Genomic DNA, 115,343 nt, shown 5'->3' with positions numbered 1-115,343 from the left:
CCAGCCAGAGCGTCAGCCGGTGAGGTTTGGCAACCCGATGGTGGGTGACTTCCTGCGCCAATTCCCGGCAACGCTGCTGACGATACCCGGCGATCTGCAACGCCATCGTATCGGACTTTTCTGCCTCCGGCAGTATTTCTGACAGAATCTCCTGGCTCAGAAACCGGCGGCTATAGAGGTCACCTTCCAGCACCTGTAATCCCAGCCAGGTCTGTAACTGTGGAGAAAAGTGCCCGGTGATATTCTCTGAAATCTGCCGGCGAATAGCGGCCAGTTCCGCCGGGAGTTCCAGTGAACAGGCTGTGCCGGGGCCGTGTGTCTGAAGGTGAGCAATGGCATGTTTCAGGGCCTGTATCCCTTCTCCGCGCGTTGAGACCATCGGGATCACCGGGCATCCCAGCGCACGGCTCAGCAGATCAATATCAGGGACGACATCACGCTGCTGTGCCACATCCATCATATTCAACACCACAATACAGGGGATACCCGTTTCCCTGAGCTGTAACGTCAGCCAGAGATTCCGTTGCAGTGCTGCGGCATCCACCACGTTAATCAGTAATGCGGCATCCTGTTGCAGGATGAACTCACTGGCAATCTGCTCATCCAGTGAGGTCTCCGGCGAGGTCATGGTCAGTGAATAAAGCCCTGGCAGATCCACCAGCCGGACCAGGGCATCCCCGGCCGAAAAAAACCCCTCTTTTCTTTCTACCGTGACCCCCGCCCAGTTGCCTACCCGCTGTGAGGCGCCGGTCAGCTGATTAAATAACGTGGTCTTACCGGTGTTCGGGTTACCCGCCAGCCCGATGGTTAATGGTTGCTGACTCATACTGACGCGCTCCTTTCACTGATCGGTAAGGGTTCCAGTTGCAGCAATGCCAGGTCTCTGCGGCGTATCATAATGGTCAGTGTCGGCGTACTGATTTCCAGCGGGTCACCCAGCGGAGCCGCCCTGACGACCTCAAAATCTGCCCCCGGCAGCAGACCCAGTGACAATAGTTTCTGACGAAAGGCCGCCGACGTTTGCGGACTGATGGCCCGGATCCGATAGCGGCAAAAGGGTTTGACTGGCATAAGCTGTCCTTACTCGGTTGAAACCCGTCACGGGCGGTAGAGTTTCAGTATAATGAGAATCGTTCTCATATAATTTGATGTAAGACAAGCGGGGAGAAAAAATACCGGATGAAGGAACACCGGCGAACCTGCGGGGATAATTACCGAAAACAGGGCAGATAAGCCGTCAGTGGGTATCAGCTTATCTGCCGGATGATTATAACGGTTTCAGTGACAACAGACCGGCTCCGCGGATAAAATCGTTCAGCTTTGCCGGTGTCGGTAACGCCGGTAAAGCCCCTTTGTGGGTGGTGGCGAGTGCCCCGCAGGCTCCTGCCTGTGACAGCAATGCGCTCAGCCGTCCGGTTTCCGGCAGCCCGTGTCGTGCCAGCCATGATAACAGCCCGGCCATAAAGGCATCGCCGGCGCCGGTCGTATCAATACTTTTGACGTTGTAGCCGGGGAAGCTGAACTTTTCCTGCCCGTAGAAGACAATCCCGCCCTCTTTACCCCGGGTGATCACCTTCAGCGGGGCCGGATAGCGTGACAGTAAGTCCAGTGCTTCATCCCAGTCAGAGGTTTCATCTTCCGTCAGCCAGAACAGCTCTTCATCCGAAAGTTTCAGAATATCCGCACTGCCGCACTGTTGTTCGATGATACGACGCATCTCGGCTTTGTCTGTCCACATCTGTTCCCGCAGGTTTACGTCAAAGCTGACCCATCCTTCGCGGGCTTTCACTTTTTTGCTGGCCTGAACCACCGCCTCACGGCAGCTTTCGGCAGCCAGTGCCAGTGAACAGTAATGCAGGATATCTTTACCAAATACCGGCAGATCCCGGGAGGTCAGAAACTGGTCGGCGGAAGGATTAACCAGGAAGGAGAAACTGCGTTCACCGCTGGTCGCCAGATCCACCACCACCGTACTGGTACGGTGTGTCTCATCGGTCAGCATAGATTCTGTGCCGACCCCCTGCTCTTCCAGCGTACGTTTCAGGAAACGGCCAAAAGGATCATTTCCGATGCGGCCGATAAACGCACTGTCACCCGCGAGCCTGGCCACACCCACGGCAACATTCAGGGGTGCACCTCCTGCGCAGGCCTGGTAATTCATATCACCGGCAGGGAGTAAATCGACGACTGCGTCACCCAGAGCCCAAATTTTCATCATATATCCTCGTTACTGACGGCCAGCCATGTGCATCGTCCACAGCCCGACTCTTCATTTTATCTTTAATCTGAAATCTTCACCGACAGAAGGCCGGGAGGGAAATTATAGCGTTAAATACTGAAGGCTCCGCCATAACCTAACGATTTGTCGACTATTTTATCTGATAAGTTCACTACAATGACAGTGCGAATGCGACAGTATTGCTCCTAAAGTCTGAACTTCTTACGGATATTCTTAACTTTAATTACTCGTTCAGTCCATCAGATCCCTTAGCCCCGATAACATATAACTTTTTATTATGATAAATTACCCCCACTTTTTTTTCTCACCAGGTGGATACATTCGCAGAATGATTAAATGTTGGTCAAAAGAAGAGACTTTGTGGAGTTTTGCGCTATATGGTACTGCTGTCGGCGCCGGGACATTATTTTTGCCTATTCAGTTAGGATCGGCCGGGGCGGTAGTGTTATTTCTGACCGCCTTACTCGCCTGGCCCTTAACCTACTGGCCGCACAAAGCGTTATGTCAGTTTATTCTGGCCTCGAAAGCTGATAACCAGCAGGAGGGTATTACCTCTGCCGTTCAGCAATTTTTCGGTAAAAAAATCGGTAACCTGATTTCGATCCTTTACTTCGTCGCGTTCTTTGTCGTGATTCTGATCTACGCTGTCGCCATCACCAATTCACTGGCTGAACAGCTGGCGAAGCATACGGTGGTCGGTGAAGGTACGCGGATTTTGCTCAGTCTGGGCGTGGTCGCGACCCTGAATCTGATTTTTCTGACCGGGCGGCATGTGACGATAAAGGTCATGGGGTTTCTGGTATTCCCGCTGATAGCCTATTTTCTGTTTCTCTCGGTGTACCTCAGCAGTCACTGGCAGCCTTCCCTGCTCTCGTCCGGGTTGACCTATACGCCTGATACGCTGCATGACATCTGGTTTTCGATTCCTGTGATGGTTTTCGCGTTTAGTCATACACCTATCATTTCTACTTTTTCCGTGGCTCAACGCGAGAAGTATCATGATCAGGCGATGGCTAAATGCAAAAAAATCATGAAAGTGGCTTATCTGATTATCTGTCTGAGTGTCATGTTTTTTGTCTTTAGCTGTTTTATGGCGATCCCGGCCGCCGATGTGGAAATCGCTAAGACGCAGGGACTGACCATTCTGTCTGCATTGTCGATGATGTCTTCGTCGGCGGGCTGGCTGAGCGCCTCGGGGATCATTGTCGCCGTTGTGGCAATGTCAAAATCCTTCCTCGGGACCTACTTCGGGGTCATTGAAGGTGCTACTCAGGTTGTGTCTTCATCCGCACAGTTGGCCGGCTTCAGGCCCGGCCCCGGACTGAGCCGCGCATTATCGGTGGCGATAGTGTCTCTGCTCACCTTTATTGTGTGCTGTATTAACCCGAATGCGCTCTCGATGATTTATGCCATCAGTGGCCCGTTAATCGCGTTGATCCTGTTTATTATGCCGACGCTTTCGACCTGGCTGGTCCCGGCGCTACGCCCTTACCGGTCTGTGGCCAATTTTCTGGTACTGATCGTGGGTCTGTTATGTGTTTCGGTAATGTTTTTTAAATAAGTTCTGCCGTGGCCCGTGAGTTAGCGGGCCACGACTTTTCAGCGTCTGCGCTCGTTCTCCGCATTTCACCGTCGGGTTGTGCTTCCCGCTTTCCGCCTTCTATCCTCTGCATTCCATCTTTTGCTTTTGCGTTCTGAGCCCTGTATGCCGGCTCCTTTTTATCAGCTTTTGTTCCGGTCTCTGCTTTTTGGAGCCTGTTCTCTCCATCCCGCATTCCGCTGTTTGGATTCCGCGTTTTACTGTCCGGCTACTCCTTTCCAGGCTCAGAGCCCTGTATGCCGGCTTCTTATTATCAGCTTCTGTTTTCCAGTCTCTGCTTTTGGAGCCTGTTATTTGTATTCCGCCTTCTGCTGTCTGTGTCACGCGTTTTACTGTTCGGCTGCTTCCTTCTGCGCTCTTTATTCCGGCTTCCTTTTATCAGCTTCTGTTTTCCAGTCTCTGCTTTTGGAGCCTGTTCTTTGCATTCCACTTTCTGCTGTCTGTGTCACGCGTTTTACTGTTCGGCTGCTTCCTTCTGCGCTCTTTATTCCGGCTTCTTTTTATCAGCTTCTGTTTTCCGGTCTCTGCTTTTGGATTCCGCCTTCTGCTGTCTGCCTTCTCCCTTTCGCATTTTGCCTTTTGCCTTTTGCCTTTTGCCTTTTGCATTTTGCATTTTGCATTTTGCATTTTGATTTTTTCAATCAGGCTTCTGTTCCCATTGCAGACCTGTGCACGGCTGCTTATCCGGAAAACGTTCTGCCCGTTTCCATAGGAATCTCCGGTCCGGCGCAATAGACCGTACAGCAGCGATCATTCGCTTAACTGCCCTTCCTGATTGTCGTTCAGCCACGACTAAGCGGGAAAAAGGAAAATGACGTCGCATGACGCAGTGCTGGCCTGACGTCCCGGGCGGAATATCCGTGATAAATGATAGGGTGATTGGGTGATTGGGTGATTGGGTGATTGGGATGTTACCACTGAGACCACTGATATAGATGGTATGGGTGATATGACGGATATGGGTGATATATGAAATAACCGGTGTAACTTATATGACCCATACCACTGATATAAATGACAGGACGGTTGTCGCTGATATGACCGCACCGCTGAGAGCCGACCTCTCAGCTTAGATGCCCGGTGCCTGTCAGAATTCGGGCGAACATCGCATATTCACAGCTTGCAGACTATTCTGATAATGTTCTCTTTCGTTATCATAAGAGGCACTTTCTCTCTGAATCGGGTACATAGTAATAAGGTTAACTTGATCATGGAGGTTTACATGCTGGCATCTGCCATCAGCCTGGTACGTTCTAAGGCAGGTTTTGTTCAACAGTTTATCCGTAACCCCAGAAAAGTCGGCAGCATTACCCCATCATCGATGGCCTTGTGTGAATCTATGGCTAACTGTGCAGACTGGACCACAGTTCAGAATGTCGCGGAACTGGGTGCCGGAGACGGTGTTCTTACTAAAGTTTTACTGAAGCATATGCCGGCTGACGCGGCGATAGATGTGTTTGAAATCAGTCAGCCACTGGTTTCCCGGTTACGGGCAATCAATGATCCCCGCCTGCAGGTCCACGCAAAATCAGCTGAACGACTGCAGGGCCGGTATGATGCGATTTTCTCCGGTTTACCGCTGCTTTCACTACCGGTACCGGTGCGGCATGCAATACTTTCCGCCGTTCACCAGGCTCTGACACCCGGCGGTGTTTTCGTGCAGTTCCAGTATACCTCTTTAACCCAGTCTGAGCTTTCGCGCTACTTTACCTGGCAGCGACAACGGGTATTAAAAAACGTGCCACCCGCCTGGGTCTATAGCTGTACTCACCACTGGTCGGAAAGCTGACCGATCCGGAATTCCGGGTGACAGACGATAACACCCGGTCTGTGCTTGCAGCGGATTACTCTGCCGGATCCGAATCCTGTTGCTCCGCCAGCTCTTCATACATCGCCTGAATCGCTCCGCGGGCAATCGACGCCAGAGTGCGGTAAAACGGTGTCCGTGCATGGGCTTCTGTTTTGCCCAGGAAGGCCCCACACCATGGCAGCAGATACTGATCGAATAACGTAAATTGTGCCAGATACTCATCCTGCTGAGACTGATCCTCCAGCCAGGAGGTTGCCAGTAACAACATACCAAAATGATCTGCCGGAGTATCGGTCAGTGGCATGCCGCGCTGCTGAAGAAACGACCGCACCTCCTCTTCACGGGGACCCTTTTCCCACTGAGAGCCGAACGGGGAAACCGCCGGCTGTTCACCGCCAAACAGCGCCTGGTAGTCTGCTTCCAGCTCTGGCAGGTCACAATTATTCTGCAATGTTTTCAGCAGGTCGTCCTGTTCGAGTGGCCACTGTGGCTGCAGCTTACCTTCACGGATCAGTGTGAACAGGGGCTGTAAAACAGGATCATTCGGGGCACGGTTAAATAATGAGCCGAGGATACGGCAGATTAGCGAAAATTCATTCATTGAGGTTATCTCTTGCAAAGTTCAGTGTTGATGCGGGCCGCCGATCACCAAACTCAGCGATTCACCCCACGCTTTCTCAGGCGCCGTATTTAATGTTGCCTGCTACGCCTTGTCAATGCCGGCAACCGATTTATCGCTGCGGTCAGCCATCTCTCCCGGAGATCCGGAGTATGTTCCGTCCGGCCAGGCGAGTTTATCTGAGGTCAGGCTGCAGAGTTTTCCATAGTATGCCGCACAATCATTGCTGGCCGGAACGACCGCTAATCCCTGCCTGCCGTCTGTCACATGCCCTGACCGGCAGCGGGTCCGGTAAGTAAAAAGTGGCCAGCGTAAACAGCGATACCGCGCGGGGGCGATGGTTTTCCTGCTACACCGGGGCTCCCGGCTGCGGTTTTCATCACAGGCCATTAGGGCGGGACTCTCCGGCTGTCTCTGAGGTCATTCCCTGATGTCCTGCCAGCGATAGCGCTGAGCGCGGCCGGAAAATGCCATAAAAAAAGGCCATCCGGAGATGGCCTTTTTCTGAAAGACGAATCAGCTTCTGACTTTTCTGTAAATCCACAGCACGACCAGAGATCCAATCACCGCGACAACGAAACTGCCGAAGTTAAATCCATCCACTTTCCCGAAACCGAAAAGGGTGCTGATCCAACCGCCGACAACCGCGCCGATAATCCCCAGGATAACGGTGACAAAGAACCCGCCGCCATCTTTACCTGGCATAATCCATTTGGCGAGAATACCTGCAATCAGGCCAAAGATAATCCATGAAATAATGCCCATAACTGCTCCTTACATGAAATGAGTCTGCGTCAAATTTTGCCCGCTGGCCCGGATTTCCGGTCACCGGGAGTGATAACCCTCACACCTGGCAGAGGTTATCCGTGATATAGCCTGGCACATTTTCAGGCATTGTCACGTTACGCATAAGATTTTGCTATAAATAGTAGCGGAACAGGAAATTGTCTGCCGCCGGAGATAAGTATAGTAACAGAAAGGGAATTATGCGATATCCGCAGCGAATACTATGACCGGATGGCGCTTTTTTCACCCGCCGGTCATTCGCAGGTATCAGCTATCCTGATAGGCGTTGGTGACTTTCCATAAATAACGCGGCGCCTGGCTCGCAGGATGTTTGCGCTCAATATAACGATAAAATTGCTGCGGCGTCATATCATTGATCATGGCAATCGCCCGCTCACGGTCAGAAGAGAACGTACGTAATAATGCACCCGCACCGTTTGAATAGGAAACAATCGTGGCGTAACGCATCGTCACCGGATTATGGATGCCTGACAACATGGTCTTCTGCAGGATCCTGATATAGGCCGTACCGATTTCAATATTTCTTGCCGGGTCTTTCAGGTCTCTGCGGCTTGGCTCGCCATGTTTGCCCTGGGCCCGATAAACTTCACGGCCGGCAGTGGAGGCTTTTATCTGCATCAGGCCGACCGCGTCGGAACGGCTGACCGCATTAGGATTTCCACCGGACTCGACACTAATAATGGCGCTGATTAAACGTTGATCAACACCATAATGACTGGCAGCGTCTTCGGTAAAAATAGACCAATTATCATTGGTCAGAACTTTTGAGGGTGGTGCTTCAATTAAAGGTGTATATTTCTGCTGTGCAATTTGTTGCCGGGGCGGCTCACTGGCACATCCTGCCAGGAATAAGGCAGAAAGCACAAGATACTTTATTTTCACGTGTTTTTATCCTGATAGTTTTGCGTCGCCTATGATACAGGGTTAGAACCCGGGTGAAATTACCGTTTGTCTGAAATCACCGGTGGCTTAAAGACGTGACTTCGACGGCTGTTTTCTTCATGATGTTATCTGTGTTGTTTACTTTCTCCTGAAGACGATAATGCTATGACTTCCCGATATACTATCCGACTGATTGCCCCTTCCGGTTATTGCATCAATCAGGCAGCGGCCTGGCGCGGCGTTAAATACCTGCAGGATCTCGGTCACCGGCCGGAGAACACGGAGGTCATCACGCGGCGTTTCCAGCGGTTTGCCGGTACCGATACTGAACGCCTGGCAGACCTGAATGACCTGGCCGACAGCCCCTCGCTACCCGATATCGCTTTGGCTGTCCGGGGTGGCTATGGTGCAGGCCGGTTACTCTGCGATATCCGTTATACCGCCCTGGCGGATCGCCTCGCTCAGCATCCCGTAGCGCTGTGTGGCCACAGCGACTTTACCGCCATACAACTGGCGCTGTTCGCTCAGACCGGATTCATCACCTACAGTGCGCCGATGCTTGCCGGTAATTTTGGTGCAGAACACCCTTCCGCATTTACCCTGCAACACTTCCGCGACATCCTGAGGCAAAAAAGTTATACCATCCGCTGGCGCGGAAATACACCAGAAAATCTGTCACTGAAAGGGACGCTTTGGGGAGGAAACCTGGCTATGTTGTGCTCGCTGACGGGGACGCCGTGGATGCCGGTGGTGGGGCAAGGGATTCTGGTGATTGAAGATGTGAATGAGCACCCTTTCCGGGTGGAACGGATGCTGCTGCAACTCTGGCATGCCGGTATTCTGCAACAGCAGCAAGCCGTGATCCTCGGAAGCTTCAGCGGCGCGACACTGTCTGAGTATGATCAGGGGTTCAGTTACGACACGGTATGGCAGACTTTGCGCGAGCTGAGCGGGATCCCGTTTATTTCCGGACTGCCTTTTGGCCACGAGCAGGAGACCGTCACACTGCCTATCGGCGCCAGCGCTCACCTGCAGGTCGCGGACGGCGACTGTTCGCTGACACTGACCGGGCATCCGCTTCCGCCCGCATCCCTGACTCACGAATAGCGGTGTTCTGCGCGGCGGCCGTCTCCGGCTTCGTCATTTTGCGCCGTGTGGGTATCACTCCACGGCGTCAGCGTCAGTAACGGATCAGGACGGGTATAAGTTCTTTCGCAGGGGACCAGTGCCGTCGTACCAGCATACACAAAAAAGGTATTCTGTGTCGCTTTATCTACCATCAACTGGTCTCCGTTACGAAACAGGGTGATCCATACCGGCTGGCCGTCATTGAGCCGGGTCCTCTCCTGGCCCGCGGCTATCTGGAAGTTATCGTTGTCCCACATCAGGGTTGAGATACCGTACTCCGCACGATCAATCGTCATGGTATCCCGCCCCGGACAGGAGATCTGAAACTCATCGCCATCATTGGGCGGAGTTAAAGCCAGCGCGGCCGTCAGCGGCGTCATTATTGCCAGTGTAGTGACCAGTATTTTATTCATCATTCGTCCCGGAATATCTTCTGTCAGAAATATCTGTATTACCCCGGTCACGATATCGCTGTTGCACGACAGAAAAAGTCGCAGTACGTTACAACATTATAAAATTCATGACGGGTTATGACTATCTCATGAGCATTCAGACCGGGCCGTTACCTGCCCGCGCGCAACTCTTCCGGCGACTGGCCGCTTCACGATTCCGCAGTCGCTTCCATCTCGGGGATAAAGAAAGGCAGTACTGTCTGGATAAGGGGGCCGGGGTCGTGATGAGCCATGCCGCAGATTTTGTCCGTGAACGCCTCTCTGCTGCTGAACCGGCCAATGATGGCCGGCAGACGCCGATGCGCGGGCATCCGGTATTTATTGCGCAGCACGCAACAGCAACCTGTTGCCGGGGGTGTCTGCAAAAGTGGCACAACATAGCGCAGCATCAGCCGCTGGATGAGCACCAGCAGCAATATATCTGCGATGTGCTGTTCAGCTGGTTACAGCAGGAAATTAACCGGCCCTGAATACGATAAGCACCCCCGGCGCCGTCCACCGATGACAGATTTACTGATAAGTCAGTCAGATAACGTCCGGGTGCCGGACTGAGAAGCGAAGAGCTGAGAGGATGTTTTGCTTTTCTGATCATCGTTTTTTTACTGCCGGTGCTTGCCGGTTGTACATCTTCACCGAAAGGGGCGGGTGTACCGTTATAGCCCCGCCCCTGCAGGGAGGGCCCCACAGGCCCGTGGCGCCGCGGATAGCCGAGCAGGATAGCCATGTTCCCCTGCCCCGGGACAGAATCAGTGCAGATAGCGGATGACAGAAATCTTCTGACCCCGCGTGCTACCTCCCCCCGGTGATCATCCTGCAGGGGGCATGCCCGCCGTCTTCCGGCTGATCGTGTCAGGCTGAGGGATGCCCCGCGGAATCTGAGGGTAGCCTGACAATGTCCCCCTGCCGGTCGGGTCATCATCATCAACCAGGATGATGTTTCTTCTGTTGCTGTGACATATTTTGTAGTAATTTTTTATCCGTCTTCAGATAACAAGGAGTTAAGCCATGCGGGCTTTACCAAAATGGGCAACCTCACTACTGAGTGTTGTTCCGGTCGTCTTTTGTTTTTCAGTTTCCGCCTCCCCTTGCCTGCAAAATCGCGCAGCCATTGATATCGGTTCCGGCAGTACGAAAATAGCGGTGGCCGAAGTCGATACCTGCCAGCATCAAATCCGTAAAATGCTTTATCAGCAGCAACTGCCGGTATCTTATAACGATGCACTGATGCATGCGACAGACAGTCGCTTACCGGATAGCATCATCGGTCAGGGGCTGGATGCCCTTAAGCAGGAAATAAAACAGGTCAATCGTTTCCATCCGGTCACTATTGAAGGCGTTGCGACTGCGGTGTTCCGTAATGCAGAAAACGGACAGCAGGTTGTTCAGTTATTTAATCAGCAAACCCCGGCGCATATTCGCATTATCAGCCAGCAGCAGGAAGCCCTGCTCGGTTTTGCCTCGGCAAAGGCAGCATTAAATCAATCCGGGGTAAAAAACGACGATATCCTTGTCTGGGATATCGGTGGCGGATCCATGCAGATGACCACCTGGGATAGGCAGAGCGGGCGTCTGACTCCCGTGATTTACCAGGGTAAACTGGCCTCGGTCACTCTGAAAAATTACATTGTCAGCCTGTTAAAACATCAGCCACTCCGCCCTGACAGTTCGCCTAATCCGATAGGTCATGATGCCGGTGACGCCCTGAAGTTTGTGGAATTCTATGCCAGCAATGATGTGGATGCCTCACTGAAGCGGCTGATCCCACACCGTAAAATTATCGGCATCGGCGGAGTGCATGATTATTCCCTGCGTCAGCAATTTGCGGATAAGCCTGACAGCTATACACTGACACAGCTATCCACCCTGGCGGGACAGCAGGTGACTAAGGGTGATAATGAATTGCATGGCGATTACCGGGCCACAGATGTCAGTAACCTCCTGCTGGTGGAAGGCTATATGCGCGCACTGAACATTCCTGAAGTCACCCTGGTGAAAGCCAGTCTTGTCCAGGGATTACTGGTTCGCTAAAGACCAATATCTGTAGCAATAAACCCCCGCTCATCAGAAAATTCTGGTTCCCTGATGGGGAAAAAAACCTCTGCTATACTTAAATTGATTTTACATAACAGTGAAACAAAGGAGAGTTTGCATGATTGGTAAAGTACAGGATAAAGCTGAAGAACTGGCAGGTGCAGCACAGGAAACTTATGGTGATGTGACTGATTCACCAGAGCATTCTGTTAAAGGTGCTGCACGTAAATATGCCTCCCAGGCAAGCTATGCGGTTCGCGATGCTGCTGATACGATCAAGACTCAGGTATCTGATAAGCCCTATGCCGGTGTTGCTATTGCAGCGGCAGTGGGCGTTGTCTTCGGTTACCTGCTGGGACGTAAATAATTTTCTGAATTAGTCCCGGATCCGGAAGTCTCTTCCGGCTCAGGTACGACTCTCTTACCCCGCGACTTCGGTTGCGGGGTTTTTTATTTTTGCAGCAGTAACGTCATACCGCCCTTTACCGTCGTACATTGCGGCGACACCGTACGTTTCCCTGCATCTTCTGAAACACCCTGTGCCACCCCTGCCGCACATTTAAATTAACCTGTTGATATTAAAATATTTTCACCCATGACAGCGAATTATCAAAAAATTTTTTTGATGAATTCATTGAGCGGGCTTGCAATTGAGAATGATTACCACTATCTTTAGCTTTATCGAATACCTGACTGATTTAATCAGGTATTTGATACGACATTGCTCACATTGCTTCCAGTTATCTTTGCCCGCTGACCGCGGGCTTTTTTTTGCCCGGAAAAGAGGTCAGCGCCTGATTTAACGTACGGAAAGAATATCTGTGAAAGGAAAAGCCCGTTTGACAGAGTCTGTCAGAGCGTCTGACAGTACTCAGGGTGATAAGGCATTAGCCGAGGTGAATACAACCATTGACCAGGTTTGCGACTCCGTCAGGATTCATTTCGACTTTCTCCTGCATGCCGTTGGCCAGTTTAACCATAAACGATTTGTTATCGCTGTTCAGATGACCGCTTTCAATTTCTGTCATTTCCGTGACAGCCACATAACAATAACGCCCGTGTAAAAACATTTTTGCCAGCATAAAGACTCCTTTTTGATTACCGGTAAAATTATCCTTTACCAATGTTACAACCATTTTGCAGTGTATGTTTTCCATAAGTGGCAACAGAAAAATTTCGCTGCCATAACATGCCTCACCGGAGGGCTAACGCCCATGATCCGGATCATAGAAAAGGCTTTTTTCAGTCAAAATCCGTCGGTTGCGCCGGGTTCTCCGGCATAGTCCCTCTGCCCTGCCGGGACACCGGAAATAAAAACTTCGCAGTAACTCCGCCACTCTCCCGCTGTTACAGCGCCTGTCAGTAATTTAACTCTCAATGACAGTAATTTACTGTCGGGCATTTAGGATGCTGTGGACACTTTCACGGAGAGCAATGCATGAAGAAAAGATCCTTTGCCCTACTGTTTTTATTTATTTCCGTTGCGCCTTTTGCCAGGCCGCTGCATTCGCAGATGCCCCCTGTGCATGCAGGTTACCGGCAACCGACGGTAGCTGATACTGCAGAAATCCCCGACGAACATATTCGCGAACCTATGACCCGCGATAAATTCTGAGTATTTCCGGTCTCCGGCAGTCTGGAACACTATAATGCGGCGGGCTGTCCTGCATCACAGGGAGGGCCGCTCGGCTGTCCGCGGACAACACAGTCTCTTTACTCCGGAGATTTGCGGGCCGGGGGCGGGGTAAGCCTGCACTGATGCCCTGCTTCCTCAGCAGCATCTCTCTGCAGAAAGAGTATCGTCAGCGAGTTCCCTGCGCGACTGTTAACTGAGTATAGTAGCGGATAGCAGATTCAGCGAGGTTTGACGCCGTATCTATAAATAGTGGCCGGCCCGGCTCCGGCGGGATCAGCGGGCTGATATCTGTACAGGCAATGAGAACAGCATCCGCCTGACAAAGGGTGGGATGGCTCAGCACCGCCTGCCAGCAGCTCCTCACCTGCGGGACCGCAAACCCGCTTTCTTTAATCAGCCGGATAAGGATTGTGACCAGGCTTCTTAATTCCGCTGAATCAGAGACTTCCCTGCCGGTGGCCAGGATCTTCTCCTGCCAGAACCCGGCATCCATGACCGGTTCCGTTGCCAGAACCGCAACTTTCTGCACTGTCGCCGGAAGCTGCCGGACTGCGCTTTCGGCAATATGCAGCACCGGCACGTTTCCGGCGGCCTGTATCATCTCCTTAAAATAGCAGTGCGCCAGATTACAGGGCACCACAATAACATCGGTCTGTGCCCGGACCAGAGACTGAACGCCCTGACTGAGGGCACGGGTCATGGCTGCATCGTCAACCGGATGACCTGGCCGGAAAGGTGTCGGCAATGAAATAATATGCATGAGCGGGAAATCTTCATCGTTGCAGGCCCCATACTGAGACTGGCAAGCGGAAATCAGCATGTCGATAAACGGGGCGGTGGAACGCGGCCCCATGCCGGCAAGCACACCGATAGAAACTGTCATCATTATCCTTTACGGTGAATAAAACAGAGCCTGAAGGCACAATACTGTCGTATCTCTCCTTCAGGCCCCTGAAAACTTTAAGACTACGTAACTCCCCGGGAAGAAGGTGCCAAAAGCTGTCAGTTTATGGCAGCCGAAGTCCCCTGCCGGGTAGTGTCTGACAGGCGGCACCTTTCGCAGGTGGCGCGGTGTCAGGGTATTTATCGTCGGGCGTAATGTACACCTGGGTTGTCGCCACAAAACCATCGCTGAAAGTGGCTTCAAGGTAAGTGGCCTGCCATCCTCTTTCGGGGGTTGTCAGCGGAATGTTCAGTGTATCACTTTTGCCGGATAAACTAACGGGGGTGGAGCGGTATTGTATATCGCAGGCATAGCGAAAATCCCTCGCAGCCGGGTTGCTGGCTGTCCATTGCAGCAGGGTGGCCGGCTTTTCGGTAAAAGTGACGGTCAGTTGTGGTTTTCCGTCCCTGCCAGGTTGCAGGCTTTCCGAAATTTCTGGCAACCGTTGTTTATTCAGGAAGCGATTCACAAACGTGATCAAAGACGACTCAGCCACCGACAGGATACCATTATGTGTGGAATTCGGAACCACCCGCAAAGATTTTTCCCCCGGTAACCGATCATAGTAAAAGTGACTGTTGTCAGGCACATAGAAGTCATCACCACTGGCATTAATAATATATTTTTCAATTGCCAGCCGGTTGCCCATGTCCGTATTCAGATAAGCCAACGGGTCTTCCAGCGTCATCAGCGAGGTAAAGGCCGCTGTATCGATCTGCTGGTCGATCCCCTGTTGATAATAAGGATAAAAAGCCAGCGGCCAGTTTTTGCCGTAGGACTGATACATATGCCGGAGTGATTTTTGAGTCTCCAGCAGATCCATCACAAAAGGCACGACCGCATCGACATCCGGATCTGACAACGCCGTCAGCCATGCGGCCCAGCCCCGTTTGGAGGCCCCGGTAACAATAAAACGCGAGATCTTCTGTGGCATCAGTTCCTGTTTCGCCAGCCTGAATGCCTGCGAGACCGACGCCGCCATAGGGATATGCAGGGATATATTCCGGTATTTCTCCGGGTCGCCGGCAAACAGCTTCCAGGAATAGGCCACACTGTCGTCTTCAGCCAGGGGTTTTGCCATCCCCTGATAGTTGAGTACCTGATTAGGCACATTACTGACCGATATCACCACCGTCCGGGTGGCCACCGCGATACGGGCCAGTTCCTGCTCAGTAAAGTTAGTGGGTTCCGCCGGGATCCCGGAACCCTTGTTATTACTGCCGTTATTGATGACCACCAATGCATGGGTCTCTCTGGCGGATTCAGGAATATAGATATCTATCCCGTTCTGCCAGCGTTCCGGTGAAACCACGCCCTGAGGAGACCACTGCTGTGAATTCAGCAGGTATCTGCGCAGCATCACGCCGGGCAGTTGTTTTTTTTCCTGAAGAGAATAATCAACCGGACGTGCCGCAAGAAGCCGCCGGTAATCGGAAATGACATGCGTCAGACTGGCGGTGTTATTTTTCTGCGCAGGAGAAGACAACGCCAGACTGGCGGGTGAAATAAACAACAGGGCCAGACAAAGTACTCTCACTTTCATCTTAAGATTCCTTTCAGAGATAATATGAAATCATTTTTTGCAGTCCGGAGCATGATAACCGCCCTCTCTCAGAGGAAACCTGATCCCTGTCCCGCAAACGAATAACCGTTTCCCGTAGGGTTTATCGTCCCTTCCGGGCTGACAGCGTGGTGTACCAGGGTTAGCTGTTCAAACGGTGGCATTAAAGGCGGTGCCCCGCTTGTTCATCGGTCTCATGGGGATCTTTTTATTGCGGCGCGGGAGAGCCCCTGGGGTGATGGTCAGGGGAAGCTTCTTACAGGCCGGCGGGTTTAGCCCAATATCCATACGGCGCATCGATATCACGGCGAGCGGCTTTACCGGTAAGGAGCGTGATACCGTCTCCTGTGCAGGACAGGGATTTTCATCCGCGGGGTCTCCGCGCAGGATAACGCTTTTGCCGTTTCACGTTACAGCTCCGGACAGATCCCGCGTCAGGTCCCGGCACGCCCGGGAGGGTTGAATCCCCGACAGAAGAGATGTCTCGTTGGCGGAATTTCAACAGTACTGGTCTCCACAGGCATAACCGCAGGCTATTTCCTGCTGAATAAGAGAAACAAATGCAGAAAGAGCCTCTGTCTGTGTGCTGAAAATAGTGGCCACGACACAGAAATTATCCCGGCCACCAGGAGATTTTCCGTCCCACGGGGCTTCTCCCCCCGGGAAGAGAATGATACCTTCGATTTTCCCGTGGAATGCATCACCGTTGCCCGGATATTCGCCGGCTCAGGTTTAAGCCGGCCAGCTAAGGAGAGTCAATGCAACTCACTGTCACGACGAAAGTTTCCGATGAAGAACGCGATGCACTGTTTGCAGGACTGAGAGGTTATAACCTGCAGTTCCTCGACCCGGGACGTATGGGCCAGTCGGGCATCTTCAGCCGTCGGGATAACGGTGAGATTACCGGAGGACTGATGGCTTCCCGTAAAGGCTTATGGTTTTGTATTGACTACCTGTGGGTGACGGAGGATTGCCGGGGTCAGGGGCTGGCCAGCCAACTGATCGCCAGGGCAGAAGCGGAAGCGGTACGTCACGGCTGCCGGTATGCTCAGGTGGATACCTTCAGTTTCCAGGCTCTGCCTTTTTATACCGGCAGGGGGTACACCCTCAAAATGACCCTTGAGGACTTTCCTGAAGAAGGTATGCAACGACATTACCTGACCAAAAGCCTGGGATGACCCTGACTTCCTGACCTATGGGGGTGTCTCCCCCTTTCCTGCAGGCGGTGTCGGTCGCCGCGTTCTGACCGGCATTGTCTGAAACTGCCGGAGCCGCTGACTGCGCTCACCGCGGGCGCTGTTTAAAAAGTGATCTGCATCACATAAGGAAGTGAAATCCCCGCCGGAAGCCCCGTTCTGACCCACACTCTAAGCACGACTTAAGCCGTTATCAGGAGTGATATTGATGAGTCATTTTTTCTACGACAAAAAAGAGAACCTTATAGACGATGCCCTTGAAGGAATTATCCGTACCTCACCGTACGGAAATCTGGCCAGGTTAAAAACAGATCCTGAATTACGGGTAGTGGTGCGTAAAGACTGGGAAAAATCTCAGGTCGCCTTACTTTCCGGTGGCGGGTCAGGTCACGAGCCGATGCATGCCGGGTTCGTCGGGAAAGGAATGCTGACCGGGGCTATCTGTGGCGATATTTTTGCCTCCCCGGGCGTCGACGCTATCCTCAGCGCCATCATCAATGTCACCGGCAAGGCGGGCTGCCTGCTGATCGTCAAAAACTATACCGGTGACCGCCTGAATTTCGGACTGGCGGCCGAAAAAGCCCGCACGCTCGGCTATGATGTCGAAATGGTGATGGTGGAAGATGATATCGCCCTGCCGGATAACCCTCAGCCGCGCGGTCTGTCAGGCACCATTCTGGCCCACAAGATTGCAGGTTATGCCGCAAGCCAGGGAGCGTCACTGAAAGAGGTCGCACGCATCACGCGGGCCGCACTAAAAAAAGTCGCCACTATCGGTGTCGCTCTCTCTTCCTGCCACCAGCCTGGTGCGGAAGAAAGTGAACGGGTGCCGGCCGGTAAGAGTGAGCTGGGGATGGGGATCCACGGCGAGCACGGCATTATTACTCTGGATACCCAGAACAGCCGGAAAATTGTCAGCCGGTTATGTGATGCCTTATCAGAGCACCTGAACAAAACCTCTGACATTCTGCTAATGATTAACAATCTGGGCGGATTCTCCGTGCTGGAACTGGCGCTGGTCAGTCAGGCGGTACTCGACTCCCCGCTGGGGAAACGTGTCCGTTTTGTGCAGGGCCCCGCCACCCTGGTCAGCGCGCTGGATATGAAAGGAATATCACTGACGGTGATCCCGCTCACAGCGAAACTGACCGAAGCTCTGCAGGCTCCGGTTGAGGTCAGCGGATGGGTACCGCTCTATACCCCGTCAAAAATGACCTGGCAGAAAGCCCGGGCTTTGCCCGACAATACCGACGTGACCCCGTCAGAGAATGCACGGGTCGCTGCCGTTCTGAAAGCGGCCTGTAAGGCACTGATTGATAATGAAGATGAACTGAATACCCTGGACAGCTATGTGGGTGACGGTGATACCGGCTCCACACTCGCTACCGGGGCGCGCTTTGTGCAAAAAGCCCTGAAGGCCGGAAAACTGCCGCTGGATGATACCCCGGCACTGCTGCGCTGGCTGGGCGAAAGTATTACCACGCCAATGGGGGGTTCCGGCGGGGTGTTGCTTTCTTTACTGTTCAGCGCCGCCGCAGAAGGCTATGAAAATGAAAATGATATCGGTAAAAGTTTACTGGCGGGACTTGAGCAAATGAAAAAATATGGCGGTGCCGGTGCCGGTGATCGCACGATGATCGATGCCCTGCAGCCTGCACTGGAAGCGCTGGCCGGTCATAAAAGCTGGGATAAAGTGGTCAAAGCCGCGAAGAAAGGGGCCGATTCTACGTCTGAGATGAAAAAAGCCGGTGCGGGTCGTTCTTCATACCTGAGTGCCGGAAGCCTGAAAGGTCATATCGACCCGGGAGCCAAAGCGGTCAGTGAGGTATTTGCCGCCATTCCCGGGAAATAATCCTCTCCCCCTCAGTTACCGGCGCGCCTCAGGGCCGGTAACCGGCATGGCCTGTCGGGACGTGTTCAGGGCCAGTGTCAGCCACGGGAGCCGCTATCCCGGCGGACCGGCCGGTGCGTCACCGCGATTGCCAGTAACAGTATTCTTACTGCTGCAAACCGCATTCACCGCAGCAGCAGACGATGATGCTCCCGAAAAGGGCAGCCATTCCGCCATGGCCTGTCGGGCGCCACAGACATTGCGGTCTCTGTCGCCCTGCTAATCACCCTTCCGGCTGCGGTACGACGTTTATCTGCCCGCCGCTCAATGCCAGTCCGTCTGCATCGATCTCCGCTATCATAAAAGGTACCCGATCGGGAGTATCAAGCAGACCGGGCACCGTGACAAAACGGGTCTGATGCCGGGTCTCCTGACTTCCGCGATGGTCATGACCATGGAAGCTGGCCACGACCCGATAGCGGGTCAGTAACCGGGCTATCTGCTCACCGTTCCATAAACGATGCTTTCCCGCCGGGGCCAGCGGATAATGTCCCAGCACGATGACCTGCTGCCCTTGCTGACGGGCGTCTTCCAGCTGCTGTTCTATCCATAAATACTGCGACTGCCCGATGGCTCCGTTCCATGATTTGGCCTGTGGCTCACCCGCAATCGTCAGGGCAGCATAATATTGAGCGGCCTGTTGCAGCGTTTCCGGACTGGCCCGCGTGGCATAAAAACTGACATCGTTACCATCGATCACCAGAAGACGAAAACGCGGCGTCTGCAGCGCATAATAATGCTTCGGCAACGCCGGGGTCGGGGTAAATTGCTCCAGCTGACGACGGATCACCGCCGCGTCATGGTTACCGGTGATAAACAGATGAGGATGCTTTAGCTGCCGGTAAACCGGCAGTATCCGCGGATAGTCCTGCCAGTGGCGGTCAACGATATCCCCCAACGTGACCACCAGGTCAAGCTCCAGGTCATTCAGATGACGAAACAGCGCAGGCAGTTTGTAAAGCGCCGAACGATAATAGAGATTGTTAACGTAATCCGGACGTTCGGCAGCAAACTGCGGGTCAGCCAGTAAGGCGATGCGCAGTCGTGATACCGACGAGGGGGATAATTCCGGCGGCTGATAGAGTGGCAAAATGTCTGCCAGCATCGGGTACGCCGTGGCAAAATTTTCACACATCCTGTCCTCTCCTGTCAGCGGATACCTGATCGCATAAATGACTGAACGAACTGACGCTGTAACACCAGAAACAGCATTATTAATGGGCTGGAGGTCATCAGGGTCGCGGCGCTGATCAGCGCCCACTGCACCCCCTGTTCAGGCGCGGAAAACAGCTGTAACCCGACGGTTAACGGCCGGACAGTGACAGAATCCGTGATCACCAGCGGCCAGAGAAAGTCGTTCCAGTGAAAACTGACAGATACCAGTACAAAGGCGGTATAGACCGGCAATGCCAGAGGCACATAAATACGCCAGAGGATCCGCATCCGGCTGGCGCCTTCAATAATGGCCGCCTCCTCCAGCACCCGGGGCACCCCTTTAAAGGTCTGACGTAACAGAAAGATTGCAAATGCGGAGGCGAAATAAGGCATCGCAATTCCGGCCAGCGTATCTCTGAGCCCCAGAGCACCGATGGTTTTGTAGTTATTCAGAATGAGGACATCCGGGCTAATCATCAGTTGCAGCAGGATCAGCGCAAAAATAACCCCCTGACCTTTCAGCCGGAACCTGACCAGTGCATAAGCCGCCAGCGTTGCCAGCACTACCTGTACCGTCACAATCAGCATGACCTGCAAGGCCGTATTGATAAAATAGTGAGCAAAAGGCGCGCTATGCCAGGCCGTGATAAAATTGCTCAGTGTCAGCGGGGAAAACAACGAAAAGCGGGCCTGCTGGCTGACAGGATGAAAAGCCACCCAGACCGCGATCAGCAGGGGCAGTATCCAGAAAAACACGCCACAGCCTACCAGCAGATTCAGTAGAATGGCTGCAGGCCGCTGTCGTTGACGAAACTCAGGTAAGGTTACTGATACCATGTCCGTTTATCCAGTAAGCGAAATTTGAGAAGTGCGACCGTTCCCAGTACCAGCAGCAAGACCATGGTCATGGCAGCGGCGGAAGGCAGATCCCAGAAACTGAAGGCCGTTTGATAAATATAAAACAGCAGCAAACTGGTGCTGTTATCCGGCCCGCCGTTAGTCATCGCAATGACCTGATCCACAATCCTGAAAGCATTCATCGTCGCATTGATCAGAATAAAGAGTGTTGTCGGCATCAGTAATGGCCACTGCACACGGCGAAAGAAAAAAAACTTATCAGCTCCTTCAACACGGGCGGCCTCGCTGAGCTTGGGATCTATCTGCTGCAGCCCCGCCAGATAAAAAATCATAAAAAATCCGGCTTCACGCCATACCGTCACCGCCATCAGACAATACAATGCCGTATCCGGCTCCCCGAGCCAGTTGTGCCCCGGCAGGCCAAACCCGTCCAGTACCTGGTTCAGCAACCCGACTTGCGGGGAATAAAAGAACAACCACAGATTAGCCACCGCGACCATCGGTAGTAATGACGGCATAAAAAAGACCATCCTGGCCAGTGCCTTTCCTTTCATCTGCCGGTTAACCGCCAGTGCCATCAGTAATGCCAGTACCAGCGCCGACGGAATGGTGATCAGCGCATACTTCAGGTTGTTGATAAGAGACTGCCGGAATACCTCGTCAGAAAAAATACTACGGTAGTTATCTATCCCGACAAACGCTGACGGGGTCGAACCGTGCGCCGGCTGATACAGACTGTCCCGGAGAGTCGCCAGTGCGGGATAATGTGTAAACGCCAGCAGAAAAACCAGCGCCGGGAGTAACAGCAGATACCCGTAAAACTGTGTTTTGACCCGCTGCCCGGCCGGAGAAGTAAAATAACCCTGCATCTTTCGCGTCCCCCGGTTATTGATAGCGTTTCAGCAAGCGGTCTGCCTGTTGCTGAGCGCCACCGAGTGCCTGTGGTGCTGTGCGGGTACCGGTGACCACCGCCTCCACCGCATGATTCAGTAATTGCTGAATTTGTACGCTGTTGTAGGTTGAAAGTTCGGGTTGTGAGTATTTCAGCTGGTCACGTGCCACCAGCGCCTGCGGGAATTGTTCCACATAAGCCTTCATCGCCGGAGTCTGCCAGGCCGCCGGCGACGTCGCCACATACCCGGTCGCAATACTCCAGCGGGCGGCCTGTTCAGGAGCGGAAACCCAGCGCATAAAACTCAGTGCAGCCTGTTGCTGTGCCGGTGTCGCCCCGTTGAACAGATAAAGATTACCGCCACCGGTCGGGCTGCCACGCTCTGTTTTCTCCGGCAGCATCGCTACCCCGAACGGAAATCTGGCCTGACTACGGACGGTGCCGAGGTTACCGGTCGTGGTCACCATCATTGCGGTTTTACCTTCCAGGAAATCCTGCGGCGTGGTGCCCCAGTTGATAGCCCCCGGCGGGGAGATACCATATTTATGTGACAGGTCATACATCCAGGTCAGTGCCTGCTGGTACTGCGGGGTATTGAATGTCACCGCGGTTCCCTGATTGTTATCCGGCCGGCCGCCATTGGTGGCGGCGATGGCCTGTAGCACCCAATAGCCGGTGGGTGTGGACGGTAATTCGATCCCCCACTGGCTGACCGCTTTCCCTTCACGGACCACCAGTTTACGTCCGTAGTCTTCCACCTGCTGCCAGTTCTGAGGCGGGGATTCAGGATCCAGCCCGGCGCGTTTAAAGGCGTCTTTATTCCAGTAGAGGACAACCGTCGAACGCTGGAAAGGAATGCTCCAGACTTTGCCATCAATATGCCGGATAAATGCCGGGTAAAATCCATTAATCCACTGTTTTCCGGACGCATCGGAAGCCAGGTCAGAGACCGGAATAATTGCCCCCGCATCCTTAAGTGAATACACTTCGATATCGCCGATCACCGCCAACTGTGGCGGATTCCCGCCCCGGAAAGCGGTCAGCGCTTTCGTGACCGTCGTTGCATAGTCACCGGTATATACCGGTTTGATCGTGATATCCGGATGTGTTTTTTCAAAATCGGCCACCAGCGCGTCGACCGTCGCCGTGATTTTTCCACCCACCGCAATCGGATAATACATTTGAAGTGTGACAGGTGCCGCTATACAGGCACTGCTTGCCGCCAGAAGTGCAGCGGTTACCGACAGTCGTAGTGAAATCATAATGTCCCCGGAGATTGAGAAAATAAGCCAGTCATATCAGGAAAGGGCGTGAAAACGTTGGCCAGTTAATCCGGCCGGGTCGGAAAGGATGCGCTGACCGCTGTGACGATGAAACCGGTACTCTGCCTGTTCATCCCATGCCAGGCCGACCGGTGTTCCCGGCTCAAAATGCCTGAGCCCTTCCATCTTTACCGTCACTACCTCAGAGCCTCCGGCCAGCCGGCACAGGATGCGGGTATCAGACCCCATAAATTCATGGCTGATCAGAGTTGCCTGTACCCGCCCATGGGCCGGAGAGGTCAGGGTTAAAGACTCCGCCCGCAATCCCAGTACCACATCCGCCGCCGTCTCAGCAGAAGGCAGATAACGTTGCTGCGGGGGGATAGCGGTCAGAGGAAACAGGTTCATCGGCGGGGAGCCGATAAAATTGGCCACAAACATGGAGGCCGGTTGCTGATAAAGTTCTGCCGGAGTGCCGCACTGCTCCATGCAGCCGTTGTTCATCAGTACAATCCGGTCAGCCATACTCATCGCCTCGCTTTGATCATGCGTCACATAGAGCATGGTCAGCCCCAGGGACTGCTGAAGCTGGCGGATTTCGCGACGCATCGTCTGACGCAGTCGCGCATCCAGGTTAGATAATGGTTCATCCATCAGACAAAGCTTGCGCCGGGCGATAATGGCACGCCCCAGTGCGACCCGCTGCTGCTGTCCGCCGGACAGTTCACCGGGCCGTCTGTCCAAAAGAGGTTCCAGTTCGAGTAATCCGGCCACTTCCTGCAATCGCGAGGCAAATTGCTTCCGGTCTTCTCCCCTGGCACGCGGACCGAACAACAGATTTTCGCGGATAGTTAAATGCGGAAACAGTGCATAGGACTGGAAAACCATGGCTAACTGACGACCTGACGGCGGAAGCTGGCTGATCTCCTGCTGTTGCAGATAGATCTGCCCATGATCGGCCGTTTCCAGCCCGGCCAGTGTTCGTAATAATGTCGTTTTTCCACACCCGGAAGGGCCGAGAATGGCAATAAACTCCCCTTCGTCCACCTGTAAACTGACATTATTGAGAATAATTTTTCCGCCACGCGACGTTTGCAGCTGGTGCAGCACCAGAAAGGTCATAGTCATCCCCGACAATGAAAATTTTCAGCGAGCCTACCCCGGGAGTATGTCAGTGGCGTGACGCTCTGGCGTCGGATTGATGACACTCAGTCACTCAGTCAGTCAGTCAGTCAGTCAGTCAGTCAGTCAGTCAGTCAGTCAGTCAGTCAGTCAGTCAGTCAGTCAGTCAGTCAGTCAGTCAGTCAGTCAGTCAGTCAGTCAGTCAGTCAGTCAGTCAGTCAGTCAGTCAGGGGATCTTCTCTGCTGAACACTGTCAACGGCAAACGCCTCCGGACGACCATTAATCTCTGTCGTGGATGTTTTGCACGGCATTTCTCGTCTGTCCATTCAGAATGTCAGGGTGTCAGGGATTCAGGGATTCAGGGATTCAGGGATTCAGGGATTCAGGGATTCAGGGATTCAGGGATTCAGGGATTCAGGGATTCAGGGATTCAGGGATTCAGGCAGCATAAATAAACACAATATGAGTAAAGAGTACAGAAAACCGCGAACCGTCCATGCTCGCCCGGTTCCCCGCAGGATAGTGGCATTATTTACCGGAAGTCTCTTCCTGTGCCAGTGATTTTAAACGGTCACCCGACAGCCTGAAGTAATTCACCGATTCAATGACCTGTCCGCCCACACCGTGATAAAACAACTGTACTGGCGCATCATGTTTATCCGAAAGCCAGTCCAGCTGCAGGCATCCGGCATCCAGCGCCGCCGCTGCCAGCGTTTTCATCAGCAGCGTGCCGGTTCCCTGACCTCTGAATTTTTCTGAAACAAACAGTTCTTTGATAAACATCTGCCCGCTGTATCGGGGAGCCGGGAACTGAATAGCGGCACAGGCAAATCCGGCGACCACACCGTCCTGCACTGCTTTATAAACCCGTGTTCCGGCCTGCGGATGGAAGACCTTCCGGCGCAGGTAATCCGACATTTCCTGCCTGGTGACCGGGACCGGGCCGTGGTAATAGATTTCCATTTCGATAAAAATATCCACCAGCGTCGTCCACTCACTGGCAGTGCATCGGGTGACTTTCATAACCTCTCCTGTCCTTATTCCCCTGCGGGGAAGTCCAACCTGCTGCCCTATGGACACACACTGACGACGGCACCGGCCGGCACGCCGTATTGTCCCGCTGCATCTGCAACCTGCCTCCGGGTGGCCGCATAACATACCGGTTAACAGAGCCTAACCGTTCGCCCGTCCGGCCCGCAATCCCTGAAATGATCTCCTGTCGACCGGATAGCCTGTTCTGCGGCTCAGCAGCAGACGCCCCGGGCCGGAATAAAACTGGCGGCGAAACCTATCTTCCCGGAAACTTTTTTACCGGCCCGGCCGGAATAGGGCAAACACCGCCGGGTAAACCGGACAGTATTTCGGCTAAGTGATCAATTATCAGGGAAAGACGACAGGTGAAAAAATACCGGCTGAGGGCAAAAAAAAACCGCTATCCGGGAGGATAGCGGCGGGGTTAGCATTAACCGTTAATGTCCGGATGCTGATCGACTAAATTGCGACGTTTACTCTGTAAACTCTCAATTTGTTCATCGATATCTTCGATACGCTGTTCGATATTGTCGTGGTGCTCCTGCAGTAACTCTTTAGCTTCTTCAATAGAAGATGCGGCAGGCGTTCCGCCGTAAAGCGGTTTATTCGCAGTTTCACGCATACTGATCCCGGTGACCACCCCGATAATACCGACAATCATCAGGTAATAAGCAGGCATATAAAGATTACCCGTAGCTTCTACCAGCCATGCGGTCAGGGTCGGGGTAATACCGGCCACCAGAATAGAGATGTTATAGGTACTGGCTAACGCACTGTAACGCACTTCGGTCGGGAACAATGCCGGCAAGGTAGATGCCATTACACCGATCAGACAGTTAAGAATAATCGCCTGGATCAGCAGACCGAAAAAGAGTGCCGCTATACTGTGATGTGTAATCAGCATAAACGACGGAACAGAGAGAAGAACCATCGCGATGCTACCGATAATGATAAACGGACGACGTCCGAATTTATCACTCAGTAAGCCCATCATAGGCTGCACAAACAGCATTGCCAGCATAATGACGACGATGATTAACACACCCCGGTCTTCAGAATAGTGCAGATCATGAGTCAGGTAGCTTGGCACATAGGTCAGCAGCATGTAATACGCGACGTTAGTGGTGATCACGATACCGATACAGGAGATCAGGTTACGCCAGTGTTTACGAGCCACTTCTTTGAAAGGTACAGAAGGTCCTTCGCTGAGCCCCTGTTTAGAGCCCTCTTCCAGCGATTCAACGTGTTTCTGGAATGCCGGCGTTTCTTCCAGCGCATTACGCAGATACAGGCCAACCAGTCCTAACGGCAGTGCCAGGAAGAACGGAATACGCCAGCCCCATTCGTTAAAGCTTTCCTGACCAAGCATCGTGGAAAGTAATACCACGATCCCTGCACCACAGACGAAGCCCACCAGAGAACCAAAATCAAGCCAGCTCCCCATAAAGCCACGCTTCCTGTCGGGGGAGTATTCCGCCACGAAGATGGAAGCCCCGGTATATTCTCCTCCCACAGAGAACCCCTGCACCATTTTGGCCAGCAACAGCAGGATAGGTGCCCAGACACCGATGGTGGCGTAGGACGGAATCAACCCGATACAGAATGTACTCAGGGTCATCAGAATAATGGTGATAGCCAGTATTTTCTGACGGCCGTATTTATCTCCCAGTACACCAAAGAACATCCCCCCCAGCGGGCGGATGATAAAGGGAACGGAAAAGGTTCCTAAGGCAGCGATAATCTGGATACCTGGCGAAGCATCAGGGAAAAATACTTTACCTAATACAGTCGCAACATATCCGTAAACCCCGAAGTCGAACCATTCCATTGCATTACCTAATGCGGCGGCAGTGATTGCCTTTTTCAGACGGGCGTCATCGATAATCGTGACGTCCTTAAGCCGCATCGGCTTTACTTTTTTACGTTTTATTTTAAGCATTTTTTTTCCTTAAAACACTAATACTCTGGTAATCACTCGCGTATAAAGCATAGGTCAATCTTGTGATCATTCAAACGTATGGCGAGTTATTCTTAACAATAGTATCAGATACGTAGCGGCTACGCTTCGGGTTAAGGGGGACTGACGGGCAGGAGAAGACAGAAGCCCCCTGCCACCTGGCTATAATTTCGCCATAAATTCACGGGAGTAGCGGCCAGCGTCCGGATGTGTCCCGCTATTTTCTCTCCGGCGGCAGGTCCGCCGGCCGGTGACGGTCGTTGAATTAAGCGTTAACTCTATTTATATTGGATTTCCGTTCACTATCACCTCCCGGGTTCAGGTTAAAGTATGTTTACAGGTCTTAGCGCATTTCCCCTGACGCCTCTGTTAAATGATGATATCGATGAGGCCGCATTTATTCGTTTGCTCACGCGTCTGACCCACGCAGACGTCAATTCGCTGGGCGTACTGGGTTCCACGGGCAGTTATGCTTACCTGACCCGCGAGCAACGGAAGCGCGTCACCGTTATCGCGAAAGCGCATGCAGGTAAGATTCCGGTGATGACCAGTATCGGAGCCATCAGCACTGCCGAAGTCCTGCGGCTGGCAGAAGATGCGCAGTCAGCCGGTGCTGATGCATTGTTGCTGCCTGCCATGTCTTATCAGCCATTAAACGATGACGAAGTTTACAGTCTGTATGAGGACGTCTCGGCAAATGTTTCCGTGCCGGTCTGTGTTTATGACAATCCCCGTTGTACGCACTTCAGTTTTTCAGAAAATCTGCTCAGCCGGATCGCAGCCTTACCACAAATCCGTGCCATAAAAATGCCAGGGGCACCAACTGAAACCGGTACTATTACCGACCGTGTCCGGAGATTACGATCCCGCGTGCCGCAGCATGTTGCTCTCGGGGTAAGTGCTGATGCCTTTGCGGTTGACGGCCTGAATGCAGGCTGTGATATCTGGTTCTCTGTGTGCGGAGGGCTTTTTCCACGCACCGCAAAAGCGATTACTGACGCGGCCGCACGGCATGATCAACAACAGGTCGCCGCGTTAAGCGAGCGCTTCACCCCGTTATGGGCACTTTTTACTCAGCATGGCGGAGGGATCCGGGTGATCGCCGCCGCTGCTACCCTGCTCGGGCTGGTATCGCCGGAGTGCTTACCCCGCCCGCTGAAAGCATTAGGCCGGGATGACGTCGCAGAGATTGCGGCCGTACTTCGTGCAACCGGTCTCGAATAAGTGCCGGGATCACCGTAATGCCGCCCGATGGCTGCAAGATACAGAGGTATTCTTCAGGATAGCCGAAAAGGATAACTGAGGGATAAAGCAGCCGGTCTGACTGCAGAGGAGAGCTCAGAAAACCTCGTCCCGCGTCGCTGGATCTCTTCAGGACGCGGGACAAAGTTTCATCAGGAAAACAACAGCGGCCAGCAACGGGTGTCTGTGGCCGACAGGATTTCAGACTTAGAATTCAACACTCGCGCTGAGTACCAGATTACGGGTTTCACCTTCGATGACCCGCAAGTTGCCTCCGCTTGAAGTGTAATATTCTTTATTAAACAGATTATTCAGATTCAGCTGTAAATGGGTTTTCTGCCCCATGAACTGGTTATCCCAGCCGATAAAGCTGTCTGCCACGGTATAAGCTGGCAGGGTAAAACTATTATCTGCATCACCGGCACGGGTACCCATGTACCGGACACCGCCACCGATACGGAAGCTGCCAGGCAGAGGGTTAAACCGGATATTATGGCTTAAATAGACTGACCCTGAATTGCGCGGGGCATTCTGCAGGCGGTTGCCATTGTTATCTGAGTTCGTCTTATCATTAACAATCTCAGCCTGGTCATAGCTGTAATTAGCACTGATATCCCAGTCCGGATAGATCTCACCATTGACTTCGAACTCTACCCCGCTGGAACGTGCTCTGTCCACCGCATAGGTGCTGCCATTCAGGGCCAGAGCAACATTACGCTCATCAATACGGTACAAGGCAATCGTCGATAACAATGCAGGCGTTATCTGCCACTTGCTGCCGACCTCGTAAGTGGTTCCCTGTTCCGGCGCCGCGACATTGCCATAATCATCCGGCGTCGTTGACGGTGTGAATGATTTGCTCAGGCTGCCGTAAAACGAAACATCCGGGGTCAGCTTATAGATAAGCCCGGTTTGTGGCAGAAACTTATTCCCTGTATCGCTATACGTCAGCGTGGACTGCGCTCCACGGGATTCACGCTGCTCGTAATGCTGATAACGGGCTCCGGCTACCGCCGTCCAATCGTTTGTCAGATCGATACTGTCTTTGAAATAAACCGAACGGCTGTGTAACCGGTTCAGTAAATTACTGTCAGCCGTTTTTTCGGTGGAGCTGTCGGTGATAGTTTCCAGACCATAGACCGGGTGACTCAGCGTGAAATCGGTATTCTTTTTACCGTTATACGCGTGAGCGCGATAGGTCTGATTCATCTCATAATCAGTGCCGAATACCATGTTATGCGTCATCCCCAGGATTTCAGGGGTGCCGATGGCGTCCCAGGAGACATATTTTGTTTTGTGGTTAAACCCACGGAAAGCATCCGGACGCCGGGTGACAACACCGGTCGTCGTATTCACCGCCGTGGTGGTCATCGTATTGCTGTTATATTTTCGCTGGTTAAGGCCGACAGTAACCCGGGTTGACCAGATATCATTGAACTGATAATCCCAGTGGGAACTGAATGTCTGGTTACGTCCCCATGCATGATTCGAATAATCGTCCAGTCGCGTCTTGTAACCGATATCGATGGGCTTACCATTAATAAACGCCGTTCCCCGGTCATAAGGGATATCGTACTGATAATCTTCATAGCTGATATTAAAACTGGCTTTATCGCCATACCACTGCAGCGAGGGGGCTAGCAGGTTATGTTTTTCATTACCGAATCCACGCCAGTAATTCTGGTCCTGTTTTTCAGCAATCAGACGGAAAGCAAAACCATTGCCTAAAGGCCCGGTAATATCGATATTCCCTGCGCCACCGCCAGTACTGTTATAATGACCGCCAACGATGGTATGCCACTCATATTGTGGTTTTTTACTGACCACATTGATCATTCCCCCCGGATTCAGGATCCCGTACAACAGAGAGGATGAACCTTTTAACACTTCGACATGATCCGTTGTGGCATCAAGGTTCAGCCCCTGACTGCTGCGGATTCCATCACGGAAGACTGAACCGTCGGAGTTAGAACCAAAGCCGCGGCGAACAATACCATCCTCGGTCTGGCCAAGAGTATTCGCTTGTGACGCACCACTGACGAAACGCATAGCATCAGATAAATTCGTCGATTGATAGTCCTGCAGTTGCTTATTAGTCACTTCGCTGATGGACTGTGCTTCATCCAGTTTAGAAGTCGGTGTCTTACTGGCGACCGAAGTGGTCGGACTGGAATAGCCGTCGTCAGTCTGTGCCTTTTTATCCGAAGCCGTTACAGTTAACACATTCGTATTATCAGCGGCGTAACTACCCGCCGACGAAACTAATAAACCACTACATACTGCAAGCCATATTTTGGACAGAGGAGGCCTGCGGTATTGAGACTTAACGTTCTGATTCATTGTTGCTTTTTTCCGGAGTATTGTCTGAGTATTCTTTAGTGAAAGTAATCCGGGTTGCCGGAGTTTTCGGCGCGATGACCTGAAATCGCAGCGATACTGGCAGTGTTCCCGGGGCTCCCTTAATGTAATTGAGAATCATTTCAACACGAAGCTCTGTAGTAGTAAACACAAAATACACTCCGATCACTACATTCACCTCATAACCCCACCCCCCATGAAAAAACATAACAAATCTTTATTATCAATAAGTTATAAAAATAAAGACCACTAAAAAAACAACACTTCGGGTCGGAGTTATACTTTTAATAACGCTAATGCGGACATATGACTACAAGGGTGTCGGGTGTAAACCGGAGAGGTCTCTACCTCTGTCCCGGAATATGTTGCCTGTCACGGAACGGAATATGACGCCATCAGCAGTGACGACATTACCGACAGGACATAGAAACAGCATCACAAGGTGTTGATATTTCCACCCCGGCTACCCTCTCAATGAAAAAGTCCCCCCGCTTTCCGCCCCCTCTGGCGTTTTCACCCGTTGTCAGTTCTCTTTCTGTGAGATACGGTAACCCTTCGGTGGAGCCGGGGTGAGTGACCCAGCGGTCATCATTTCGGGGGATGATCAGATCAGGAGTGAGAGCCATGGCCGTAGATAGTCAGGGTTATATAACCCAACCAACGCGCAATAAAATACAACCCGCATTTTCTGGTGTCGTTGCTGACCTGGTCAGAAGACTCCCCTGCTGTTTTCCTGAACAGATACATAGCCTGTACCTGTATGGCAGCGTTGCCGAAGGCCGGGCGACGGTGGGACGATCGGACCTCGATGTGTCACTTATTTTTAACGGGGAGCCTGATGAGCAGACGGCACAACACCTCGCGCGCATTAAAAGTGAACTTGAAATCGATCACCCTGTTGTCAGCAAAATTGATTTTGATTGCGGTCTGTTACAACAGGCTCTGCACCCCGACAACAGGCTGAGCTGGGGATACTGGCTCAGGCATCACTGTGTCTGTGTCTACGGAGAGGATCTGAGTCAGCGATTCCGGGCATTTACACCCTCTAAAGCCATTGCCCTGGCGTTGAACAGTGACTTCCCGACGGTGGTGACGGAGTTAATGGCTCAGAGACAGGCTTCCGGCGATGAAAACAGGAAACTACTCCTGCAACGTGCCGTGGCAAGAAAGCTCATCCGGGCAACCAGTATTCTGCGCGATGAGCAGGATACGGACTGGCCGGAAACGCTTACTGAACACAGTGATAAATTCATTCTCCGTTATCCGGCGCTGGCGGGAGAAATGAATTACTTAATGAAAATGGCTCATCCGCCGTACGACGAGGAGACTACTTTCGAAAAAAGAGTCATGGCTTTTGCCGGCTGTTTGGATGTCGCGTTCCGCAAACCGCAAAACTGAGATTGCCGGAGGGTTAAGATAGCAAAGTTCATATCACTGGTACCCGCATTGTTGAGGGCTTAGCAGCGCAGAATAAGAGGTTATTTTTCTAACTTCCTTAACCCGCACTCCTGTTTTTACTAAAACCTCCGGCGAAAACAAATACTGGTGGAATGCTGACTGCAGAAAGTAACACCTCAAGTTAAGCAGAACATAGCCTCATCCGCTGTAGCTTTGTTCTGAATCACATCGCGGAACGACCATTATTCACTATCAATGATACCGTCTTATCTAAGAAAGGATCCCGTAAATCCCTATTCCGGGTTCTCTTATCCTTTCGGGTAAACGGCCCCCGGGACGGGACGGCAGAGTCCGGAACAGGCACGCTAACGGGGCATAAGGGATCCTATTTTGCCCCCCCCCTGCCTGAATGGCTGATGCGGGAAAGTAAAGAATGCCGTTGAATACGGAACATGGGTGGAGGGGAACGTGACAGGAAAAAAGGCTCTTTTCAGAGCCCTGACCTATCTTTCGGTTGTAACGGTAATCACACCGGATTACCTGCGACGGATAATCGCATCAGCGAACGTTGAGGACTTCAGCAAATTAATGCTGTCCATCGGTCCGTTGAGGGCGCCGGGGCCGATTCCGGATCTTATCCTTCTGAGCCGCATTACTTCCGGGACTGATCCCAACCCCCAGAATAACAAGTGCCATGGAAACCCATTGTAACAACGTATAATGAGTTCCCTGAATCACCTCTGCAATGGCTAACCATACGAACGCTAAATTTGTCAAAATGGATACTTTTGCAGAAGCTTCAGGGGATGTTACAGCGATAGTAAGAACCTGTATTCTCAATGCTGCGATCCCACCGACAACTATCACAGGCCACCAATGTATCGGCAATGGTGGCCTGTAAATCGCAATGAGTATAATGATGACCAGTACTGAAAGTAAGTTATAGACCGAACTGGTTGGTTTAGGTTTTTCACCCCTATCCGCCAACAGACCTAATATAATAAAAGATGCCGCATAAGCAAGAGCCGAAGTTAACGCTAAAAACTGCCAAATAGCAAAATGTAACCCGCCTTTATGTTCGGAAATTATTGTCAGAGCGACACCCACAAAGGCAAGTATTGCACTGAGCCTTGCCCGGTTTTGTTTTACAGCATAGAACGTTGCGAAAATGGGGGCAGTATTCAATAACATTGACGCATCTGCAGCACTTGCTCCGGGAGTCGCCAGGGCGATGTAATATCCGGCAAATGCCCAAATTCCGGCAACTAACCTGATCCCATGAAGAGTAAGAGGCGCAACAGGTTTCTGCTTAGGGGGGGATAAAATTATCCCGACGATATATTGGCCCAATAATAACCAAAGAGGGCTAATATAATCATTGCTGGAATAGGAAACTACCCAGGCAGTTGCAGCAGATAACAAGCTTGCGAATACACCCAGTATAATACTTTGCATTACTTAATACCTAACTGCACGAAAAAAGGAACCGGTACCATTGTTTTAAAAATTTTCCTTCGATGGTGATCCTCACAGGGCTTCCCTTAGAGAAAATTAATTTTGTTATTATAATCATATTGATATCACTAAATGCAATAATATAAATCACTTAAATCCGGAAGCACTATGTTACAGACCCATTGAATATTAAGGATATCCGGTGGGGACTACCGTTTAAAAACAATCCGGCAGTTTTTCCGCCGGTATGTCTGAATACCACGATGCCAGCGGTAAGGACCGGATTGTGGTCAGCGATGAGAAAATCAGATATTCAGGCCGGTTAGTTGAAAGCGCTTTATAACCTTAGGAAAAATACCATTTTATGCTGCTGTAAAAATAACCCGGGAAGTGCCCCTCCTGCATGTTAACTCCCCTGCCATATTTACTGTCTATTGTTTTAATCGCCGAGGGGGCTTAACGCGTCCGGGAGGCTACTGCCAGCAACACACCAAAAATTACCAGTAAGCCGCCAAAAATTCGATCCACCCGGTGACGTACCGCCAGAAAGCGGTCACGAACCCTTCCCGCAGAAAAACAGAGCCCTACCAGACTGAACCAGACCATATGAGCCACCGAGATAAACAGTCCGTAGCCGATTTGCGCTATCAGTGGTGTCTCCGGCTTTATCACCTGCATAAACATACTAACGATAAAGACAGAGGTTTTAGGATTCAGTAGATTGGTCAGGAAACCGGTGCGTAAAGCCCCTGCATCTGACAAAGGTGCCAACCGGGTGTCAGTCACCGTGCCACCGGCTTTTGTGCGAAGCATTTTTATGCCCAGCCAGATAAGATAAACAGCGCCTGCCAGTTTGATGGCATTAAACAACCAGAGTGACTGCTGTATCAGCACGCCCACACCCAGCAGTGTATAAGAGACATGAACCAGAACGCCTAAGCCTATCCCGAACGCTGTGAGCAGCCCCGCACGACGCGAAAGCAGCAAACTGTTGCGTGAAACCATAGCAAAATCGGGGCCGGGGCTGATGACGGCGAATATTGTGATGGTGATTACAGCTAGCAGTTCAGTCATAATACTTCCTTTTGTAACTTAATGAATATACCGACTTTACTGTACATAACCTCCGGTGAATAACGATGTTATCTGACAAAGATTGTGAGCCTGGGTCACCATTACCGTCGGCTCGTCTGCCATCTCTGATTGCCTTACGCAGTTTTGAAGCAGCGGCGCGCCACGAAAACTTTAGCCGGGCAGCCACGGAGCTGCATATTACCCATGGCGCGGTCAGCCGGGCGGTCCGGCTGCTTGAGGAGGAACTGGGCGTTCCGCTGTTTGAGCGGCGCAGCCGGCGCGTCTTTCTGACCGAAGCCGGTCACAAACTTGCCATTGCGGTCGGCGAAGGGCTGGACGTTATGCAGCAGGCTGTTGATGCCTTGCGCGCCAGCGTACGGCAGCGCCAGCGGTGGGTGCTTTCCTGCGAACCCACACTGCTAATGCGCTGGCTGCTACCTCGCTGGCCTGCGTTCCAGGCACAGCATGCAGGGACTGAGATATGCCTTGCGGCCGGTGGCGGGCCTTTTTCATTTGCCGGCGGCCTGGACCTGGCGATCCGGCGCGATGACTTTGACTGGCCGGAAAGCTATTTTGCCGCACCCCTCTTCGCAGAAAAGGTAGGGCCGGTATGTCGCCCGGATAAAGTTTCCCGCTGGTTTACCGCTAATGCCCCGGGTCCCGAACTGGCTGCGGGCGCTGAGTATCTTCATACCCGTACACGCCCCGATGCATGGCAGGCATGGGCCCGCGCCGCAGGTCAGCCTGCAGTCGGTCCGGGAGGCCAGAGTTTCGATCATTTCTACTTCAGTCTGCAGGCAGCCGTTGCCGGACTTGGCGTAGCGATTGGTTCGTGGTATCAGGTTTGTGACGATCTTGAGAGTGGCGTTTTATCTGCGCCAATGGGCTTCGCCGGGGATGGCTCCCGCTACTACCTGCTCTCTCGTGAACCCTTCGAGCCGGGTAGCCTGCAGGCAGACCTGCTTACCTGGCTTCGGACACTGAATGAACCACTTCAGGTGTAAGCCACGATTTTATGCGTTCCTCGAATAATAACTGGGGATCAGACAATTGCCACCAAATTGCCCGAATACCGTAAAAGCACCAATTGTACAAAATTTGATCTTCTCGTAAGGTGTACCGGACCGATACCGATGAAGATGAGGAGACCGTATGGACACGGTTGAAGAACTTAAGGGTACGTATTTTTATAGAGGAATTCCCAACCTTTCTGCAGGAGAATTATTTCCCGGGTTCTCTCCTGATGCTGTAAATGAGCAGTCTGGTACATCTGACATTGTGGCCGTTGCATGCTAATTCCTGGCCAGCCTGTTCGACCCACAAGGGATAAATTTGGCGGTGCAACGAAAGGGACATCTGTAGCATCGGAAATGGCACGACGGCGTCTTAATCCGGAGCTACCCTTTCGTCTCCCGACATTCACTAATGCCAGCCTGCGAACCTTAAAACCTAAAATGGTTAACCCTCCTGGAGCATTCGTCGGGCGTACGGTTCCTGTATTGGGGTGGGTCATCGTCGCCTCTGATGTGGCTACAATCGCTTTCAGGGCTACAGTAAATTACAACCGCATTGCCAGGGGAAACGATAAAATATGGTGACCGATGAAAAAGTCCTTAATTACTTTCGCCGGCAACTACCGGTGGTTAAATCGTTACTAATGAAATCCATTCCACTTGATGCAGGCACTATTCTGCAGGAATATGCTGAAGTAGAAGATCTAGCGCTTGCGATAGATAAATTCTCCGAAGAATTTGATATTGATGTCTCATCATTAAATATTGAAAATTATCTCCCGTGGAATATTCCGTGGTTTTTCCGAAGCTGGTTTACCAAAAAACCGGTAACACAATCCAAAAAAACGCTCACCGTCAGAATGTTTGCAGAATCTGCCAGAGCAGGACGCTGGTTATATGATTAACCCTTACTTTCCGGGAGCGACGACTCCCGGACGTTGTTTTCAGACACCTTCTGCAGCAAATATTCGGAGGTTTAATACCTTAAAACAGCAGCTGGTTCTGTATTTTTAGCCTGTCGTCTTTTGAACACAAGGAGGCCGTATGGACACGGTTGAAGAACTCAATGGAACTTATTTTTATGCAGGAAGATCTAACCTCAAAGCAAGCGAACTATTTTTCATGATTTTTGGTGAAAAATTTGTAGAGCAGCCTGGATTAGGGGTAGCTGATTTTTCCGCTGTAGTCGCTTTACTGGCTGGAAGGAATGATCAGCTAACGAGAACCAAGCCTCGCGATGCAATCGACGGAACCTCTTACCTATCAAAAGCATCACGCAGAGCCTTTGGCAACGCTAAATTCCCATACGGGATCAGATTACCAACCTTCATCGGCGGTTACACTCCCTGGACAATGAAACCCCGAATGGTCGCCAAAGTAGGAACGTTTGTTGGCCGAACTATTCCTGTCATTAGCTGGGTAATCTTAGCCTCTGACGTGTCACAAATTTCATATAAAACCGTTCGTGATTACAATAAAATTGCCAGGGGTAATGATAAGGTATGGTAACGGACAAAGAGGTTCTTAAATTCTTTAGTAACGAGCTATCAATACCGCTTAACCGGAAGTGGCGTCCAATCCCTTTGGAATTAGACACACATCTACAGGACTATTGCGCTCCCGATGAACTTCCTTATGTGATCGAAGATTTTGGTCAGAAATTTGGTATTGATGTTTCTGAAATCAATATGAATCGTTACTGTCCAATAATAAAAATATCATTATTTAAGCGATTAATAAAAGGCCGGGAAATCATGAGGAAAATAGTCTCTGAGCGCCCGCCATTTACCGTCAGAATGTTCGCTGAATCTGCCAGAGCAGGACGCTGGTTGTATGATTAACCTTCCCTTTCAGGGAGCGATGATTTCCGGACGTTATTTTCAGATGCCTTCTGCAGAAAATAACCAGGGGTTTTTATTAGCCAACACGATCAAAGGGAGTTTCATACGTATCAATCGGAGCAATAGCTTTGTTTAGGAAACAATCCCATACGTATCTTCTTTTGTAAATAAGGCGAAGTAATCTCCAATACTGAAAAATCGATAAATAGTATGTCGGGGATGAAGGTATTACTAATACAGATTTTTTGCAGTCAGTGGAGTTGAAGCCAGAAAAATGGAAACTCTATAAACATATATCTTCTGCTTAGATGAGGATTAATCATGGATGATGGCATAAAAATAGTGATTTCACCGGTTCAGCTTGCTGCAGTACTGACTGATAGCTCTGTGACGGAAGGTGAGACGCTAAGTAATCGTCTATATGGAGGGCTGGGACTCGTAATGGGGACGTTGGAGCTTGCTGGCGCGAGCGCGCTGTGCATGGTGCCTGAACCTACCGGTCTGACCAAGGCTGCATGCGTAGTTATTGGAGCCCATTGTATGGACAGTATTAATACTGCTTTACGGGTTTATTCAGGTCAAAATATACAAAGTGCAACTTTCCGTTTAGCTGTGGCGATGGCTAAAAAATTCGGCGCTGATGATGACACTGCCTGGAACATTGGATTGACCGTAGATGTAGGTGTGCCGGTGGCTTTTTCTATTGGGCTTGGAGCTGTGAGAGTAGCTTCTGTGCGCGTGGGAAGAATCCAACTGATTCAACATGAATCAGCACCAGGGGTAAAACCTGGTGGCCATACGATATCAAGACATGTTGCCAAAACACAGGATGAATTAGCAAAGCGCCTTGAAAGTACTGCACATCTGATGCGAAAGCCTAATATGGTCAGTTCATTTAGTAATATCAACCTGGCAGAGAAATCCATCGCTAACGCGTTGAAGGTAAATAAAGAGTGGATAAAAATTTTGGCTTCACGCCAGGCACGGCATAATCTAATTATTACCTACGATGCCGGAAAAATTATTGGTTACTCACTTTTCATAGGTAGTGACAAGTTAATAAATACGACTAAAGTAAAGATTGTACTTAAATACAAAACTTATAATGGTAAGCCATATTATATTTTAACCGCATTTCCGGAGGTTTAGAATTATGCTTTCAACTACCCAGATTGATATTATGATTGAAGGTACACTTAATCAGGACTTCGACTATATTACCGGAGCTAAAACTATTGATGATGCCATCGATATTTATACAAAAGGATTAGCTACCCAAGACCATCAGGATTTAAAAAAAGAAGTGTTAGCATTTCTTTGTAACGATGACAATGCTATCAAATCAGAATTCAAAACGCGTTATTGTAATTATTTTTCGGCAGAGGAAGGCAAGGGATTGCTTTTACGCGTGCTTAAGGGTCTGGAAAAAGCGGAGAAGAATTGAGAGTTAGTCAACGAAGAATCATTAGTCTCGTACATCAGATGATCACCGTCTGTTCGCCACTGCGACCTTGCTGCCTGGATTCTAACGAGATTATTGTCTTCGGTTGCCCGCCCCCCCCAAATAAAGGGACTTTCTCGCTGATAAGGCTCTTAAGTAAAGTAAGCAGGGTTCTGTCCTTGCGACCGGATGACAAGCCTCAGTGTGAACCGTTCTGTTGATGACCCGGCTGATCTACCGATATTCGTGAGGCGGCACGTATAATTACCGCAGTTTTTCAAGAACAATACCGCTAATATCGAGGCCAGGACTATTACCGGGTGGAGGAAGCAGATGACAGATCGAGCAACCGACGATAAGGCTGGCAGGGATATCTGGATGGGCAGTACTGAACTCATTTCAACGTCGAATCTACATATAGTTCCGGATCACAAGCCTTATAACGGTAAACCCTGGTCCATTCTCACAGCCTTCCCTGGAGGGTAAAAACGGTGAAAACATCCTATCCGTTAATCAAAAATCTGATGGGTGCGTATCTCAATCAGGATTACGATTACATCTGTGAAACAGATTCTATTGAAGGGGCTATGGATTACTACATCTCCGATTGCCCGACCGAATTTCCGGGCCAACTGGCCGACGAATTTGAACTCTTTCTCACTGATTACCCGGATAACCCGGACAAAGCGTTTGAGGAAATTTTTCAGCCCGGAATTATTATTACGGATATCCGGATATTCTTTAGAGTTTTTATCCAAAAAATTATCAGGACCGATAAGGAATAGCAGCTTCAGAATTCAAAACCTGAGTTTATGCGTTACTTTAACTGCCAGGAAAAACTGCCAGAACATTGGGAATTCGTAATATTTCACCCTTTACGGGTCGCTCAATTCCTTTAGCCGGAGTGATTATCCTTAGCACTGATATCTTGCAAATCGCCTATCGTACATCACGTAACTACAACATTATTGCTCAGGGAAATGATAAGTTATGACAGATAAAATCATAGAGCCTAAAGTGTATGAGCTGGTGAGGCCTTATGCCGGCACTTATCTATTTAATCTAAAAAAGGTAGAGCTGACACCTGACACTGATTTGGATACCGATCTAAGTATTGACGAACTTGAAGCTGAAGATCTGATGAATGACTTTTTCAGGGAATTCAGTGTCGAACGGGGCCATTTCAAAATTGAAACTTACTACCCCTCTGCACATTTAACCTGGAATTGCTTCAGGAAACCTCTGCCAATACCTGTCCCGGACTTCACTATCCGCATGCTTATCGAATCAGCAAAGGCAGGACGCTGGTTATATGATTAACTCCTCTGTTCCGAAGCTATCCTTAAGTATATGCCGTCAACCAATGCCGGGATCTGGTAGAGAGTAAGTACCTTGTGCATTACCGGCATGCCACCTCACAGGTCCCCGGATACGGTCAGGTTGCAGCCAACAACCTCACCACCGCGTTTTCCAAAACCCGGGACAAATGTGGCCTGAACTGGCCACCGGATGCTGCCCCGACCTTCCATGAGCAACGCTCTCTTTCCGAACGTCTGTATAAAGCTCAGGGGATAGATACTAAAAATCTGCTGGGTCATAAATCACAACAACAGACGGATAAATATCACGACGACCGGGGAAAAGACTGGATCACTATAGCGATTTAGGACCGGGTTTTGATAACTCATTTTGATACCCCTTAGCACGCTAATAAAAAACGGGTTCTTTTCAGAACCCGTTTTTTATTAGCGTATCGGCGGTGTGGCCGGATTACATATGGCTGATAATCGCATCACCTAACTCTGAGGATTTCAGCAACTTAGCGCCGTCCATCAGACGTTCGAAATCGTAGGTGACGGTTTTGGCCGCGATGGCACCTTCCATACCTTTAATGATTAAATCAGCCGTTTCGATCTAGTCCATGTTGCGCAGTATCATTCTTAGAATATTTTATTTACCACATAAAAATAAATATTCAAAGTTAAAAAAATAGTATCGTGAGAGAAGGTAGATCCTGAAAAATTAATCAACTAAAATTCTTCAATTAAATTGGTTGGAAAGTAAATAATATAAATCATAAAAAATATTTACTATTCTGTTCATAAATTGAAACTTAGCAATATTTTTATCAAAGATTATCAATCACGTTGTAAATTTTTTTCGCATCTGGTCGCTACTCGAGCAGATAGGAACATTCCTATTAACGCCCCACTACATGTCACAGTCCATGTCCATTCCCATCCCCGGGCAAGCAACGAGATTTCGGCAATCAGCGGGGGTGTTATTAGCATGCCAATAGAGGTCAACTGCTGTACCCAACCAACACAACCCGCAATAGTCTCTTCAGAAGGAGATATTTGTACTACAAGTGCATATGTTATCGCAGGAATCACTCCACCTATAGCTGAGAATAGTAGTACAGCGATATATTTGACCCCAAAGATATCAGGAGTGAAATCAGAAAAGGCAAAAACAGGCATAACCATGATAAGAACATACCCTGTAATTAGAATTCTGCTTTTTTTAAATCCTCGATGCATCAAAACTGCAGCAACTACATTCCCTAAAATATTAACGAAAGCAGCGGCAGCTGTCAGCATTCCTGCCATAATTTTCCCAATACCAGCTCCTGAATAGATAACAGGAAGAAAACCAATTATCGTTATCCATTGCCCTGTATATATTCCGAATGCAATACCCAGGCACCATGCATTCGAATTTTTCAGAACAGTGATGAACGTCCTTAACCATATAGTCCTGGAAATAGTATTGGATATCGTACTTACATTTATTCTTGATAAAACAGGATTCACATATAAGTAAAGTAATAAAGCACTCAGAGCAGATAGAACTGCAGCGATAAACCACCAGGTCTTCCACCCAGCGAGTTCTAAAATATAGGGCCCAGTTACAAAAGAAGCAGAGGTTCCTATCGCCACAAAACATCCCCAAAGACCCAGACAGAATGAAAGTTTAGATGCAGGAACAATTTCGCGAATGAGCCCTGGAGTGGGCAGTACTATCATCAGATACCCCACACTTTCAATCGCTCTTAGTGCTAATAGTTGGCTGGGACTGATAATCAGGAAAACAGCGATACTTGCGCAAAAGAGTAAAAAATGCCCTATCAGTAGGCTCCGTAATGAGCCTACACGACTGCATATCAGACCTGCAAAAACACCTGATAACGCTCCAGCAACCTGCATCAGAGATAGAAGAAATGCCGATTGCACTATAGTTATTTCCGGCTGAAGGTGAATAGACTTCAATGCCGGAGAAACTTTTCCAAGATGAAATGCAGCAATAACCCCTGAAAATAGAAGAGTGTTGACTGGTGTGAAAATTTTGGAAAAAACTGGAAGTTTCATTCATTAAACCATAAAATTCAAAAATGAAATTATATTATTAACTCATGAAATTTTTTTGCTTTTCTCACTAAGAAAAACTATAAACTATGAAACCTGAATTTCACTTTTTGTATATTTATGAAAAAAATATTATCACTCGATTCACTTGACCGAAGAATACTCCAGTCTCTGCAGAAAGATGCAGCTATCAACGGAGCTACTCTGGCTAATGCTGTGGCGACTTCTCCTGCTTCCTGTTGGCGCAGGATCAGAGCGATGGAAGCTAGCGGAGTAATTACTAAAACCGTTGTCCTGGTTGACAGAGAGATGTTAGACCAGAATGTCGACGTTCTTTGCTTTCTTAGGCTAAAGAGCCATTCAGAAAACGATGCAAAAGCATTCGAAACGCTTGTACACGAACAGGAGTGTATTCTTGAAGGATATTCGGTATCGGGAGAATGGGATTACATGTTAATGGTAGCCGTAAAGGACATACGCCAGTACGAGAATTTTTTAAAAAAAGTTCTTTTGAACCATCCATCAGTGGCAACAGTGAATTCACAGTTCTCCCTTGCAAGGATAAAACATACAACCCGAATTCCCGTGTAATTAGAAATTCAAAAAAGGCTAATTAATTATGTTAAGAGTGAGAGTTGCTTCAGCCGATGACTGCACAACCATAGCGAACCTGGCCTCAAATTTGCTCACTGAGATAAACAGAGATAACAAGACGATTACAATAACTCAAGAAAGAGTCAAACTATTCATTGAGTCGTCTATCCCTACAGTAACTTTCCTGGCTGAAAATGATACATTACCTGTCGGGTTTATATCAGCTGTTACTTCATCGGCTATTTATTCAGAGAAAGATTTTGGGATAATAAATGAGCTATATGTAGAGCCTTTGAGTAGATCAGAAGGTATTGCTGCTCAACTGATAAAGGCATTAACTGATCATGCGGTTAATATAGGCTGGTCGTCGTTATCTGTTGGAACTCCGCATCAGCCACAATGGATCAGAACTCTAAATTTTTATAAAAAGCAAGGGTTTGTTGAAATCGGTCCAAGGCTCCGACTAAAGCTCACTAACTAACAATGCGATGCTTTAGGAGTGACCCTGGATGATGTTATCAGGTGCTGCAGAGATTACGCCCTCAGTCCTTTCCTGATTGCGATTTAGGACCGGGTTTTGATAACTCGTTTTGATAATATTTTGATAACCCTTAGCACGCTAAGTAAAAACGGGTTCTTTTCAGAACCCGTGCTTATGTATCAGCGGTGTGGCCGGATTACATATGGCTGATGATCGCATCACCAAACTCTGAGGATTTCAGCAACTTAGCGCCGTCCATCAGACGTTCGAAATCGTAGGTAACGGTTTTGGCCGCGATGGCTCCTTCCATACCTTTAATGATTAAATCGGCCGCTTCGGTCCATCCCATGTGACGCAGCATCATCTCCGCGGAAAGGATCACTGAGCCAGGGTTCACTTTATCCTGACCGGCATATTTTGGTGCGGTTCCGTGGGTGGCTTCAAACAGTGCACATTCGTCACCGATGTTCGCTCCCGGAGCAATACCAATACCGCCCACCTGTGCTGCCAGCGCATCTGAAATGTAGTCGCCGTTCAGGTTCATACAGGCAATCACATCGTATTCGGCCGGACGCAGCAGGATCTGTTGCAGGAAGGCATCGGCAATAACGTCTTTGACAATAATGTCTTTGCCGGTGTTCGGGTTCTTAAAGGTCATCCACGGGCCGCCATCCAGCAGCTCGCCACCGAATTCTTCTTTCACTAACTGGTAACCCCAGTCTTTGAAAGCACCTTCGGTGAATTTCATGATGTTGCCTTTGTGAACCAGTGTCAGTGAATCGCGGTTATTCGCAATGGTGTATTCCACCGCCGCGCGCACCAGTCGTTTGGTGCCTTCTTCAGAACACGGTTTGACCCCGATACCACACTGTTCAGGGAAACGGATCTTTTTCACTCCCATTTCTTCACGCAGGAAGTTGATCACTTTATTCGCTTCAGCACTGCCGGCTTTCCATTCGATACCGGCATAGATGTCTTCAGAGTTTTCACGGAAGATCACCATATCGGTATCTTCAGGGCGTTTTACCGGGCTTGGGGTCCCGCGGTAGTAGCGGACCGGACGCAGACAGATGTACAAATCGAGTTGCTGACGCAGTGCCACGTTCAGGGAGCGGATACCGCCACCCACAGGAGTGGTTAATGGACCTTTAATCGCAACGCGGTATTCTTTGATCAGATCCAGGGTTTCCTGCGGTAACCAGACATCCGGACCATACAGCTCAACGGATTTTTCACCGGTGTAGATTTCAAGCCAGGAGATCTTACGTTTGCCCTGGTAGGCTTTCTCTACCGCGGCATCAACGACTTTTAACATTACCGGAGAAACATCAACACCAATTCCGTCCCCTTCGATATAAGGGATCACCGGGTTTTCAGGAACAACCAGTTTACCCTGATCCAGGGTGATTTTCTGGCCTTCCGCCGGAATGACAACTTTGCTTTCCATCAACCTCTCCTTCGAGCGATTTTATGTTAATGATTTGTAATATGCCGGGCCATGGTACTGCAATTTTCCGGCAATAGCATGCAAAAAAACCGAACCTGTCGGACGCTTTCCTGTGTCACGCATGCTAAGAGTATTACCCCAAAAAGTGGCCGCTGATAAGTCTTTTATTCACTGCGCTCCGGATTAACCTTTTCAATTTGTGATGTCTGCCGCGGAAATCCGGCTCAGGGTAACTGCCCGAAAAACCGGCAGTTATTGCCTGTTTCCCTGTCTCTGCGGCTTTCTGTTGCTGTCTGCCCCTGCAGTTCAGGCTATACTGGCGCGATGATCCTTAAGAAGTAAAATTATGCAAATTAAATCCCGACCCGCACGACGTCCCCGGCGCCCTGCTGCCGTGGTCAAAGAGTCTGCCCCCCGCAGAGTGATACTGTTTAACAAGCCCTTTGATGTCCTGCCGCAATTTACCGATGAAGGTGGCCGCCAGACATTAAAAGCTTTTATTCCCGTCACGGGCGTTTATGCTGCCGGCCGTCTGGACCGGGACAGCGAAGGGCTGTTACTGCTGACCAACGATGGCAAGCTGCAGGCCCGCATGACACAACCGGGTAAGCGCACCGCGAAAATTTACTACGTTCAGGTGGAAGGTGAACCTGATGAGGCTGCTCTGCAGCGTCTGCGCGACGGTGTGGTATTAAAAGATGGCCTGACGTTACCGGCCGGGGTCGAAAAAGTGCCTGAACCGGAATGGCTCTGGCCCCGTCAGCCACCGATACGTGAACGTAAATCTATCCCGACCCAATGGCTGAAAATTGTTCTCCATGAGGGACGTAACCGGCAGGTGCGAAGAATGACCGCGTTTATCGGCTTTCCGACCTTGCGATTGATCCGCTATGCCATCGGCAGTTATACCCTCGATAATCTCGGCAACGGTGACTGGCGTGATGTGAGCCCTGCGGTGTAAGCTGGCCGTTCTGTCCGGCACAGATTGCCGGAGCCCGTCACCTTTCACCGGGGGTCATTATGTTCAGCCCGCATATTACTGTTGCCTGTCTGGTCCATGCCGAAGGTCGGTTGCTGGTCGTCGAGGAAGACATTAACGGCAAGCCAACGCTTAACCAGCCCGCCGGACACCTGGAAGCGGATGAAACTCTGCTCCAGGCAGCCCGCCGGGAACTGTATGAAGAGACCGGTCTGCAGGCGGAACCGCAATACTTTCTCGGCGTTCATCAATGGATTGCGCCGGATAACACCCCGTTTATCCGCTTCCTTTTTGGCCTCGACCTGCCCTTTTGTGCGGAAACCGCTCCGCTGGACAGCGATATTACCCGCTGCCACTGGCTGTCGCCCGGGGACCTCCTGGAGGCAGAGAACCTGCGTTCGGTGCTGGTCGCAGAGAGTGTCCGCCTCTGGCAACAGGGCGAACGCTATCCGCTTGGCCTGGTCTGTGCGTTCAATTGGCCGTCCGTCGGGGATGCGTAACCGCAGGCATCATGGTAGAATGTGCCGCCAGTTTTTCTTAAATGTGTCTTGTGTGAGTAGGTCATGTCTGACAATAGTCAAAAAAAAGTAATCGTCGGGATGTCCGGCGGCGTTGATTCCTCTGTTTCTGCCTGGTTACTGCTGCAGCAAGGCTACCAGGTTGAAGGCCTGTTCATGAAGAACTGGGAAGAAGATGACGGAGAAGAGTACTGTACCGCAGCCGACGATCTGGCTGACGCACAAGCGGTTTGCGATAAACTGGGTATCCGGCTGCATAAAATTAATTTTGCCGCTGAATACTGGGACAATGTGTTTGAACATTTCCTGGAAGAATATAAGGCCGGCCGGACCCCGAACCCCGATATCCTCTGCAACAAAGAGATCAAATTCAAAGCGTTTCTGGAATTTGCCGCCGAAGATCTGGGTGCCGATCTGATAGCGACCGGACACTATGTCCGTCGTCAGGATAAAGACGGTAAAAGCCAGTTACTGCGTGGCCTGGACAGCAATAAAGACCAGAGCTATTTCCTGTATACCTTAAGCCACCAGCAGGTTGCTCAAAGCCTGTTCCCGGTCGGCGAACTGGAAAAACCGGAAGTCCGCCGTATTGCGGAAGAACTGGACCTGATCACGGCACGTAAAAAAGATTCCACCGGTATCTGCTTTATCGGTGAGCGCAAATTCCGCGACTTCCTGGCCCGCTACCTCCCGGCACAGCCAGGCGTGATTGAGAGCACCGACGGACAGGTATTAGGCGAACACCAGGGGCTGATGTACCACACCCTGGGGCAGCGTAAAGGGCTGGGGATCGGTGGCCTGAAAGACAGTAATGATAATCCGTGGTATGTGGTGGATAAAGATGTTGCCGGTAACCGTCTTATCGTTGCCCAGGGCGCTGAACATCCGCGCCTGATGTCTGTGGGCCTGATTGCACAGCAACTGGACTGGGTCGACCGTCAGCCGGTGACCGAACCGCTGCGCTGCACCGTGAAAACCCGTTACCGCCAGACCGATATTCCTTGTACCGTCACCCCGCTGTCCGATGACAGAATCGAGGTGCGTTTCGATGCGCCTGTTGCCGCGGTTACCCCGGGTCAGTCCGCAGTCTTTTATCTGGGCGACGTCTGTCTGGGTGGAGGCGTTATCGAACAACGCCTGCCGCTACCGATAGCGCAATAGCCTCCGGAGGCGCAGTGGCGAAAAATATATATGATATTACCCTGGCACTGGCCGGGGTTTGTCAGGCAGCCCATCTGGCACAGCAGCTGGCGCATCAGGGCCATTGCCCGCAGGATGTTTATGAGGTTTCCCTCCGCAGTCTGCTGGATCTGAATCCGGCAGACACGCTGGCCGTGTATGGCAAAGACGAGTCTAACCTGCGTTTCGGGCTGGAATCCTTAATCGCCGTGCTTCATAATCCCTCCCGTCAGGGCGCTGGCGCCGAAATTACCCGTTATACCCTCAGTCTGCTGATGCTGGAGCGCAAGCTGCACAAAAACAGCAAAGCGATGACAGCGCTGAGCGAACGTATCGCCAATCTCGACCGGCAATTACAGTTTTATGAACTGGACTCAGAGACGATCACCGCGGCCATCGCCGGGATTTATGTGGATGTGATAAGCCCTGTGGGACCGCGGATCCAGGTCACCGGTTCGTCGGCTATTCTGCAGAACCCGCTGGTGCAGAGTAAAATCCGCGCCACCCTGCTTACCGGCATCCGTGCCGCCGTGCTCTGGCAGCAGGTGGGTGGCGGACGACTGCATCTGATGTTCAGCCGGTCACGCATCGTGGACGAAGCAAAACTAATTTTATCCCGTTTGTCGCCCGGCGTTTAACGGCGACAGCCTTACTGCTTTTACAATGATTCAGGAGTTGCACTGATGGAATTATCTGCACTGACCGCCGTTTCCCCGATAGACGGACGCTATGGGGAAAAAGTCAGCCCGCTGCGCGCAATTTTCAGTGAATTTGGGTTACTGAAATTCCGTGTTCAGGTTGAAGTTCGCTGGTTACAAAAACTGGCCTCAACCGCAGAAATCAGGGAAGTTCCTGCATTTGACGCCAACGCAAACGCTTTCCTTGACCAGATTGTCGACAATTTCAGCGAAGAAGATGCGGCGCGCATCAAAACCATTGAGCGCACCACTAACCACGATGTCAAAGCCGTCGAATATTTTCTGAAAGAAAAAGTCGAAGCGGTCCCTGCCCTGCATGCTGTTTCTGAATTTATTCACTTCGCCTGCACCTCTGAAGATATCAATAACCTGTCTCACGCCCTGATGCTGGAAACGGCACGCCGGGAAGTGATCCTGCCATACTGGAAGAAACTGACGCAGGCTATCGAAGGTCTGGCCGAAGAATACCGTGAACTGCCGCTGCTTTCCCGGACTCATGGTCAGCCAGCCTCCCCGTCGACGATGGGGAAAGAGATGGCGAACGTGGCTTACCGTATGGCCCGCCAGGTACGCCAGCTGGAGCAGGTGGAAATCCTGGGTAAAATCAACGGTGCCGTAGGTAACTACAATGCGCACCTGGCCGCTTACCCGGAAGTGGACTGGCATCGTCTGAGCGAAGAGTTTGTGACCTCTCTGGGGGTCCGCTGGAACCCTTACACCACACAGATCGAACCGCATGATTACATCGCTGAGCTGTTTGATTGTGTGGCACGATTCAACACCATTCTGATCGATTTCGACCGTGATATCTGGGGTTATGTCGCGCTGAATCACTTCAAACAGAAAACGATCGCCGGTGAGATCGGGTCTTCCACCATGCCGCACAAAGTGAACCCGATCGATTTCGAAAACTCAGAAGGTAACCTGGGCCTGTCCAATGCGGTATTACAGCATCTGGCGGCGAAGCTGCCGGTCTCCCGCTGGCAGCGTGACCTGACCGACTCAACCGTATTACGTAACCTGGGTGTCGGTATCGGCTATGCAGTCATCGCCTATCAGTCCACGCTGAAGGGTATTTCCAAACTGGAAGTGAATGCCGACCGCCTGCTGGAAGAGCTGGACCGCAACTGGGAAGTGCTGGCAGAACCGGTACAGACCGTGATGCGCCGTTACGGCATCGAAAAGCCGTACGAAAAACTGAAAGAGCTGACCCGTGGACGTCGCGTGGACGCTAAAGGCATGCAGGAATTTATTGATAACCTGCCGCTGCCGGAAGACGAAAAAACCCGTCTGAAAGCCATGACGCCAGCTAACTACATCGGTCATGCCGTGAAACTGGTTGATGACCTGAAATAAGTCTGCCACGCAGACCGGGTTTCCGGTCTGCGTTAATCCCCTGTTTACTTCATTTCACGTATACTCCCCCCCATAGTTTTTACTGCCTGCCTTTGAGGTTGTTATTATGCGTGTGCTGGTTATTGAAGATAATGCGTTACTACGTCATCACCTGGCTGTACAGCTTCGGGATATGGGCCACCAGGTGGATGTGGCGGAAGATGCCCGTGAAGCCGATTATTTTCTGACAGAACATGAACCCGATGTGGCATTAATCGACCTCGGCCTGCCCGGTGAAGACGGGATGAGCCTTATCCGGCGCTGGCGGACGCAGGCGGTGAAACAGCCCATCCTGGTACTGACCGCCCGGGAAGGCTGGCAGGCAAAAGTGGAAGCCCTGGAAGCCGGTGCGGATGATTACGTCACCAAACCCTTTCATATTGAGGAAGTCGCTGCCCGCCTGCAGGCACTGATGCGTCGTAACAGTGGTCATGCTTCACAACTGATAGAATACGGCCCGTTTCAGGTCGATCTCTCCCGCAAGGAACTCACCATCGCCGGTCAGGCCGTACGGCTGACGGTGTTCGAATATACCATCGTCGAAACGCTTATCCGTAACGCCGGAAAGGTGGTCAGTAAAGAATCGCTGATGCTGCAACTCTATCCGGATGCCGAGCTGCGGGAAAGCCATACCATCGATGTGCTGATGGGCCGCCTGCGTAAGAAAATCCAGCAGCTTCACGCAGGAGAAGTGATCACCACCGTCCGCAGTCAGGGCTACCGCTTTGAGTGCCGGTAAACACTGGTTGCCGTGGCCGTCGCGCCGGGGGCCGCTTTCACTGCGGGTCCGTTTTTTGCTGGCGGCGTCTGTCCTCGTGCTGTTCCTCTCTCTGTCTTACGGTGTGGTGGCGGTGTTCGGTTATGCCATCGGTTTTGATAACAATACCTACCGTGTGATGCGCGGTGAAAGTAACCTGTTTTTCACACTGGCACAGTGGCAGGATAATAAGCTGACCATCGCCAAACCCGAGCGTATCAAACTGAATTTTCCGACGCTGGTGTTTATCTATGATGAGCACGGGCGTCTGTTATGGCAGCTTCGCGATGTGCCGGAAATCCGTTCTGAAATCCGTCCCGGCTGGCTGATGAAGAGTGATTTCTACGAAATAGATACCAATAACCGCACCAGTCTGGAAGCCATCGGGGATAACCGCGAAGCCAGACAGAAAATGAGCCAGCTCGACAGCGACGATACCTTTACCCACTCCGTGGCGGTCAGCCGGTACGATGCCACACCCAGTTTGCCGGCCCTGACTATCGTAGTGGTAGACTCTATCCCCCAGGAACTGCAGCATTCCAATGTGGTGTGGATGTGGTTCAGTTATGTGCTGGCGGCCAATTTACTGTTAGTGATCCCCTTACTGTGGCTGGCGGCACGCTGGAGCCTGCGGCCTATCGGTCATCTGGCCGCCCAGATCCATGAACTGGAAACCAGTCAGCGGGAAAGCCTCGACCCGACGCCGCCGCAGGAACTGCGTAGTCTGGTTCGTAACCTTAATCTGCTGCTGAATAATGAACGTCAGCAGGGAATGCGCTACCACAATACGTTATCGGACCTGACCCACAGCCTGAAAACACCGCTGGCTGTCCTGCAGAGTACACTGCGTTCTTTGCGCGGCGGCGCGGCTATCAGTGTTGAGGAAGCCGAACCGGTGATGCTGGAGCAAATCAGCCGTATCTCACAGCAAATCGGTTATTACCTGCACCGCGCCAGCCTGCAGGCAGACCATAATCCGCTGCAGCGCGACCTGCACTCGGTACCGGCGCTCTCGGACAGTCTCTGTTCTGCCTTAAATAAGGTCTATAAACGTAAGGGGGTCGACCTGACGCTGGATATCTCCCCGGAGATCACTTTCTGCGGTGACCAGAATGACTTTATGGAGGTCATGGGGAATCTGCTGGATAACGCCTGTAAGTATTGCCTGGAGTTTATCGAGATCACGGCCCGGCAGACCGATACCGCACTGCATCTGTTTATTGATGATGATGGCCCCGGTATCCCGGACAGTAAACGTTACCTGATTTTCCAGCGCGGTCAGCGGGCGGATACACTGCGGCCGGGTCAGGGGATCGGTCTGGCGGTTGCCAGGGAGATCGTCGAACGCTATCAGGGCGATATTATTGCCCATAGCAGCCCGCTCGGCGGTACACGGATGGAAGTGATTTTCCGGCTCCAGCAGATGTAAATTGGCCGGACGCAACCGGCTGCGGGCTGATATACTGGCGCGATTACTTCAGAACAACAGAAGGCGTCTATGGACTACCCACTTTCAATTAACTGGCCGGAATTTCTGGCGACCTACTGGCAGAAAAAACCGGTCGTTATCCGCCAGGGCTTCGCCGGGTTTACCGACCCGATCACCCCCGACGAACTGGCCGGTCTGGCGATGGAAAACGAAACCGACAGCCGGCTGGTCAGTCAGCAAGGCGACAAATGGCAGGTCAGCCACGGCCCGTTTGAAAGTTTTGATCATCTGGGAGAAACTCATTGGTCGTTACTGGTTCAGGCGGTCGACCACTGGCATGCGCCGTCTGCCGCGTTGATGGCCCCTTTCCGTGCCTTATCTGACTGGCGGATGGATGACCTGATGGTCTCTTTCTCTGTGCCCGGGGGCGGCGTAGGCCCGCACCTGGACCAGTATGATGTGTTTATCATTCAGGGCAGCGGCCGGCGTCGCTGGCGGGTCGGGAATAATGTCCGGATGGAGCAGCATTGCCCTCACCCCGATTTATTACAGGTGAAACCCTTCGATGCCATTATCGATGAAGTGCTGGAGCCCGGTGATATCGTTTATATCCCGCCAGGATTTCCGCATGACGGCTATTCACTGGAGAATTCACTGAACTACTCCGTCGGATTCCGCGCGCCCTCCGGTAAAGAACTGCTGAGCAGCTTTGCCGACTATATGCTGGCGAATGAACTGGGCACACACCGGTACAGTGATCCGGACCTGCCACTGCGCGAGCACCCTTCGCAGATCCTGAGCGGCGAAACCGATCGCATCCGTCAGATGATGACGGACCTGATCAATGAACCGGCGACGTTCAGTCAGTGGTTCGGTGAGTTTATTTCCCAGTCACGTCATGAACTGGATGTGGCCCCGCCGGAACCCCCCTATCAGCCGGACGAAGTGCTGGAGGCCCTTCAGCAGGGGGAACCGCTCACCCGTCTGGGTGGATTACGGGTATTACAGTGCAATGACACCGTCTTTATTAATGGTGAGAGCCTGACCAGTGCCTGGCCTGATGCCCTACATGCACTGGCCAATAAGCCCTCGCTGGAAGCGGCTGACTTTGCGGATGCCCTGGATGACCCCGCGTTCCTGAGCCAACTGGCCGGTCTGATCAATTGCGGCTACTGGTATTTTGGTGACGGGGAAGAATAATCCCGCCCGCAAGCCGCAACGGCCACTTTACCGGCTGTTGCGGCGATCAGTGGCCTTCGCAGGCCAGCTCCGCGATACCGGCAATTAACTCCACGCTCTGTTCCATCATATCCAGCGATGCAAACTCATATTTACTGTGAAAGTTAAATCCCCCGGTAAACAGATTCGGGCACGGTAATCCCCGCCAGCTAAGGAATGCACCGTCTGTTCCGCCACGGATGGGTCTGATTTTCGGGCGGATCCCATTTTTTTCCATCGCACGCAGCACCAGCTCGATGACCTGCGGATGGGCCTCAATCTGGCTGCGCATATTGCGGTAGCTCTCATGAAAGGTGACCGACACGGTCGCTTTTCCGCCGAAGGCCTGATTCATCTTTCCGGCGATCGTTTCCAGTGTCTGACGGCGTCCCTCGAAGGCCTTCCCGTCAAAATCGCGGATCAGATAATGCATTTCGGCTTTTAACGCATTCCCTTTCACAGAGTTCAGATGCCAGAAGCCCTGATGCCCTTCTGTTGCTTCCGGCTTCTCATTTTCCGGTAACTGACCATGGAACGCCCAGGCCAGCTCCAGCGCATTGATAAGTTTATCTTTAGCATACCCGGTGTGTGCACTCTGTCCGCAGATCCGGATAACGGCATCCCCGGCGTTAAAGTTTTCGTATTCAAATTCACCCGAACCGCCGCCATCGACGGTATAGGCCCAGTCGGCACCGAATGCCTGGATATCAAATAACGGTGCCCCCGCCCCGGTTTCTTCGTCAGGGGTGAATGCCACCCGGATTTTCCCGTGAGGCCGTGTTTTCAGCCTGGCCAGTGCCGTCATAATAGCCGCAATCCCGGCTTTATCGTCGGCACCCAGCAGGGTTTTGCCGTCGGTCGTGATCAGTGTATGACCATGCAGTTCATGTAATACTGGCATCGCTACCGGCGATAACACTTCATCGCCGATCCCCAACGCAATATCACCGCCGCGATAATTTTCCACCAGCTGGGGATGGACATGCTTGCCGGTAAAATCCGGTGCGGTATCCAGGTGCGCGATGAACCCGATCACCGGGGCTTTCGCCGTAGTATTGGCCGGCAGCGTTGCCATCAGGCAGCAATGGTCACTTAAGCTGATATCGACACACCCCAGCGACTCAAGCTGTGCTTTGAGTACCGAGGCCAGCAGCCACTGCCCCTCACTGCTGGGGACCTGCACGGCACGGCATTGTATTTTCGATTGTGTATCTATCTGAACATATTGTAAAAATCTCTCCAGTAATTGGTCCATAGTACCCTCCTCTTAAACCCGAAAGGTATTATTGCCCCCGCGACAGGGTTTTATTTTGTCCGAGGTCATAAAGCGTTCGGTTATTATTTTTAATTAGTTCTTTCCGGTCATTGTTAGCAGACTGCCGCCGGACCCGGGGTTTCCGCTGCGCCCCTGACGGGCAGATGCGCTGGCGACGGCCTGTTTCACTGGCAATCGGGGATAATTCAGGTATCATCCCGCGCTTAATTGTGGCAAGCCAGCCGGGCTGGTTTCGCTTATCTGCTCTCATTTCAACTGAGTGACTAAAATGACGCAAACATGCGCGCAACAGGCGCTGGTTACGCTTTCTGGCATCAGTAAAGCATTTGACGGAAAGTCAGTGATTTCTGACTTCGACCTCACCATCGGACATGGCGAGTTTGTGACCCTGCTGGGGCCTTCCGGCTGCGGTAAAACGACCATCCTGCGGCTGATTGCCGGACTGGAAAACGCAGATCAGGGGCAGGTCACTCTGGATGGCCAGGATATTACTCATCTGCCGGCCGAAAAGCGCCATATCAATACCGTATTTCAGAGCTATGCCCTGTTCCCGCATATGAACGTGTTTGATAACGTGGCGTTTGGTTTACGGATGCAGAAAACCCCTGCCGCCGAAATTACCCCGCGGGTTAACGAAGCCCTGGCGATGGTGCGCTTGCAGGAGTTTGCTGACCGTAAACCTTCGCAGCTCTCCGGTGGCCAGCAGCAACGTGTAGCGATCGCCCGTGCCGTGGTTAACCGCCCCAAAGTCCTGTTACTGGATGAATCCCTGTCGGCGCTCGATTACAAGTTACGTAAGCAGATGCAGAACGAGCTGAAAGCATTACAGCGTAAACTGGGGATTACCTTTATTTTCGTGACCCATGATCAGGAAGAAGCCCTGACCATGTCGGACCGGATAGTGGTCCTCAGGGACGGTAATATTGAGCAGGATGGCTCACCGCGGGCTATCTACGAGGAGCCGGCCAATCTGTTTGTCGCCCGCTTTATCGGGGAAATTAACCTGTTTGATGGCCGGGTGATCCGCACCGGGCCGGACGGCGCGACTCAGGTTGAGATCAGTGGTTACGAATATCAGGTACAGTGTCCGTTCCCGGTCAGCGCCGGAGATCGCGTCAATGTGCTGCTACGTCCGGAAGATTTGCGCATCGATGAAGTGCGTAATGCCGGCAGTGCTCAGGGGCTGACCGGATATATCCGTGAACGGAATTATAAAGGCAGCACCCTTGAGTCGGTGGTGGAACTGGATAATGGCCAGAACATTACCGTGAGTGAATTCTTTAACGAAGATGACCCTGACTTCGATTATCTGCTTAATCAGAAAGTGACCGTGAGCTGGGTCGATCACTGGGAGGTTGTATTGCCCTATGAAGCTGATGCGTAATCGCTTTCAGACTGTCGTTGTTACGGTGATCACCGGCTGGCTGGTGCTGTTTGTGCTGGCCCCGAACCTGATGATCCTGCTGGCCAGTTTTCTGACCCGCGATGACAACAATTTCATCCGCATGGTATTTACGCTGAGTAATTATCGCCGGCTGGCGGATCCGCTGTACATCGATGTCCTGGTGCATTCCCTGAATATGGCTTTTATTGCGACCGTCTGCTGTCTGCTGCTGGGTTACCCGTTTGCCTGGTGCCTGAGCAGTTTACCGGCACGCTGGCGTCCGGTGATGCTGTTTTTACTGATCCTGCCCTTCTGGACGAACTCGCTGATCCGTATCTATGCGCTGAAAATTTTTCTCAGCGTCCGGGGCTGGCTGAATAATTTCCTGCTCTGGGCCGGGGTGATCGACCATCCGCTACGGATTATGTATACCCCCGAGGCGGTGATCCTGGGGCTGGTCTATATTCTGCTGCCATTTATGGTGATGCCGCTTTACTCCAGTCTGGAGAAGCTGGATAAGCCTTGTCTGGAAGCGGCCCGGGATCTGGGTGCCGGCAGGCTGCAGACGTTTATGCGGATAATTCTGCCCCTGACCATGCCGGGCGTGATTGCCGGGTGTCTGCTGGTATTTATCCCGGCGATGGGGATGTTTTATGTGTCTGACCTGATGGGCGGAGCCAGAAACCTGCTGATCGGTAATGTCATTAAAACCCAGTTCTTATCGCTCAGAGACTGGCCTGCAGGGTCCGCCACCAGCATCATTATGACGGCACTAATGGGGCTGATGTTACTTCTCTACTGGCGCTCGGCGAAGGCGATGAACAAAAAGATTATCGGGATTAACCGATAATTCCGGCCTCAGTGGCATGGGGAGGTCCGGGGATACCGGCCTCCCCTTTTGTTTGTCTGCATCCTCGGGCCTCTGCCGGGAGCGCGCTGTCTGAGCGTCCTTTGACGCCTCTGCCCGTTTCAGCGTCAGAAGCAGGGCCGGTGGCGATGGGTAATAGAATGCTGGCGTGAGTTGTCCTGCGGCCTCTGCCGTGTACAACGCGGCCCGGCAGGCGGTGTTCATCAGTTAACTGCCGCTACTGATCGTGCTTTCGGATAAAATCGTGTAGAATGCGCGGCCTTATCAACTAACAGATGAATATACGCACTGTATCGAGGCAGGTGAGGCGAATACACGAGTGGTCAAAAATAACCTAACTTCGGGGCTTTTTCCCCGCCATCTCCCGGCTGAAACGGTCTTACGAGGGGGCTTCTTATGCTAATGCGCTGGCTTCGTAACGGCTTTATGTCGATCATTTACGCCTGGTTTTATATCCCGATAGCGATCCTGGTCATCAATTCATTTAATCAGTCGCGTTTTGGCATCAACTGGCAGGGCTGGACGACGAACTGGTACAACGTGCTGCTGAATAACTACAGTCTGTTACAGGCTGCCAGACACTCGTTACTGCTCGGCGTGACTTCTGCCACCTGTGCGACATTGCTGGGCAGTATGACAGCCGTCGCCCTGTACCACTATCGGTTCCGCGGTAAGCCGCTGGTGAACGGCATGCTGTTTGTGGTGATGATGTCACCGGACATCGTGATGGCCATCTCCCTGCTGGTGTTATTTATGCTGTTGGGGATTTCGCTCGGTTTCTGGACGCTGCTGATTGCCCATATTACCTTCTGTCTGCCATTTGTAGTGATCACCGTCTTTTCGCGGTTACAGGGTTTTGATATTCGTATGCTCGAAGCCGCCAAAGATCTGGGGGCGAATGAACTCACCACCCTGCGTCGGATTATTTTTCCGCTGGCACTTCCGGCCATAGCGGCGGGCTGGCTGCTGAGCTTTACCCTGTCGATGGACGATGTTGTGGTCTCCTCCTTTGTGACCGGACCCACCTTCGAGATCCTGCCGCTGAAGATCTATTCGATGGTGAAGGTCGGGGTTTCTCCGGAAGTGAATGCACTGGCGACCTTACTGCTCTGCCTGTCACTGATTCTGGTGGCCTGCAGTCAGTGGCTGACACGTGATAAACATTAAAAGTTACCGAGGATAAAAATGAAAAAACTATCACTTTTACTGGTTGCTCTGACCGCAGCATTCACCCTGTCAGCCGCACGGGCAGATGACAGCAAAACGCTCTATTTTTATAACTGGACCGAATATGTGCCGGACGGACTGCTGGAGCAGTTCACCAAAGAAACCGGCATTAAAGTGGTTTATTCGACTTATGAGTCGAACGAGAGCATGTACGCCAAACTGAAGACCTGGAAAGATGGCGCTTACGACCTGGTCGTCCCTTCGTCTTATTACGTGGCGAAAATGCGGAAAGAAGGCATGCTGGCGCAGATCGATAAATCACAGTTGTCTAACTTCAAAAATCTGGACCCCGCACTGCTGAATAAGCCTTTCGATCCGAATAATGAATACTCAGTACCTTACATCTGGGGTGCGACGGCAATCGGTGTCAATACCAGTGCCATTGATCCTAAAACCGTCACCAGCTGGGCAGATCTGTGGAACCCGAAATACCGCCAGAGTATCCTGCTGACCGATGATGCCCGTGAAGTGTTCCAGATTGCCCTGCGTAAACTGGGTTATTCCGGGAACACCCGTGACCCGAAACAGATTGAAGCGGCCTATCAGCAACTGCGTCTGTTAATGCCCAATGTGCTGGCGTTTAACTCTGATAATCCCGGTAACCCGTTTATGGAAGGCGAAGTCAATCTGGGGATGATCTGGAACGGTTCCGCTTATGTGGCCCGTCAGGCAGGCACTCCGCTGCAGGTGATCTGGCCTAAAGAAGGCGGAATTTTCTGGATGGACAACCTGGCGATCCCGGCCAATGCCAGAAATAAAGCCGGTGCGCTGAAACTGATTAACTTCCTGCTGCGTCCGGATATTGCGGCAAAAGTGGCGAAGACCATCGGTTATCCGACTCCGAACCTGGCGGCCCGTAAACTGTTGCCACCGGCCGTGGCGAATGATCCTTCACTGTACCCGCCAGCCAGCGTGTTACAGAACGGTGAATGGCAGGACGATGTCGGTGATGCCAGCCGTCTGTATGAAACCCTGTTCCAGAAACTGAAAGCAGGCGAGTAACCCGAAACCCCGCACCTGTTGCGGGGTTTTTATTGGTCAGACTGCGGGTCCGGCCGATGGTTCAGAATACTGAGCGGCATTGAACAGAAAAGCTTACTGATGCCGGGCCATACTCCTGAGCACGGGCTGCACCGGCCACACGCTGCAGAGCCGAAATAATTGACCGGTTTTACGCCGGCTATCGGCAAGGATCTCAGCCGTTACGTCATGCCAGGCCCGCCGACGCCGTTATCCCCGATCGGTATAAACAGGTTTTAGCCCCCTGAACATTCAGTCGTACAACAGGCTGCTTTTTTGCTGCAAGGCGGTGGCGGATAAACGATTACCCGTGGCGGCGCGGGGTTAACCGACGCAAAAAAACTGCACCTTACTTCGCCGGGTATCCGGCGTTTGGGGTGCAGTCAGCATCTTCGCGGGGGTATCGGCGGTACGGCGCGTTAACGTTTCAGAGAGCGGATCAGGTCGCAGATAAATTCCGGCACCAGTTCACTGGCGGGCCCGTAATGGCATTCGGCAAACTCTGAGGTCACCTGGCTGGGAACCAGATTCAGCTCTACCGTATGCGCTCCCTGCAAACGCGCTTCGTGAACAAAGCCTGCTGCCGGGTAGACATGGCCGGACGTTCCGATGGCGATAAATAGTGTGGCCTCTGAGAGTGCCTGATAGATGCGATCCATCTCCAGCGGCATCTCACCGAACCAGACAATATGCGGGCGCAGTACTGACGGAAACTGGCAGCAGGTACAGCGATCATTCTCCGTGATATCCCCCGGCCACGGGATCACCTGCCCCGTCTTTTCACAGCGCACTTTCAGCAGCTCACCATGCATATGAATAATACGCTGACTTCCTGCCCTTTCATGCAGGTTATCGATATTCTGGGTCACCAGTAACAGGTTATCTCCCAGCAGGGATTCGAGTTCAGCCAGCGCATAATGTGCAGCATTCGGTGAGATGTCTGCGGAGGCTAATTGCTGACGCCGCTGATTATAAAACTGCTGGACGAGTTGCGGGTCACGCTGAAATCCCTCAGGCGTGGCGACATCATCGACTTTATGCTCTTCCCACAGTCCGTCTTCGGCCCGGAAAGTACGGATTCCGGATTCCGCTGAAATCCCGGCACCGGTCAGTATCACCACTTTCGGCCGGCGGATCAGCGCCATGCGCTGTTCATTCTGGTCAGATTCGAAAATAGACTGACGTACCCGCAAATGTCTCTTACGTTTCTGTTTACGGAAACGGGTGATCCGGACGCGACGTCGCGGTGTTCGCATATCAATTCCTCTGCTGCATGTCTTCTGAAAGTTGCGGACTCTGCTGTCACAGGGATGCCATAAGGTAACCTGTGGCTGCCGGATTCCTGCAGAACACTGGCAGATCACAGGATAACCGGCTGCCAGCGCGGAGTAAGAATAACAGTTTTCTGCAGAGGCCTAAACCTTTCCCCGGCCGTTCCCTTTCCTGTCTCCCGCTGCAGAGCGCCTGTACACTGCCCGAATCCCGGTCCGCCGGGCATGCCTCTGCGGCACCAGACTCTTCACTGGTGCCGTGTTCGTTCAATGCGCAGAGAGTCATCCCTTCTTGCCGTGAACGGCTGTCCTGCTGCGGTAAGAGGAATATTTCCGTAAGGCGGGTCCCCGGGGCATCACTTTGCTCGGGAGCCGTGTTCGCTGAATACACAGCAAGTCACCCCGTCTTGTCGTGAACGACTGTCCTGCGGCGATAAGGGGAGTATTTCCGTAAGGCGGGTCCCCGGGGCATCACTTTTCTGCGGAGCCGTGTCCGCTGAATACACAGCAAGTCATGCCGTCTTTCCGTGAACGACTGTCCTGCTGCGATAAGGGGAGTATTTCCGTAGGGCGGTTTTCCCGGGGCATCAATTTTCTGCGGAGCCGTGTCCGCTTAATACACAGAGAGTCATCCCGTCTTGCCGTGAACGGCTGTCCTGTTGCGATAAGGGGAGTATTTCTGTAGGGCGGTTTTCCCGGGGCATCACTTTGCTCTGGTGCCGTGTTCGCTTAATACACAGAGAGTCATGCCGTCTTTCTGTGAACGACTGTCCTGTTGCGATAAGGGGAGTATTTCTGTAGGGCGGTTTTCAGGGGCATCACTTTGCTCCGGAGCCGTGTTCGCTTAATGCTCCGGTAATCCCCACCGGGGAGCCAAAAAATACTGCGCTGCCCCGGTAAGGAGGGTATTTCTGCCAGACGGCTTGCCCGCTTCACGGTTTACCTCAGTAAAGTCCAGCGGGGCCAGCGTTCTGCGGAAGGCGGGGCCGGTCTGACCCGCCGCCACGCAGCCCCCCGGCCTTTAGTCGGGGGTTCCGGGTGAATGGCTCTTAGCTTCTCCGGGACGATGCTCTCCGCCGATGATTTCACCGAAGGGGCCGGTATTGAACTGACGTGGCTTTGACGCGGCTTGCTCTGTCTTCAACAGTGGCATCACCAGTTCAGCAAACCGGTGCGCCTCTTCGAGATGCGGATACCCCGAGAAAATGAATTTTGTGATACCGAGCGCCTGATACTCGCGGATACGTCCGGCGACCTGTTGAGGATCCCCCACCAGCGCAGTTCCTGCCCCGCCCCGGGCCAGTCCGACACCGGCCCACAGATGCGGGGCGATATACAGGTTATCCCGCGAGCCGTTGTTCAGCGCACTCATTCTGGCCTGTCCGGTAGAATCCATACGGGCAAAAACTTTCCTGGCCGCAGCAATGGTGTCATCGTCCAGCCGGGAGATCAGGTCATCGGCCGCCGCCCGGGCCTCCTCTTCAGTTTCGCGGACAATGACATGCAGGCGTATCCCGAACTCCAGCTGACGGCCGCGCGCCGCCGCCCTGGCCCGGACGTCCTGTATTTTCTCTGCCACCTGCGCCGGTGGTTCTCCCCAGGTCAGATAGGTATCCACCGACTCTGCCGCGACTTCCAGTGCCGGGTCTGACGAGCCACCGAAATAGAGTGCCGGTCCGCCAGGCTGCTCCGGGGGATACAGTAACTCTGCCCCTTCAACCCGGAGATGTTCTCCGCTGAAATCCACCTTTTCCCCGCGTAACAGCCGTGAATAGACCGCCAGAAATTCGCGGGTCACCTGATAACGCTGGTGATGATTCAGGTAAATACCATCGCCTTTATTTTCCACCGGGTCACCGCCGGTGACGACATTTATGATCAACCGACCGCCAGACAGACGGTCGAGCGTCGCCGTCATCCTTGCGGCCAGTGACGGCGGTTGCAGGCCGGGGCGAACCGCCACCAGAAAGCGCAGCTGCCGGGTCAGGGGCGCAAGCGCCGCCGCGACCAGCCAGGCATCCTCACAGCTCTTTCCGGTCGGGATCAGCACACCATGATACCCGAGATTGTCGGCGGCCAGGGCGATCTGTTGCAGATAGGCCAGGTCGACGGGCCGGCCTCCCCGGGAGGTTCCCAGATAACGCCCGTCACCGTGGGTGGGTAAAAACCAGAAAATTTTCAGACTGTCATTGGCCGTTTCACTCATTATCCTGTTCCTATATAACTATATGATAAATATATATAAAGAATTATTCGATTAGGGTATAAGTGAATAGCAGGATCTGTGCCAGCCGGAAGAAAACAGAAAAGTCATATAAATTAAGGCATTACAGTTTACTGTTCCCCGACACTCTGTTGTCACTGCAACAGAAGTTTGCCGCTCTCTGTTGCGATTGCAACAACTGACGGCCCCGGCCTCTCGCATAAGTCACGGCTCAGCGTTAATGTATTTTCCGTTTCCTCCGTACAGGATTAGAGCGATGAATGCTGACATCACAGAACTGAAAGACCCGGCGTCGCTGGCACTGAAGCATCTTCTCGACCGGCTGGCACCTTCTGCCGCCACCGTGCTGATCACCGGTGAGACCGGGACCGGTAAGGAAAGCGTTTCGCGTTATCTTCATCAGCACAGTCCGCGCCGGAACGGCCCTTTCGTGGCCGTGAACTGCGGGGCGCTCAGTGAAAATCTGGCGGAATCACAGCTGTTCGGTCATGAGAAAGGGGCATTTACCGGAGCCGCCCGCAGGCACATCGGCTGGTTTGAAGCGGCAGAGGGAGGAACTCTGCTACTGGACGAAATCGGTGAGCTGAGCCTGCCGATGCAGGTCAGGTTACTGCGTGTTCTGCAGGAACGGGAAATCACCCGCCTCGGGTCACATCGCCCCGTGAAGGTGGATGTCCGGGTGATCGCCGCCACCCATGTCGATCTGCTTCAGGCGATAGAGCAGCGGCGTTTCCGTGAGGACCTTTACTACCGGCTGAACGTCGCCACCGTCTCCCTCTTGCCACTGCGTGAACGCCCTCAGGATATCCCGGTGCTGGCCCGCCATTTTATCGAAAAATATCGTCCTGCGACGGAAGAGGTCACTCTGAGCGACCCGGCGCTGCGTAGACTGTTACAGCATCCCTGGCCCGGTAATATCCGCGAGCTTGAAAATACCCTCCAGCGCCTGTTGCTGCTGGCTCCGGGGCCGGTTATTACGGCGGATCATCTTCCGCTGGCGGTCAGCCCGCCCGCCGGACAATGTGAAGATCACACGGCGTTGGGGCAACAGGTAGCCGCGTATTTACAGCGCGGTGAGCCGGATATCTATCAACGGGTCACCGATACACTGGTCCGTCAGGCCCTGCTGCAGTGTGAAAATAATCAGTCCCGGGCGGCGGCCCTGCTGGGGATAAGCCGCCATACGCTGCGTACCCACCTGGCCAGGCTCGGCGTCATCAAAGCGCGGCGTGTCCCTGCCGTCAGCCTTCCCCCGCCCGCAGGAGAGCAGGTGATCCGTATCGGCTATCAGCGCTTCGGTAATCTTGCGGTACTGAAAGCACGGCGGGCCGCGGAACAGGATGCGGCCTTCCGGCAGGGGATCCGATTATGCTGGCAGGAATTTCCCGCCGGGCCGCAGATGTTACTCGCCCTCAGTCAGGGAAAAATAGATCTGGGCAGTACCGGCGAAGTTCCGCCACTGTTTGCTCAGGCCGGCGATGATCAGGCGGTTTACCTTGGTTTTCAGCCGGCATCACCGCAAAGTGCTGCCCTGCTGGTCCCGTCCGCCAGCCCGGTGGTCAGTATTACCGGGCTGCGGGGGAAAAGGATCGCCCTGAACAAAGGCTCTAACGTGCACTACCTGCTGCTTCGTCTGCTGGAGGATGCCGGACTGTCGCCGGAGGATGTGGAAATGATCGACCAGCCTCCCGTTAACCTGCTCTCTGCCGGTGATCTGCAGGTCGCCGATGCCTGGATGATGTGGGACCCGATGCTGAGTGCGGCCGAAGCCAGTCGGCAATACCGGGTGATCGCTGACGGCACCGGGCGGGTAAATAACCATCATTTCTACCTCGCCTCGAGGGCCTTTATTGCCCGCTCAGGCGGCTTACTGCCCGATATCCTGCGGATACTGCGTGAGAACGGGGCCTGGACCGACCAGCATCCGCAACAGGCCGCGGCACTGTTAGCCAGGGAATACGGAATGGCTCTGCCGGATCTGTGGCAGGCCCTCTCCCGTTGCCGGCATACGATCACCGGAATGACGCCTCCGGTGATCCACCAGCAGCAGATGATCGCTGACCGGTTTTATGCCCTGGGGATGCTCAGCCGGCCTGTACGTATCCGCAGTGCCGTCTGGTCTGCCGGAAATCGTATTAGTTAATGATTTTATTCTATTAAATTACGCGGCTGACTTTTGCTATGGTGCCCTGACTGTCACTTATGCATGCTCAGGAAAAACTATGATGAAAAAACGTTTGTCAGGCCTGCTGTCACTGATATTGCTGCCACTGGTAATACAGACCGCCCGGGCAGAAACAGCACCGCAAACCGTCAATATCGGCTACCAGAAAGGTAATATCTTCGCCCTGCTCAAATTTCGCGGATCGCTGGATAAAGATTTCAAACAACAGGGCATCAACGTCAACTGGATTGGTTTTACCGCCGGGCCTCAGATGCTGGAGGGGCTGAACGTCGGCAGTATCGATTTAGCCGCCACCGGCGATGCCCCCCCGGTGGTCGCCCAGGCGGCCGGGACACCGCTGGTTTATCTGGCACACTCCCCGGCTAATCCGCTGTCAGAAGCCATTGTGGTGCCGCAAAATTCTGCCATTAAAACGGTCGCCGATTTGAAAGGGAAACGCGTCGCCCTGAATAAGGGATCGGACGTGAACTATCTGCTGATTGCCGCACTGAACAAAGCCGGCCTGAGTTACCGGGACATTACCCCGGTCTACCTTGCCCCGGGAGACGCGAGGGCGGCTTTCCAGACCGGCTCGGTGGATGCCTGGGCCATCTGGGACCCTTATCTGGCGGAAGTGGAAACTGATGCCCATGCGCGGCAGATCACCAATGCTAACGGGTTAGTCCCGCACTACACCTTCTTCCTGGCAAGCCGTAAGTTTGCGGATACCTATCCACAGACCGCCCGGAAACTGATCGCGGAGATTAAAGACACCAGCAGCTGGGCCAATACCCATCAGGAAGAAAGCGCGACTATCCTGTCAAAATCGACAGGACTCGGGAAAAATATCTGGGAGAAAACGCTGGCGAGGGAAACCTTTGGAGCGGACAGAATGACCGCAGGGGTATTTGCTGAACAGCAGGTTGTGGCAGATTCACTGAAGAGTGCCAACGTCTTACCGGTGGCGGTTCAGGTCAGCCAGGCCACCTGGTCGGCCGATAAAAAATAGGCCCCTGCCAGGCGCGACGGGCAGAAAGCCTGACTTATCAGCCCTGCCGGAGACACCGGCAGGGCTGAGTGTTACTGGCCGCTCAGTACCCGGGCCGGATCTATCCGGCTGGCACGACGGGCCGGATACCAGCTGGCCAGCAGGGTCAGTGCAATGGCGGTCACCAGTACCGACCAGACATCCACCCAGTGCAGTTCCGAGGGCAGGAAATCGATAAAGTAAATATCTCCGGACAGGAAGTGATGACCGGTCATTTTTTCCAGTCCTCGGATGATTGCGGTCAGATTCAGCGCCCCCAGTACCCCGACGATCACCCCGGCAATACTGCCGGCCAGCCCGGCCAGCAGGCCATACCAGATAAACACGGACCGGATCAGCCGGTTACCGGCCCCCAGGGTACGCAGCACCGCGATATCACTGCTCTTATCCTTCACCGCCATCACCAGCGTCGAGACGATGTTAAAACAGGCCACCCCGATCACGAGGATCATGGCCAGATACATAATGGCGCGGATCATCTGAATATCGTGGTACATATAGCCATAGTTACTGATCCAGTTACGGATATAGACATAACTGTGGGTAACCTCGCCGGCAGAACGTACCAGACTGACCGCCTTAAACGGATCACTCATCTTCAGCGCAATACCGGTCACACTGTCGCCCATCTCCAGATAACGCTGGGCATCGGCCAGTGGTACCAGCGCCAGACTGTGGTCCAGCATACCGCTCAGTTGCAGAATACCTTCCACCTGCAGACGAATTCTCTTCGGCTGCATCAGCCGGTTCTGGCCGTCATTGTTCGGGATCATGATGGTTATCCAGTCACCGGTTTTCACCGATAAGGACTTAGCGATCCCGCCCCCCAGAATGATCTGCTGCTGACCGGCACGGAAGTCGGCCCAGCGGTTATTCTGCACAAACATCGGTAACGAACTGAGCCGTGTTTCTGCCTGCGGGTCAACGCCCTTGACCGTCAGGGCCTGAAGCTTACTGGCGCTTTCCACAAGCCCGGTAAAATTAATATAGCCTGCCGCCGCGGCAATCCCCGGCACCTGCTCAATCGGGGCAATCAGTTGCTGCCAGTTTGTAAATGGCTGATGTACCGGTTCAATTTCACCGTGGGGCACCACGCTGAGAATACGTTCATTCAGCTGACGCTCAAACCCGTTCATCGCACTGAGCCCGATAATCAGTACCGCCACGCCCAGTGCAATGCCGACCGTGGAAATAACTGAAATCAGCGAGACCATGCCACCGCGCCGGCGACCGCGGCTGAAACGAAAGGCCAGTAGCAGAGATAACGGAAGACGCATTACAACGCTCCTGTCAGGGTGACATCCGCAGTTAATTTCCCGTCACGCATTTCCATCTGACGGCTGAGCCGTTTTGCCAGTGACAGGTCATGGGTCACCACCAGGAAGGCTGTCCCCTGCGTCTGGTTAAGCTCACCCAGTAACTGAAAGATGGCATCCGCATTCCGCGCATCCAGGTTCCCGGTCGGTTCATCCGCCATCACCAGGCTCGGCCGGTTAACCAGCGCACGGGCGATAGCCACACGCTGCCGTTCGCCGCCGGAAAGTTCCGACGGACGGTGGGCTGCACGCGCCGCCAGCCCGACCGCAGCCAGCATTTCTGTCGCGCGTTGTAAGGCTTCTGTGCCTGATTTTTTGCCGATCAGCAACGGCATCGCCACGTTTTCCACCGCCGAAAAATCAGGCAGCAGATGATGGAACTGGTAGATAAAACCCAGTTCCCGGTTACGTAATTCCGCCTTCGCCGCCGCTGACATGCGGTTCAGCGACTGGCCTTTAAACAGCACTTCGCCGGAGGTCGGCGAATCCAGCCCGCCCAGCAGATGCAGTAAGGTACTTTTACCGGAGCCGGAGCTGCCGACAATCGCTGTCATTTCACCGGGTTGCAGGGTGAAGGAAACTTCTTTCAGTACGTCGGTCTGTACGCTGCCTTCCTGATAGCGTTTGCACAGCCGATCACATTGCAGTAACAGTGAATTATTCATAGCGTAGAGCCTCAGCGGGTTGTACGGCGGCGGCGCGCCATGCAGGATAAAGTGTTGCCAGCAACGCAACGATCATCGCCGTCACGGCGATAGTGACGACCTGCACCGGATTAATATCAACCGGTAATTCTGCCCCATCCAGGAACAGACCAATGACCGGTAACAGATGGTTCAGCTGACTGGCCAGCAGGACCCCGCCCAGAGTGCCGAGCAGTGCACCGGCAATCCCGGCACTGGCACCCTGTACCATAAATACGGCGGTGATCTGACGGCGTGTCAGCCCCTGAGTCTGCAGGATGGCCACTTCTCCCTGCTTTTCCATAATCAGCAGGCCGAGGGAGGTAATGATATTAAAAGCCGCCACCGCCACAATTAAGCTCAGCAGCAGACCCATCATATTTTTTTCCATACGCACGGCCTGGAACAGATCGCCCTTACGCTCGCGCCAGTCCTTCCACTCTAAGCCGTGCGCCAGCGTCTGCTGACTCAGCTGATCCACATCCAGCGGATGGTCCAGCCACAGACGCCAGCCGGTAATATTACCGGCCGGATAATGCATGACCCGTGAGGCATCCTGCTGGTTGACCAGAATCTGATAGCTGTCGACTTCACTGTCGGCGGCATAGGTGCCCGCCACGGTAAAGATACGTTCGCTGGGGATACGACCGACAGGGGTGAACTGACTGACGGAAGGCACCATCAGGCGCAGACGGTCGCCGGGCTGAACCCCCAGCTGACTGGCCAGTTGTGCGCCAAGAATAATGCGGTAGGTCCCGGGCTGCAGATCATTCGCCGAGCCGGCCACCAGGTAAGGTATCAGCGGATCTTTTTCCTGAGGATTAATCCCCAGCATCACCCCGACCGCGACACTGTGGGCACTCTGCAGGACCACATCCGCCGTTGTCAGCGGTGCAATACGCGAGATCCCCTGCAGATGCAGGCTGTCCGCCGGCACCTTCTGCGGATTGATACTGCCGCTGTCACTGGTGACCAGTGCCTGAGGCATCAGTCCCAGAATATTGCCTTCAAGCTGGCGTTCGAATCCATTCATCACCGAGAGAACGGTGACTAATGCCAGAACCCCCAACGTAATACCGATGGCTGATAACCATGAAACAAACCGACCAAAACGGTCGGATGCACGTCCGCGCATATAACGCAGACCTATAAACAGAGCTACGGGTTGGTACATGAAATCCGTCCCGGACGGTTGCCTGAAATTCAGTATCAGGATGATAAAGGAGCCTGACCGTTAAGGAAACCCTGCCTCTCTGTTTGGCAGGTAAAGTTATCTGATAATGGCCCTTTCCGGGAAAAATAATCGCTCACTGCCTGTTTTTTCACCATTAACGATTAAAATGACAGCGTGTTCAATGCGCTCTGCTCCCGCGCGGGCAGGAAAATGTTGTCAGGAAGATGATCCCCGCGACGTTCTGTGGAATCATAGCGGTCTGGAAAATCCGGAGAGAATGATTAGCCCATATGTCAGATAAGACAAGTTATTCGCTGCCCGTCAATGCCGGCGACCACCGTCAGCTGGGGCTATTAACAGGCGCGGCACTGGCCGCAGAGTGTGCCGATATTGCAGAACGCCATAACGGGCCACTGTTACTGATCACCAATGATATGCAGTCTGCCCTGCATCTGCAGGGGGAAATCCGTCAGTTTACAACCCTGCCCGTGAGCCACTTGCCTGACTGGGAAACCCTCCCGTACGACAGTTTCTCTCCTCATCAGGATATTATTTCGGAACGTTTAGCGACGTTGTATCAGCTGCCCGCCATGGAAAATGGGGTACTGATCCTGCCGGTCAATACTCTGATGCAGCGTGTCTGCCCGCATACTTTCCTGCAGGGGTATGCCCTGATGATGTCCCGCGGGCAGAAGATCTCCCGGGATTTGTTGCGTGAGCAGCTCGACCAGGCCGGTTACCGGCATGTGGACCAGGTGATGGAACATGGTGAATTTGCCATCCGTGGTGCCCTGCTCGACCTGTTCCCGATGGGCAGTGAACAGCCCTACCGGATCGATTTTTTTGACAATGAAATCGACAGCCTGCGTCTGTTTGATACCGACAGTCAGCGCACACTGGAGGAAGTGGAAGCCATTAATCTGCTGCCTGCCCATGAGTTTCCGACGGATAAAGCCTCGATCGAACTTTTCCGTACCCAATGGCGTGAGCACTTTGATGTGTTACGCGATGCCGGCCATATTTACCAGCAGGTCAGTAAAGGCACCCTGCCGGTGGGGATTGAATACTGGCAGCCGCTGTTCTTCTCTTCTCCGCTACTGCCGTTATTCGACTATCTGCCTGCCGGTACCCTGCTGTTAAGCTGTGGCGATATCCTGGCCGGCAGTGAACGATTCTGGCAGGACACAACTCAGCGTTATGAAAACCGTCGGGTGGATCCGTTACGCCCGCTGCTGGAGCCACAGACGCTCTGGCTGCCGCCGGAGACGCTGATGACCGCCCTGAAGCAATGGCCACTGATCCGGCTGTCCAGCGGGGAGGTAAAAGATAAAGCCGCCAATACGAACCTGAACTACCGCCCGCTGCCGGACATCAGCCTGCAGGCGCAGGCCCGTGAGCCGCTCGGCGCGTTACGCAACTTTATCGAATCCTTTGACGGCGCCATTATTTTCTCGGTGGAGAGCCAGGGACGTCGCGAACGGCTCCAGGAGCAGTTGAGTAAAATAAAAATCCGTCCGACCGGGATTCAGTTGCTGAACGAAGCCCGCACGCCCGGCTATTACATGATGACAGGCCCGGCAGAACGCGGGTTTATCGATGATCTGCGGCAGCGTGCACTGATCTGTGAAACCGACTTACTGGGTGAACGGGTTATTCACCGTCGTCAGGACAACCGCAAAACCATTAACCCGGATGTGCTGATCCGTAACCTGGCCGAACTGCATCCGGGGCAACCGGTGGTTCACCTGGAACACGGTGTGGGGCGTTACGCGGGAATGACCACCCTGGAAGCTGGCGGGGTAAAAGGTGAGTATCTGATGCTGACCTATGCAGGCAATGCCAGCCTGTATGTGCCGGTATCCTCTTTACACCTGATCAGCCGTTATGCCGGCGGAGCCGATGAAAATGCCCCGCTGCACAAACTGGGCAGTGACAGCTGGAGCCGTGCCCGACAGAAAGCGGCGGAAAAAGTACGTGATGTGGCCGCTGAACTGCTGGATATTTATGCCCAGCGGGCCGCCAAAACCGGCTATGCGTTCAGACATCAGCGCGAAATGTATCAGAAATTCTGTGAGGGCTTCCCCTACGAAACCACCCCGGATCAGGGGCAAGCCATTAACGCTGTACTGAGCGATATGTGCCAGCCACTGGCGATGGACAGGCTGGTCTGCGGGGATGTCGGTTTCGGCAAAACCGAAGTCGCCATGCGTGCCGCCTTCCTGGCCGTCGAAAATAATAAACAGGTCGCGGTGCTGGTACCGACCACCCTGCTGGCCCAGCAGCACTTCGATAATTTCCGTGACCGTTTTGCGGACTGGCCGGTACGTATCGAAATGCTTTCCCGTTTCCGTACCACCAAAGAGCAGAATGCAGTGCTGCAGGAGGCCAGCGAAGGTAAAGTCGACATTCTGATCGGTACCCACAAACTGCTGATGAGTGATCTGAAATGGCATGATCTGGGATTACTGATTGTCGATGAAGAGCACCGGTTCGGGGTCCGGCATAAAGAGCGTATCAAGGCGATGCGGGCCGATGTGGATATTCTTACCCTGACGGCGACCCCGATCCCGCGGACACTGAACATGGCGATGAGTGGTATGCGTGATCTGTCGATCATTGCGACGCCGCCGGCCCGCCGTCTTGCGGTAAAAACCTTCGTCCGGGAATACGATGACCTGGTGGTGCGTGAAGCTATCCTGCGTGAAGTGCTGCGCGGAGGTCAGGTGTATTACCTGTATAACGATGTCGAAAACATCGGTAAAGCCGCAGAGCGACTGGCTGCCCTGGTACCGGAAGCCCGTGTCAGCGTCGGTCACGGCCAGATGCGTGAACGTGAGCTGGAGCGGGTGATGAATGATTTCCATCACCAGCGCTTCAATGTGCTGGTCTGCACCACCATTATCGAAACCGGTATCGATATCCCGAGCGCCAATACCATCATAATCGAACGTGCCGACCACTTCGGTCTGGCACAGCTGCACCAGCTACGCGGACGCGTCGGTCGTTCTCATCACCAGGCCTATGCCTGGTTGCTGACGCCGCATCCGAAAGCCATGACCACCGATGCGAAGAAGCGTCTGGAGGCGATCGCCTCGCTGGAAGACCTGGGGGCCGGTTTTGCGCTGGCGACCCATGACCTGGAAATCCGCGGGGCCGGTGAACTGCTGGGTGAGGACCAGAGCGGACAGATGGAGACGCTTGGCTTTACCCTGTATATGGAGCTGCTGGAAAATGCCGTCGACGCACTGAAGGAAGGACGTGAACCGTCGCTGGAAGACCTCACCAGTCAGCAGACAGAAGTGGAGTTAAGGCTGCCTGCCCTGCTGCCGGAAGAGTATATTCCGGATGTGAATACCCGGTTGTCGTTCTACAAACGTATCGCCAGTGCGGACAGTGAAGACGAAATACAGGAACTGAAAGTCGAACTGATTGACCGTTTCGGACTGCTGCCGGACCCTGCCCGCTATCTGCTGGATATTGCACGTCTGCGTCAGCAAGCGAAAGCACTGGGGATCCGGAAAATTGAAGCCGGAGAGAAAGGGGGGTACATCGAATTTGCTGAGAAAAACCATGTCGACCCTGGCTGGCTGATTGGTCTGTTACAGAAAGACCCGCAGCAGTGGAAGCTGGAAGGCCCGGTAAAACTGCGCTTTACCCGCGACCTGCAGGAGCGGAAGCTGCGTATCGAGTGGATCGCTGAACTGTTATTGCAGATGCAGCAGCACCGCCTGTAAACATAAAGCCCCCGCGGGGGCTTTATAACAACAGACGCTTAACTGCGGGTGCTATCGATGATCAGCTGTCCCCGGTTGTCCAGCGGGATACGGGTCCCCGGGTCTTTATCCATGCGGATTTTGCCCTGCTGGTCGCCTATCTTATAGGTCACATCATAGCCCAGTGTTTTTTCCTGCTTATCATAGACGGTCCTGCACTGCTGGCGTGTTGTGGTGTAGGTATCGCGGTTCTGTAAACCGGCCTGCGCCTGGTTGCCTGCGTAACCGCCAGCCACCGCCCCGGCGACCGTTGCCAGTGTCCGTCCGTGACCTCCGCCGAACTGATGCCCCAGCACCCCACCCGCCACGGCGCCAAGCACCGAGCCGGCCAGACGGTTTTCATCCTGCACCGCGCGGCGGTGAACAACATTGACCGCATGGCACTCCTGACGAGGATTTTTGATCACCTCACGGATAGGCGTTGCCGACATCACCTGGGCGAACTCCGGATTACGATGGAACATGTTCACACCGGCCACCGACGCGATACCTAATGCCGCGACTATTCCGATTCCTACACCTGCAACCATTGATTTATTCACAGGGATCCTCCTGACTGATCGAATGACCACGCATTAACATAGTGAAGTTTCAGTAGATTACTGACGGCGTGCGTGTCCCGCCTTGTTGCTGGCAGTCTCGCAGAATCACCCGGGGGGCACTATCAGACAAAAGGAACAAATGACTGTCGGCGTATCTCTCGCGACATTTTGGGACGCTTCTGATAAAAACCCCGGCCACAGACGGGCCGGGGGACGGGAGATAAAAATCAGTGCAGTTTCAGTTTCGGCCGGATGACCCGGTTGATGCTGCCGGACAGCATCATCAGCCCGGTTTTGAAGTAACCGTGCAAGGCTATCTGGTGCATACGGTAAAGAGAGATATACACCATGCGGGCAATCTTACCCTCAACCATCATCGAGCCACGCATCAGGTTACCCATCAGGCTGCCCACGGTGGTGAATCGGGACAGAGACACCAGGGAACCATAATCTTTATAGACGTAGTCCTGCTGAGACTTCCCTTTACGGCGGGCAATAATATTTGCCAGCACCCGCGAGGCCATCTGGTGCGCAGACTGCGCACGCGGAGGCACAAATCCGCCCCCCGGTAATGCACAGGAAGCACAGTCACCGATGGCATAGATATCTTCATCGCGGGTAGTCTGCAGCGTCGGCCTAACCACCAGCTGGTTGATGCGGTTGGTTTCCAGGCCGCCGATGTCTTTCATAAAATCGGGCGCTTTAATCCCGGCCGCCCAGACCATCAGGTCCGCGTGGATCTTCTCGCCGGATTTGGTTTCCAGTCCGTCAGCATCGGCCCGCGTCACCATGGTCTGCGTCAGGACATTCACTCCCAGCTTTTTAAGCTCCAGTTCTGCCGCGGCGGAGATACGTGGTGGTAATGCCGGCAGGATGCGTTCCCCGGCTTCCACCAGAGTCACATTGAGGGCTTCACCGCCCAGCTCTTTGTAACCATAGCTGTGCAGTTCTTTTACCGCGTTATAGAGTTCAGCGGAAAGCTCAACCCCGGTCGCCCCGCCACCGACGATAGCGATATTCACTTTTTTCTGTGGCTGTGTCCCGGCACTGTATTTCAGGAACAGGTTCAGCATCTGGTTGTGGAACCGCTGCGCCTGATGCGGGTTATCCAGGAAAATACAGTGATCTTTGACGCCAGGTGTGCCGAAATCGTTCGATGCACTGCCTAACGCCATCACCAGCGTGTCATACGGCAGATCACGCTCTTCCACCAGTACCTGACCGTCTTCATCACGGATTTCGGCCAGACGCAGTTTTTTTTCTTCGCGGTTGATTTCTGTCAGTGTACCCAGACGGAAGGTAAAGTGATGATGATGGGCCTGAGCCAGATAACTGAGGGCATCGATGCCTTCATCCATCGAACCTGCCGCAATTTCGTGTAACAGTGGTTTCCATAAGTGCGTCTGATTTCTGTCGACCAGCGTTATCTCAGCTTTCTTATGTCTTCCCAGTTTATTGCCCAGTTGAGTCGCCAGCTCCAGTCCACCGGCCCCTCCGCCAACAATGACGATTTTTTGCACAGATGTAGTCAACTAAACCCCCCAAAATATCTGCTGCTAGTTGAACCAGGGTGATAATACCCTTAGCTAACATAAAGTTAAATTTTAAAATAAACGTCTGAATTCAGCATAACACGAGCCGGTGAACGGTTCCTACCAAAATGATAAGCCCGGAAAATAACCGCAGGGTGAGAGTATACCGGCCGGCCGTCGGACCGGAAAAAACATCAGTAACGGACAAAAAAACATCGGGCTAAATATAAGGAAGGGTGATTTGTAACAGAGGGATCTCCGGCTTACTGAGACGGGTAAGCCGGAATAGCCTGGCGGCCGGGGTGATCAACGGCGGGCTTTTTCCTCCAGCCAGCGTTGCTGTAATGTCGCTAACTGCTGATGGTTCGCTTTCCAGCGCGATTGCTGTTGCAGGCTGGCGTAGCCGGGTGTGCCGCGGTGGATCAGGCGGGTCAGACGTTCGGCCGTAGTGTGTGGCAGGCGGTCGAGGACTTCAACGGCCCCGGCACGATGATTACAGACCAGGATAACATCACAGCCGGCGGTCAGTGATTGCTGCGCCCTTTCAGGGTAAGAGCCCATCACTGCTGCCCCTTCCATCGACAGATCATCAGAGAAGATAACACCGGCAAAGCCCAGCTCCTGACGCAGAACGGTTTTCAGCCAGTACGATGAGCCGGAAGCCGGTTGCGGATCCACGGCCGGATAGATGACATGGGCGGGCATGACAGCATCCAGCCCCTGACAGCGGATAAGCTGGCTGAAGATCGCCATATCGTGTTCACGTAAGGTTTTTTCATCCCGTAAATCGATCGGCGTTTCTTTGTGTGAATCGGCCTGTACGGCCCCATGCCCCGGGAAGTGCTTGCCGGTGGTTTTCATGCCGGCGTCGTGCATACCGGCAATAAACTGTTCGGCCACTGACAGGGCTATCTGCGGGTTGTCATGAAACGAACGGTCACCGATCGCCGCACTGATATGGCCGATATCCAGGACCGGCGCAAAGCTGATATCGATATCCATCGCCGTCATTTCCGAAGCCATCTGCCAGCCCGCTTCTTTTGCCAGCCGACCGGCCTGGTGCTCATTTTCACTCAGCGCCGAAAACGACTGCATGGCCGGCAGTTGTGTGAAACCTTCGCGGAAACGCTGGACGCGCCCGCCTTCCTGGTCCACGGCGACCACCAGCCGGGTATGGGACGCGGCACGGATCTGGCGAACCAGTTCAGCCAGCTGGTCCGGAGAGTGGTAGTTACGGCTGAACAGGATCACGCCGCCGGTCAGCGGATGCTGCAGCAACTCGCACTCTTCGCGGTCGAGTTCGTAGCCTTCCACATCCAGCATCAGTGGTCCGGGCAATGAAGTTGTCATAATACTTTTCCTAATCCGTGCGCAATAGTCTTGATTTAAAATGAGAGCGTCTGCCAGCTCTGACGGGCGAGCTGCCTGAGTTGCGGGTGTTCTGTCTGCTCTGCCCGTAACTGATACCAGCAGGCGGCCAGCAGGCTGAGCCACGGCCGCCAGTGACCGACCTGCCGGGCTAACCGTTGAGAAGAGATCCCTGACTGGCGGGCATAACAGGCTATCCAGTGTGATGCATGTTGCGGATCATTCATGGAAATGATGGCCAGATCAACCGCAATATCACCGTCGGCGGTATATTCCCAGTCGATAAAACGATACCCGTCACTCCCCTGCACCACATTCCCGGCGTGGAGGTCCATATGCACCGGCGCGAGGCGCAGCGGCGCAGGTTCTCCCCGTTGTCGCAGGCGTCGCCAGTGACGGAGCCAGTGAATATGGTGCTCACGGCACAGCAGCCAGTACTGTTCCAGAAGCGAAGTTACAGAGAGCCGGTAACCGGTGAGTGGCTGGTGATGTAAGCGGATAAGCTGTGCCGTGATCCCGTAAGAGTGTTCAGAGAAGGTCTGCGGCGATAGCTCTTCCCCGGTTTGCCAGGGTTGTACTAACCAGTGCCGGTCAGCCGCCAGCGGCGGCAGTACCAGATGTCCGGCGGCCAGTTTTTTCAGCACCCGGTATTCACGCCGGCGATCGACAAACGGCAAAGGCTGGCGCGGCTGCTGCCGGGCCACCAGCGTCGCGTCGGGAAGCGTGATTTTAACCGACTGACCGCTCAGCCCGGGAAGGGATAAAAAACACCCGGCAGAGAGACCGGCCGGGTGATGTTGACGAAGCAGCGCTGCCAGCGAGGGATCAATTGACGGCGTTGCCACTGCCGCTCCAGACAATCTCACCGGTCTGTACCAGCATGAGCTGCATCTGCAGTTTAGGCGATTTGGCATCCCCGCGTGCCGTGCTGTAAAGCACATATTGCGCATTAAGGTTACGCGCCAGGCCAATCGCTTTACTGCGCGAGTTGAGGCTGTCCTGCGGCGAGAGCCCCAGTGCCTGTTTAGCCTGGTTCAGCTGCGCTGTGGTGACCAGCGTAAACTTGCTGTTATTGCTCAGCGCCTGGTTAATGGCCAGATCAGCATTGTCGCTCTGAATCGAGCCATTGGTGCTGTTCTTCAGGCGATCCACCAGCAATACGCTGCCGGGGGTGATGCCCGGGGTATTCATCATACTGCTGACCAGCGGCTGAACGCTGTTCTGCCAGTTGATGCTCTGCAACTTCGGTGGCTGAGGCACTTCCTGCGGTTGTGGCTGTGTGATCTGCGGAGGTGTCGGCGGTGCCTGGATAGGCTGTTGCGTCTGTTGCGGCACCGGAGTCGCAGGCTGTGCCGGCTCTACCGGTGCAGGTTTCTGCGTCTGATTGATGACACACCCGGACAGAACAAAGGCAAATAATAACGGACTGCTGAATTTTATGCTGCGAATCACTTGAACATCCTCAGAGATAAAGAGACACACGGACCTGGCTGGCACTCAGGTTACCTGACCATGAAACAGCCTGACGATTCTGATGCGCGGGCACCACAATAGTTTCTGCCGGTTGTTCCGGTAAAATTTCCAGGCCTTTGTCATCGTACCAGAAGTAACGATAGTGCAGAGTGACCGGAACGTCACGATCATTATAGAGTATGACACTGGCTTTTTGCTGCCCGCTTTCACTGCTCAGGGTCGGCCCGTCAGTGGTGATACCGGCTGACAAGACATCGGCTTCCATTACCAGCGGCTGTGAAATACTGATCTGTGGCTGATGACCGCTGCAGGCGGTTAATAACAGCAACAGTGGCAGTGCAGATAAAACCGCTCGCATAGGGTCTCTCCGAATCATTACCGGGATAGCATCGGTCCCAGTACACGACCACCGACCAGGTGCATATGGATATGATAAACTTCCTGGCCACCATGGCGGTTACAATTGATAATCAAACGGTAGCCGTCTTCATCAATCCCTTCCTGTTTTGCAATTCCGGCGGCAACCGTCATCATCCGTCCCAGTGCCGGCTCATGCTCTGTCGTGAGGTCATTCACGGTCGGGATTAGCTGATTAGGGATAATGAGAATATGGGTCGGTGCCTGAGGTGAAATATCGCGAAATGCCGTCACCAGTTCATCCTGATACACCACATCTGCCGGTATTTCACGGCGAATAATCTTACTGAAAATAGTTTCTTCGGCCATCCATCGGTTTCCTGATTATCCGGTGTTCGCTGCTGGCGAAACACCCACAGTAAACAACATACTGTATAAGACTAAGTGTGAGTAGTTACCTGACTTTACATTATTTATTTGCAGGAAAGCCATAAAAATCCGGGCGACGCCCGTCCGGAAAGTACGGGCTGACGTGGCGATTCCGCGTCAGCAGGGGCATGAACCGTGCCACTGCTGGCCTCCGGAGAGATCTCAATAACCTCTTTAGCGTAGTCCGCTATCCAGGTTCAGGCTAACTTTTGCTCCCCGGACGCGTCACGGAACCCGCTGAACTCCCCGGGGGACGGTGCCCAGCCTCCCCGCATGTCGGCAGGCTGATCCGGGCGCAGAGGCCCCGACGCTCCCGGGTGCTGTCCCCGGTGTGACTGCCGTTATCCGTCGTGGCGGTTGCCGACCGGAGTATGGAACAGTCGGGAGAAGTTTTCGGTGGTCTGGCGGGCCAGCGTTTCTGTATCCACACCTTTCAGTTCCGCCACAAAGTCGGCCACATCACGGGTGAAGGCAGGCTGATTCTGCTTGCCACGATGCGGAACCGGGGCCAGATAAGGAGAGTCGGTTTCCACCAGAATTCTGTCCAGAGGGACATAGCGTGCGGCTTCACGTATCTGTTCGGCATTACGGAACGTGATAATTCCCGAGAAGGAGATATAGAACCCCATATCCAGTAATCTGGCGGCGGTCTCTTTATCTTCCGTAAAGCAGTGCAGCACCCCGCCGCACTCTTCCACTTTCTCTTCTTTCAGCAGTGCCAGAGTATCTTCCCGGGCATCGCGGGTATGCACAATTACCGGCTTATTCAGCTGACGTCCGATACGGATGTGGTGACGGAAAGCAATCTGCTGCTGACGCTGCTGCTCCGCCTCTTTCTCATAGAAGTAATCCAGCCCGGTCTCACCGAGGGCTATCACCTGCGGGTCAGCGGCCAGTGAGGCCAGACGTTGCGGATCGCACAGGGGATCCATATTCAGCGGGTGTACCCCGCAGGAAAATGCCACGTCGGGCCGGTCGCCGACGAAGGATTTCAGACGGCTGAATCCGTCCAGAGTGGTGGCCACCGCCAGCATAAAACGAACATCGCGCTCTGCGGCTTTACGGATAACGTCATCCAGAGAACTGTGATCTTTTTCATAATCCAGGCAATCAAGATGGCAATGTGAATCGACTAAAAACATATATTACTCTCTGAACATTCAACCAGGGCGCGACGGGAGGAACAATTGTTCCCAGTCCAGCAGCGCTTCTGTGATTAATAACTCGTGGTTAACCGCCGGGGTTTCCAGAATACGGTGACGACACTGCTTCCAGAGTGCCAGGCTCTGATGCAGGGCCGGCAAAGAAATCACGCTGGCCAGCCGGGCAATCAGGGCCTGCTGGTCAGTATTTGTCATCCATTGCAGACTGTTCTGCTGATATTTTATGCAGTCCAGTAGCAAGCTCATCAGCCAGTGCAGGCGCAGGGCAACATCGTCCTGGCTCAGCTGGGGTAACAGAGACAAGCTGTCGTCCGGGATAGCCCCGGACAGCGTCTGACAGAATTGCAGACGCCGGGGCTGCAACTCACCGTTCAGAAATTCCAGCGCGGCGGCAGGTGCCCCGGCTGCCAGTCTCAATGCCGTGGTGATGGCCGCGGGATCTGCCTGCACCTGTGAACTCAGCCAGTGCAGGCTCTGTTGTTCTGCAGGGATCGGCAGATGCAGTGTCATACAGCGGCTTCGCAGCGTGGCCGGTAGCGCAGACGGCTGATGCGTTCCCAGGAAAAACCAGCAATCTGCCGGTGGTTCCTCCAGCGTCTTTAACAGGGCATTCGCCGCAGCCCCGGTCAGCCGGGCCGCATCCGGAATATGGATCACCTTCGCCCCACCCTGCTGAGCAAAATGGTAAAGTTTGTCGGTCACCTGACGGATAGCATCCACCCCCAGCGATGACTTCCCTTTTTCCACCGTCAGCGAGTACCAGTCAGGATGGTTACGGGCCAGCATTAACTGACATCCATGACAGTGACCGCAGCTTTTGATGCCATCAGGCGCTGTACACATCAGCCAGCGTGAGATCCCCCAGACCAGCGCGTCATCACCCATACCAGGCAATGACTGTATCAGCAATGCATGATGCCCCCGCCCGGCCTGACAACGGGTGATCACCTGCTTATACGGGGCATTCAGCCACGGATACCATTGCATCAGTTTTGTTCCGACAGCCAGCGGGTCAGGGTCTGGCGTAATGCCTCACTGACCTGTTGCGGCGTACCGTTGGCATCGACCGTCAGGATCGACGGGTCCAGGGCGGCAAGTTGCTGATAACGCGCACGGGTGCGATGGAAGAAATCCAGCGATTCCTGTTCAATGCGATCCAGCGCACCACGGCTACGCGCCCGCTGCAGACCCGTTTCCGGGGCGACATCCAGATACAGCGTCAGATCCGGAGCAAAATCGCCGAGTACGGTCTGACGCAGGCTAGCCATCAGCGCCGGGTCAAACCCCCGGCCGCCTCCCTGGTAGGCCTGCGAAGAGAGATCATGCCGGTCACCGATCACCCAGGCGCCGCGTGCCAGCGCAGGTTTAATGATGGTATCGACCAGTTGTACCCGTGCAGCATACAGCATCAGCAATTCTGCCTTATCTGTAATATCTTCACCGGTAACCCCTTCTTTAATCAGTGTCCTTAAGGCTTCCGCCAGCGGGGTTCCGCCGGGTTCCCGGGTAAAAACAATATCTGTCACACCATGCTGGCGAAGAACCTCCACCAGAAGATCACGGGCCGTGGTTTTGCCCGCACCCTCCAGACCTTCAATGACAATAAATTTATTTTTCATTGGCTGTATTCTTATCCTGTCCTTTGGCTGCCGGCCCGGTCTCAGTGACCGGCGGTTGCGCCCCGGGCGGGGTCTGTGCATCCTGAGTCTGACCGGCCGCACTTCCGGAAGGAGTCCCGGTAGCTTTCGCTTCTGCAGCCCGTTTGTCTTCAAGCGTACGCCAGACCTGAACCGCCCGGTTATGACTGGCCAGATTGGTCGTAAACGTATGACCGCCGCGACCGTTCGCGACAAAGTACAGGTAGCTGGTCATCAGCGGATGCGCTGCTGCCTGCAATGAGGCGATACTCGGAATAGCGATAGGGCCCGGAGGTAACCCGGCAATCACATAGGTGTTATAGGCCGTCGGGGTTTCCAGATCTTTACGGCTCAGTACCCCGCTATAGCGATCTCCCAGCCCGTAGATCACGGTCGGGTCGGTCTGTAATTTCATTCCCTGCCGCAACCGGTTAACAAAGACCGAGGCGATGATGCCCCGCTCCTCACTGACGGCGGTCTCTTTTTCGATCAGAGAGGCCATCGTCAGTAACTGGTTCTGATCTTTATACGGCAGACCGGGAGCACGGGTGTCCCAGACGTTACTGACTTCTTTCACCATCCGCTGATGCGCCTTTTCCAGCAGCGACAGGTCACTCATATGTGCGGTATAGAGATAGGTATCCGGATAAAACCAGCCTTCGGTATCCTCAGGGGACAGTTTAAGAGCCGCGGCGACGGTACTGAGCTGATCATCCTTCAGTTCATGACGCAGGTAAGGCGCATCACGCAAGGTTTTCAGCCATTCCGTCAGATGCTGGCCTTCGATAAACCGTACCGGAAACTGGGCTTCTTTGCCACTGGCCAGCAACTGCAGCAGCTGGCGGACGGTCATGCCGGGTGTCAGCCGGTAAGTACCGGCCTTAAAGCGCGCCAGATCCGGCTCCGCTTTCAGTAACCAGCCGAACCAGAAGCTGTCCGGGATAATTTTTTGCGCTTCGAGCTGTTGCTCAAGTGCCACGCGTCCACTCCCGGCCGGGAGGGTATAAATCGTCTGTTGTGAAATCAGCAGAGGCGATTCGGCCAGTTGCCGTGTTTTCCAGACACCGCCGGCGATCAGTGCACCGGCCACCACCACGAATCCTAAGGTAAATTTTATTTTTTTCTGCATGCTTAACCTGGTGAATAACAGAGCTCAGACAATCTGTGTGTCAGCGTTCCCGGAGAATAGGTCAGGGTATCGACCCGGGTCACCGGAACCACCGGCATCAACGAGTTACAGATAAAGACTTCATCAGCCTGCTGCAGGGCCGGTAAACCGGCCCGGACTTCCTGACAATCATATCCCTGCTCCGCCAGCAGGCGAATAAGATAACGTCGCATTGTACCGTTCACACCGGCTTCGTCTACCCGTGGGGTAAACAATTGCTCACCGCTGCGCCAGAATATATTTGCGCTACAGCATTCAATAATCCGGTCACGGCAGTCCAGTACCAGCGCTTCCTCTGCGGCAGACTGATCGATAAACTGGCGGATCATTACCTGTTCCAGCCGGTTCAGATGTTTGATCCCGGCCAGTACAGGATTGATCCCCAGACGCATCGGGCAGGTCAGCAGGCTAATCCCCTGCTTCCGCCACTGATCATATTGTGCCGGATAGGCCGCCACCGACACAAGGCGTCGCGGCTGGCTGCACCCGGTGCTGCTGTATCCCCGCCCGCCGGAACCGCGGGTGATGACCACTTTCAGTACCCCGCGCTGTAGCGTGGCGGCCCGCGCCTTCATCTCCTGCGCCAGTGTCTGCCAGTCGGTAAACGGGATCGTCAACCGTTCACAGCCCTCTTCCAGACGCTGCAGATGTGCCTGCAGACGGCAAATCTGACCTTCGAGGATCAACGCCGTGGTAAAACAGCCGTCACCGAACTGTAATCCCCGGTCGCTGACCGGCAGGGATTCTGTCTCATAACCATCGATCAATATCATCAGCTCTCCGGATAATGAATGAGGGACCTTGCGCTGGCCTCAGCTCAGGAGGCATCCTAAAAAAAAGGCCCGCATTGCGGGCCTCAGGCAGTCACTGAACCATCAGATCTTACGGAAAATCAGAGAACCATTGGTTCCGCCAAATCCGAAGGAGTTACACAGACTGTATTCCAGTCCGCTCACCTGACGGGCGGTGTGTGGTACAAAGTCCAGATCACAGCCTTCATCCGGATTATCCAGATTCAGTGTTGGCGGAATCGCCTGGTCGCGCAGCGCCAGAATCGAGAAAATCGACTCAACAGCGCCCGCCGCACCCAGCAGGTGACCCGTCATTGATTTGGTCGAGCTGACCATCACTTTATCCGCTGCCGCACCAAACACAGATTTAACCGCCTGTGCTTCTGCTTTATCCCCGGCCGGCGTAGACGTACCGTGCGCGTTGATATAGCCGATTTGATCCACAGATAATCCGGAGTCACGTAAGGCGTTAACCATCGCCTGCGCAGCCCCTGCACCATCTTCCGGCGGTGAGGTCATATGGTAAGCATCGCTGCTCATACCAAAGCCCACCAGCTCAGCATAGATTTTTGCGCCACGTTTCTTCGCGTGTTCGTACTCTTCGAGGACCACGATACCGGCACCGTCTCCCAGTACGAAACCGTCACGATCTTTATCCCACGGACGGCTCGCCGCCAGAGGGTCATCGTTACGGGTTGACAACGCACGTGCTGCACCGAAGCCACCAACACCCAGCGGGGTACTGGCTTTTTCAGCGCCACCGGCCAGCATGACATCCGCATCATCATAAGCGATCATTCGGGCCGCGTGACCAATATTGTGCACACCTGAGGTACAGGCCGTCGCAATACTGATGCTCGGTCCTTTCAGACCATACATGATGGTCAGGTGTCCGGCGACCATGTTAACGATGGTGGACGGTACGAAGAAAGGACTGATTTTACGCGGACCGCCACGGCTCATTGCAAGATAGTTATCTTCAATTAACCCCAGGCCGCCAATGCCGGAACCGATCGCTGCACCAATGCGTGGTGCGTTTTCTTCGGTGACAACCAGACCGGAGTCCGCCATCGCCTGCGCACCCGCTGCAATTCCATACTGAATGAATATATCCATTTTGCGCTGTTCTTTACGCGAAATGATATCTTCACAATTAAAATCTTTCACCAGACCTGCAAAACGGGTTGCATAGGCACTGGCATCAAAGTGGTCAATCATGCTGATGCCGCTCTGACCGGCAAGGAGAGCACTCCAGGTAGACTCTACGGTATTGCCGACAGGAGACAACATGCCAAGACCGGTCACAACTACACGACGCTTAGACAAGTTCGTCCTCCAGGGAGGGGGAAAAAAACACTAAGTGGGACGGACAAAAAACTCAGGCGGTCGAATGACCGCCTGAAGATATTCATTAGCCCTGATGGCTATTGATGTAGTCGATCGCTGCCTGAACGGTAGTGATTTTCTCAGCTTCTTCGTCTGGAATCTCAGTATCAAACTCTTCTTCCAGAGCCATCACCAGCTCAACGGTGTCAAGAGAATCGGCACCCAGGTCTTCTACGAAAGAAGCAGAGTTGGTCACTTCATCTTCTTTAACACCCAGCTGCTCAGCAATGATTTTCTTAACGCGTTGTTCGATATCGCTCATACTATTTAATTTCCTATCAAAACTCGCTTTCGCGACGGTTTTCGTAGTGTATAAAATGTTGAAAAAGATGCAACTAAAACCAATCTGGTCAAACCACGATTTGCTATATTTTGCGTTTTTTTGCACAAAAAAAGCAACTAATTTTCGCAGTTATCAGACCATATACATTCCGCCATTGACGTGGAGGGTTTCACCAGTGATGTAACCCGCCTCATCAGAGGACAAAAATGCAACGGCATTCGCGATGTCTGCAGGACTGCCCAGACAGCCTGCAGGAACTTCTGCAAGAATACCGGCCCGTTGCTCTTCATTTAGTGCTCGCGTCATGTCCGTCTCAATAAAGCCCGGAGCCACAACGTTTACAGTAATACCACGTGACGCAACTTCGCGCGCCAGTGATTTGCTAAAGCCAATCAAACCCGCTTTTGCTGCCGCGTAGTTTGCCTGGCCCGCATTACCCATTGTTCCAACAACTGAACCAATGGTAATGATTCGTCCGCTGCGTTTCTTCATCATAGCACGCAACACGGCTTTAGACAGCCTGAACACTGAAGTCAGGTTGGTCTCCAGGATATCCTGCCATTCGTCATCTTTCATACGCATCAGCAGATTATCACGGGTTACCCCGGCATTATTCACCAAAATATCAATTTCGCCAAATTCTGCGCGGATGTTTTTTAGTACAGACTCGACAGAATCAACATCGGTAACGTTCAGGGTCATACCCTTACCGTTCGCTCCCAGGTAAGCACTGATAGCTTCAGCGCCTTTATCACTGGTAGCCGTACCGATAACTGTGGCACCTTGTGCGATCAGTTTTTCTGCGATTGCTTTACCAATCCCACGGCTTGCGCCGGTGACCAGCGCAATTTTACCATCGAAGTTCATGATTATCCTCTTATTCTTTTACCAGCGCCGCCGTCAGGGACGCCGGGTCATTCACAGCAACGGCTGTCAATGAGTCCGTAATACGTTTGGTCAGGCCGGTCAGAACTTTGCCCGGACCCGCTTCAACTAACTGGCTCACGCCACGTGAAGCGATGAATTCAACGCTTTCGGTCCAGCGGACCGGGCTGTAAAGCTGACGCACTAAGGCATCACGGATAGCTTCCGGTGACTCTTCGCACTTCACATCCACGTTGTTGACCACCGGGACTGACGGGGTGTTAAACGTCAGATCCTGCAGAGCCAGCGCCAGTTTATCGGCTGCAGGCTTCATCAGTGCGCAATGGGACGGCACACTAACCGGTAACGGCAGTGCACGCTTCGCGCCGGCGGCTTTACAGGCCGCGCCTGCACGTTCAACCGCATCTTTATCACCGGCAATCACCACCTGGCCCGGAGAGTTGAAGTTGACCGGTGAAACCACCTGCCCCTGCGCACTCTCTTCACAGGCCTGACGGATGGCCGCATCGTCCAGACCAATAATGGCCTGCATGGCGCCGGTCCCTGCCGGGACGGCATCCTGCATCAGTTTGCCGCGTAATTCTACCAGACGGATAGCATCCGCGAAATCCAGAACACCGGCACACACCAGTGCAGAATATTCGCCCAGGCTATGGCCGGCCATCAGCGCGGGGACGTCGCCCCCCTGCTCACGCCAGACACGGTAAATGGCCACGGAGGCCGCCAGCAATGCCGGCTGTGTCTGCCAGGTTTTATTCAGTTCTTCAGCCGGTCCCTGCTGAACCAATTGCCATAAGTCATAACCCAGAGCCGCAGAAGCCTCGGCGAACGTCGCTTCCACTGACGGATACTGTTCTGCCAGCTCAGCCAGCATGCCAACAGCCTGTGACCCCTGACCCGGGAATACAATTGCAAATTGTGTCATTTCGAGTTCCTGTCTATCAAAAACGAACTAACGCTGAACCCCAGGTGAACCCGCCACCAAAGGCTTCCAGCAGCACCAGTTGGCCTGGCTTAATACGGCCGTCACGCACGGCTTCATCGAGGGCCGTCGGCACAGAAGCGGCCGAGGTGTTCCCGTGACGGTCCAGCGTAACCACGACTTTATCCATCCCCATGCCCAGCTTTTTCGCCGTGGCATTGATGATGCGTAAATTCGCCTGATGTGGCACCAGCCAGTCAAGTTCCTGACGGTCAATATTATTCGCCGTCAGCGTTTCTTCAACGATATGAGCCAGTTCAGTAACGGCAACCTTGAAGACTTCATTACCTGCCATCGTCAGATAAGCCGGTTCTGCCGCCTCATCACGCGCCTGGTTAGGCAGCGTCAGCAACTGACCGTAATTACCGTCGGCATGTAAATGGGTAGAGATAATGCCCTGCTCTTCACTGGCACCCAGCACCACCGCTCCGGCACCGTCGCCGAACAGGATAACGGTACCGCGATCTGCAGGGTCCAGCGTGCGGGATAAGGTATCTGACCCGATCACCAGCGCATTTTTGATCGCGCCGCTTTTCACGTACTGGTCGGCCACGCTAAGTGCATAGGTAAAACCGGCACAGGCCGCCGCCAGATCGAAGGCTGCGCAATCCCGGATCCCTAATTGCTGCTGGATCATACAGGCTGAACTTGGGAAGGCATGTGACGACGAAGTGGTGGCGACAATGATAAGCCCGATGTCATTGGCATCGATCCCGGCCATCTGCAGCGCATTCTGCGCCGCGGTCACGCCCATTGTCGCGACCGTTTCATCGGCAGCGGCAATACGTCGTTCACGAATACCTGTCCGGGTGACAATCCACTCGTCTGAGGTCTCTACCATTTTCTCCAGATCGGCATTGGTGCGAACCTGTTGAGGCAGATAGCTGCCCGTACCAATAATTTTGCTAAACATCTAGGCTATGTCACTCCTGGCTAGTACTGTATCAAGCCGAACCGAAATTTTTTCAGGGATATTACGGATCACCGCCTGAATCGCGTGTTCGATGGCAACGGCGAAGGCTCGCTCACTTGCGGCACCATGACTCTTAATAACAATTCCGGGCAATCCTAACAGGGATGCACCGTTATACTGATCGGGGTCGATTTCGCCAAAACGCTTCATCAGACGTCCCTTCATACTACGGACAACCAGGTGACGCCACCATGATCGCTTCATTGTCTGTCCTGTCCCTGTCATCAGGGTCAGAAATGTTTTTATCACACCTTCCATAGTTTTCAGTGAGACATTTCCTGCGAAGCCATCACACACTAAAACATCTGTTTTGCCACTTAGCAAATCGCTGCCTTCCAGAAAACCGACGTAATTGAGTCCGTCGAGTAAGCGTATCCTTCTGGCGGCATCACGGATATGCCGTGGCCCTTTACTGGCCTCCTGCCCGATATTCAGCAGGGCAACGCGCGGGGTTTTTATCCCCATCACTTCTTCGGCCAGCACTGCGCCCATCATTGCAAACTGGACCAGCATGGTGCTGTCTGCGCTGGCATTCGCTCCGAGGTCCAGCAGCACGGTGCGCCCCTGATGAATATGGGGAACCACTGAGACCAGTGCCGGTCGCTTAATATTGTCAAGCGGCCGTAATAACAAGGTGGCCAGCCCCATCAGGGCACCGGTATTCCCGGCACTGATGCAGGCATCAGCCCGCCCTTCTTTTAAGAGTTCCAATGCGATGCGCATTGAAGATCCGTGGCTGTGACGCATGGCAACGGAAGGTATAGCATCACTGGCAATAACCGACTCAGCCGGGACAATATGCACCCGCTGTCGTAACGCAGAATCCGCTCTGGCTAGTAATGGCTGAATTTCGTCGGGATAACCGACTAAAAGAAGTTCAAGTTGCGAATGTGAGGCCAGTGCCTGCAATGCAGCAGGCACCGTCACGGGAGGACCGAAATCCCCGCCCATGGCATCAACTGCCAGGGTCAAACGTGTCAAAGTAACGCCTTGCGTCGCAGCAAGAAATTACTTAGTGATGACCTTGCGACCACGGTAGTAACCGTCGGCAGTCATGTGGTGACGCAGATGAGTTTCGCCGGAAACTTTATCTACTGACAGAGTGGTAGTGGTCAGCGCATCGTGAGAACGGCGCATACCACGCTTAGAACGGGTGGGTTTATTCTGTTGTACGGCCATGGACCTTACTCCTATTACTTACGCTTTAAACTGGCTAATACGGCAAACGGGTTTGGTTTCTCTGCCTCTGCAGGCAATTCACCAAAGACCATATCCGCGTCGGACACTTCACAGTGTTCAGAATCATGCACCGGAACGACAGGCAATGCGAGGATAATTTCATCCTCGATGACCGCGAGCAAATCGATTTCGCCATACTCATCGACTTCAACTGGCTCGTAACCTTCCGGTAGCGCCTCCGCCTGTTCGTCATTACGGACAGGACTGAAGGTATAACTTACGTTTACAGTGTGCGGAAACGTGTTATTGCAACGCTGACAACGCAGGGTGACCTCAACTCCGGCCGTGCCCTTCAGCACCGCAAGGCGCTGGTTATCGATTGCAAAACTCATGGTGCATTCTACATCACTGTCCACACTCACAACTGAGGCCGCAATACGTTCCGTGAGTTCAGGAGTATAGACGCCATGATAATCAAGGCGTTTCTGAGCAGAACGGAGCAGATCCAGTGTCAGGGGTAATTTTACCTTTTGCATAGGGCGCGCATATTAACTTTGTAATGTCAGAGAGTCAAAGAAAAAGGCCGTTTTCAGGCATCTTTCACCCAATATTCGCATCCGGTGCGGCGGATAGTTTAAAATGAGAACGTTCAATTCGCTACAGATAATGAAAAAAATATGAAACAAGCACTGTTACTTGCATCCTCCTCCCCTTTTCGTCGCGCCATTCTCGAAAAACTTGGCCTGCCCTTTCAGTGGGCGGCGCCGGAAATTGATGAAACCGCACAGGACGGCGAAACCGCAGAACAGCTGGTGATCCGGCTGGCAAAACATAAGGCGCTGGCCCTGGCTGAGTCCTGGCCTGATACTCTTATCATCGGTTCTGACCAGACGGGTGTGCTGAACGGTCAGTTCCTCGGCAAACCTCACACAGAAGAACGCGCCATACAGCAACTGAAAGCCGCCAGCGGGAACACCGTCACTTTTTATACCGGACTTGCGGTCTACTGTTCACGACGCCGTCAATTCTGGCAATGCTGTGAAACCTTTGATGTCACTTTCCGCTCTCTTACGACCGTGGAAATCGCGGGCTACGTCGCGAAGGAAAAGCCCTTACAATGCGCGGGGAGCTTCAAAGCGGAAGGGCTGGGGATCAGTTTGTTTGAAAAGTTACAGGGCAGAGACCCCAATACGTTGGTCGGGTTACCGCTGATTGCTCTCGGGGAATTTCTGCGTGACGCGGGCATCAATCCGCTGACAGATTAAGCCCGCCCCGGAGGCCGCCGGGGGGTGTTCCCCGGCAGGAAAGACGATTACGGTTTATCCTGACGCAGGATCGCCAGGCAACGACGCAGTTTTTCATCCATCGGCGCTTCCAGACGTAATGTTTCGCCCGTCGACGGATGGGTAAAGGTAATGGCGGCCGCGTGCAGGAAAAGCCGGTTGAGTCCGGTTTTCGCCAGCTGCCGGTCAAACTCACTGTCACCATAACGATCATCAAAGGCTATCGGGTGTCCGGCATGCAGAGTATGCACACGGATCTGATGCGTACGCCCGGTGATCGGGCTGGCTTTAACCAGACTGCCATGCTGGTAGCGCTCTTCCACTTTAAAACGCGTCTCAGAGGGTTTCCCTTCACTGCTGACCCGCACCACCCGCTCACCGCTCTGTAAAATATTTTTTAACAGTGGCGCTTTCACCGATTTGGTATGCGATGGCCACTGGCCACGGACCAGTGCCAGATAATCTTTTTGCATCCCCTTCTCACGGAGCTGCTCATGCAGAGAACGTAATGCCGAGCGTTTTTTGGCGATCAGCAGGACGCCGGAGGTATCGCGATCCAGACGGTGCACCAGCTCCAGAAAACGGGCATCAGGACGCAAAGCTCGTAACCCTTCGATCACGCCGAAGTTCAGGCCACTGCCTCCATGCACTGCGGTACCGGAAGGCTTGTTCAGTACCAGAATCGCTTCGTCTTCATAGATAACGGCCCGCTCCAGTTGTGCCACTTTGTCGAGCTTAGGGGAGACTTCAGGCGCTTCTTGCCCGGAGACCCGAACCGGCGGGATACGGATATCGTCACCTTCCTCCAGTTTATATTCAGGTTTGATCCGCTTTTTGTTTACCCGTACTTCACCTTTACGCAAAATACGGTAAATCATACTTTTCGGTACCCCTTTCAGAAAGGTGCGCAAAAAGTTATCGATACGTTGTCCGGCGTTTTCCGCCGTGATGGCGACAAATTGTACGCCCGGGTTCTCATTTTTCATGGGTGCAATTCTAAAGAGAGTTATTCCTGAGTGCTACTTTTTTGTCACCGGCCCGCGAGCACGCTGGTCAATTCATCGGCAATGCGTTTCCTTTTTGTCCTGTCGCCGGGGCTGCCTGTTCAGCAGATCAAATAAATAACAAATAAAGTGATCTTCGCAGTGAAAGTCACCTTGCTATATTAAGGCCAGCAATGGAATAATGCTCTGGTTTCTTTTTCCGGAAATCCGGAATAAAAGAAACATGAAGCAGAAATTTTTGCCGGATTAAACAGACACGCAGCAATGGCATAAGACGTAATGTTAACTCAGGCACTTAGCGGGCTGCGGGTTGTAGCCCGGACGTAGGGGGGGACCTGCCACTGTTTTTCATGCAGCTGACATCCTTCCGGTCGCGGTTTCGATGAGAAACCTCACCTCCGACATTATTTGCGCTCCTTTAGCGATCGACAGCCGTGAGGCTGACGTGATTGCAATAAGCCACGGAGCCATCGGTTTATTTTCGTCCGGGGCAATGATGCCCACAGCTGAGTCACTTATGAAAAAATGACGAGTACTTATAAATGAAAAGAATGTTAATAAACGCAACTCAGCAGGAAGAGTTGCGTGTCGCCCTGGTGGATGGACAGCGCCTGTATGACCTGGATATCGAAAGCCCGGGTCATGAGCAGAAAAAAGCGAATATCTACAAAGGTAAAATCACCCGAATTGAACCCAGCCTTGAAGCGGCATTTGTTGATTACGGTGCTGAACGTCACGGTTTCCTTCCTCTCAAAGAAATCTCCCGCGAATATTTTCCTGCCAATTACTCCATGCACGGTCGTCCGAATATTAAAGACGTGTTACGTGAAGGTCAGGAAGTCATTGTTCAGATTGATAAAGAAGAACGTGGTAACAAAGGCGCTGCGCTGACCACCTTTATCAGCCTGGCGGGAAGCTATCTGGTACTGATGCCGAACAACCCGCGGGCCGGTGGGATCTCCCGTCGTATCGAAGGTGACGATCGTACTGAGCTGAAAGAAGCGCTCTCCTCGCTGGAACTGCCGGAAGGCATGGGATTGATCGTACGTACCGCCGGTGTCGGCAAATCCGCAGAAGCTCTGCAATGGGATCTCAGCTTCCGTCTGAAACACTGGGATGCCATTAAAAAAGCGGCAGAAAACCGCCCTGCACCTTTCCTGATCCATCAGGAAAGTAATGTCATTGTCCGCGCCTTCCGTGATTACCTGCGCCAGGATATCGGTGAAATTCTTATCGATAACCCAAAAGTTCTGGAACTGGCACGTCAGCACATCGCTGCACTCGGCCGCCCTGACTTCAGCAGCAAAATCAAACTGTATACCGGTGAAATTCCGCTGTTCAGCCACTACCAAATCGAATCGCAGATCGAATCCGCTTTTCAGCGTGAAGTCCGGTTACCTTCCGGTGGCTCGATTGTTATCGACAGCACCGAGGCCCTGACGGCTATCGATATCAACTCCGCCCGTGCAACCCGCGGTGGTGATATTGAAGAAACGGCCTACAATACCAACCTGGAAGCGGCAGACGAAATCGCCCGCCAGTTGCGCTTACGTGACCTGGGTGGCCTGATTGTTATCGACTTTATCGATATGACCCCGGTACGCCACCAGCGTGCGGTGGAAAATCGCCTGCGTGAAGCGGTACGTCAGGATCGCGCCCGTATTCAGATCAGCCATATTTCACGCTTCGGCTTACTGGAAATGTCCCGCCAACGTCTCAGCCCGTCACTGGGTGAGTCCAGCCACCACGTTTGCCCGCGTTGCAGTGGTACCGGTACAGTGCGTGACAACGAGTCACTTTCTCTGTCTATTCTGCGCCTGATCGAAGAAGAAGCGCTGAAAGAAAATACCAAAGAAGTTCATGCCATTGTGCCGGTCCAGATTGCCTCTTACCTGCTGAACGAAAAACGTGAAGCGGTTAATGCCATTGAAACCCGCCAGGGGGGTGTACGTACCATCATCGTTCCTGATGAGCGCATGGAAACCCCGCACTATTCGGTGCTGCGTGTACGTAAAGGTGAAGAGACTAAGACGCTCAGCTATCACCTGCCGAAACTGCATGAAGTTGAAATCGCATCTATCTCTGATGAAGAGCCGGCAGAGCGCCGTCGTCCGGAGCAACCGGCTCTGGCCGCCTTTGCCATTCAGGAAGCACCTCCGGCGGTCACAGAATCCGTGGCTGCCCAAAGTCGTGCCGCCGTGACGACCGGTAAAGAGCAGGAAACCCCCGCCAAAGCGTCATGTTTCTTCAGTCGTCTGGTCAGCGGGCTGAAAAATCTGTTTGGCGGCGCCACTCAGGAAAAAGAAACCCCTGCGGCGACTGTGGCACCGGAAAAAGCAGCGACGCCGGAACGTTCCCGTGAAAATACCTCCGGTAATCGTAATGACCGTCGGACTAATCGCCGTAACAACAATAACCGTAACGAGCGTAATGACCGTAACGAGCGTAATGACCGCAACGAGCGTAATGACCGCAACGAGCGTAATGACCGCAATGAGCGTAATGACCGCAACGAGCGTAATGACCGCAATGAGCGTAATGACCGCCAGACACGCAACAATGACCGAAACAGCGAGAACGCGAATAACCGTGACGATAATCGCCGTAACAACCGCCGTAATGCGGCTGCGACTGAGAATCGTGACACAACCGCTGAACCTCGTCAGCCACTGAGCGAAGAAGCCCGTCAGCAGCGTGAGCAACAGCGTCGCGAACAACGCGCTGAACGCCAGCGTCGTCGTCAGGAAGAACGTCGTCAGCAACAGGCCGACAACGCGGCAGAAAAAGCCGTCGTCGCTGCTCCGGAAACAGAGACAGAGCAACCGGCCCGTGATGAAGAACAGGTTCAGGTGACGGCGCGTCGTCAGCAACGTAAGCTGACACAGAAAGTCCGCTATGTTTCTGCAGAGGATCAGGTGGCTGAAACGCCGGTCGTCGAAACCTCACCGGTCGCTCCGGAAGAGACTGCCAGCGAAACCAGCCATGAAGTGTCCGCAGACAGCCGCGACAATAACGCGAATATCCCGCGCCGTTCACGCCGTTCACCACGTCACCTGCGTGTCAGTGGTCAGCGTCGTCGTCGTTACCGTGATGAGCGTTACCCGCAGCAGTCACCAATGCCACTGGAGACGGCCGCAGCCTCCCCGGAAATGGCATCAGGTAAAGTCTGGATCCGTTACGATCTGCCGGCAGTTCAGGCAGAGACAGAAACACAGCATACGGCGACTGAGGTTGCTGAAGTTGCTCCGCAGACAGAAACCCGGGCTCCTGCAGTCACCGCGACGCCGGCAGAACCTCAGGCCTTACCTGAGCAAGCCGCGGATGTTGCAGAAACCAACGCCGTGGTGGCAGAGAAGCATGACGTTGACACCGTCACTCCGGTCAGCGAAGCCGAGGTTATCGATGTGACGGCTGTCGCCGAAGAAACACCGGCCGTCAGCCAGACCGACACTGAGGTGGCCTCCGCACCGGTCGCAGAACATGGGGTTGCTGAAACGATCGCCCCTGTTGAAGCCCCTCAGACTGAGCAGGCTGCAGTACCGCCGGCAGAAGCTGAAGAGCCATCACCGGTTCAGACGAACGTACCTGCACCGCAGGCCGCGATGACGGAAGCATCTGTTGAGACAGCAGAACCTGTTAAAGCAGCAGCGCCTGTTGAGACCGCAGAGCCTGTGAAGGCAGCTGCACCTGTTAAGACAGCCGCACCGTCTGATAGCTCAGCCACTGCGCGTTACCGTTACCACGCAACGGCACCGATGACCAAAGCTCCGGCGCCGGAATGGCAACCGGAACCTCTGCCGCACAGCGATTGGGTCCGTCCTCAATACGCGTTTACCGGTAAAGGTTCAGCGGGTGGTCATGCTGCTACCCATCATGCCACCGCACCGGTGACGAAAACCGGCGAGTGATCCCTGGCGATGCCGGCCCTGTTGCCGGCCAAAAAAAACCTGACCTTGCGGTCAGGTTTTTTTTTACTTGCGGATTCAGCGGTTAAGCTGAAACAGTGATAACTGTGTTATCTGACTGAAGGTTTTATAGCTGGCCTGTAATGCGGTCTGCTGCATCACATAGCGGGAAATCGATTCTGTGATATCGATATCCGTCAGCTGGCTAAGCTGATCACTCAGGATCACCTGCCGGTTCTGACGCTGATCCCCCAGGGTATCCAGTTCGGCAAGCTGGGTCCCTATTTCGGACCGGACACTCAGCACATTGTTCAGTGAATTATGCAGACCCCGGTTAACTTTGCCCATGGTGTCCTCAAACTGTTTCAGAGCCTCATCACCCTGTCCACCCTGAGGCGTCTTAAGCGCCGTTATCGCCTCATCCAGCAGAGTAAAGACATTGGTTTCACTGGCCGACCCATCCGGCTCCGGAATGGCATTGCCGGTATGCGACATAAATACACTATCCCCCGGATGTCCGATGGTCATTGTGCGCTGGGCATCCACCTGCTGTGTAATGGCCTGGTCGCCCCCCTGATAAGTCACACCGTCATCACCACTGACAAACGGCGGCTGCTGAGTTTTGTAACCGGCAAAAATATACCGGCCATTACTGTCCTGTGTATTTGCCAGATTCACCAATTGATCACGGATATTCTGCAACTGGGTGGCAATCACCGCACGGTCATCATCATTCAGTGTCCCGGTGGTTCCGTAAATAATCTGTGTTAACGCCGACTGAAGATTATCACTCACATTCCCCAGCGCATTTTCTTCATTGCTTAAAGACTGGCCGGCGAAAGATTGTGCCATGGCATACTGTGCATCTTTGGTCTGCGTTTGTAAGATATTCAGCGCCTGAGAGGCCGCGATAGGGTCATCGGAGGGCTTTGTTACGCGTTTCCCTGTGGAGACCTGCATACCACTGGCGAGCCAGGCCGATTGCGACTTGCTGATACTTTGCATCTGTAGCGAAAAGATTAGGTTTGTACTGAGTCTCATAAACACTCCAACATCGTCACAGGGCTATCAGTTAGTGATATTGATAATGGCATCGAATAACTCACCGGCCGTCTGCAGTACCTGGGTGTTAGCCATGTAATATTGCTGATACTGAGTCAGTAACGAATATTCCTCATCCAGGTTCACGCCGGATACCGACTGCTGACGCTGAGTTAACTGATCCACCACCTGCTGTCCGGTCTGACAGCGTCCTTCCAGGCTGCTGGTCTCATTACCCACAAAACTGACCAGTGAGCCATACGCCTCAGTCAGCGTGGATCCTCCCACGATGGGACTGTCCTGGAGTGCCAGCATCGCCTGTGCATTCCGGTTATCACTGGCCCCGCCGGGTTCTGCAGCGGCCGCTATCTGAGACCCGTCGGTGATCGCCACATCAAATCCACGGGCCGCGTCGGCCAGCGGCCTTACCAGGAATGAATCCTTTTCTGCGGGATCACCGTTCACCGTGATATCAAGACCATCGATATTGAGATGAGTTTTCCCGTCGGCAGAAGTGACTTCCGGCGTCAGGACCTGGTTATCCGATAAACGGGTCACAGTCCAGCGCCCCTGCTCCCATGAGACACGATAGTCGGAGGCTTTCAGTGCACTGCTGTCTGTGAAGGCGGCATCCAGCATCGTATCTGACGTATTATTACTGTTACGGTATGTCTCCGGCTGCCCCATCGTAAAGAAATCGGTCCCCGGGTCGCCGTTACTGTCATACCCCTGATGTTGTACGATGTTCATCTGACTGGCGAAGGCGATGGTGAGTTGCCCCAGGCGGTTCTGCACGCTATCGAGATCCTCCCGCCGGAAAGCCAGTACCCCCGACAGTGACCCGGAGGTAAACATTTTATCCGGTAAGCCGATGTCCCCGGCCAGCTTATCGGTATATCCCGGGATAAGACGGCCCGGATCCTCAGCGGAAGGCACCGCCTTCATTTCGGTACTCTGATTACCGTTGACCAGAGTCAGTCCGTTAGGTAAGGAAACCACCATGCTGTTGTCCTGCATACTGACATTCACCGCAGTGATATTATTCAGTTCGCTGACCAGCTGGTCCCTCTGATCCAGCAGGTTATTCGGGGCCTGACCGGTGGCTGAAAGTTTGGCGATTTGCTCATTCAGCGCCGCTATCTGAGAGGTATATTTATTTATGGCACTGACAGAGTCTTTTATCTGATTATTGACGGACGCTTGCTGATTATCCAGATATTGCTGGAAGGTTCTTATCTGTCCGGCCAGAGATTTGGCATTACTTAACAATGCCTGCCTGGCTGCCGGGTCTTCCGCATTATCAACCACATTCTGAATATTTTTAAAAAACTGCTGTAAGGCGTCCGACAGATCATTACCGTCCATCGTCAGCATGTTATCGATACCGGAGATCTGCGTAAACTGACTGTTCGCCGCACTGTTCTTCGCGCTGGCTTCCATTAACTGACGGCTGATCAGTTCATCGTATTGCCGCTGAACCCCGTCGACCCTGACACCGTTACCGTACCAGGCATTTCCGGACTGAGTACTGCCCGCCTGAGACATTAACAGGAGTTGCCGGTTATAGCCGGTCACTGTGTAGTTACTGATATTGAGGCTGGTGATCATCAGTGCAGATTGCGCTGCATTCAGCCCGCTCATGGCAGAGTTAATCAGACCGGACATAGTTGTCTCCGTAATTGTGCTGCCGGAGGCCAGGGATGGCCTTCCGGTCAGAGTGTTTCAGGATGCTTTAGGGTGTTATCGGTAATGTCGCGGCAATTCTTGAGAGGTGCTCAGAATAAATTGCTGAGATCTGTACTGATGGCTTGCACTGACATTGTTTGCAACTGACGGATCACCGTGATCAGTTTTTTTGCGTAGGCCGGGTCAGAGGCATATCCCGCCTTCTGTAATGCGTGTGCCGCTGATTCTGCCGTCACGGCACCGGTAACCGCGCGGTAACGGGGGTTTTCTGTAATAAGCCGGGCGTAATCTTCCAGCGCTTCGCGATAGGAGTGATAAACCCTGAAACTGTCACGCCGTTTTTCGGGTATCCCCTGATGATATTCGGTCGTCATGACCGCCGTGGTTTCTCCCTGCCAATGCGCGCCGGCTTTGATCCCGAACAGGTTAAAACTGGGCTGACCATCACGACGCAGGATTTGCCGCTGTCCCCAGCCGGATTCCAGCGCCGCCTGAGCCAGAATCAACTGGTGAGGGATACCACTGCGGGCACTGATTTGCTGTGCCGGTTGCCGGATACGGTTCAGAAACGACGTCATAGCGGCCGTCGGCTGCGGTAACGCCGGGATCACCTGGCGTAATGTGTCACGCAGTACCGCCGCCGGCGGCTGCACTGGCACGCGTAACGGCCCGAGGGGCATCGGACGGGTCCCTGCCTGTTCATCCGGTGCCACCGCGGGCTGCATTTGCTGTGCAATGAGTTTTGCCAGCCCCAACCCCAGACCCCGTTCGCCGTTTTGCCGGGCAATCTGCTCGTCATACAACGAGGTAAACAGCCGGCTCGGGGAACTGCCGGATAGCGTATCCCCCGGCAGGGTCTGTCGCATACTTTTCAGCATCATCTGCAGAAACACCCCTTCGAGCTGGCGGGCAACGGCCATCGCCTGCTGACGCGGATGACGCGCGGCTTCCCGTTTAAGCTTATCCAGTGAATGACTGTCAAAAGCCAGCGCCACGGTGTCCTGTGTGATTTTCATCAGATGATCTCCAGCTTTGCCCGCAGACACCCGGCTGATTCCATGGCCTGCAGAATTGACATCAGCTCAATCGGTGTCGCGCCCAGAGTATTCAGGGCACGAACCACATTATTCAGGCTGGCGCTGGCCTTCACATGTTGTAATGTTCCGCCCTGCTGCCGCATATCTATTTGCGTTTCCGGGCTGACCACCGTCTGACCACCGGCCAGCGGCGTATCCGGCTGGCTCACCCGGTCCTGGCGGTTAATGGTCACCGACAGATTCCCCTGGGCAACGGCACAGGTGCCAAGGATCACTTCCCGGTTCATCACCACCGACCCGGTACGCGAATTGATAATGACCCTGGCATCTTCCACCGGCACGGAGACTTTCAGGTTCTGTATTGCTGCCAGCAGGCTGACCTGAGAGGCATGGGACGCCGACACTTTGATTTTAACGGCACTGCCATCTTCCGCAGAAGCTGCCGGGTAACCTGCATACCGATTAATGGCATCCGATATGCGCTGCGCCACGGTAAAATCGACATCATTCAGTTCCAGCACCAGTTCATTACGGGTGCCGAAATCCGTCGGCAGTTCCCGTTCCACAATAGCCCCGCCGGTGATCCGCCCGCCGTTAAGCTGATTGACCTGGACACTGCTGCCGCCGGCACTGGCCCCCGCCCCGCCGACCAGAATGTTGCCCTGGGCCAGCGCATAGACCTGATTATCCACGCCTTTTAGCGGAGTCATCAGCAATGTCCCGCCACGCAAACTTTTTGCATTTCCCATTGAGGAAACAACGACATCTATATTTTTCCCCTGGCGGGCAAACGGAGGCAGCGTCGCTGTTACCATCACGGCAGCGACATTTTTCAGCTGGATATTGGTCCCCCCGGGCACGGTGATCCCTAATTGAGAGAGCATATTACTCATGGTCTGGGTGGTGAACGGGGTCTGGGTCGTCTGATCCCCGGTACCGTCCAGTCCGACCACCAGCCCGTAACCGATTAACTGGTTATCGCGGACGCCCTGAACCGTGGTCAGATCTCTGATACGTTCGGCATGAACGCTTAAAGAAAGAGAGCAAGCTAACAGTAAGCCGCTTAGCAGGCGCATCATTACAGGCATTTACTGGCCTCTTACATAGGTGAGATAGTCAGGAAAAAGCGTTGCAGCCAGCCCATCTGCTGGGCTTCATTGATATAGCCGTTACCCACATACTCAATCCGGGCATCGGCCACCGAGGTTGACACCACCGAGTTACTGGCGGTGATGGTACGCGGGTTGACTACCCCGGAGAAACGGATAAATTCAGTGCCCTGATTGATGGCGATCTGTTTTTCACCCACGACTTTCAGGTTACTGTTAGCCAGCACCTTTTCTACGGTGACCGTAATGGTCCCGGTAAAGGTATTATTCGCGGTCGCGCCTCCCTTACCATTGAAGTCATTCCCGCCGCTGCCATCAAAGTTCGTTTTATCGCCCCCCAGCAGACCGCTCAGGAGACGTGGAGTGGCAGATAGCCCAAAATTACTGCTGGCTTTACGGCTGGCATTGCTTGAAGAACTCTTACTGGCACTGACATTTTCCTGCAATACAATCGTCAGCGTATCGCCGATATTTCTCGGTCGTCTGTCCTCGAACAGGGGCTGATACCCGTAACTGAGCGGGGCGACGCCCTGAAAAATGGAGCCGTCTGCCGAGGGTGCCCCGGCCGCCGGAGGCTCTGCACTGGTTGCGCCTTTGACTAACGGTGTCCGGGGGATCAACGTACAACCTTCGGTCAGCAACAGAAGTGCCGGGAGGATGCCACGGTAAAGTGCCGATCTCACCACAGTGTTACCTCCGTTTCTCAGACAAAAAACGGCCGATCACTGCCGGCCGGTAAGCGGTGCCGGTCATAGCTGGGTCAGTCGCTGCAACATCTGATCGGACGTACTGATCGCCTTACTGTTAATTTCATAGGCCCGTTGCGTCTGGATCATCGTGACCAGTTCTTCCGCGACATTGACGTTGGAGGTCTCCACATACCCCTGATACAGCAGGCCGGCCCCGTTTTGCCCGGGGGTACTCTCGGTCGGCGCGCCGGAGGCCTGGGTTTCCTGATAGAGGTTTTCCCCCTGACTTGCCAGGCCCGCATCATTGATAAAGGTATTCAGGGTCAGCTGTCCCACCTGCGCGGCCTGGGTCTGCCCCGGTTGTGTGACACTGACCACACCGTCCCGGGACACGGTAATACTCAGGGCATTCGGCGGGATGGTGATCCCGGGCTGTACCTGAAAACCGGCGTTATTCACCAGTTGCCCGTTCTGATCGACCTGGAATGAACCGTCGCGGGTGTAGGCCGAACTGCCGTCCGGTAACAGCACCTGAAAATAGCCCTGACCATTAATCGCGATATCTTTCGAATTATCGGTTTTCGAGAGATTGCCCTGGCTATGCAGACGCTCGGTCGTGACCGGTCTGACACCGGTCCCTATCTGTAACCCGGAAGGCAGCGTGTCCTGCTCCGAAGACTGCGTTCCTGGCTGACGTAAGGTCTGATACAGCAAATCTTCAAAGACCGCCCGCGAGCGTTTAAAGCCATTGGTACTGACGTTTGCCAGGTTGTTGGATATGACATCCATATTGGTCTGCTGAGCATCCAGACCGGTCTTTGCTATCCATAAAGAACGTATCATTGCTTTTCTGTTCCCCTTAGCTGGTGAATGACAGCAGCTGATTCGCTTTCTGTTCATTCTGGTCGACACTGCTGATTTCTTTCATCTGCATTTCGAACCGGCGGGCATTGCTGATCATCTCCACCATGGCGGTTACCGGATTCACATTGCTGCCTTCCAGCGCGCCGGGCATCACTTTCAGAGTCACATCTGCAGGAAGTACCGCGCCCTGCTGCTGTGCGAGGCCGGGCGAAGGACGGAAAAATCCGTCATCCCCGCGTTGCAGCATTTTTCCGTCAGCCCTGACCAGTTTCAGCCTGGCGACCTGAGCCGTGGCATTCGGCTGATCCCCCGGGTTGAGCGCCGTAATCGACCCATCGGTCGCGATAGTCAGACGGGCATTCTGAGGCAAAGCGATGGGGCCATCCTCCCCGATGACCGGATGCCCGCTGATCGTCAGCATGCCCTGTGAATCGAGCTGCATATTCCCGTTACGGGTGTACGCTTCACTGCCATCGGCAAGCCGGACCGCCAGCCAGCCGGCAGGCTCCACAGCCACATCCAGCGGACGGTCAGTGTAATCCTGTTTGCCGGCAGACATATCGGCCCCCGGGGTGGACGCTGCCACCAGTGTCCGGGTCGGTAACGATAAGCCGTCGACCGGTACGGCCCGTAACGCCGACAGCTGGGCCTTAAAGCCGGGCGTGGAGACATTGGCGAGGTTGGCGGTGGTGATCGCCTGCGTCATCAGCGTCTGGCTGGCCCCCCCCATGGCGGTATAAATCGCATGATCCATGACGTTAAGCCCTTAATTACCGTAGATTGACCAGCGTATTGAGGATCTGATCCTGGGTTTTGATGGTCTGGGCATTGGATTGATAGTTACGCTGTGCAACGATCATATTGACCAGTTCTTTACTCAGGTCGACATTAGAGGCTTCGAGTGCGCCGGCGGTCATTGACCCCAGATTTCCGGTGTTCGCCAGGCCGATTAATGGCTGACCGGAGGCGCTGGTTTCGGCCCAGACATTGTCTCCCTGGGGTTGCAGCCCTTCCGGGTTAGCAAAGTTCGACAGGACAATTTGCCCCAGCAGTTGTGTTTTCTGATTGGAATACGCACCGGTGATGGTACCGTCATCATTGATCATATAACCGGTCAGTACGCCGGGGGCGAATCCGTCCTGGATCGGGTTACCGAAGGTAGAGGTGCCGGTATTTTGCTGCATACTGTTCAGCATACTCAGGCTGATCGATTGATCGGCAGCCGCCCCGTTGGCGCCCTGAATCACCAGCGTCTGCTGAGGGTCACTGGTCAGTACGCCGTTTTCATCAAATGTCATCTCAAAAGGATCACCGTCAATCCCGGTGGTGGAATCTCTCGGATTTACCGTCCACTTGTTATCCGCGTCTTTGACAAAATAGAGGTCCAGTTGATGGGCGTTCCCCTGGGAGTCAAATACCGTGATGGTGCTTTTCGCATTGAAACTGTCGACATTGGTCGGGTCAAACGGGGTGACTGACGGTATTTCATCTGTCGAGTTCAGATTCGCGGTCAGCGAGGCTTTGGTCGTGGCATTGGCCGGCATCTGAACGTCCGGAATAGTTAACGGCCCGGGGTTTGCGCCGGTCTGCACCACGGCGGGGATCCCGCTGGCCGGATACCCTGTCACATTCATCCCAGCGGTGTTCACCAGCTCGCGGTTAGCATTGAGCGAGAACTGACCGTTTCGTGAGTAATAGACATTCCCTGCCTGATCCGTCAGCCGGAAGAAGCCATTTCCGCTCAGTGCGACATCCAGCGCACGACCGGTTCCCGTTGTGGCACCGTCCCCAAAGTTCTGCAGTACCGCGGCGACTTTTGTCCCCAGCCCAATCTGTGAGGCGGCGAACATATCGGCAAAGGCTGCCGTGCTGGATTTAAAGCCTGAAGTCGCTGAGTTAGCGATATTATTCCCGATAACATCCAGATTTGCCGAAGCAGCGTTAAGCCCGCTGACGGCCTGAGAAAAAGACATAATGACTCCTGTGTCGGTTAAAGGATCTGACGGATCTGATCCAGTGTGGTCGTACCGTAATTACCTAAATCCAGCGTGGTCCCGTAGTCCCCCGGATTGACGCCATTCACCACGGCATAGCACAGGCTGGTGACATCGACCGGGGTATCCCCGTCGGTGGCCGTGAAACTCACGGTGTATTGTCCTGCCGGCACGGGGTCCCCATCGTCGGTGGTACCGTCCCACTGAAAACTGTGTACCCCGGCAGTCATACTGCCGGGGTACAGTGTGGCCACGGTGTTGCCGTCTTTGTCCTTAATGGTTGCCACAACATCCGAAGCACTGGCCGACGTCTCCAGCCCGAACGGGGTTGTCGTGGTGGTATCATCGCCCTCTTCCCCGGTTTTACCGGCCAGAATCACATCGCCCGGCACCATCACCCCATGACCGATCAGCAGGGTATTTTGCATGGACTGACTGGTATTAATTTGTCCGGAAATGGAAGCCAGCGTACCGTTTAACTTCTCGATACCACTCAGAGTATTGATTTGTGCCAGCTGAGACGTCAGCTGGCTGTTATCCATCGGATTCGTCGGGTCCTGATTCTTCAACTGGGCAATCAGCATGGTCATAAACTGATTCTGTAAATCCTCAGCGGACGTTCCGTCGCCGCCCCCCGGACTCCCTGCCCGCTGCATCGCGGGCGAAGGCAAAATGCTGCCGACAGTGGCTGTGCTACTCATGGAACTCTCCGCTTACTGACCCAGGGTCAGTGTTTTCATCATCAGGCTTTTAACGGTATTCATCACTTCCACGTTGGCCTGGTAACTTCGTGACGCAGACAAGGTGTTAACGGTCTCGGCCACCACATCCACATTCGGCATACGGATATACCCGTTGCTGTCTGCCATCGGATCCCCCGGGGCATAACGCAACTTCATCGGTGAGGGATCATCGATGACCTGCGCCACATGCACCCCGCCAATACCGTTCTGCTGCACATTGTCAGGCCGGAAAATCACCTGTTTCGCACGGTATGGCTGTCCGTCCGGCCCGACCCGGCTTTCCGAGTTCGCCAGGTTACTGGCGCTGACATTCAGTCGCTGAGACTGTGCACTCAGCGCCGAGCCGGATATATCAAAAATACTCAGTAAGCTCATTGGCTTATCATCCTTGCATGACACTCATCATTTGTTTAATCCTGGCGGATAACAGAGTGAGATCGGTCTGATACCGGACACTGTTATCTGCAAACTGCACCCTTTCCCGGTCCATATCGACGGTATTACCGTCTGCTGCAGGCTGGTCCGGCACCCGGTACAGCAGGTGAGGCAATATCACCGGCCGGGCCACCGCCGGGATATGCTGGCCCGCAGTCAGTGTCAGCGATAACGCAGGTTCAGCGGCCCGTCCCCGCGCAAGGGCCCGGGTCAGCTGAGCTGAGAAATCAATATCCCGTGCCTGATACCCCGGGGTATCCGCATTGGCAATATTCGACGCCAGCACCTTCTGCCGCAGCTCACGCAGGTTAATCGCTTCCCTGGCAAATCCCATCTCCGCGTCCAGTCTGTCGGACATAACTGCTCTCCGTTTTCCCGGTAACATGCCTGTAGAATACGCGGACAGAGGACAGCGAAATCGGTGGAATAGCCGGAAAAAACAGGGTTATTTTGCTGTTTGAAGACGGCCAGGGGTGTTTAGAATTAATTGAAATACCAGACTATTTTCCGGTCACGCCTATGAATAAGAGCCTGATACTCCTTCTGATACTGTTATCCATCGGTGCATGGGCGGATACCCTGCCACAGCAGGTGACACAATTCTTCCGCCAGCGTGATCCGCTCTATGCCAGCCAGACAGAAGTGACCGTCCGTACCCCGCCCGGACAGTGGCCGGACTGCCCTGCGCCGGAATTTTCATTGCCCGGTAATAGCCGGCGTTGGGGAAACCTCACCCTTACGGCACAGTGCGGACGGTCAAGACATTTTCTGCAGGTCGTGGTGGCGGTCACCGGCACCTATTATGTGGCGCGCCAGAGGATCCCCCGGGGCAGCGAAGTCACTCTGGCGCAACTCACTCCTTGTCAGGGCCGCCTGGACAGGTTACCGGCCCGGGTGCTGCTGGACATATCCTCCGCGCTGCCGGCCATTGCCTTACAAAATCTCAGTCCGGGAAAAGTGATACTGACCAGTCTGCTGCGTAAACCCTGGCGGGTACGCAATGGCGATAATGTGCGGGTGATTGTTCAGGGACCTGGTTTCAGTGCCGCCACGGCAGGTAAGGCACTGAATAACGCGGCTACCGGCGACCAGGTCCGGGTCCGTACCCCGGCAGGGCAACTGATCGTCGCGACCGTTGATGATCAGGGCGTGCTGCAGGCAGCAACAAATTAACGCGTGATACGCTAATGTTTTGTTATCGGTAGCCGATAAAATGGATACCCCCCGGGACTCCGGGCGCTCTTTCGGCAGTGGAGAAGTCACTTATGAGTATTAATAAAACACACGCGGTATCCGCTATCCGGCCCGCTGAACCACAACTGATGCAACGCGGCCTTGCCAGGCACCTGAAGCCCGGTGCCAGTGAACAGCCCTCCGCGGCAACTCACTTTACCCTGAGCCAGGCAATGACGGCACTCCGGACTCACTCCGGTCAGGATATTCGTTCAGAAAAGGTCGATGCCCTGCGTGAATCCATAAGCAGCGGCACTTACCGCGCCGACAGCAGTAAAATTGCCGCCGGATTACTGCGAACCCTGAGTGCAAACGGCCCGGATGAAGACTGATTTCCGCCCTCCGCTGCCGGATATATTATCTGATATGCAGCAATTACTCGGCTCACTGAAAGAGATGATGCTGGCAGAACAGCAACAACTGATATCCGCCCACCCGGACAGTTACCGGCTACAGAACCTGGCAGAAGATAAACAGGCTGCACTGAACACGCTGGACTATCTCGATAAACAGCGGATGAACGCAGGCACTGCGGCCGGTCTGCAGGCTCCGTATCTGCGGGAGAGTGCATTACACGCCCGCTGGCAGCAGATCCATCTGCGGGTGACGGAATTACAGCAAATGAATCAGCACACCGCACTGTTACTCCAACAGCAAATGGACCGGACCGCACAGGCCCTGACTCTGCTTCATCCGTTGCAGACACAAGCACTGTATGGGCCGGATGGCCAGGGGAGATAACCGCAGGTCTCTTCGCCCGCCGGAATCCGATGCCAGCCAGTCCTCCCTGCTGACGAGCCTTCCGCCGGAGCATCCCCGCTGCCCGCGTGCAATCTGAACCGCCCCTGCGCTCAGTGGCCTGTCGGCCCTCTCCCGGCCCCCCTGTTGCCCGTAACCATCATCGCAGACCTGGTGTAACCCTGTCAGCACCTTACCCGCCCGAAAAAATACAACCGGCAAACGCTCACCGGAGACTGTCCCGGCCATCCCTCAACAGTAAGCTATGCACTGCATGGAGGTCCGTATTCCCGTCACCGGCGACTGCCCCGGCCAGGACGCTGCGGAGGGCTAATCCGGCTCCAACTCCGGCCATCCCTCAACAGTAAGCTATGCACTGCATGGAGAACCGTATTCCCGTCACCGGCGACTGCCCCGGCCAGGACGCTGCGGAGGGATAATCCGGCTCCAACTCCGGCCATCCCTCAACAGTAAGCTATGCACTGCATGGAGAACCGTATTCCCGTCACCGGCGACCGCCCCGGCCAGGACGCTGCGGAGGGCTCATCCGGCCCAACTCCGGCCATCCCTCAACAGTAAGCTATGCACTGCATGGAGGTCCGGTTCCGCGGTCATCAGAAGCTGACCGGACAGACCGGGGGTGAACGGGCTAAGCCCTCTCCGCTATGTGCAAACAGAACGGGGAGCGACGTGGTGAATAGATCTCAGGCGGAAGACAGGACGGACACCAGGAAGGGGTACTACTGAGAAGAAATAAGATTGACTGCAAGATGGCAGATGCCGCTACGGCCCACCCTGAGCAGGGTAAGCCGCAGCGCGGTGATGATAAGTTACTGAACACTGCGGCGGGAAAAGTCCCTCAGACGGAAGCCAAAAGCCGCCAGGCTGGCAAAGTAGGCAAAACCGCCCAGCGCACACACGCCCATCAGGCGCAAAATACGCCAGACCATTTTGCCTTCACCCCAGGAGGGCATAAAGTGCAGCACGGCGCATAACACCACCGCCATAATGATCACCGCAAGGATAAGCCGGCTCAGAAAACTGTACCAGCCGGGCTGAGGCTGGAAGAAGTTTTTCTTACGCAGTTGCCAGAACAGCAGTGAGGCATTCAGGCAGGCGGCCAGACCGATAGATAAAGATAATCCGGCATGCTTCAGTGGTCCGATAAACATCAGGTTCATTAACTGTGTGGATATCAGGGTAACAATGGCAATTTTTACCGGGGTTTTAATGTCCTGACGCGAATAGAATCCGGGAGCCAGCACTTTTACCACGATCACTCCGACCAGACCGACCGCATAAGCCACCAGTGCATGCTGGGTCATCAATGCATCAAAGGCGTTGAACTTACCATACTGAAAGAGGGCTGAGACCAACGGACCGGCCAGGATACCGATGGCCACCGAACTGGGGATGGCCAGTAACAGACACAGACGCAACCCCCAATCCATCAGATGCGAATACTCTTTTAAATTACCGCTGGAAAAACTGCGTGATAATGACGGCAGCAGGATAGTTCCCAGCGCGACGCCCAGCACTCCGGAAGGAAACTCCATCAGACGGTCAGCATAATACATCCAGGAGACCGACCCGGAGGCCAGGAAGGAAGCAAAGATCGTGTTAATGATCAGGGAAATCTGGCTGACCGAGACCCCGAGGATCGCCGGTCCCATCTGTCGTAAAACACGCCAGACCCCGGTATCCTGCAGATTGATCCGCGGCAGGACCAGCATCCCGATTTTACGTAAATGGGGTAACTGATACCCCAGTTGCAGCACGCCGCCGGCGACGATAGCCCAGGCCAGGGCCATGATGTGGGGATGGAACCAGGGCGTGGCGACCAGTGCAAAGAAAATCATACTGATGTTCAGCAGCGTCGGGGCAAATGCAGGCACCGAAAAGCGGTTCCAGGTATTCAGGATGGCGCCCACCAGCGAAGCCAGTGAGATCAGCAGAATATAGGGAAACGTCACACGCAGCAGTGACGTGGTCAGCGCAAATTTATCGGCGGTATCCGCAAAGCCGGGAGCCGTAATATAGATAACCCAGGGAGCGGCCAGCATCCCCAGCAGAGTGACTACGGCCAGCACCAGCGTCAGAAGTCCGGAGATATAAGAGACAAAAATACGGGTCGCTTCCTCACCCTGCGTATTTTTATATTCGGCCAGGATAGGCACAAAGGCTTGCGAGAATGCGCCTTCAGCAAAGATACGTCTTAACAGATTTGGCAGTTTAAATGCCACAAAGAACGCATCCGTGGCCATGCCTGCACCAAAGACTCTGGCGACGATGGCATCCCGGGCAAACCCCAGGATACGGGAAAATAACGTCATTGAACTGACCTGAGCCAGTGATTTGAGCAAATTCATAGTGTGTCTGACATCCTGCTATTTTGACATTTATGTCCCTTCCGGGAGATAACTCTCCCGGTGTGCCGGCGTTAGTCTACTGCCCCGGATAAAAATGACCAGTACTGTTTGTTACAAGGCATGATTCAGCGGTACTTGTCCGCCGTACCCTCTTTCCAGGTCAGGGCGGTAAGCACATGATCTTCCCAGACCCCGTTAATCAGCAGGTATTCCCGGGCATAGCCTTCTTTTTCAAATCCCAGCCGCGCCAGCAGGTTACCACTGCGCTGATTACGGGGCATATAGTTAGCCATAATGCGATGAATTTTCTGCTGACGCTGCATATAGCGAAGAGTCGATTGTAATGCTTCCTGCATCAGTCCTTGCCCCTGCCAGTTTTCACCCAGCGAATACCCCAGATAACAGGCATGAAAACATCCGCGTACCACATTACTGAAATTGGCAACGCCCATGACTTCTTCACTGGCGGGATCCGTCAGAATAAAATAATAAGCCGCGCCCTGTCGTTGCTGTTCAGCCATGATCGATAGCCGCGTCTGCCAACCGGACGGCTGAAAGTAGCTTTGGTCCCGGATAGGCTCCCAGGGCAGAAGATAGTCACGGTTACCGGCATAATAGTCTGCCATCCGCCACGCATCACGCTCGTTAATCAGGCGTACAACCATGCGATCGGTGGTCAGACTCACCCGTGGTGCCATACTGCGATATCCGAACATAAACGCTCCCTAAAATAGATCCCCCGGAGAATAGCGCCATCACGCGTTGCTCCGTGCCGGTGGCGGTGTAAGCCTGCTATGTTAAACCCGTCAGGCGGTTTATCCCATTAAAAACGCATCACTTTATGTGGCGAAGGGATATTTCAGGCTGTCGCCCATAGTGATCGTTGCCACGGTCCGGTATCGCCGGGAATATCGGACCCGCTGAGATATACACCCCGGCCGGAGTCAGGCAAAATGCCGGAGTCCGCCTAATAACATTCCCGGTAAGTGAGGAAAAATGCGTAAGGTTATTCTGTTTGTACCGTTACTGTTCAGTGTTCTGTTACTGAGTGCCTGTGACCATCTGGCCCGCTATACCATTACGGAACAGGAAGTGAATCAGGCGCTGCAGAAACATGACAATTATGAGAAAGATATCGGTGTGAACGGCCTCGCCACCGCACATATTACCCTGACGGACTTACAGTCTGCCATCGGTCGTGAAGAACCCGGTAAGATGACCCTCTCCGGGAAAGCCAGTCTGAAATTACAGTCGCTGTTTGGTCAGCAGAACGCCGATATTTTCCTGAAGATGAAAGCCCAACCGGTATATAACCCGGAGCAGGGCGCCATCTATCTGCAGGATCTGCAGGTGACTGACAGCCAGGTCCGGCCGGACAAACTGCAACAGGCGGTTAATGCGCTGATGCCGGTGCTGAACCAGTCACTGCAGGACTATTTCAGGACACATCCTGCGTATGTTCTGAATGCAGATCACAGTACCGGGGAAGCCATGGCGAAAAAACTGGCACAGGGGCTGGAAGTCAGGCCGGGTGAATTAGTGATTTCACTCACCCGTTAAGGCCAGGGCAGTCATTTCTGCTGACGGCATCAATCACGCGAAAAAACATGTGCATTCCGGCGCGGGGAGCTTTATCCTTACTCCCCGGTTAAATCCCACCTTTATTCATTGACGCCGGAGCCCGATGCATGACTCTTCACCCAGATACAATCACTTTACGCCGCCCCGATGACTGGCATATTCATTTACGTGACGATGAAATGCTCAATACCGTCCTGCCGTATACCAGTGATGTTTTTGCGCGGGCGATCGTCATGCCCAACCTGGTGCCCCCGGTCACGTCCGTTGCCGCCGCGAAAGCCTATCGTGAACGTATCCTGGCCGCGACGCCAGCGGCACATCGCTTTCAGCCCCTGATGACTTGTTATTTGACCGACTCTCTGGACCCGGACGAAATCGAGACAGGTTTTAAAGAGAAGGTCTTTACGGCGGCCAAGCTTTATCCGGCCCATGCGACCACCAATTCCAGCCACGGTGTTACCAGTGTTCAGCATATTGCGAAGGTGCTGGAGCGCATGCAGGCTATCGGTATGCCATTACTGATCCATGGTGAAGTGACCGACGCCCATATTGATATTTTTGATCGTGAAGCACAATTCATAGATCAGGTGCTAATCCCGCTCCGCCGCCAGTTTCCTGAGTTGCGGATTGTGATGGAACATATCACCACCCGGGATGCGGCCCAGTTTGTCAGCAGTGAAGAACATCATATCGCCGCGACTATCACGCCGCAGCACCTGATGTTTAACCGTAACCATATGCTCAGCGGCGGCATCCGTCCGCATCTGTACTGCCTGCCAATCCTGAAACGTAATGTCCATCAGGAAGCCCTGCGTCAGGTGGTGGCCAGCGGAGATAGCCGTTTCTTCCTCGGGACAGATACCGCACCTCACCTGCGCGGACGTAAAGAATCCTCCTGCGGTTGTGCAGGGGTCTTTAATGCCCCGACAGCACTGTCAGCCTATGCCACCGTGTTTGATGAACTCGGCGCTCTGCAACACCTGGAAGCCTTCTGTTCACTGAATGGGCCGCAATTCTACGGCCTGCCGGTCAATACCGATACCGTCACACTGGTCCGCAAACCCTGGACCGTACCGGAGACCATTCCGGCCGGTAACGATGTGCTGGTGCCTTTCCTGGCCGGTGAAACACTGAACTGGACCGTAGAGGCCTGAGCAGTATCAGGGGTTACATTTCCCGCCAAAATACTGTAAATATATACAGCACAAAACAGCCGTCACTTCGGCTGTTTTACCAGATATTTCAGTAACGATTAAGCGTGTCATACGCCGTGCCGGGTGTCGCCATCCGGCTTTTTTATTCGTCTTAGCAGTAATATTCTCTGTCAGTTTCCTGAAGACTGTCCTGCCGCCCCTGGCGTAGCCCGGTGCTCAAATCCCGCTAAAAGGCAGGCAGTCTTGTGTTGCTGGCGACACACGACCGGCCCCGGTAAACCGGAGGGCTCCCTGAATATTTTCCTGTCATCATCATTGCTGTCTCAAATTCGTCACCCTGAATATGCGTGTTTTGCACAGCCATGCTATACTGGAGCCACCTTCATTCTGTTAAAGAAGGTCGGATGTAAACCTCAACCTACACGTAGTCTAACGAGTAATCAGGAGGTTTTATGGACAGAGAGAAAGATGTTATTCAGACCCATTCCCTGGTTGGCTGGGATATCAGTACCGTTGATGTCTATGATGCCATGATGATTCGCCTGCATTCTTTATCATCCATGCAGCAAAGTGAAGAAGATGCCGATGTCGGCCCGACGTACTGGCTGACGACAGATGTCGCCCGGCAATTTATTTCGATTCTGGAAGCGGGTATCGCCAAAATAGAATCTGCCGAAAACAGTTCATCCCTACCGCTCAAACATTAATCTCTCATCTGACAGGCACCCTGACGGGTGCCTGATGTCTGCGGCATCACGTGCCCGCCCCGGTAAATTCTTCGTCTGACGATGGCATGAACGCCTGCATTACCCCGTTTTTTATTCTCCCCCCTGCTCTGCTATGCTGCGTTATCTGTCTTCATTCAGGAGCTCACAGGGAATGATTTATGATCTGATCATCGCCGGCAGCGGGTCTGCCGGTGCGGCGGCCGGTTATTATGCCAGCAAGGCCGGTTTAAAGGTGCTGATGGTGGATGCCTTTCATCCGCCTCATACAGAAGGAGCCCACCACGGAAAGAACCGGCTGATCCGTTATGCCTACGGAGAAGGTGAAAAATATGTCCCGCTGCTGCTGCGCAGCCGGCAGCTCTGGCAACAGTTTGAAGCCGATGCCGGTGTGCGGCTGCTTCATCCCTGCGGCGTGCTGAATGCAGGCCCGCAGGATTCTCAGTTTATGACCCGCCTGGCGGAAAGTGCTGAGCGCTGGTCACTGCAGGCTGAACCTCTGAGCCCGCAGGAAGTCACCCAACGCTGGCCGGAAATTACGTTGCCCGCGCATTTTGCGGCGGTTTTTGAACCGGAGGCCGGTTATCTGTCCAGTGAACTGGCCGTCGAACACTGGATCCGCCTCGCCCGTGAGCAGGGGGCAGCACAGCTGTTTAACTGCCCGGTCACCGGTATTTCCCGCGACGGCGACCTGCAACAGGTGGTCACCGGCGAGGGAACCTTCCGCGCAACCCGCTTGCTTATCAGCATGGGGAGCCGGGTCAACGATTTTGTGGCGTCTCTGCCGGTCATCCAGACCCGGAAAGTCTTTGCCTGGTTTCAGGCCGATGGCCGATATAGCGAGAATAATCACTTTCCGGGCTTCAGCATCGGTCTGGACGATGGCAGCCATTATTATGGATTTCCGGCGCAGGATAATGCGTTGAAAGTGGGTCGTCATGACGGCGGACAGCCCGGAGTATCAGACAATAAGGCCTTCCCTTTCGGCAGCTATCCTGAAGACGGTAGCGAATGCTTCGCCTTCCTGCGCCACTGCCTGCCGGGCGTCGGCGGGTGTTTATACGGGGAAAGTTGCAGCTATGATAACTCCCCGGACGGCGATTTTATTATCGATACCCTGCCGGAGAATCCGGGCTGCCTGATCTTCACCGGCCTGAGCGGTCATGGGTTTAAATTCGCCCCGCTGCTGGGTGAAATTGCGAGTGAATTCGCCCGACAGGGCACCCTGCCGGAGACATTACGCCCTTTCTCTCTTAGCCGCTTTACCGGCTGACCTGGCCGGGGGGTCACCTTTGCCGGGGCGGAGCCGCCGCCCCGGGACACCGTCATGATTTCTTTATAAAAGCGTAATATGACTGTCACCGTCGCTTAATAGCATCCCTGCTGCTTCTGTTCTTCGGATCCTATTAAGGTTATGCCCATGAAAAAGCCAGACAGTGAACACCCTGAAAATACAGAGAAATCCCCCGCCGCAGAAGGTTTGACGCCGGATAATCCGGCCCGCCGCCGTTTCCTGGCCGGCGCTTCTGTTCTTGGCCTCAGTTCCGGTATTCTGCCGCTGGCAAATGCAGCCACAGGGACGGAAAACTGCACGGATAACCGGCACCTGCTGAGTCAACTGCCACGTAAAGCGCAGGACAGCTTACTGCGGAAACATATTCGTCATGTGGTGGTGATCTATGCAGAAAACCGCAGCTTTAATAACCTGTTTGCCAACTTCCCGGGCGTAAAACACCCGCTGTCTGCCCTGAAAGCGGAAGACATCCGGCAACGTGACCGTAACGGAGACGTTCTCAGCCATCTGCCCCCGGTCTGGAAAGGGCTGGTACCCAATGAACAGACTGTCAATCATACCCGTTACCAGGTGCCGGAAAACGCTGACTATATGCAGCAGCTACCAAACCAGCCCTTTGCCCTGAAAGGCCCCGGCGGTGAAGCCCTGCCCCAGGGGGTGATCACCCGTGATTTGTGGCATGTGTTCTATCAGAATCAGATGCAAATCAACGGCGGTAAAAACGATAAATTCGTCGCCTGGGCAGATTCCGGGGCGCTGACCATGGGCTATTACGGGGACAGTGCCTGGAATATGCGGCTATGGAACCTGGCCCGCGAATACACGCTGTGTGATAACTTCTTCCAGGGAGCCTTTGGTGGATCCTTTCTTAATCACCAGTATCTGGTCGCGGCGCGGCCACCGGTCTATCCGGAGGTACACCAGTCTCCGGCCAGGGATCAGGTCGCCACACTGATGAGCGATGACCCGGCAGATCCGCGACTGAAGCCACTGGAGGACTCACCCGCCAGCGCACTGGACGGTATCCCGCGATTCGGGCCCAGCCAGATCACCCCCGACGGGTTTGCCGTCAATACGATGTTACCCCCGTACTGGCCATCAGGCAGCCGTGATAAAGCGAACCCAGCACTGGCCGATCGCTCCTCGCCGAAAACATTGCCGCCACAGACCCACCCGCATATCGGTAATCTGTTGTCAGCCCGTAATATCGACTGGGCCTGGTATGCCGGCGGCTGGCAGTTTGCTATCGACGGTAAGAAGGACAGTAACGATTTCCCTGCCCGTCCGGATTTCCAGCTGCATCACCAGCCGTTAAACTATTTTGCAGATCTCGGTCCGGAACACCCTGAAAACCGCCGCCAGCATCTGCGTGACGGCGGCCTGGGTGATACGGCAGAGACCAATAAATTCCTGGCCGATGCCGAGGCGGGCAAACTGCCGCCGGTGACCTTCTATAAACCGCAGGGCAACCTGAATATGCATGCCGGCTATTCCGACGTCGAGTCCGGTGACCGTCACATCGCTCATATTGTTGACCGGCTGCAGCAAAGCCCGCAGTGGGAAAATACGCTGGTCGTGATCACCTTTGATGAAAATGGCGGCTGGTGGGATCACGTTGCTCCGCCGAAAGGCGATCGCTGGGGGCCCGGTACCCGAATTCCGGCACTGGTGATTTCGCCTTACGCGCGCAAAGGTTATGTGGATCATACCCAGTATGATACCGGGTCGATACTGCGACTGATCAGCCGTATTTACGATCTTCCGCAGTTACCTGGCCTGAAACAACGTGATGACGCTCTGGAGAAAAACGGGCATCCGCCGATGGGTGACCTGACCGGGGCTCTGGAATTCCCTGCCTGAGTTCTTCGGGGCACGGAGATAAAAAAGCCTGACATTGTCAGGCTTTTTTCGGTTATTCCCCGCCGTC

The 115,343-nt window shown here is 53.5% G+C and carries 113 protein-coding genes and 3 pseudogenes (2 of these 116 cut by a window edge); 50 read left to right on the top strand and 66 right to left on the bottom strand.

All coding sequences use genetic code 11. From position 1 onward, the window contains the following. From feoB to ABD035_RS03835, 3 genes are all read right to left on the bottom strand, one after another. Window positions 1-826 carry the beginning of a Fe(2+) transporter permease subunit FeoB gene (gene feoB, locus ABD035_RS03845; protein ID WP_343867835.1) on the bottom strand. It extends 1,496 nt beyond the left edge of the window, so the window shows 826 of its 2,322 coding nt (coding positions 1-826); its start codon is at window positions 824-826; the stop codon falls past the left edge of the window. Next, a complete protein-coding gene (locus tag ABD035_RS03840) occupies window positions 823-1,071 on the bottom strand; it encodes a FeoA domain-containing protein (RefSeq protein WP_343867833.1) in 249 nt (82 codons plus the stop codon). The genes feoB and ABD035_RS03840 overlap by 4 nt, the downstream gene beginning before the upstream one ends. A gap of 196 nt (window positions 1,072-1,267) precedes the next feature. Beyond that, window positions 1,268-2,215 carry an aminoimidazole riboside kinase gene (locus ABD035_RS03835; RefSeq protein ID WP_343868203.1) on the bottom strand — a complete coding sequence of 316 codons (948 nt, stop codon included), beginning with the start codon at window positions 2,213-2,215 and terminating at the stop codon, window positions 1,268-1,270. A 352-nt stretch (window positions 2,216-2,567) separates the two neighbouring features. On the opposite strand from ABD035_RS03835, the gene ABD035_RS03830 reads away from it, so the two are divergent. Then, window positions 2,568-3,800, top strand: coding sequence for an aromatic amino acid transport family protein (locus ABD035_RS03830; RefSeq protein WP_343867831.1), 1,233 nt, complete (start codon window positions 2,568-2,570; stop codon window positions 3,798-3,800). Between the two features lie 417 nt (window positions 3,801-4,217). On the opposite strand, the gene ABD035_RS03825 is transcribed toward ABD035_RS03830, so the two are convergent. Next, on the bottom strand, window positions 4,218-4,466 hold the full coding sequence (locus tag ABD035_RS03825; RefSeq protein WP_343867829.1) for a hypothetical protein: 249 nt from the start codon (window positions 4,464-4,466) through the stop codon (window positions 4,218-4,220). 595 nt (window positions 4,467-5,061) lie between these two features. On the opposite strand from ABD035_RS03825, the gene ABD035_RS03820 reads away from it, so the two are divergent. Continuing rightward, a complete protein-coding gene (locus ABD035_RS03820; protein WP_212712356.1) occupies window positions 5,062-5,628 on the top strand; it encodes a class I SAM-dependent methyltransferase in 567 nt (188 codons plus the stop codon). A 55-nt stretch (window positions 5,629-5,683) separates the two neighbouring features. Here the strand turns inward: ABD035_RS03820 and ABD035_RS03815 are convergent, their stop codons facing one another. The 4 genes from ABD035_RS03815 to emtA all read right to left on the bottom strand — a co-directional run bounded on the left by ABD035_RS03815 (window position 5,684) and on the right by emtA (window position 7,957). After that, entirely contained in the window at window positions 5,684-6,250 is a 567-nt protein-coding gene (locus ABD035_RS03815) for a TorD/DmsD family molecular chaperone (protein WP_212712355.1), read from the bottom strand. Window positions 6,251-6,352: 102 nt separating this feature from the next. Further along, window positions 6,353-6,535 carry a hypothetical protein gene (locus ABD035_RS03810; RefSeq protein WP_343867826.1) on the bottom strand — a complete coding sequence of 61 codons (183 nt, stop codon included), beginning with the start codon at window positions 6,533-6,535 and terminating at the stop codon, window positions 6,353-6,355. A 249-nt stretch (window positions 6,536-6,784) separates the two neighbouring features. Further along, window positions 6,785-7,033, bottom strand: a complete 249-nt coding sequence (locus ABD035_RS03805; protein ID WP_212712353.1) for a GlsB/YeaQ/YmgE family stress response membrane protein — start codon at window positions 7,031-7,033, stop codon at window positions 6,785-6,787. A gap of 288 nt (window positions 7,034-7,321) precedes the next feature. Next, window positions 7,322-7,957 (bottom strand): membrane-bound lytic murein transglycosylase EmtA, encoded by a 636-nt coding sequence (gene emtA, locus ABD035_RS03800; protein ID WP_343867823.1) that lies wholly within the window; start codon window positions 7,955-7,957, stop codon window positions 7,322-7,324. A gap of 165 nt (window positions 7,958-8,122) precedes the next feature. Here emtA and ldcA point away from each other — a divergent pair, with 165 nt between their 5' ends. Beyond that, complete coding sequence (gene ldcA, locus ABD035_RS03795) at window positions 8,123-9,064, top strand: muramoyltetrapeptide carboxypeptidase (protein ID WP_343867821.1); 942 nt, start codon at window positions 8,123-8,125, stop codon at window positions 9,062-9,064. On the opposite strand, the gene ABD035_RS03790 is transcribed toward ldcA, so the two are convergent. Next, window positions 9,055-9,501: a hypothetical protein gene (locus ABD035_RS03790; protein ID WP_343867819.1), complete on the bottom strand. Its 447-nt coding sequence runs from the start codon at window positions 9,499-9,501 to the stop codon at window positions 9,055-9,057. The two genes, ldcA and ABD035_RS03790, sit on opposite strands and share 10 nt — an antisense overlap. Before the next feature lie 125 nt (window positions 9,502-9,626). Here ABD035_RS03790 and ABD035_RS03785 point away from each other — a divergent pair, with 125 nt between their 5' ends. From ABD035_RS03785 to ABD035_RS03775, 3 genes are all read left to right on the top strand, one after another. After that, window positions 9,627-10,007: a DUF4186 domain-containing protein gene (locus ABD035_RS03785; protein ID WP_343867817.1), complete on the top strand. Its 381-nt coding sequence runs from the start codon at window positions 9,627-9,629 to the stop codon at window positions 10,005-10,007. 535 nt (window positions 10,008-10,542) lie between these two features. Then, the gene (locus tag ABD035_RS03780; RefSeq protein ID WP_343867815.1) at window positions 10,543-11,565 is read left to right on the top strand and encodes a Ppx/GppA phosphatase family protein; all 1,023 of its coding nucleotides are present in this window, start codon (window positions 10,543-10,545) and stop codon (window positions 11,563-11,565) included. Window positions 11,566-11,686: 121 nt separating this feature from the next. After that, entirely contained in the window at window positions 11,687-11,935 is a 249-nt protein-coding gene (locus ABD035_RS03775; RefSeq protein ID WP_212712347.1) for a glycine zipper domain-containing protein, read from the top strand. A 520-nt stretch (window positions 11,936-12,455) separates the two neighbouring features. Here the strand turns inward: ABD035_RS03775 and ABD035_RS03770 are convergent. Beyond that, window positions 12,456-12,650, bottom strand: coding sequence for a hypothetical protein (locus ABD035_RS03770; RefSeq protein ID WP_343867812.1), 195 nt, complete (start codon window positions 12,648-12,650; stop codon window positions 12,456-12,458). A gap of 356 nt (window positions 12,651-13,006) precedes the next feature. On the opposite strand from ABD035_RS03770, the gene ABD035_RS03765 reads away from it, so the two are divergent. Further along, window positions 13,007-13,183, top strand: coding sequence for a hypothetical protein (locus ABD035_RS03765; RefSeq protein ID WP_212712345.1), 177 nt, complete (start codon window positions 13,007-13,009; stop codon window positions 13,181-13,183). A 187-nt stretch (window positions 13,184-13,370) separates the two neighbouring features. Here the strand turns inward: ABD035_RS03765 and ABD035_RS03760 are convergent, their stop codons facing one another. Together ABD035_RS03760 and ABD035_RS03755 are read right to left on the bottom strand one after the other, a co-directional pair. Next, on the bottom strand, window positions 13,371-14,090 hold the full coding sequence (locus ABD035_RS03760; RefSeq protein ID WP_343867809.1) for an aspartate/glutamate racemase family protein: 720 nt from the start codon (window positions 14,088-14,090) through the stop codon (window positions 13,371-13,373). 121 nt (window positions 14,091-14,211) lie between these two features. Beyond that, window positions 14,212-15,690, bottom strand: coding sequence for a PhoPQ-activated pathogenicity-related family protein (locus tag ABD035_RS03755; protein ID WP_343867807.1), 1,479 nt, complete (start codon window positions 15,688-15,690; stop codon window positions 14,212-14,214). Window positions 15,691-16,466: 776 nt separating this feature from the next. Between ABD035_RS03755 and ABD035_RS03750 the strand changes: the two genes are divergently transcribed. Then, window positions 16,467-16,886: a GNAT family N-acetyltransferase gene (locus ABD035_RS03750; protein ID WP_343867805.1), complete on the top strand. Its 420-nt coding sequence runs from the start codon at window positions 16,467-16,469 to the stop codon at window positions 16,884-16,886. 226 nt (window positions 16,887-17,112) lie between these two features. Further along, window positions 17,113-18,756 carry a dihydroxyacetone kinase subunit DhaK gene (locus ABD035_RS03745; protein ID WP_343867803.1) on the top strand — a complete coding sequence of 548 codons (1,644 nt, stop codon included), beginning with the start codon at window positions 17,113-17,115 and terminating at the stop codon, window positions 18,754-18,756. A gap of 262 nt (window positions 18,757-19,018) precedes the next feature. Here ABD035_RS03745 and ABD035_RS03740 read toward each other — a convergent pair whose 3' ends face one another. Genes ABD035_RS03740 through ABD035_RS03720 form a run of 5 tightly spaced genes read right to left on the bottom strand, consistent with a single transcriptional unit; the run spans window position 19,019 to window position 24,084 of the window. After that, window positions 19,019-19,930: a metallophosphoesterase gene (locus tag ABD035_RS03740; protein WP_343867801.1), complete on the bottom strand. Its 912-nt coding sequence runs from the start codon at window positions 19,928-19,930 to the stop codon at window positions 19,019-19,021. 14 nt (window positions 19,931-19,944) lie between these two features. Further along, window positions 19,945-20,787, bottom strand: a complete 843-nt coding sequence (locus tag ABD035_RS03735; RefSeq protein WP_343867799.1) for a carbohydrate ABC transporter permease — start codon at window positions 20,785-20,787, stop codon at window positions 19,945-19,947. Continuing rightward, window positions 20,775-21,677, bottom strand: a complete 903-nt coding sequence (locus ABD035_RS03730) for a carbohydrate ABC transporter permease (protein WP_343867796.1) — start codon at window positions 21,675-21,677, stop codon at window positions 20,775-20,777. Before ABD035_RS03730 ends, ABD035_RS03735 begins: the two co-directional genes overlap by 13 nt. Before the next feature lie 16 nt (window positions 21,678-21,693). After that, window positions 21,694-22,962, bottom strand: a complete 1,269-nt coding sequence (locus tag ABD035_RS03725; protein ID WP_343867794.1) for an ABC transporter substrate-binding protein — start codon at window positions 22,960-22,962, stop codon at window positions 21,694-21,696. 36 nt (window positions 22,963-22,998) lie between these two features. Then, window positions 22,999-24,084, bottom strand: a complete 1,086-nt coding sequence (locus ABD035_RS03720) for an ABC transporter ATP-binding protein (protein WP_343867791.1) — start codon at window positions 24,082-24,084, stop codon at window positions 22,999-23,001. Window positions 24,085-24,163: 79 nt separating this feature from the next. Between ABD035_RS03720 and ABD035_RS03715 the strand changes: the two genes are divergently transcribed. Continuing rightward, entirely contained in the window at window positions 24,164-24,331 is a 168-nt protein-coding gene (locus tag ABD035_RS03715) for a hypothetical protein (protein WP_343867789.1), read from the top strand. A 282-nt stretch (window positions 24,332-24,613) separates the two neighbouring features. Here the strand turns inward: ABD035_RS03715 and ABD035_RS03710 are convergent, their stop codons facing one another. Both ABD035_RS03710 and proP read right to left on the bottom strand, forming a co-directional pair. Continuing rightward, window positions 24,614-25,108 (bottom strand): GNAT family N-acetyltransferase, encoded by a 495-nt coding sequence (locus ABD035_RS03710; RefSeq protein ID WP_343867787.1) that lies wholly within the window; start codon window positions 25,106-25,108, stop codon window positions 24,614-24,616. A 439-nt stretch (window positions 25,109-25,547) separates the two neighbouring features. Next, window positions 25,548-27,056 (bottom strand): glycine betaine/L-proline transporter ProP, encoded by a 1,509-nt coding sequence (gene proP / locus ABD035_RS03705; RefSeq protein ID WP_212712340.1) that lies wholly within the window; start codon window positions 27,054-27,056, stop codon window positions 25,548-25,550. A gap of 348 nt (window positions 27,057-27,404) precedes the next feature. Here proP and ABD035_RS03700 point away from each other — a divergent pair, with 348 nt between their 5' ends. Beyond that, the gene (locus tag ABD035_RS03700; protein WP_343867784.1) at window positions 27,405-28,298 is read left to right on the top strand and encodes a dihydrodipicolinate synthase family protein; all 894 of its coding nucleotides are present in this window, start codon (window positions 27,405-27,407) and stop codon (window positions 28,296-28,298) included. A gap of 225 nt (window positions 28,299-28,523) precedes the next feature. Here the strand turns inward: ABD035_RS03700 and ABD035_RS03695 are convergent, their stop codons facing one another. Then, window positions 28,524-30,656, bottom strand: a complete 2,133-nt coding sequence (locus tag ABD035_RS03695) for a TonB-dependent siderophore receptor (protein WP_343867782.1) — start codon at window positions 30,654-30,656, stop codon at window positions 28,524-28,526. 642 nt (window positions 30,657-31,298) lie between these two features. On the opposite strand from ABD035_RS03695, the gene ABD035_RS03690 reads away from it, so the two are divergent. Continuing rightward, window positions 31,299-32,072 carry a nucleotidyltransferase domain-containing protein gene (locus ABD035_RS03690; RefSeq protein WP_343867780.1) on the top strand — a complete coding sequence of 258 codons (774 nt, stop codon included), beginning with the start codon at window positions 31,299-31,301 and terminating at the stop codon, window positions 32,070-32,072. Window positions 32,073-32,657: 585 nt separating this feature from the next. On the opposite strand, the gene ABD035_RS03685 is transcribed toward ABD035_RS03690, so the two are convergent. Together ABD035_RS03685 and ABD035_RS03680 are read right to left on the bottom strand one after the other, a co-directional pair. Next, window positions 32,658-33,527, bottom strand: coding sequence for a DMT family transporter (locus ABD035_RS03685; RefSeq protein ID WP_343867778.1), 870 nt, complete (start codon window positions 33,525-33,527; stop codon window positions 32,658-32,660). 456 nt (window positions 33,528-33,983) lie between these two features. After that, window positions 33,984-34,601, bottom strand: coding sequence for a LysE family translocator (locus ABD035_RS03680; RefSeq protein WP_343867776.1), 618 nt, complete (start codon window positions 34,599-34,601; stop codon window positions 33,984-33,986). A 65-nt stretch (window positions 34,602-34,666) separates the two neighbouring features. Between ABD035_RS03680 and ABD035_RS03675 the strand changes: the two genes are divergently transcribed. The 11 genes and pseudogenes from ABD035_RS03675 to ABD035_RS03625 form a co-directional block, all read left to right on the top strand. Next, window positions 34,667-35,605: a LysR family transcriptional regulator gene (locus ABD035_RS03675; protein ID WP_212712333.1), complete on the top strand. Its 939-nt coding sequence runs from the start codon at window positions 34,667-34,669 to the stop codon at window positions 35,603-35,605. Window positions 35,606-35,753: 148 nt separating this feature from the next. After that, window positions 35,754-36,199, top strand: a pseudogene (locus ABD035_RS03670) (STM2901 family protein). Next, the gene (locus tag ABD035_RS03665; protein ID WP_343867773.1) at window positions 36,193-36,519 is read left to right on the top strand and encodes a DUF1493 family protein; all 327 of its coding nucleotides are present in this window, start codon (window positions 36,193-36,195) and stop codon (window positions 36,517-36,519) included. The pseudogene ABD035_RS03670 and the gene ABD035_RS03665 overlap by 7 nt, the downstream one beginning before the upstream one ends. A 139-nt stretch (window positions 36,520-36,658) precedes the next feature. Next, complete coding sequence (locus ABD035_RS03660; protein ID WP_343867771.1) at window positions 36,659-37,123, top strand: STM2901 family protein; 465 nt, start codon at window positions 36,659-36,661, stop codon at window positions 37,121-37,123. Beyond that, window positions 37,117-37,455: a DUF1493 family protein gene (locus ABD035_RS03655; RefSeq protein ID WP_343867769.1), complete on the top strand. Its 339-nt coding sequence runs from the start codon at window positions 37,117-37,119 to the stop codon at window positions 37,453-37,455. The genes ABD035_RS03660 and ABD035_RS03655 overlap by 7 nt, the downstream gene beginning before the upstream one ends. A gap of 321 nt (window positions 37,456-37,776) precedes the next feature. After that, window positions 37,777-38,604 carry an RNase A-like domain-containing protein gene (locus ABD035_RS03650; protein WP_343867767.1) on the top strand — a complete coding sequence of 276 codons (828 nt, stop codon included), beginning with the start codon at window positions 37,777-37,779 and terminating at the stop codon, window positions 38,602-38,604. Between the two features lie 4 nt (window positions 38,605-38,608). Beyond that, window positions 38,609-38,899 carry a contact-dependent growth inhibition system immunity protein gene (locus ABD035_RS03645; protein ID WP_343867765.1) on the top strand — a complete coding sequence of 97 codons (291 nt, stop codon included), beginning with the start codon at window positions 38,609-38,611 and terminating at the stop codon, window positions 38,897-38,899. A gap of 488 nt (window positions 38,900-39,387) precedes the next feature. Next, the gene (locus tag ABD035_RS03640) at window positions 39,388-39,681 is read left to right on the top strand and encodes a contact-dependent growth inhibition system immunity protein (protein ID WP_343867763.1); all 294 of its coding nucleotides are present in this window, start codon (window positions 39,388-39,390) and stop codon (window positions 39,679-39,681) included. 65 nt (window positions 39,682-39,746) lie between these two features. Then, on the top strand, window positions 39,747-39,890 hold the full coding sequence (locus ABD035_RS17690; protein WP_486388819.1) for an STM2901 family protein: 144 nt from the start codon (window positions 39,747-39,749) through the stop codon (window positions 39,888-39,890). Then, the gene (locus ABD035_RS03630; protein ID WP_343867761.1) at window positions 39,887-40,216 is read left to right on the top strand and encodes a DUF1493 family protein; all 330 of its coding nucleotides are present in this window, start codon (window positions 39,887-39,889) and stop codon (window positions 40,214-40,216) included. The genes ABD035_RS17690 and ABD035_RS03630 overlap by 4 nt, the downstream gene beginning before the upstream one ends. Window positions 40,217-40,251: 35 nt before the next feature. Further along, window positions 40,252-40,563: pseudogene (locus ABD035_RS03625) on the top strand (site-specific integrase); the annotation flags it as partial. Between the two features lie 103 nt (window positions 40,564-40,666). Here the strand turns inward: ABD035_RS03625 and ABD035_RS03620 are convergent. Continuing rightward, window positions 40,667-40,807 (bottom strand): annotated as a pseudogene (locus ABD035_RS03620) (NADP-dependent isocitrate dehydrogenase); the annotation flags it as partial. 227 nt (window positions 40,808-41,034) lie between these two features. Beyond that, window positions 41,035-42,264, bottom strand: a complete 1,230-nt coding sequence (locus tag ABD035_RS03615) for an MFS transporter (protein ID WP_343867759.1) — start codon at window positions 42,262-42,264, stop codon at window positions 41,035-41,037. 117 nt (window positions 42,265-42,381) lie between these two features. On the opposite strand from ABD035_RS03615, the gene ABD035_RS03610 reads away from it, so the two are divergent. Further along, on the top strand, window positions 42,382-42,852 hold the full coding sequence (locus ABD035_RS03610; protein ID WP_343867757.1) for an Lrp/AsnC family transcriptional regulator: 471 nt from the start codon (window positions 42,382-42,384) through the stop codon (window positions 42,850-42,852). Window positions 42,853-42,880: 28 nt separating this feature from the next. After that, window positions 42,881-43,336, top strand: a complete 456-nt coding sequence (locus ABD035_RS03605) for a GNAT family N-acetyltransferase (RefSeq protein ID WP_343867755.1) — start codon at window positions 42,881-42,883, stop codon at window positions 43,334-43,336. A gap of 196 nt (window positions 43,337-43,532) precedes the next feature. On the opposite strand, the gene icd is transcribed toward ABD035_RS03605, so the two are convergent. Further along, window positions 43,533-44,783 (bottom strand): NADP-dependent isocitrate dehydrogenase, encoded by a 1,251-nt coding sequence (gene icd, locus ABD035_RS03600; RefSeq protein WP_212712307.1) that lies wholly within the window; start codon window positions 44,781-44,783, stop codon window positions 43,533-43,535. 346 nt (window positions 44,784-45,129) lie between these two features. Here icd and rluE point away from each other — a divergent pair, with 346 nt between their 5' ends. From rluE to ABD035_RS03560, 8 genes are all read left to right on the top strand, one after another. Continuing rightward, complete coding sequence (rluE, locus tag ABD035_RS03595; protein WP_343867752.1) at window positions 45,130-45,744, top strand: 23S rRNA pseudouridine(2457) synthase RluE; 615 nt, start codon at window positions 45,130-45,132, stop codon at window positions 45,742-45,744. Window positions 45,745-45,803: 59 nt separating this feature from the next. Next, window positions 45,804-46,262, top strand: a complete 459-nt coding sequence (locus ABD035_RS03590; protein WP_343867750.1) for an NUDIX domain-containing protein — start codon at window positions 45,804-45,806, stop codon at window positions 46,260-46,262. Window positions 46,263-46,325: 63 nt separating this feature from the next. After that, on the top strand, window positions 46,326-47,441 hold the full coding sequence (gene mnmA / locus ABD035_RS03585; protein ID WP_343867748.1) for a tRNA 2-thiouridine(34) synthase MnmA: 1,116 nt from the start codon (window positions 46,326-46,328) through the stop codon (window positions 47,439-47,441). 14 nt (window positions 47,442-47,455) lie between these two features. After that, entirely contained in the window at window positions 47,456-48,097 is a 642-nt protein-coding gene (hflD, locus tag ABD035_RS03580; protein ID WP_212712303.1) for a high frequency lysogenization protein HflD, read from the top strand. A 45-nt stretch (window positions 48,098-48,142) separates the two neighbouring features. Next, on the top strand, window positions 48,143-49,513 hold the full coding sequence (gene purB, locus ABD035_RS03575) for an adenylosuccinate lyase (RefSeq protein WP_212712302.1): 1,371 nt from the start codon (window positions 48,143-48,145) through the stop codon (window positions 49,511-49,513). A 106-nt stretch (window positions 49,514-49,619) separates the two neighbouring features. Beyond that, window positions 49,620-50,291, top strand: coding sequence for a two-component system response regulator PhoP (phoP, locus tag ABD035_RS03570; protein WP_212712301.1), 672 nt, complete (start codon window positions 49,620-49,622; stop codon window positions 50,289-50,291). Further along, complete coding sequence (phoQ, locus tag ABD035_RS03565; RefSeq protein ID WP_425579701.1) at window positions 50,278-51,738, top strand: two-component system sensor histidine kinase PhoQ; 1,461 nt, start codon at window positions 50,278-50,280, stop codon at window positions 51,736-51,738. Before phoP ends, phoQ begins: the two co-directional genes overlap by 14 nt. A 69-nt stretch (window positions 51,739-51,807) precedes the next feature. Further along, the gene (locus ABD035_RS03560; RefSeq protein WP_212712300.1) at window positions 51,808-52,938 is read left to right on the top strand and encodes a ribosomal protein uL16 3-hydroxylase; all 1,131 of its coding nucleotides are present in this window, start codon (window positions 51,808-51,810) and stop codon (window positions 52,936-52,938) included. A 46-nt stretch (window positions 52,939-52,984) separates the two neighbouring features. On the opposite strand, the gene pepT is transcribed toward ABD035_RS03560, so the two are convergent. Continuing rightward, complete coding sequence (gene pepT / locus ABD035_RS03555) at window positions 52,985-54,211, bottom strand: peptidase T (RefSeq protein WP_343867745.1); 1,227 nt, start codon at window positions 54,209-54,211, stop codon at window positions 52,985-52,987. 289 nt (window positions 54,212-54,500) lie between these two features. Here pepT and potA point away from each other — a divergent pair, with 289 nt between their 5' ends. The 4 genes from potA to potD all read left to right on the top strand — a co-directional run bounded on the left by potA (window position 54,501) and on the right by potD (window position 58,713). Next, entirely contained in the window at window positions 54,501-55,616 is a 1,116-nt protein-coding gene (gene potA, locus ABD035_RS03550; RefSeq protein WP_212712298.1) for a spermidine/putrescine ABC transporter ATP-binding protein PotA, read from the top strand. Further along, complete coding sequence (gene potB / locus ABD035_RS03545; RefSeq protein ID WP_212712297.1) at window positions 55,600-56,466, top strand: spermidine/putrescine ABC transporter permease PotB; 867 nt, start codon at window positions 55,600-55,602, stop codon at window positions 56,464-56,466. Before potA ends, potB begins: the two co-directional genes overlap by 17 nt. 414 nt (window positions 56,467-56,880) lie before the next feature. Beyond that, on the top strand, window positions 56,881-57,651 hold the full coding sequence (gene potC / locus ABD035_RS03540; RefSeq protein ID WP_212712296.1) for a spermidine/putrescine ABC transporter permease PotC: 771 nt from the start codon (window positions 56,881-56,883) through the stop codon (window positions 57,649-57,651). Between the two features lie 18 nt (window positions 57,652-57,669). Beyond that, entirely contained in the window at window positions 57,670-58,713 is a 1,044-nt protein-coding gene (gene potD, locus ABD035_RS03535) for a spermidine/putrescine ABC transporter substrate-binding protein PotD (RefSeq protein ID WP_343867741.1), read from the top strand. A gap of 437 nt (window positions 58,714-59,150) precedes the next feature. On the opposite strand, the gene cobB is transcribed toward potD, so the two are convergent. Together cobB and ssuD are read right to left on the bottom strand one after the other, a co-directional pair. After that, window positions 59,151-59,987, bottom strand: coding sequence for a Sir2 family NAD+-dependent deacetylase (cobB, locus tag ABD035_RS03530; RefSeq protein ID WP_343867739.1), 837 nt, complete (start codon window positions 59,985-59,987; stop codon window positions 59,151-59,153). Window positions 59,988-61,023: 1,036 nt separating this feature from the next. Then, the gene (gene ssuD / locus ABD035_RS03525; protein WP_343867737.1) at window positions 61,024-62,208 is read right to left on the bottom strand and encodes an FMNH2-dependent alkanesulfonate monooxygenase; all 1,185 of its coding nucleotides are present in this window, start codon (window positions 62,206-62,208) and stop codon (window positions 61,024-61,026) included. A 274-nt stretch (window positions 62,209-62,482) separates the two neighbouring features. Here ssuD and ABD035_RS03520 point away from each other — a divergent pair, with 274 nt between their 5' ends. Together ABD035_RS03520 and ABD035_RS03515 are read left to right on the top strand one after the other, a co-directional pair. Next, a complete protein-coding gene (locus ABD035_RS03520; protein WP_343867735.1) occupies window positions 62,483-64,369 on the top strand; it encodes a sigma 54-interacting transcriptional regulator in 1,887 nt (628 codons plus the stop codon). A gap of 82 nt (window positions 64,370-64,451) precedes the next feature. Beyond that, window positions 64,452-65,399 carry an aliphatic sulfonate ABC transporter substrate-binding protein gene (locus ABD035_RS03515; RefSeq protein ID WP_343868199.1) on the top strand — a complete coding sequence of 316 codons (948 nt, stop codon included), beginning with the start codon at window positions 64,452-64,454 and terminating at the stop codon, window positions 65,397-65,399. 71 nt (window positions 65,400-65,470) lie between these two features. Here ABD035_RS03515 and lolE read toward each other — a convergent pair whose 3' ends face one another. The 3 genes from lolE to lolC are packed head-to-tail and all read right to left on the bottom strand — an operon-like array spanning window position 65,471 to window position 68,611. Further along, the gene (gene lolE, locus ABD035_RS03510) at window positions 65,471-66,715 is read right to left on the bottom strand and encodes a lipoprotein-releasing ABC transporter permease subunit LolE (protein ID WP_212712291.1); all 1,245 of its coding nucleotides are present in this window, start codon (window positions 66,713-66,715) and stop codon (window positions 65,471-65,473) included. Beyond that, window positions 66,715-67,419 carry a lipoprotein-releasing ABC transporter ATP-binding protein LolD gene (gene lolD / locus ABD035_RS03505; protein WP_212712290.1) on the bottom strand — a complete coding sequence of 235 codons (705 nt, stop codon included), beginning with the start codon at window positions 67,417-67,419 and terminating at the stop codon, window positions 66,715-66,717. Before lolD ends, lolE begins: the two co-directional genes overlap by 1 nt. After that, window positions 67,412-68,611 carry a lipoprotein-releasing ABC transporter permease subunit LolC gene (gene lolC, locus ABD035_RS03500; RefSeq protein WP_212712289.1) on the bottom strand — a complete coding sequence of 400 codons (1,200 nt, stop codon included), beginning with the start codon at window positions 68,609-68,611 and terminating at the stop codon, window positions 67,412-67,414. The genes lolD and lolC overlap by 8 nt, the downstream gene beginning before the upstream one ends. Before the next feature lie 290 nt (window positions 68,612-68,901). Between lolC and mfd the strand changes: the two genes are divergently transcribed. Continuing rightward, window positions 68,902-72,345, top strand: coding sequence for a transcription-repair coupling factor (gene mfd, locus ABD035_RS03495; RefSeq protein WP_343867732.1), 3,444 nt, complete (start codon window positions 68,902-68,904; stop codon window positions 72,343-72,345). 38 nt (window positions 72,346-72,383) lie between these two features. Here mfd and ABD035_RS03490 read toward each other — a convergent pair whose 3' ends face one another. The 20 genes from ABD035_RS03490 to yceD all read right to left on the bottom strand — a co-directional run bounded on the left by ABD035_RS03490 (window position 72,384) and on the right by yceD (window position 89,068). Beyond that, the gene (locus ABD035_RS03490) at window positions 72,384-72,926 is read right to left on the bottom strand and encodes a glycine zipper 2TM domain-containing protein (RefSeq protein ID WP_212712287.1); all 543 of its coding nucleotides are present in this window, start codon (window positions 72,924-72,926) and stop codon (window positions 72,384-72,386) included. Window positions 72,927-73,153: 227 nt separating this feature from the next. Then, window positions 73,154-74,446 carry an NAD(P)/FAD-dependent oxidoreductase gene (locus ABD035_RS03485; RefSeq protein WP_343868197.1) on the bottom strand — a complete coding sequence of 431 codons (1,293 nt, stop codon included), beginning with the start codon at window positions 74,444-74,446 and terminating at the stop codon, window positions 73,154-73,156. 318 nt (window positions 74,447-74,764) lie between these two features. After that, a complete protein-coding gene (nagZ, locus tag ABD035_RS03480; RefSeq protein WP_343867729.1) occupies window positions 74,765-75,808 on the bottom strand; it encodes a beta-N-acetylhexosaminidase in 1,044 nt (347 codons plus the stop codon). Window positions 75,809-75,843: 35 nt separating this feature from the next. Next, a complete protein-coding gene (locus ABD035_RS03475; RefSeq protein ID WP_343867727.1) occupies window positions 75,844-76,671 on the bottom strand; it encodes a phosphotransferase in 828 nt (275 codons plus the stop codon). After that, on the bottom strand, window positions 76,652-77,278 hold the full coding sequence (lpoB, locus tag ABD035_RS03470; RefSeq protein ID WP_212712283.1) for a penicillin-binding protein activator LpoB: 627 nt from the start codon (window positions 77,276-77,278) through the stop codon (window positions 76,652-76,654). The genes ABD035_RS03475 and lpoB overlap by 20 nt, the downstream gene beginning before the upstream one ends. Before the next feature lie 10 nt (window positions 77,279-77,288). Continuing rightward, a complete protein-coding gene (locus tag ABD035_RS03465) occupies window positions 77,289-77,657 on the bottom strand; it encodes a YcfL family putative periplasmic lipoprotein (RefSeq protein ID WP_212712282.1) in 369 nt (122 codons plus the stop codon). Window positions 77,658-77,674: 17 nt separating this feature from the next. Further along, window positions 77,675-78,025 carry a purine nucleoside phosphoramidase gene (gene hinT, locus ABD035_RS03460; protein WP_212712281.1) on the bottom strand — a complete coding sequence of 117 codons (351 nt, stop codon included), beginning with the start codon at window positions 78,023-78,025 and terminating at the stop codon, window positions 77,675-77,677. A 401-nt stretch (window positions 78,026-78,426) separates the two neighbouring features. After that, window positions 78,427-79,227 carry a metal-dependent hydrolase gene (locus ABD035_RS03455; protein WP_212712280.1) on the bottom strand — a complete coding sequence of 267 codons (801 nt, stop codon included), beginning with the start codon at window positions 79,225-79,227 and terminating at the stop codon, window positions 78,427-78,429. Between the two features lie 18 nt (window positions 79,228-79,245). Then, on the bottom strand, window positions 79,246-80,235 hold the full coding sequence (locus ABD035_RS03450) for a DNA polymerase III subunit delta' C-terminal domain-containing protein (RefSeq protein ID WP_343867723.1): 990 nt from the start codon (window positions 80,233-80,235) through the stop codon (window positions 79,246-79,248). Next, window positions 80,235-80,867 (bottom strand): dTMP kinase, encoded by a 633-nt coding sequence (tmk, locus tag ABD035_RS03445; protein WP_212712278.1) that lies wholly within the window; start codon window positions 80,865-80,867, stop codon window positions 80,235-80,237. Before tmk ends, ABD035_RS03450 begins: the two co-directional genes overlap by 1 nt. Continuing rightward, entirely contained in the window at window positions 80,857-82,014 is a 1,158-nt protein-coding gene (mltG, locus tag ABD035_RS03440) for an endolytic transglycosylase MltG (RefSeq protein WP_343867720.1), read from the bottom strand. Before mltG ends, tmk begins: the two co-directional genes overlap by 11 nt. 2 nt (window positions 82,015-82,016) lie before the next feature. Further along, on the bottom strand, window positions 82,017-82,826 hold the full coding sequence (gene pabC, locus ABD035_RS03435) for an aminodeoxychorismate lyase (RefSeq protein ID WP_212712276.1): 810 nt from the start codon (window positions 82,824-82,826) through the stop codon (window positions 82,017-82,019). Between the two features lie 102 nt (window positions 82,827-82,928). After that, window positions 82,929-84,170, bottom strand: a complete 1,242-nt coding sequence (gene fabF / locus ABD035_RS03430; protein WP_212712275.1) for a beta-ketoacyl-ACP synthase II — start codon at window positions 84,168-84,170, stop codon at window positions 82,929-82,931. Between the two features lie 85 nt (window positions 84,171-84,255). Continuing rightward, entirely contained in the window at window positions 84,256-84,492 is a 237-nt protein-coding gene (gene acpP / locus ABD035_RS03425) for an acyl carrier protein (RefSeq protein WP_025901771.1), read from the bottom strand. Between the two features lie 153 nt (window positions 84,493-84,645). Continuing rightward, entirely contained in the window at window positions 84,646-85,380 is a 735-nt protein-coding gene (gene fabG, locus ABD035_RS03420) for a 3-oxoacyl-ACP reductase FabG (protein ID WP_212712274.1), read from the bottom strand. A gap of 10 nt (window positions 85,381-85,390) precedes the next feature. After that, entirely contained in the window at window positions 85,391-86,323 is a 933-nt protein-coding gene (gene fabD, locus ABD035_RS03415) for an ACP S-malonyltransferase (protein ID WP_212712273.1), read from the bottom strand. Window positions 86,324-86,339: 16 nt separating this feature from the next. Next, entirely contained in the window at window positions 86,340-87,293 is a 954-nt protein-coding gene (locus ABD035_RS03410; protein WP_343867714.1) for a beta-ketoacyl-ACP synthase III, read from the bottom strand. Then, window positions 87,294-88,334 carry a phosphate acyltransferase PlsX gene (gene plsX, locus ABD035_RS03405; RefSeq protein WP_343867712.1) on the bottom strand — a complete coding sequence of 347 codons (1,041 nt, stop codon included), beginning with the start codon at window positions 88,332-88,334 and terminating at the stop codon, window positions 87,294-87,296. A gap of 27 nt (window positions 88,335-88,361) precedes the next feature. Beyond that, window positions 88,362-88,532 (bottom strand): 50S ribosomal protein L32, encoded by a 171-nt coding sequence (rpmF, locus tag ABD035_RS03400; protein WP_025901766.1) that lies wholly within the window; start codon window positions 88,530-88,532, stop codon window positions 88,362-88,364. Between the two features lie 14 nt (window positions 88,533-88,546). Beyond that, window positions 88,547-89,068 (bottom strand): 23S rRNA accumulation protein YceD, encoded by a 522-nt coding sequence (gene yceD, locus ABD035_RS03395; protein WP_025901765.1) that lies wholly within the window; start codon window positions 89,066-89,068, stop codon window positions 88,547-88,549. 141 nt (window positions 89,069-89,209) lie between these two features. Here yceD and ABD035_RS03390 point away from each other — a divergent pair, with 141 nt between their 5' ends. After that, entirely contained in the window at window positions 89,210-89,797 is a 588-nt protein-coding gene (locus tag ABD035_RS03390) for a Maf family protein (protein ID WP_343867706.1), read from the top strand. A 47-nt stretch (window positions 89,798-89,844) separates the two neighbouring features. On the opposite strand, the gene rluC is transcribed toward ABD035_RS03390, so the two are convergent. After that, window positions 89,845-90,801, bottom strand: coding sequence for a 23S rRNA pseudouridine(955/2504/2580) synthase RluC (gene rluC / locus ABD035_RS03385; protein WP_212712269.1), 957 nt, complete (start codon window positions 90,799-90,801; stop codon window positions 89,845-89,847). A 560-nt stretch (window positions 90,802-91,361) separates the two neighbouring features. Between rluC and rne the strand changes: the two genes are divergently transcribed. Beyond that, a complete protein-coding gene (rne, locus tag ABD035_RS03380; protein WP_343867704.1) occupies window positions 91,362-94,727 on the top strand; it encodes a ribonuclease E in 3,366 nt (1,121 codons plus the stop codon). A gap of 75 nt (window positions 94,728-94,802) precedes the next feature. On the opposite strand, the gene flgL is transcribed toward rne, so the two are convergent. The 11 genes from flgL to flgB form a co-directional block, all read right to left on the bottom strand. Beyond that, the gene (gene flgL / locus ABD035_RS03375) at window positions 94,803-95,765 is read right to left on the bottom strand and encodes a flagellar hook-associated protein FlgL (RefSeq protein WP_343867702.1); all 963 of its coding nucleotides are present in this window, start codon (window positions 95,763-95,765) and stop codon (window positions 94,803-94,805) included. A 27-nt stretch (window positions 95,766-95,792) separates the two neighbouring features. Then, the gene (flgK, locus tag ABD035_RS03370; RefSeq protein ID WP_343867700.1) at window positions 95,793-97,430 is read right to left on the bottom strand and encodes a flagellar hook-associated protein FlgK; all 1,638 of its coding nucleotides are present in this window, start codon (window positions 97,428-97,430) and stop codon (window positions 95,793-95,795) included. A 110-nt stretch (window positions 97,431-97,540) separates the two neighbouring features. Continuing rightward, window positions 97,541-98,467, bottom strand: coding sequence for a flagellar assembly peptidoglycan hydrolase FlgJ (gene flgJ / locus ABD035_RS03365; RefSeq protein ID WP_343867698.1), 927 nt, complete (start codon window positions 98,465-98,467; stop codon window positions 97,541-97,543). Then, a complete protein-coding gene (locus ABD035_RS03360; protein ID WP_343868195.1) occupies window positions 98,467-99,567 on the bottom strand; it encodes a flagellar basal body P-ring protein FlgI in 1,101 nt (366 codons plus the stop codon). The genes flgJ and ABD035_RS03360 overlap by 1 nt, the downstream gene beginning before the upstream one ends. A gap of 20 nt (window positions 99,568-99,587) precedes the next feature. Then, window positions 99,588-100,283: a flagellar basal body L-ring protein FlgH gene (locus ABD035_RS03355; protein ID WP_212712264.1), complete on the bottom strand. Its 696-nt coding sequence runs from the start codon at window positions 100,281-100,283 to the stop codon at window positions 99,588-99,590. A 63-nt stretch (window positions 100,284-100,346) separates the two neighbouring features. Next, entirely contained in the window at window positions 100,347-101,129 is a 783-nt protein-coding gene (gene flgG / locus ABD035_RS03350; protein ID WP_212712263.1) for a flagellar basal-body rod protein FlgG, read from the bottom strand. 16 nt (window positions 101,130-101,145) lie between these two features. Beyond that, the gene (locus ABD035_RS03345; protein ID WP_343867695.1) at window positions 101,146-101,904 is read right to left on the bottom strand and encodes a flagellar basal body rod protein FlgF; all 759 of its coding nucleotides are present in this window, start codon (window positions 101,902-101,904) and stop codon (window positions 101,146-101,148) included. A 16-nt stretch (window positions 101,905-101,920) separates the two neighbouring features. Further along, window positions 101,921-103,123 carry a flagellar hook protein FlgE gene (gene flgE / locus ABD035_RS03340; protein WP_212712261.1) on the bottom strand — a complete coding sequence of 401 codons (1,203 nt, stop codon included), beginning with the start codon at window positions 103,121-103,123 and terminating at the stop codon, window positions 101,921-101,923. A 17-nt stretch (window positions 103,124-103,140) separates the two neighbouring features. Further along, window positions 103,141-103,800, bottom strand: a complete 660-nt coding sequence (locus tag ABD035_RS03335; RefSeq protein WP_343868193.1) for a flagellar hook assembly protein FlgD — start codon at window positions 103,798-103,800, stop codon at window positions 103,141-103,143. 57 nt (window positions 103,801-103,857) lie between these two features. Continuing rightward, on the bottom strand, window positions 103,858-104,262 hold the full coding sequence (gene flgC, locus ABD035_RS03330) for a flagellar basal body rod protein FlgC (protein WP_343867692.1): 405 nt from the start codon (window positions 104,260-104,262) through the stop codon (window positions 103,858-103,860). A gap of 7 nt (window positions 104,263-104,269) precedes the next feature. Further along, window positions 104,270-104,680, bottom strand: coding sequence for a flagellar basal body rod protein FlgB (flgB, locus tag ABD035_RS03325; RefSeq protein ID WP_343867690.1), 411 nt, complete (start codon window positions 104,678-104,680; stop codon window positions 104,270-104,272). A 161-nt stretch (window positions 104,681-104,841) separates the two neighbouring features. Between flgB and flgA the strand changes: the two genes are divergently transcribed. The 3 genes from flgA to ABD035_RS03310 all read left to right on the top strand — a co-directional run bounded on the left by flgA (window position 104,842) and on the right by ABD035_RS03310 (window position 106,296). Beyond that, on the top strand, window positions 104,842-105,495 hold the full coding sequence (gene flgA / locus ABD035_RS03320) for a flagellar basal body P-ring formation chaperone FlgA (RefSeq protein WP_343867688.1): 654 nt from the start codon (window positions 104,842-104,844) through the stop codon (window positions 105,493-105,495). 92 nt (window positions 105,496-105,587) lie between these two features. After that, window positions 105,588-105,887 carry a flagellar biosynthesis anti-sigma factor FlgM gene (flgM, locus tag ABD035_RS03315; protein WP_343867686.1) on the top strand — a complete coding sequence of 100 codons (300 nt, stop codon included), beginning with the start codon at window positions 105,588-105,590 and terminating at the stop codon, window positions 105,885-105,887. After that, the gene (locus ABD035_RS03310; RefSeq protein ID WP_256437037.1) at window positions 105,877-106,296 is read left to right on the top strand and encodes a flagella synthesis protein FlgN; all 420 of its coding nucleotides are present in this window, start codon (window positions 105,877-105,879) and stop codon (window positions 106,294-106,296) included. The genes flgM and ABD035_RS03310 overlap by 11 nt, the downstream gene beginning before the upstream one ends. A gap of 827 nt (window positions 106,297-107,123) precedes the next feature. Here ABD035_RS03310 and murJ read toward each other — a convergent pair. Both murJ and rimJ read right to left on the bottom strand, forming a co-directional pair. Further along, window positions 107,124-108,662 carry a murein biosynthesis integral membrane protein MurJ gene (murJ, locus tag ABD035_RS03305; protein ID WP_212712254.1) on the bottom strand — a complete coding sequence of 513 codons (1,539 nt, stop codon included), beginning with the start codon at window positions 108,660-108,662 and terminating at the stop codon, window positions 107,124-107,126. A 125-nt stretch (window positions 108,663-108,787) separates the two neighbouring features. Continuing rightward, window positions 108,788-109,378 carry a ribosomal protein S5-alanine N-acetyltransferase gene (rimJ, locus tag ABD035_RS03300; RefSeq protein WP_212712253.1) on the bottom strand — a complete coding sequence of 197 codons (591 nt, stop codon included), beginning with the start codon at window positions 109,376-109,378 and terminating at the stop codon, window positions 108,788-108,790. A 280-nt stretch (window positions 109,379-109,658) separates the two neighbouring features. On the opposite strand from rimJ, the gene ABD035_RS03295 reads away from it, so the two are divergent. From ABD035_RS03295 to acpA, 5 genes are all read left to right on the top strand, one after another. Beyond that, a complete protein-coding gene (locus tag ABD035_RS03295; protein WP_343867680.1) occupies window positions 109,659-110,222 on the top strand; it encodes a lipoprotein in 564 nt (187 codons plus the stop codon). Between the two features lie 128 nt (window positions 110,223-110,350). Continuing rightward, the gene (gene pyrC / locus ABD035_RS03290; protein ID WP_343867678.1) at window positions 110,351-111,397 is read left to right on the top strand and encodes a dihydroorotase; all 1,047 of its coding nucleotides are present in this window, start codon (window positions 110,351-110,353) and stop codon (window positions 111,395-111,397) included. A gap of 452 nt (window positions 111,398-111,849) precedes the next feature. Continuing rightward, complete coding sequence (gene bssS / locus ABD035_RS03285; RefSeq protein ID WP_212712250.1) at window positions 111,850-112,104, top strand: biofilm formation regulator BssS; 255 nt, start codon at window positions 111,850-111,852, stop codon at window positions 112,102-112,104. Between the two features lie 172 nt (window positions 112,105-112,276). Beyond that, on the top strand, window positions 112,277-113,395 hold the full coding sequence (solA, locus tag ABD035_RS03280) for an N-methyl-L-tryptophan oxidase (protein ID WP_343867675.1): 1,119 nt from the start codon (window positions 112,277-112,279) through the stop codon (window positions 113,393-113,395). Window positions 113,396-113,542: 147 nt separating this feature from the next. Further along, a complete protein-coding gene (acpA, locus tag ABD035_RS03275; protein WP_343867673.1) occupies window positions 113,543-115,276 on the top strand; it encodes an acid phosphatase in 1,734 nt (577 codons plus the stop codon). 52 nt (window positions 115,277-115,328) lie between these two features. Here the strand turns inward: acpA and trhO are convergent, their stop codons facing one another. Then, on the bottom strand, window positions 115,329-115,343 hold the final stretch of the coding sequence (gene trhO / locus ABD035_RS03270; RefSeq protein ID WP_212712247.1) for an oxygen-dependent tRNA uridine(34) hydroxylase TrhO. 1,044 nt of this gene lie beyond the right edge of the window; the window shows 15 of its 1,059 coding nt (coding positions 1,045-1,059); the start codon falls outside the window, past its right edge; it ends in the stop codon at window positions 115,329-115,331.

This window comes from Tatumella terrea (assembly GCF_039523755.1).
GTDB lineage: Bacteria > Pseudomonadota > Gammaproteobacteria > Enterobacterales > Enterobacteriaceae > Tatumella > Tatumella terrea.
This window is presented reverse-complemented; position numbering and strand designations above follow the sequence as displayed.

Coding starts and splice junctions, on each gene's coding strand:
- flgK (WP_343867700.1), bottom strand. CDS start 97,430: ATGTCCGGTCTGATTAACTCTGCCATGAGCGGGCTGAATGCAGCGCAA.
- ABD035_RS03665 (WP_343867773.1), top strand. CDS start 36,193: ATGGTGACCGATGAAAAAGTCCTTAATTACTTTCGCCGGCAACTACCG.
- lolD (WP_212712290.1), bottom strand. CDS start 67,419: ATGAATAATTCACTGTTACTGCAATGTGATCGGCTGTGCAAACGCTAT.
- ABD035_RS03610 (WP_343867757.1), top strand. CDS start 42,382: ATGAAAAAAATATTATCACTCGATTCACTTGACCGAAGAATACTCCAG.
- ABD035_RS03825 (WP_343867829.1), bottom strand. CDS start 4,466: ATGCAAAATGCAAAATGCAAAATGCAAAAGGCAAAAGGCAAAAGGCAA.
- acpP (WP_025901771.1), bottom strand. CDS start 84,492: ATGAGCGATATCGAACAACGCGTTAAGAAAATCATTGCTGAGCAGCTG.
- rluC (WP_212712269.1), bottom strand. CDS start 90,801: ATGAAAAATGAGAACCCGGGCGTACAATTTGTCGCCATCACGGCGGAA.
- ABD035_RS03735 (WP_343867799.1), bottom strand. CDS start 20,787: ATGGTATCAGTAACCTTACCTGAGTTTCGTCAACGACAGCGGCCTGCA.
- flgA (WP_343867688.1), top strand. CDS start 104,842: ATGAATAAGAGCCTGATACTCCTTCTGATACTGTTATCCATCGGTGCA.
- murJ (WP_212712254.1), bottom strand. CDS start 108,662: ATGAATTTGCTCAAATCACTGGCTCAGGTCAGTTCAATGACGTTATTT.
- ABD035_RS03660 (WP_343867771.1), top strand. CDS start 36,659: ATGGACACGGTTGAAGAACTCAATGGAACTTATTTTTATGCAGGAAGA.
- mnmA (WP_343867748.1), top strand. CDS start 46,326: ATGTCTGACAATAGTCAAAAAAAAGTAATCGTCGGGATGTCCGGCGGC.
- ABD035_RS03590 (WP_343867750.1), top strand. CDS start 45,804: ATGTTCAGCCCGCATATTACTGTTGCCTGTCTGGTCCATGCCGAAGGT.
- bssS (WP_212712250.1), top strand. CDS start 111,850: ATGGACAGAGAGAAAGATGTTATTCAGACCCATTCCCTGGTTGGCTGG.
- flgL (WP_343867702.1), bottom strand. CDS start 95,765: ATGAGACTCAGTACAAACCTAATCTTTTCGCTACAGATGCAAAGTATC.
- ldcA (WP_343867821.1), top strand. CDS start 8,123: ATGACTTCCCGATATACTATCCGACTGATTGCCCCTTCCGGTTATTGC.
- ABD035_RS03770 (WP_343867812.1), bottom strand. CDS start 12,650: ATGCTGGCAAAAATGTTTTTACACGGGCGTTATTGTTATGTGGCTGTC.
- ABD035_RS03615 (WP_343867759.1), bottom strand. CDS start 42,264: ATGAAACTTCCAGTTTTTTCCAAAATTTTCACACCAGTCAACACTCTT.
- ABD035_RS03805 (WP_212712353.1), bottom strand. CDS start 7,033: ATGGGCATTATTTCATGGATTATCTTTGGCCTGATTGCAGGTATTCTC.
- ABD035_RS03695 (WP_343867782.1), bottom strand. CDS start 30,656: ATGAATCAGAACGTTAAGTCTCAATACCGCAGGCCTCCTCTGTCCAAA.
- ABD035_RS03655 (WP_343867769.1), top strand. CDS start 37,117: ATGGTAACGGACAAAGAGGTTCTTAAATTCTTTAGTAACGAGCTATCA.
- lolE (WP_212712291.1), bottom strand. CDS start 66,715: ATGCGTCTTCCGTTATCTCTGCTACTGGCCTTTCGTTTCAGCCGCGGT.
- ABD035_RS03765 (WP_212712345.1), top strand. CDS start 13,007: ATGAAGAAAAGATCCTTTGCCCTACTGTTTTTATTTATTTCCGTTGCG.
- nagZ (WP_343867729.1), bottom strand. CDS start 75,808: ATGACAACTTCATTGCCCGGACCACTGATGCTGGATGTGGAAGGCTAC.
- ABD035_RS03785 (WP_343867817.1), top strand. CDS start 9,627: ATGAGCATTCAGACCGGGCCGTTACCTGCCCGCGCGCAACTCTTCCGG.
- ssuD (WP_343867737.1), bottom strand. CDS start 62,208: ATGAGTGAAACGGCCAATGACAGTCTGAAAATTTTCTGGTTTTTACCC.
- rluE (WP_343867752.1), top strand. CDS start 45,130: ATGCAAATTAAATCCCGACCCGCACGACGTCCCCGGCGCCCTGCTGCC.
- ABD035_RS03515 (WP_343868199.1), top strand. CDS start 64,452: ATGAAAAAACGTTTGTCAGGCCTGCTGTCACTGATATTGCTGCCACTG.
- ABD035_RS03605 (WP_343867755.1), top strand. CDS start 42,881: ATGTTAAGAGTGAGAGTTGCTTCAGCCGATGACTGCACAACCATAGCG.
- flgG (WP_212712263.1), bottom strand. CDS start 101,129: ATGATACGTTCTTTATGGATAGCAAAGACCGGTCTGGATGCTCAGCAG.
- ABD035_RS03720 (WP_343867791.1), bottom strand. CDS start 24,084: ATGACCTTTCTGGTGCTGCACCAGCTGCAAACGTCGCGTGGCGGAAAA.
- potD (WP_343867741.1), top strand. CDS start 57,670: ATGAAAAAACTATCACTTTTACTGGTTGCTCTGACCGCAGCATTCACC.
- ABD035_RS03710 (WP_343867787.1), bottom strand. CDS start 25,108: ATGAAAGTCACCCGATGCACTGCCAGTGAGTGGACGACGCTGGTGGAT.
- ABD035_RS03750 (WP_343867805.1), top strand. CDS start 16,467: ATGCAACTCACTGTCACGACGAAAGTTTCCGATGAAGAACGCGATGCA.
- flgC (WP_343867692.1), bottom strand. CDS start 104,262: ATGAGCTTACTGAGTATTTTTGATATATCCGGCTCGGCGCTGAGTGCA.
- rimJ (WP_212712253.1), bottom strand. CDS start 109,378: ATGTTCGGATATCGCAGTATGGCACCACGGGTGAGTCTGACCACCGAT.
- ABD035_RS03310 (WP_256437037.1), top strand. CDS start 105,877: ATGAAGACTGATTTCCGCCCTCCGCTGCCGGATATATTATCTGATATG.
- ABD035_RS03650 (WP_343867767.1), top strand. CDS start 37,777: ATGGATGATGGCATAAAAATAGTGATTTCACCGGTTCAGCTTGCTGCA.
- ABD035_RS03455 (WP_212712280.1), bottom strand. CDS start 79,227: ATGTTTTTAGTCGATTCACATTGCCATCTTGATTGCCTGGATTATGAA.
- ABD035_RS03820 (WP_212712356.1), top strand. CDS start 5,062: ATGCTGGCATCTGCCATCAGCCTGGTACGTTCTAAGGCAGGTTTTGTT.
- rne (WP_343867704.1), top strand. CDS start 91,362: ATGAAAAGAATGTTAATAAACGCAACTCAGCAGGAAGAGTTGCGTGTC.
- ABD035_RS03715 (WP_343867789.1), top strand. CDS start 24,164: ATGACACTCAGTCACTCAGTCAGTCAGTCAGTCAGTCAGTCAGTCAGT.
- ABD035_RS03295 (WP_343867680.1), top strand. CDS start 109,659: ATGCGTAAGGTTATTCTGTTTGTACCGTTACTGTTCAGTGTTCTGTTA.
- proP (WP_212712340.1), bottom strand. CDS start 27,056: ATGCTTAAAATAAAACGTAAAAAAGTAAAGCCGATGCGGCTTAAGGAC.
- potC (WP_212712296.1), top strand. CDS start 56,881: ATGCTAATGCGCTGGCTTCGTAACGGCTTTATGTCGATCATTTACGCC.
- ABD035_RS03745 (WP_343867803.1), top strand. CDS start 17,113: ATGAGTCATTTTTTCTACGACAAAAAAGAGAACCTTATAGACGATGCC.
- ABD035_RS03690 (WP_343867780.1), top strand. CDS start 31,299: ATGGCCGTAGATAGTCAGGGTTATATAACCCAACCAACGCGCAATAAA.
- ABD035_RS03560 (WP_212712300.1), top strand. CDS start 51,808: ATGGACTACCCACTTTCAATTAACTGGCCGGAATTTCTGGCGACCTAC.
- ABD035_RS03740 (WP_343867801.1), bottom strand. CDS start 19,930: ATGTGTGAAAATTTTGCCACGGCGTACCCGATGCTGGCAGACATTTTG.
- ABD035_RS03790 (WP_343867819.1), bottom strand. CDS start 9,501: ATGATGAATAAAATACTGGTCACTACACTGGCAATAATGACGCCGCTG.
- ABD035_RS03345 (WP_343867695.1), bottom strand. CDS start 101,904: ATGGATCATGCGATTTATACCGCCATGGGGGGGGCCAGCCAGACGCTG.
- ABD035_RS03730 (WP_343867796.1), bottom strand. CDS start 21,677: ATGCAGGGTTATTTTACTTCTCCGGCCGGGCAGCGGGTCAAAACACAG.
- mltG (WP_343867720.1), bottom strand. CDS start 82,014: ATGCAGAAAAAAATAAAATTTACCTTAGGATTCGTGGTGGTGGCCGGT.
- ABD035_RS03335 (WP_343868193.1), bottom strand. CDS start 103,800: ATGCAGCGGGCAGGGAGTCCGGGGGGCGGCGACGGAACGTCCGCTGAG.
- ABD035_RS03360 (WP_343868195.1), bottom strand. CDS start 99,567: ATGATGCGCCTGCTAAGCGGCTTACTGTTAGCTTGCTCTCTTTCTTTA.
- rpmF (WP_025901766.1), bottom strand. CDS start 88,532: ATGGCCGTACAACAGAATAAACCCACCCGTTCTAAGCGTGGTATGCGC.
- flgB (WP_343867690.1), bottom strand. CDS start 104,680: ATGTCCGACAGACTGGACGCGGAGATGGGATTTGCCAGGGAAGCGATT.
- ABD035_RS03675 (WP_212712333.1), top strand. CDS start 34,667: ATGTTATCTGACAAAGATTGTGAGCCTGGGTCACCATTACCGTCGGCT.
- yceD (WP_025901765.1), bottom strand. CDS start 89,068: ATGCAAAAGGTAAAATTACCCCTGACACTGGATCTGCTCCGTTCTGCT.
- potB (WP_212712297.1), top strand. CDS start 55,600: ATGAAGCTGATGCGTAATCGCTTTCAGACTGTCGTTGTTACGGTGATC.
- ABD035_RS03815 (WP_212712355.1), bottom strand. CDS start 6,250: ATGAATGAATTTTCGCTAATCTGCCGTATCCTCGGCTCATTATTTAAC.
- icd (WP_212712307.1), bottom strand. CDS start 44,783: ATGGAAAGCAAAGTTGTCATTCCGGCGGAAGGCCAGAAAATCACCCTG.
- solA (WP_343867675.1), top strand. CDS start 112,277: ATGATTTATGATCTGATCATCGCCGGCAGCGGGTCTGCCGGTGCGGCG.
- ABD035_RS03835 (WP_343868203.1), bottom strand. CDS start 2,215: ATGAAAATTTGGGCTCTGGGTGACGCAGTCGTCGATTTACTCCCTGCC.
- pyrC (WP_343867678.1), top strand. CDS start 110,351: ATGACTCTTCACCCAGATACAATCACTTTACGCCGCCCCGATGACTGG.
- fabD (WP_212712273.1), bottom strand. CDS start 86,323: ATGACACAATTTGCAATTGTATTCCCGGGTCAGGGGTCACAGGCTGTT.
- ABD035_RS03680 (WP_343867776.1), bottom strand. CDS start 34,601: ATGACTGAACTGCTAGCTGTAATCACCATCACAATATTCGCCGTCATC.
- ABD035_RS03450 (WP_343867723.1), bottom strand. CDS start 80,235: ATGCAATGGTATCCGTGGCTGAATGCCCCGTATAAGCAGGTGATCACC.
- ABD035_RS03830 (WP_343867831.1), top strand. CDS start 2,568: ATGATTAAATGTTGGTCAAAAGAAGAGACTTTGTGGAGTTTTGCGCTA.
- tmk (WP_212712278.1), bottom strand. CDS start 80,867: ATGAAAAATAAATTTATTGTCATTGAAGGTCTGGAGGGTGCGGGCAAA.
- ABD035_RS03840 (WP_343867833.1), bottom strand. CDS start 1,071: ATGCCAGTCAAACCCTTTTGCCGCTATCGGATCCGGGCCATCAGTCCG.
- ABD035_RS03410 (WP_343867714.1), bottom strand. CDS start 87,293: ATGTTTAGCAAAATTATTGGTACGGGCAGCTATCTGCCTCAACAGGTT.
- ABD035_RS03700 (WP_343867784.1), top strand. CDS start 27,405: ATGTTTACAGGTCTTAGCGCATTTCCCCTGACGCCTCTGTTAAATGAT.
- cobB (WP_343867739.1), bottom strand. CDS start 59,987: ATGCGAACACCGCGACGTCGCGTCCGGATCACCCGTTTCCGTAAACAG.
- ABD035_RS03465 (WP_212712282.1), bottom strand. CDS start 77,657: ATGCGAGCGGTTTTATCTGCACTGCCACTGTTGCTGTTATTAACCGCC.
- ABD035_RS03685 (WP_343867778.1), bottom strand. CDS start 33,527: ATGCAAAGTATTATACTGGGTGTATTCGCAAGCTTGTTATCTGCTGCA.
- ABD035_RS03725 (WP_343867794.1), bottom strand. CDS start 22,962: ATGATTTCACTACGACTGTCGGTAACCGCTGCACTTCTGGCGGCAAGC.
- flgJ (WP_343867698.1), bottom strand. CDS start 98,467: ATGAAAATCACACAGGACACCGTGGCGCTGGCTTTTGACAGTCATTCA.
- lolC (WP_212712289.1), bottom strand. CDS start 68,611: ATGTACCAACCCGTAGCTCTGTTTATAGGTCTGCGTTATATGCGCGGA.
- pabC (WP_212712276.1), bottom strand. CDS start 82,826: ATGATATTGATCGATGGTTATGAGACAGAATCCCTGCCGGTCAGCGAC.
- purB (WP_212712302.1), top strand. CDS start 48,143: ATGGAATTATCTGCACTGACCGCCGTTTCCCCGATAGACGGACGCTAT.
- ABD035_RS03755 (WP_343867807.1), bottom strand. CDS start 15,690: ATGAAAGTGAGAGTACTTTGTCTGGCCCTGTTGTTTATTTCACCCGCC.
- ABD035_RS03520 (WP_343867735.1), top strand. CDS start 62,483: ATGAATGCTGACATCACAGAACTGAAAGACCCGGCGTCGCTGGCACTG.
- phoP (WP_212712301.1), top strand. CDS start 49,620: ATGCGTGTGCTGGTTATTGAAGATAATGCGTTACTACGTCATCACCTG.
- flgM (WP_343867686.1), top strand. CDS start 105,588: ATGAGTATTAATAAAACACACGCGGTATCCGCTATCCGGCCCGCTGAA.
- fabG (WP_212712274.1), bottom strand. CDS start 85,380: ATGAACTTCGATGGTAAAATTGCGCTGGTCACCGGCGCAAGCCGTGGG.
- potA (WP_212712298.1), top strand. CDS start 54,501: ATGACGCAAACATGCGCGCAACAGGCGCTGGTTACGCTTTCTGGCATC.
- mfd (WP_343867732.1), top strand. CDS start 68,902: ATGTCAGATAAGACAAGTTATTCGCTGCCCGTCAATGCCGGCGACCAC.
- ABD035_RS03780 (WP_343867815.1), top strand. CDS start 10,543: ATGCGGGCTTTACCAAAATGGGCAACCTCACTACTGAGTGTTGTTCCG.
- pepT (WP_343867745.1), bottom strand. CDS start 54,211: ATGGACCAATTACTGGAGAGATTTTTACAATATGTTCAGATAGATACA.
- ABD035_RS03645 (WP_343867765.1), top strand. CDS start 38,609: ATGCTTTCAACTACCCAGATTGATATTATGATTGAAGGTACACTTAAT.
- ABD035_RS03775 (WP_212712347.1), top strand. CDS start 11,687: ATGATTGGTAAAGTACAGGATAAAGCTGAAGAACTGGCAGGTGCAGCA.
- acpA (WP_343867673.1), top strand. CDS start 113,543: ATGAAAAAGCCAGACAGTGAACACCCTGAAAATACAGAGAAATCCCCC.
- ABD035_RS03760 (WP_343867809.1), bottom strand. CDS start 14,090: ATGATGACAGTTTCTATCGGTGTGCTTGCCGGCATGGGGCCGCGTTCC.
- ABD035_RS03630 (WP_343867761.1), top strand. CDS start 39,887: ATGACAGATAAAATCATAGAGCCTAAAGTGTATGAGCTGGTGAGGCCT.
- ABD035_RS03390 (WP_343867706.1), top strand. CDS start 89,210: ATGAAACAAGCACTGTTACTTGCATCCTCCTCCCCTTTTCGTCGCGCC.
- flgE (WP_212712261.1), bottom strand. CDS start 103,123: ATGTCTTTTTCTCAGGCCGTCAGCGGGCTTAACGCTGCTTCGGCAAAT.
- hinT (WP_212712281.1), bottom strand. CDS start 78,025: ATGGCCGAAGAAACTATTTTCAGTAAGATTATTCGCCGTGAAATACCG.